Annotated in this window: 131 protein-coding genes and 1 pseudogene (2 of these 132 running past the window's edge); 107 read left to right on the forward strand and 25 right to left on the reverse strand. The window is 29.5% G+C overall.

Going from position 1 to position 115,343, the window contains the following annotated elements:
• The 3 genes from NSA23_RS07650 to NSA23_RS07660 all read left to right on the forward strand — a co-directional run.
• On the forward strand, positions 1–234 hold the 3' end of the coding sequence (locus NSA23_RS07650; protein ID WP_042682986.1) for an ABC transporter permease. 510 nt of this gene lie to the left of the window's left edge; 234 of the gene's 744 nt are visible here — the last part of the coding sequence; its start codon lies off the left edge, out of view; the stop codon is at positions 232–234.
• A 151-nt stretch (positions 235–385) separates the two neighbouring features.
• Positions 386–514, forward strand: a complete 129-nt coding sequence (locus NSA23_RS07655; protein WP_257490367.1) for a hypothetical protein — start codon at positions 386–388, stop codon at positions 512–514.
• Between the two features lie 473 nt (positions 515–987).
• Entirely contained in the window at positions 988–1,428 is a 441-nt protein-coding gene (locus tag NSA23_RS07660; RefSeq protein WP_042682985.1) for a hypothetical protein, read from the forward strand.
• A 189-nt stretch (positions 1,429–1,617) separates the two neighbouring features.
• Here the strand turns inward: NSA23_RS07660 and NSA23_RS07665 are convergent, their stop codons facing one another.
• A complete protein-coding gene (locus NSA23_RS07665) occupies positions 1,618–2,043 on the reverse strand; it encodes a DUF3788 domain-containing protein (RefSeq protein ID WP_042682984.1) in 426 nt (141 codons plus the stop codon).
• Between the two features lie 34 nt (positions 2,044–2,077).
• Entirely contained in the window at positions 2,078–2,908 is an 831-nt protein-coding gene (locus NSA23_RS07670) for an AraC family transcriptional regulator (RefSeq protein ID WP_222704807.1), read from the reverse strand.
• Between the two features lie 553 nt (positions 2,909–3,461).
• On the opposite strand from NSA23_RS07670, the gene NSA23_RS07675 reads away from it, so the two are divergent.
• Positions 3,462–3,704 (forward strand): hypothetical protein, encoded by a 243-nt coding sequence (locus NSA23_RS07675; protein WP_222704806.1) that lies wholly within the window; start codon positions 3,462–3,464, stop codon positions 3,702–3,704.
• A gap of 491 nt (positions 3,705–4,195) precedes the next feature.
• On the opposite strand, the gene NSA23_RS07680 is transcribed toward NSA23_RS07675, so the two are convergent.
• Complete coding sequence (locus NSA23_RS07680; protein WP_042682982.1) at positions 4,196–5,239, reverse strand: DUF5692 family protein; 1,044 nt, start codon at positions 5,237–5,239, stop codon at positions 4,196–4,198.
• Between the two features lie 369 nt (positions 5,240–5,608).
• Here NSA23_RS07680 and NSA23_RS07685 point away from each other — a divergent pair, with 369 nt between their 5' ends.
• Positions 5,609–6,082: a hypothetical protein gene (locus NSA23_RS07685; RefSeq protein ID WP_050069860.1), complete on the forward strand. Its 474-nt coding sequence runs from the start codon at positions 5,609–5,611 to the stop codon at positions 6,080–6,082.
• A gap of 765 nt (positions 6,083–6,847) precedes the next feature.
• On the opposite strand, the gene NSA23_RS07690 is transcribed toward NSA23_RS07685, so the two are convergent.
• Entirely contained in the window at positions 6,848–7,663 is an 816-nt protein-coding gene (locus NSA23_RS07690) for a MerR family transcriptional regulator (protein WP_257490368.1), read from the reverse strand.
• A gap of 212 nt (positions 7,664–7,875) precedes the next feature.
• Between NSA23_RS07690 and NSA23_RS07695 the strand changes: the two genes are divergently transcribed.
• From NSA23_RS07695 to NSA23_RS07765, 15 genes are all read left to right on the forward strand, one after another.
• On the forward strand, positions 7,876–9,099 hold the full coding sequence (locus NSA23_RS07695; RefSeq protein ID WP_257490369.1) for an agmatine deiminase family protein: 1,224 nt from the start codon (positions 7,876–7,878) through the stop codon (positions 9,097–9,099).
• Between the two features lie 1,120 nt (positions 9,100–10,219).
• The gene (locus NSA23_RS07700) at positions 10,220–10,363 is read left to right on the forward strand and encodes a hypothetical protein (RefSeq protein ID WP_187116691.1); all 144 of its coding nucleotides are present in this window, start codon (positions 10,220–10,222) and stop codon (positions 10,361–10,363) included.
• Positions 10,364–10,800: 437 nt separating this feature from the next.
• Complete coding sequence (locus NSA23_RS07705; protein WP_042682979.1) at positions 10,801–11,850, forward strand: carbamoyl phosphate synthase small subunit; 1,050 nt, start codon at positions 10,801–10,803, stop codon at positions 11,848–11,850.
• Between the two features lie 61 nt (positions 11,851–11,911).
• Complete coding sequence (gene carB, locus NSA23_RS07710) at positions 11,912–15,118, forward strand: carbamoyl-phosphate synthase large subunit (protein WP_257490370.1); 3,207 nt, start codon at positions 11,912–11,914, stop codon at positions 15,116–15,118.
• Positions 15,119–15,357: 239 nt separating this feature from the next.
• Positions 15,358–15,624, forward strand: a complete 267-nt coding sequence (locus NSA23_RS07715) for a response regulator (protein ID WP_257490371.1) — start codon at positions 15,358–15,360, stop codon at positions 15,622–15,624.
• Positions 15,625–15,656: 32 nt separating this feature from the next.
• Positions 15,657–15,983 carry a winged helix-turn-helix domain-containing protein gene (locus NSA23_RS07720; RefSeq protein ID WP_257490372.1) on the forward strand — a complete coding sequence of 109 codons (327 nt, stop codon included), beginning with the start codon at positions 15,657–15,659 and terminating at the stop codon, positions 15,981–15,983.
• Positions 15,971–17,119, forward strand: coding sequence for a sensor histidine kinase (locus NSA23_RS07725; protein WP_050069859.1), 1,149 nt, complete (start codon positions 15,971–15,973; stop codon positions 17,117–17,119). Before NSA23_RS07720 ends, NSA23_RS07725 begins: the two co-directional genes overlap by 13 nt.
• A 62-nt stretch (positions 17,120–17,181) precedes the next feature.
• A complete protein-coding gene (locus NSA23_RS07730; protein ID WP_042682977.1) occupies positions 17,182–18,060 on the forward strand; it encodes an ABC transporter ATP-binding protein in 879 nt (292 codons plus the stop codon).
• Positions 18,060–19,259, forward strand: coding sequence for an ABC transporter permease (locus NSA23_RS07735; RefSeq protein ID WP_042682976.1), 1,200 nt, complete (start codon positions 18,060–18,062; stop codon positions 19,257–19,259). Before NSA23_RS07730 ends, NSA23_RS07735 begins: the two co-directional genes overlap by 1 nt.
• On the forward strand, positions 19,240–19,872 hold the full coding sequence (locus NSA23_RS07740; protein ID WP_042682975.1) for a hypothetical protein: 633 nt from the start codon (positions 19,240–19,242) through the stop codon (positions 19,870–19,872). Before NSA23_RS07735 ends, NSA23_RS07740 begins: the two co-directional genes overlap by 20 nt.
• A gap of 100 nt (positions 19,873–19,972) precedes the next feature.
• Entirely contained in the window at positions 19,973–20,353 is a 381-nt protein-coding gene (locus NSA23_RS07745) for a hypothetical protein (RefSeq protein ID WP_257490373.1), read from the forward strand.
• Between the two features lie 202 nt (positions 20,354–20,555).
• A complete protein-coding gene (locus NSA23_RS07750; RefSeq protein ID WP_042682973.1) occupies positions 20,556–20,744 on the forward strand; it encodes a hypothetical protein in 189 nt (62 codons plus the stop codon).
• A gap of 300 nt (positions 20,745–21,044) precedes the next feature.
• On the forward strand, positions 21,045–21,686 hold the full coding sequence (locus NSA23_RS07755) for a YiiX/YebB-like N1pC/P60 family cysteine hydrolase (RefSeq protein WP_042682972.1): 642 nt from the start codon (positions 21,045–21,047) through the stop codon (positions 21,684–21,686).
• Between the two features lie 68 nt (positions 21,687–21,754).
• Positions 21,755–22,810: a hypothetical protein gene (locus NSA23_RS07760; protein ID WP_042682971.1), complete on the forward strand. Its 1,056-nt coding sequence runs from the start codon at positions 21,755–21,757 to the stop codon at positions 22,808–22,810.
• 180 nt (positions 22,811–22,990) lie between these two features.
• The gene (locus tag NSA23_RS07765) at positions 22,991–23,239 is read left to right on the forward strand and encodes a hypothetical protein (protein ID WP_257490374.1); all 249 of its coding nucleotides are present in this window, start codon (positions 22,991–22,993) and stop codon (positions 23,237–23,239) included.
• Here the strand turns inward: NSA23_RS07765 and NSA23_RS16730 are convergent.
• The 3 genes from NSA23_RS16730 to NSA23_RS07775 are packed head-to-tail and all read right to left on the reverse strand — an operon-like array spanning position 23,167 to position 23,760.
• Complete coding sequence (locus NSA23_RS16730; protein ID WP_081915268.1) at positions 23,167–23,331, reverse strand: IS3 family transposase; 165 nt, start codon at positions 23,329–23,331, stop codon at positions 23,167–23,169. The genes NSA23_RS07765 and NSA23_RS16730 overlap by 73 nt on opposite strands.
• A complete protein-coding gene (locus NSA23_RS07770; protein WP_187116690.1) occupies positions 23,321–23,482 on the reverse strand; it encodes a hypothetical protein in 162 nt (53 codons plus the stop codon). The genes NSA23_RS16730 and NSA23_RS07770 overlap by 11 nt, the downstream gene beginning before the upstream one ends.
• A gap of 5 nt (positions 23,483–23,487) precedes the next feature.
• A complete protein-coding gene (locus tag NSA23_RS07775; RefSeq protein ID WP_042682970.1) occupies positions 23,488–23,760 on the reverse strand; it encodes a transposase in 273 nt (90 codons plus the stop codon).
• Between the two features lie 314 nt (positions 23,761–24,074).
• Here NSA23_RS07775 and NSA23_RS07780 point away from each other — a divergent pair, with 314 nt between their 5' ends.
• Complete coding sequence (locus tag NSA23_RS07780) at positions 24,075–24,236, forward strand: rubredoxin (RefSeq protein ID WP_075052135.1); 162 nt, start codon at positions 24,075–24,077, stop codon at positions 24,234–24,236.
• Between the two features lie 165 nt (positions 24,237–24,401).
• Here the strand turns inward: NSA23_RS07780 and NSA23_RS07785 are convergent, their stop codons facing one another.
• A complete protein-coding gene (locus NSA23_RS07785) occupies positions 24,402–25,268 on the reverse strand; it encodes a DUF4438 domain-containing protein (RefSeq protein WP_042682969.1) in 867 nt (288 codons plus the stop codon).
• 208 nt (positions 25,269–25,476) lie between these two features.
• Between NSA23_RS07785 and NSA23_RS07790 the strand changes: the two genes are divergently transcribed.
• From NSA23_RS07790 to NSA23_RS07950, 32 genes and pseudogenes are all read left to right on the forward strand, one after another.
• The gene (locus NSA23_RS07790) at positions 25,477–26,163 is read left to right on the forward strand and encodes a response regulator transcription factor (RefSeq protein WP_042682968.1); all 687 of its coding nucleotides are present in this window, start codon (positions 25,477–25,479) and stop codon (positions 26,161–26,163) included.
• On the forward strand, positions 26,156–27,340 hold the full coding sequence (locus NSA23_RS07795) for a sensor histidine kinase (RefSeq protein WP_187116689.1): 1,185 nt from the start codon (positions 26,156–26,158) through the stop codon (positions 27,338–27,340). The genes NSA23_RS07790 and NSA23_RS07795 overlap by 8 nt, the downstream gene beginning before the upstream one ends.
• Positions 27,341–27,453: 113 nt before the next feature.
• On the forward strand, positions 27,454–28,125 hold the full coding sequence (locus NSA23_RS07800) for an N-acetylmuramoyl-L-alanine amidase family protein (RefSeq protein WP_257490375.1): 672 nt from the start codon (positions 27,454–27,456) through the stop codon (positions 28,123–28,125).
• Between the two features lie 561 nt (positions 28,126–28,686).
• Positions 28,687–29,367 (forward strand): ABC transporter ATP-binding protein, encoded by a 681-nt coding sequence (locus NSA23_RS07805; RefSeq protein ID WP_257490376.1) that lies wholly within the window; start codon positions 28,687–28,689, stop codon positions 29,365–29,367.
• Complete coding sequence (locus tag NSA23_RS07810; protein WP_257490377.1) at positions 29,367–32,027, forward strand: ABC transporter permease; 2,661 nt, start codon at positions 29,367–29,369, stop codon at positions 32,025–32,027. Before NSA23_RS07805 ends, NSA23_RS07810 begins: the two co-directional genes overlap by 1 nt.
• Positions 32,028–32,324: 297 nt before the next feature.
• Positions 32,325–33,614 carry an MFS transporter gene (locus NSA23_RS07815; RefSeq protein ID WP_257490378.1) on the forward strand — a complete coding sequence of 430 codons (1,290 nt, stop codon included), beginning with the start codon at positions 32,325–32,327 and terminating at the stop codon, positions 33,612–33,614.
• A gap of 316 nt (positions 33,615–33,930) precedes the next feature.
• Positions 33,931–34,689, forward strand: coding sequence for a class I SAM-dependent methyltransferase (locus NSA23_RS07820; protein WP_257490379.1), 759 nt, complete (start codon positions 33,931–33,933; stop codon positions 34,687–34,689).
• Between the two features lie 357 nt (positions 34,690–35,046).
• Positions 35,047–35,625, forward strand: a complete 579-nt coding sequence (locus NSA23_RS07830) for a GrpB family protein (protein ID WP_257490380.1) — start codon at positions 35,047–35,049, stop codon at positions 35,623–35,625.
• A 349-nt stretch (positions 35,626–35,974) separates the two neighbouring features.
• Positions 35,975–36,642 (forward strand): annotated as a pseudogene (locus NSA23_RS07835) (AraC family transcriptional regulator); the annotation flags it as partial.
• 83 nt (positions 36,643–36,725) lie between these two features.
• On the forward strand, positions 36,726–37,184 hold the full coding sequence (locus NSA23_RS07840) for a GyrI-like domain-containing protein (protein ID WP_042682962.1): 459 nt from the start codon (positions 36,726–36,728) through the stop codon (positions 37,182–37,184).
• Position 37,185: 1 nt separating this feature from the next.
• Positions 37,186–38,145 carry an ABC transporter ATP-binding protein gene (locus NSA23_RS07845; RefSeq protein WP_042682961.1) on the forward strand — a complete coding sequence of 320 codons (960 nt, stop codon included), beginning with the start codon at positions 37,186–37,188 and terminating at the stop codon, positions 38,143–38,145.
• Complete coding sequence (locus NSA23_RS07850) at positions 38,145–38,891, forward strand: ABC transporter permease (protein ID WP_042683095.1); 747 nt, start codon at positions 38,145–38,147, stop codon at positions 38,889–38,891. Before NSA23_RS07845 ends, NSA23_RS07850 begins: the two co-directional genes overlap by 1 nt.
• Before the next feature lie 570 nt (positions 38,892–39,461).
• Complete coding sequence (locus NSA23_RS07855) at positions 39,462–39,782, forward strand: GNAT family N-acetyltransferase (protein WP_420841078.1); 321 nt, start codon at positions 39,462–39,464, stop codon at positions 39,780–39,782.
• Positions 39,783–40,566: 784 nt separating this feature from the next.
• Positions 40,567–41,442, forward strand: coding sequence for a GNAT family N-acetyltransferase (locus NSA23_RS07860; protein WP_042682959.1), 876 nt, complete (start codon positions 40,567–40,569; stop codon positions 41,440–41,442).
• A gap of 98 nt (positions 41,443–41,540) precedes the next feature.
• The gene (locus tag NSA23_RS07865) at positions 41,541–41,723 is read left to right on the forward strand and encodes a type II toxin-antitoxin system RelE/ParE family toxin (protein WP_050069857.1); all 183 of its coding nucleotides are present in this window, start codon (positions 41,541–41,543) and stop codon (positions 41,721–41,723) included.
• A gap of 366 nt (positions 41,724–42,089) precedes the next feature.
• Complete coding sequence (locus NSA23_RS07870; RefSeq protein ID WP_222704803.1) at positions 42,090–42,746, forward strand: histidine phosphatase family protein; 657 nt, start codon at positions 42,090–42,092, stop codon at positions 42,744–42,746.
• A gap of 218 nt (positions 42,747–42,964) precedes the next feature.
• Positions 42,965–43,357: a nucleoside phosphorylase gene (locus NSA23_RS07875; protein ID WP_050069856.1), complete on the forward strand. Its 393-nt coding sequence runs from the start codon at positions 42,965–42,967 to the stop codon at positions 43,355–43,357.
• Positions 43,348–43,536 (forward strand): nucleoside phosphorylase-I family protein, encoded by a 189-nt coding sequence (locus tag NSA23_RS07880; RefSeq protein ID WP_147525000.1) that lies wholly within the window; start codon positions 43,348–43,350, stop codon positions 43,534–43,536. Before NSA23_RS07875 ends, NSA23_RS07880 begins: the two co-directional genes overlap by 10 nt.
• A gap of 318 nt (positions 43,537–43,854) precedes the next feature.
• A complete protein-coding gene (locus NSA23_RS07885) occupies positions 43,855–44,286 on the forward strand; it encodes a nucleotidyltransferase family protein (RefSeq protein ID WP_081915265.1) in 432 nt (143 codons plus the stop codon).
• A 76-nt stretch (positions 44,287–44,362) separates the two neighbouring features.
• Positions 44,363–44,980 (forward strand): hypothetical protein, encoded by a 618-nt coding sequence (locus NSA23_RS07890; RefSeq protein WP_042682958.1) that lies wholly within the window; start codon positions 44,363–44,365, stop codon positions 44,978–44,980.
• Positions 44,981–44,999: 19 nt separating this feature from the next.
• Positions 45,000–45,503 carry an NUDIX hydrolase gene (locus NSA23_RS07895; protein WP_042682957.1) on the forward strand — a complete coding sequence of 168 codons (504 nt, stop codon included), beginning with the start codon at positions 45,000–45,002 and terminating at the stop codon, positions 45,501–45,503.
• A gap of 259 nt (positions 45,504–45,762) precedes the next feature.
• Complete coding sequence (locus NSA23_RS07900) at positions 45,763–46,092, forward strand: hypothetical protein (RefSeq protein ID WP_042682956.1); 330 nt, start codon at positions 45,763–45,765, stop codon at positions 46,090–46,092.
• 215 nt (positions 46,093–46,307) lie between these two features.
• On the forward strand, positions 46,308–46,553 hold the full coding sequence (locus tag NSA23_RS07905) for a GNAT family N-acetyltransferase (protein ID WP_081915264.1): 246 nt from the start codon (positions 46,308–46,310) through the stop codon (positions 46,551–46,553).
• Between the two features lie 269 nt (positions 46,554–46,822).
• Positions 46,823–47,425, forward strand: a complete 603-nt coding sequence (locus NSA23_RS07910; protein ID WP_042682954.1) for an NUDIX hydrolase — start codon at positions 46,823–46,825, stop codon at positions 47,423–47,425.
• A gap of 168 nt (positions 47,426–47,593) precedes the next feature.
• Complete coding sequence (locus NSA23_RS07915) at positions 47,594–48,838, forward strand: S8 family serine peptidase (RefSeq protein ID WP_042682953.1); 1,245 nt, start codon at positions 47,594–47,596, stop codon at positions 48,836–48,838.
• Positions 48,839–48,927: 89 nt separating this feature from the next.
• Positions 48,928–49,083 (forward strand): hypothetical protein, encoded by a 156-nt coding sequence (locus NSA23_RS07920; RefSeq protein WP_187116687.1) that lies wholly within the window; start codon positions 48,928–48,930, stop codon positions 49,081–49,083.
• Between the two features lie 469 nt (positions 49,084–49,552).
• Complete coding sequence (locus tag NSA23_RS07925; RefSeq protein WP_042682952.1) at positions 49,553–49,744, forward strand: hypothetical protein; 192 nt, start codon at positions 49,553–49,555, stop codon at positions 49,742–49,744.
• 219 nt (positions 49,745–49,963) lie between these two features.
• On the forward strand, positions 49,964–50,872 hold the full coding sequence (locus NSA23_RS07930; RefSeq protein ID WP_042683093.1) for an aminoglycoside phosphotransferase family protein: 909 nt from the start codon (positions 49,964–49,966) through the stop codon (positions 50,870–50,872).
• Positions 50,873–50,994: 122 nt separating this feature from the next.
• Positions 50,995–51,474 carry a tetratricopeptide repeat protein gene (locus NSA23_RS07935; protein ID WP_042682951.1) on the forward strand — a complete coding sequence of 160 codons (480 nt, stop codon included), beginning with the start codon at positions 50,995–50,997 and terminating at the stop codon, positions 51,472–51,474.
• Between the two features lie 191 nt (positions 51,475–51,665).
• Complete coding sequence (locus tag NSA23_RS07940) at positions 51,666–51,887, forward strand: hypothetical protein (protein WP_042682950.1); 222 nt, start codon at positions 51,666–51,668, stop codon at positions 51,885–51,887.
• A gap of 160 nt (positions 51,888–52,047) precedes the next feature.
• The gene (locus NSA23_RS07945) at positions 52,048–52,854 is read left to right on the forward strand and encodes a class I SAM-dependent methyltransferase (RefSeq protein WP_050069867.1); all 807 of its coding nucleotides are present in this window, start codon (positions 52,048–52,050) and stop codon (positions 52,852–52,854) included.
• A gap of 21 nt (positions 52,855–52,875) precedes the next feature.
• On the forward strand, positions 52,876–53,700 hold the full coding sequence (locus NSA23_RS07950; RefSeq protein ID WP_042682949.1) for an SDR family oxidoreductase: 825 nt from the start codon (positions 52,876–52,878) through the stop codon (positions 53,698–53,700).
• 119 nt (positions 53,701–53,819) lie between these two features.
• Here NSA23_RS07950 and NSA23_RS07955 read toward each other — a convergent pair whose 3' ends face one another.
• Positions 53,820–53,966, reverse strand: coding sequence for an IS3 family transposase (locus NSA23_RS07955; RefSeq protein WP_081915263.1), 147 nt, complete (start codon positions 53,964–53,966; stop codon positions 53,820–53,822).
• Between the two features lie 356 nt (positions 53,967–54,322).
• On the opposite strand from NSA23_RS07955, the gene NSA23_RS07960 reads away from it, so the two are divergent.
• The 4 genes from NSA23_RS07960 to NSA23_RS07975 all read left to right on the forward strand — a co-directional run bounded on the left by NSA23_RS07960 (position 54,323) and on the right by NSA23_RS07975 (position 57,334).
• Positions 54,323–54,727 (forward strand): hypothetical protein, encoded by a 405-nt coding sequence (locus NSA23_RS07960; RefSeq protein WP_050069854.1) that lies wholly within the window; start codon positions 54,323–54,325, stop codon positions 54,725–54,727.
• 172 nt (positions 54,728–54,899) lie between these two features.
• The gene (locus tag NSA23_RS07965; RefSeq protein WP_042682948.1) at positions 54,900–55,658 is read left to right on the forward strand and encodes an aminoglycoside adenylyltransferase domain-containing protein; all 759 of its coding nucleotides are present in this window, start codon (positions 54,900–54,902) and stop codon (positions 55,656–55,658) included.
• Between the two features lie 148 nt (positions 55,659–55,806).
• Positions 55,807–56,061 carry an alpha/beta hydrolase gene (locus tag NSA23_RS07970; protein ID WP_257490419.1) on the forward strand — a complete coding sequence of 85 codons (255 nt, stop codon included), beginning with the start codon at positions 55,807–55,809 and terminating at the stop codon, positions 56,059–56,061.
• 985 nt (positions 56,062–57,046) lie between these two features.
• Positions 57,047–57,334 (forward strand): putative quinol monooxygenase, encoded by a 288-nt coding sequence (locus tag NSA23_RS07975; protein WP_042682946.1) that lies wholly within the window; start codon positions 57,047–57,049, stop codon positions 57,332–57,334.
• 84 nt (positions 57,335–57,418) lie between these two features.
• On the opposite strand, the gene NSA23_RS07980 is transcribed toward NSA23_RS07975, so the two are convergent.
• Positions 57,419–57,811: a hypothetical protein gene (locus tag NSA23_RS07980; RefSeq protein WP_042682945.1), complete on the reverse strand. Its 393-nt coding sequence runs from the start codon at positions 57,809–57,811 to the stop codon at positions 57,419–57,421.
• Between the two features lie 538 nt (positions 57,812–58,349).
• On the opposite strand from NSA23_RS07980, the gene NSA23_RS07985 reads away from it, so the two are divergent.
• Genes NSA23_RS07985 through NSA23_RS08005 form a run of 5 tightly spaced genes read left to right on the forward strand, consistent with a single transcriptional unit; the run spans position 58,350 to position 62,543 of the window.
• Complete coding sequence (locus tag NSA23_RS07985; RefSeq protein WP_042682944.1) at positions 58,350–59,054, forward strand: lantibiotic protection ABC transporter ATP-binding protein; 705 nt, start codon at positions 58,350–58,352, stop codon at positions 59,052–59,054.
• Positions 59,054–59,773 (forward strand): lantibiotic immunity ABC transporter MutE/EpiE family permease subunit, encoded by a 720-nt coding sequence (locus NSA23_RS07990; RefSeq protein ID WP_042682943.1) that lies wholly within the window; start codon positions 59,054–59,056, stop codon positions 59,771–59,773. Before NSA23_RS07985 ends, NSA23_RS07990 begins: the two co-directional genes overlap by 1 nt.
• Positions 59,774–60,523 (forward strand): lantibiotic immunity ABC transporter MutG family permease subunit, encoded by a 750-nt coding sequence (locus NSA23_RS07995; protein ID WP_042682942.1) that lies wholly within the window; start codon positions 59,774–59,776, stop codon positions 60,521–60,523.
• 11 nt (positions 60,524–60,534) lie between these two features.
• On the forward strand, positions 60,535–61,194 hold the full coding sequence (locus NSA23_RS08000; RefSeq protein WP_042682941.1) for a response regulator transcription factor: 660 nt from the start codon (positions 60,535–60,537) through the stop codon (positions 61,192–61,194).
• A complete protein-coding gene (locus NSA23_RS08005; protein WP_042682940.1) occupies positions 61,185–62,543 on the forward strand; it encodes a sensor histidine kinase in 1,359 nt (452 codons plus the stop codon). Before NSA23_RS08000 ends, NSA23_RS08005 begins: the two co-directional genes overlap by 10 nt.
• A 652-nt stretch (positions 62,544–63,195) precedes the next feature.
• Here NSA23_RS08005 and NSA23_RS08010 read toward each other — a convergent pair.
• Both NSA23_RS08010 and NSA23_RS08015 read right to left on the reverse strand, forming a co-directional pair.
• Positions 63,196–63,381 (reverse strand): hypothetical protein, encoded by a 186-nt coding sequence (locus NSA23_RS08010; RefSeq protein ID WP_042682938.1) that lies wholly within the window; start codon positions 63,379–63,381, stop codon positions 63,196–63,198.
• A 137-nt stretch (positions 63,382–63,518) separates the two neighbouring features.
• Positions 63,519–63,731 carry a hypothetical protein gene (locus tag NSA23_RS08015; RefSeq protein WP_257490381.1) on the reverse strand — a complete coding sequence of 71 codons (213 nt, stop codon included), beginning with the start codon at positions 63,729–63,731 and terminating at the stop codon, positions 63,519–63,521.
• Between the two features lie 211 nt (positions 63,732–63,942).
• Between NSA23_RS08015 and NSA23_RS08020 the strand changes: the two genes are divergently transcribed.
• Complete coding sequence (locus NSA23_RS08020) at positions 63,943–64,650, forward strand: hypothetical protein (RefSeq protein WP_257490382.1); 708 nt, start codon at positions 63,943–63,945, stop codon at positions 64,648–64,650.
• 312 nt (positions 64,651–64,962) lie between these two features.
• On the opposite strand, the gene NSA23_RS08025 is transcribed toward NSA23_RS08020, so the two are convergent.
• Positions 64,963–65,280 (reverse strand): hypothetical protein, encoded by a 318-nt coding sequence (locus tag NSA23_RS08025; RefSeq protein WP_257490383.1) that lies wholly within the window; start codon positions 65,278–65,280, stop codon positions 64,963–64,965.
• A 383-nt stretch (positions 65,281–65,663) separates the two neighbouring features.
• Between NSA23_RS08025 and NSA23_RS08030 the strand changes: the two genes are divergently transcribed.
• From NSA23_RS08030 to NSA23_RS08150, 25 genes are all read left to right on the forward strand, one after another.
• Positions 65,664–66,275: a sugar phosphate isomerase/epimerase family protein gene (locus tag NSA23_RS08030; protein ID WP_222704800.1), complete on the forward strand. Its 612-nt coding sequence runs from the start codon at positions 65,664–65,666 to the stop codon at positions 66,273–66,275.
• Between the two features lie 577 nt (positions 66,276–66,852).
• Complete coding sequence (locus NSA23_RS08035; protein ID WP_042682934.1) at positions 66,853–67,989, forward strand: 1-propanol dehydrogenase PduQ; 1,137 nt, start codon at positions 66,853–66,855, stop codon at positions 67,987–67,989.
• A gap of 98 nt (positions 67,990–68,087) precedes the next feature.
• On the forward strand, positions 68,088–69,341 hold the full coding sequence (locus NSA23_RS08040) for a sensor histidine kinase (protein ID WP_042682933.1): 1,254 nt from the start codon (positions 68,088–68,090) through the stop codon (positions 69,339–69,341).
• Positions 69,334–70,149: a response regulator transcription factor gene (locus NSA23_RS08045; RefSeq protein WP_075052132.1), complete on the forward strand. Its 816-nt coding sequence runs from the start codon at positions 69,334–69,336 to the stop codon at positions 70,147–70,149. The genes NSA23_RS08040 and NSA23_RS08045 overlap by 8 nt, the downstream gene beginning before the upstream one ends.
• A gap of 335 nt (positions 70,150–70,484) precedes the next feature.
• A complete protein-coding gene (pduA, locus tag NSA23_RS08050; protein ID WP_042682932.1) occupies positions 70,485–70,760 on the forward strand; it encodes a propanediol utilization microcompartment protein PduA in 276 nt (91 codons plus the stop codon).
• 27 nt (positions 70,761–70,787) lie between these two features.
• Positions 70,788–71,582 (forward strand): propanediol utilization microcompartment protein PduB, encoded by a 795-nt coding sequence (gene pduB / locus NSA23_RS08055; protein WP_042682931.1) that lies wholly within the window; start codon positions 70,788–70,790, stop codon positions 71,580–71,582.
• Between the two features lie 24 nt (positions 71,583–71,606).
• Positions 71,607–73,274, forward strand: a complete 1,668-nt coding sequence (locus NSA23_RS08060; RefSeq protein WP_042682930.1) for a propanediol/glycerol family dehydratase large subunit — start codon at positions 71,607–71,609, stop codon at positions 73,272–73,274.
• Between the two features lie 25 nt (positions 73,275–73,299).
• Complete coding sequence (locus NSA23_RS08065) at positions 73,300–73,956, forward strand: propanediol/glycerol family dehydratase medium subunit (protein ID WP_042682929.1); 657 nt, start codon at positions 73,300–73,302, stop codon at positions 73,954–73,956.
• Between the two features lie 18 nt (positions 73,957–73,974).
• Positions 73,975–74,499, forward strand: a complete 525-nt coding sequence (locus NSA23_RS08070) for a diol dehydratase small subunit (protein WP_042682928.1) — start codon at positions 73,975–73,977, stop codon at positions 74,497–74,499.
• Positions 74,500–74,535: 36 nt separating this feature from the next.
• Positions 74,536–76,362, forward strand: coding sequence for a diol dehydratase reactivase subunit alpha (locus NSA23_RS08075; RefSeq protein ID WP_042682927.1), 1,827 nt, complete (start codon positions 74,536–74,538; stop codon positions 76,360–76,362).
• Entirely contained in the window at positions 76,355–76,807 is a 453-nt protein-coding gene (locus tag NSA23_RS08080) for a glycerol dehydratase reactivase beta/small subunit family protein (RefSeq protein WP_042682926.1), read from the forward strand. The genes NSA23_RS08075 and NSA23_RS08080 overlap by 8 nt, the downstream gene beginning before the upstream one ends.
• Before the next feature lie 15 nt (positions 76,808–76,822).
• A complete protein-coding gene (locus tag NSA23_RS16735) occupies positions 76,823–77,383 on the forward strand; it encodes a BMC domain-containing protein (RefSeq protein WP_042682925.1) in 561 nt (186 codons plus the stop codon).
• Positions 77,384–77,398: 15 nt separating this feature from the next.
• Positions 77,399–77,689: a propanediol utilization microcompartment protein PduA gene (gene pduA / locus NSA23_RS08090; RefSeq protein ID WP_042682924.1), complete on the forward strand. Its 291-nt coding sequence runs from the start codon at positions 77,399–77,401 to the stop codon at positions 77,687–77,689.
• A 38-nt stretch (positions 77,690–77,727) separates the two neighbouring features.
• Positions 77,728–78,369 (forward strand): phosphate propanoyltransferase, encoded by a 642-nt coding sequence (gene pduL / locus NSA23_RS08095; protein ID WP_042682923.1) that lies wholly within the window; start codon positions 77,728–77,730, stop codon positions 78,367–78,369.
• A 13-nt stretch (positions 78,370–78,382) separates the two neighbouring features.
• On the forward strand, positions 78,383–79,213 hold the full coding sequence (gene eutJ / locus NSA23_RS08100; RefSeq protein ID WP_042682922.1) for an ethanolamine utilization protein EutJ: 831 nt from the start codon (positions 78,383–78,385) through the stop codon (positions 79,211–79,213).
• Position 79,214: 1 nt separating this feature from the next.
• Positions 79,215–79,982 (forward strand): flavoprotein, encoded by a 768-nt coding sequence (locus tag NSA23_RS08105; protein WP_042682921.1) that lies wholly within the window; start codon positions 79,215–79,217, stop codon positions 79,980–79,982.
• Positions 79,983–79,995: 13 nt separating this feature from the next.
• On the forward strand, positions 79,996–80,265 hold the full coding sequence (locus NSA23_RS08110; RefSeq protein ID WP_042682920.1) for a EutN/CcmL family microcompartment protein: 270 nt from the start codon (positions 79,996–79,998) through the stop codon (positions 80,263–80,265).
• Positions 80,266–80,279: 14 nt separating this feature from the next.
• Positions 80,280–81,278: a cob(I)yrinic acid a,c-diamide adenosyltransferase gene (locus tag NSA23_RS08115; protein WP_042682919.1), complete on the forward strand. Its 999-nt coding sequence runs from the start codon at positions 80,280–80,282 to the stop codon at positions 81,276–81,278.
• Positions 81,269–82,678 carry an aldehyde dehydrogenase family protein gene (locus NSA23_RS08120; RefSeq protein WP_042682918.1) on the forward strand — a complete coding sequence of 470 codons (1,410 nt, stop codon included), beginning with the start codon at positions 81,269–81,271 and terminating at the stop codon, positions 82,676–82,678. Before NSA23_RS08115 ends, NSA23_RS08120 begins: the two co-directional genes overlap by 10 nt.
• A gap of 26 nt (positions 82,679–82,704) precedes the next feature.
• Positions 82,705–83,541 carry a DUF7973 family transport facilitator gene (locus tag NSA23_RS08125; protein ID WP_042682917.1) on the forward strand — a complete coding sequence of 279 codons (837 nt, stop codon included), beginning with the start codon at positions 82,705–82,707 and terminating at the stop codon, positions 83,539–83,541.
• Positions 83,542–83,571: 30 nt separating this feature from the next.
• Positions 83,572–84,117 carry a BMC domain-containing protein gene (locus NSA23_RS08130; protein WP_050069852.1) on the forward strand — a complete coding sequence of 182 codons (546 nt, stop codon included), beginning with the start codon at positions 83,572–83,574 and terminating at the stop codon, positions 84,115–84,117.
• A gap of 260 nt (positions 84,118–84,377) precedes the next feature.
• Positions 84,378–84,554 (forward strand): BMC domain-containing protein, encoded by a 177-nt coding sequence (locus tag NSA23_RS16830; RefSeq protein ID WP_276506633.1) that lies wholly within the window; start codon positions 84,378–84,380, stop codon positions 84,552–84,554.
• Between the two features lie 225 nt (positions 84,555–84,779).
• Entirely contained in the window at positions 84,780–85,922 is a 1,143-nt protein-coding gene (locus NSA23_RS08140) for an MFS transporter (protein WP_050069851.1), read from the forward strand.
• Positions 85,923–86,021: 99 nt separating this feature from the next.
• Positions 86,022–86,477 carry a DIP1984 family protein gene (locus tag NSA23_RS08145; protein WP_042682916.1) on the forward strand — a complete coding sequence of 152 codons (456 nt, stop codon included), beginning with the start codon at positions 86,022–86,024 and terminating at the stop codon, positions 86,475–86,477.
• Positions 86,478–86,740: 263 nt separating this feature from the next.
• Positions 86,741–87,493 carry an AAA family ATPase gene (locus NSA23_RS08150; RefSeq protein ID WP_042682915.1) on the forward strand — a complete coding sequence of 251 codons (753 nt, stop codon included), beginning with the start codon at positions 86,741–86,743 and terminating at the stop codon, positions 87,491–87,493.
• An 11-nt stretch (positions 87,494–87,504) separates the two neighbouring features.
• On the opposite strand, the gene NSA23_RS08155 is transcribed toward NSA23_RS08150, so the two are convergent.
• Genes NSA23_RS08155 through NSA23_RS08165 form a run of 3 tightly spaced genes read right to left on the reverse strand, consistent with a single transcriptional unit; the run spans position 87,505 to position 90,212 of the window.
• Complete coding sequence (locus tag NSA23_RS08155; protein ID WP_257490384.1) at positions 87,505–88,983, reverse strand: sensor histidine kinase; 1,479 nt, start codon at positions 88,981–88,983, stop codon at positions 87,505–87,507.
• Positions 88,976–89,659 (reverse strand): response regulator transcription factor, encoded by a 684-nt coding sequence (locus NSA23_RS08160; RefSeq protein ID WP_042682913.1) that lies wholly within the window; start codon positions 89,657–89,659, stop codon positions 88,976–88,978. The genes NSA23_RS08155 and NSA23_RS08160 overlap by 8 nt, the downstream gene beginning before the upstream one ends.
• Positions 89,637–90,212 (reverse strand): DUF4342 domain-containing protein, encoded by a 576-nt coding sequence (locus tag NSA23_RS08165; RefSeq protein WP_042682912.1) that lies wholly within the window; start codon positions 90,210–90,212, stop codon positions 89,637–89,639. The genes NSA23_RS08160 and NSA23_RS08165 overlap by 23 nt, the downstream gene beginning before the upstream one ends.
• Before the next feature lie 330 nt (positions 90,213–90,542).
• Here NSA23_RS08165 and NSA23_RS08170 point away from each other — a divergent pair, with 330 nt between their 5' ends.
• The 7 genes from NSA23_RS08170 to NSA23_RS08200 all read left to right on the forward strand — a co-directional run bounded on the left by NSA23_RS08170 (position 90,543) and on the right by NSA23_RS08200 (position 95,931).
• Positions 90,543–91,217, forward strand: coding sequence for a response regulator transcription factor (locus NSA23_RS08170; RefSeq protein ID WP_042682911.1), 675 nt, complete (start codon positions 90,543–90,545; stop codon positions 91,215–91,217).
• A 13-nt stretch (positions 91,218–91,230) separates the two neighbouring features.
• Entirely contained in the window at positions 91,231–91,626 is a 396-nt protein-coding gene (locus NSA23_RS08175) for a hypothetical protein (RefSeq protein WP_257490385.1), read from the forward strand.
• Entirely contained in the window at positions 91,613–91,762 is a 150-nt protein-coding gene (locus NSA23_RS08180; protein ID WP_187116685.1) for a hypothetical protein, read from the forward strand. Before NSA23_RS08175 ends, NSA23_RS08180 begins: the two co-directional genes overlap by 14 nt.
• 56 nt (positions 91,763–91,818) lie before the next feature.
• Positions 91,819–92,610 carry a hypothetical protein gene (locus NSA23_RS08185; protein WP_042682909.1) on the forward strand — a complete coding sequence of 264 codons (792 nt, stop codon included), beginning with the start codon at positions 91,819–91,821 and terminating at the stop codon, positions 92,608–92,610.
• A gap of 292 nt (positions 92,611–92,902) precedes the next feature.
• Positions 92,903–93,052 (forward strand): hypothetical protein, encoded by a 150-nt coding sequence (locus NSA23_RS08190; RefSeq protein ID WP_187116684.1) that lies wholly within the window; start codon positions 92,903–92,905, stop codon positions 93,050–93,052.
• A gap of 275 nt (positions 93,053–93,327) precedes the next feature.
• On the forward strand, positions 93,328–95,157 hold the full coding sequence (locus NSA23_RS08195) for a M1 family aminopeptidase (RefSeq protein ID WP_042682908.1): 1,830 nt from the start codon (positions 93,328–93,330) through the stop codon (positions 95,155–95,157).
• Between the two features lie 129 nt (positions 95,158–95,286).
• Positions 95,287–95,931 (forward strand): hypothetical protein, encoded by a 645-nt coding sequence (locus NSA23_RS08200; protein ID WP_042682907.1) that lies wholly within the window; start codon positions 95,287–95,289, stop codon positions 95,929–95,931.
• Between the two features lie 98 nt (positions 95,932–96,029).
• Here NSA23_RS08200 and abc-f read toward each other — a convergent pair whose 3' ends face one another.
• On the reverse strand, positions 96,030–97,913 hold the full coding sequence (gene abc-f, locus NSA23_RS08205) for a ribosomal protection-like ABC-F family protein (protein WP_042682906.1): 1,884 nt from the start codon (positions 97,911–97,913) through the stop codon (positions 96,030–96,032).
• Between the two features lie 650 nt (positions 97,914–98,563).
• Here abc-f and NSA23_RS08210 point away from each other — a divergent pair.
• Positions 98,564–98,950 (forward strand): helix-turn-helix domain-containing protein, encoded by a 387-nt coding sequence (locus NSA23_RS08210; RefSeq protein ID WP_042682905.1) that lies wholly within the window; start codon positions 98,564–98,566, stop codon positions 98,948–98,950.
• Between the two features lie 187 nt (positions 98,951–99,137).
• Here the strand turns inward: NSA23_RS08210 and NSA23_RS08215 are convergent, their stop codons facing one another.
• Both NSA23_RS08215 and mnmA read right to left on the reverse strand, forming a co-directional pair.
• Positions 99,138–99,338, reverse strand: a complete 201-nt coding sequence (locus NSA23_RS08215) for a DUF1657 domain-containing protein (RefSeq protein ID WP_042682904.1) — start codon at positions 99,336–99,338, stop codon at positions 99,138–99,140.
• A gap of 99 nt (positions 99,339–99,437) precedes the next feature.
• Complete coding sequence (gene mnmA, locus NSA23_RS08220; RefSeq protein WP_257490387.1) at positions 99,438–100,550, reverse strand: tRNA 2-thiouridine(34) synthase MnmA; 1,113 nt, start codon at positions 100,548–100,550, stop codon at positions 99,438–99,440.
• A 232-nt stretch (positions 100,551–100,782) separates the two neighbouring features.
• Between mnmA and NSA23_RS08225 the strand changes: the two genes are divergently transcribed.
• From NSA23_RS08225 to NSA23_RS16745, 4 genes are all read left to right on the forward strand, one after another.
• A complete protein-coding gene (locus NSA23_RS08225) occupies positions 100,783–101,577 on the forward strand; it encodes a J domain-containing protein (RefSeq protein ID WP_042682902.1) in 795 nt (264 codons plus the stop codon).
• A gap of 14 nt (positions 101,578–101,591) precedes the next feature.
• On the forward strand, positions 101,592–101,984 hold the full coding sequence (locus NSA23_RS08230) for a hypothetical protein (protein ID WP_042682901.1): 393 nt from the start codon (positions 101,592–101,594) through the stop codon (positions 101,982–101,984).
• A 132-nt stretch (positions 101,985–102,116) separates the two neighbouring features.
• The gene (locus NSA23_RS08235; RefSeq protein WP_042682900.1) at positions 102,117–102,419 is read left to right on the forward strand and encodes an XdhC family protein; all 303 of its coding nucleotides are present in this window, start codon (positions 102,117–102,119) and stop codon (positions 102,417–102,419) included.
• A gap of 404 nt (positions 102,420–102,823) precedes the next feature.
• Entirely contained in the window at positions 102,824–102,943 is a 120-nt protein-coding gene (locus tag NSA23_RS16745; RefSeq protein ID WP_420841079.1) for a hypothetical protein, read from the forward strand.
• Between the two features lie 58 nt (positions 102,944–103,001).
• Here NSA23_RS16745 and NSA23_RS08240 read toward each other — a convergent pair whose 3' ends face one another.
• The 5 genes from NSA23_RS08240 to NSA23_RS08260 form a co-directional block, all read right to left on the reverse strand.
• Positions 103,002–103,577: a nucleotidyltransferase family protein gene (locus NSA23_RS08240; RefSeq protein ID WP_042682899.1), complete on the reverse strand. Its 576-nt coding sequence runs from the start codon at positions 103,575–103,577 to the stop codon at positions 103,002–103,004.
• A 29-nt stretch (positions 103,578–103,606) separates the two neighbouring features.
• Positions 103,607–104,077, reverse strand: a complete 471-nt coding sequence (locus tag NSA23_RS08245) for a (2Fe-2S)-binding protein (protein ID WP_042682898.1) — start codon at positions 104,075–104,077, stop codon at positions 103,607–103,609.
• Complete coding sequence (locus NSA23_RS08250; protein WP_042682897.1) at positions 104,078–104,914, reverse strand: FAD binding domain-containing protein; 837 nt, start codon at positions 104,912–104,914, stop codon at positions 104,078–104,080.
• Complete coding sequence (locus NSA23_RS08255; protein ID WP_042682896.1) at positions 104,901–107,246, reverse strand: xanthine dehydrogenase family protein molybdopterin-binding subunit; 2,346 nt, start codon at positions 107,244–107,246, stop codon at positions 104,901–104,903. Before NSA23_RS08255 ends, NSA23_RS08250 begins: the two co-directional genes overlap by 14 nt.
• A gap of 128 nt (positions 107,247–107,374) precedes the next feature.
• Positions 107,375–108,082: a zinc dependent phospholipase C family protein gene (locus tag NSA23_RS08260; protein ID WP_246119222.1), complete on the reverse strand. Its 708-nt coding sequence runs from the start codon at positions 108,080–108,082 to the stop codon at positions 107,375–107,377.
• A gap of 171 nt (positions 108,083–108,253) precedes the next feature.
• On the opposite strand from NSA23_RS08260, the gene NSA23_RS08265 reads away from it, so the two are divergent.
• Positions 108,254–109,717 (forward strand): NAD(P)/FAD-dependent oxidoreductase, encoded by a 1,464-nt coding sequence (locus NSA23_RS08265; protein WP_042682895.1) that lies wholly within the window; start codon positions 108,254–108,256, stop codon positions 109,715–109,717.
• 28 nt (positions 109,718–109,745) lie between these two features.
• On the opposite strand, the gene hsp18 is transcribed toward NSA23_RS08265, so the two are convergent.
• Entirely contained in the window at positions 109,746–110,186 is a 441-nt protein-coding gene (gene hsp18, locus NSA23_RS08270; RefSeq protein WP_042682894.1) for a heat shock protein Hsp18, read from the reverse strand.
• Positions 110,187–110,389: 203 nt separating this feature from the next.
• Between hsp18 and NSA23_RS08275 the strand changes: the two genes are divergently transcribed.
• The 6 genes from NSA23_RS08275 to NSA23_RS08300 form a co-directional block, all read left to right on the forward strand.
• A complete protein-coding gene (locus NSA23_RS08275) occupies positions 110,390–111,640 on the forward strand; it encodes a cytochrome c biogenesis protein/redoxin (RefSeq protein WP_042682893.1) in 1,251 nt (416 codons plus the stop codon).
• 47 nt (positions 111,641–111,687) lie between these two features.
• Positions 111,688–112,113 (forward strand): winged helix-turn-helix transcriptional regulator, encoded by a 426-nt coding sequence (locus NSA23_RS08280; RefSeq protein WP_042682892.1) that lies wholly within the window; start codon positions 111,688–111,690, stop codon positions 112,111–112,113.
• Positions 112,114–112,116: 3 nt separating this feature from the next.
• Entirely contained in the window at positions 112,117–112,350 is a 234-nt protein-coding gene (locus tag NSA23_RS08285; protein ID WP_050069850.1) for a hypothetical protein, read from the forward strand.
• A complete protein-coding gene (gene trxA, locus NSA23_RS08290) occupies positions 112,351–112,665 on the forward strand; it encodes a thioredoxin (protein ID WP_042682891.1) in 315 nt (104 codons plus the stop codon).
• A 529-nt stretch (positions 112,666–113,194) separates the two neighbouring features.
• Positions 113,195–113,344, forward strand: coding sequence for a hypothetical protein (locus NSA23_RS08295; protein WP_187116683.1), 150 nt, complete (start codon positions 113,195–113,197; stop codon positions 113,342–113,344).
• A gap of 913 nt (positions 113,345–114,257) precedes the next feature.
• On the forward strand, positions 114,258–115,343 hold the 5' portion of the coding sequence (locus NSA23_RS08300) for a radical SAM/SPASM domain-containing protein (RefSeq protein WP_042682890.1). It continues 225 nt past the right edge of the window; 1,086 of the gene's 1,311 nt are visible here — the first part of the coding sequence; the start codon lies at positions 114,258–114,260; its stop codon lies beyond the right edge, outside the window.

Genomic DNA, 115,343 nt, shown 5'->3' on the forward strand with positions numbered 1-115,343 from the left:
AGTGTATTATATTTTCCTATGTTGATTTTTTCAGGAGCAACGCTACCTTATGAAGTTATGCCAACAGCACTTCAAAAAATTGCAGATATCTTACCTCTAACACAAGGAATAAAACTTCTAAAAGCAGCTTCACTTGGTTTGACTATAGAAAGCGTAATGGTGCCTATCATTGTAATGATTGCTCTTGCAGTAATATGTACTGGTGTAGCTCTTCGCTTTTTTAAATGGGAATAATATAAAGGACCAGATTGAAATAATTCTGATGCAAAATAAAAAGTTAAATTACTATAAATAGAATTTGAAAATGACAATTATTATATTTTGGATTATTTATAAATAAATGTATAGGTTTTAGAATATGAAATATTAGATATGCAGGATCTCAATGCCAAAGGCTAATATTTCATATCAATATTTAATGTATGAAAATAGATATAGGGTATATGATTCAAGAGTGGGTTCTTTAAGTTATAGAATAAATAAAAAAGATGAAAATTTAACAGAGGGAATATGATTAATCAATAAATATTACCCGAATTATGCTCCGGATTGTTTATATGATGAAGAAAGAGGGAATGTTATTCATTAGAAATGATTTTAAATTTTCTTCAAGAGTATGATTTTCAAAAAGAGTTTTTAAAGAACCTATTTTTAGTAGGGAATATAGATAGGTATCAAAATAATTGGGCTATTTTACAAAGGGATGAAAACATTAGGCCTTATCCTTTATATGATAATGGGTCATCTCTTTGTTGTTATATACAAGTAATGGATATATCTATATGCTATACCCTAAAAATGATAATCTATTTTAAATTATGACTGAATTACAGACAAAGAGTTAATTGGACTTATATAAAAACACATGAAACAGTTTTGTGTGGACCTTATTTTAGTCTAAGAGATACAAATGTAACTAGACTAAATGATTTAGCAAAGCAATATAAAGAAATGGGCAGTAATAATATAAGATATTTTTAAAAACTTATGGACTATATAAAGCCAAGAACTGTTAATAAAATCTTTGCACTTGCAGACTCTATGTATGAATTTGAACTATATGATGAAATAAAAAATACTGAAAGTTATAGCAGATATATGATTTGTAAATCAGGACATTTTGAATATGATGAAAATCTAGAGAAATACATTGACTTTAAAAGATATGGAGGAGAAAAAAATGCTCATGAAATAGGTGCATTTTCAAATAAGGGATACCTTTCTTATCGTGGTTATAATGAAAAACTTTCAAATTTATTGTTTGAAAATCTTAGTGTGGTAATTCCTAAGTCAAGGGAAGTAAAGACTTTAAAGCTATATATGACTCTTAGAGTTACCACATATGTTGTGGAAAATGATTATGGGTATTATGAAACAGCAGATAATCCAGAGGAATTAGATAGTTATGAAATAGTTTTAATACAATAGAAAAAAACAATCTGCCAGAAGAAGCGCAAAGAGGTCTAATAAGGCACTATGATAAACATGACAGCATAAGAGAATATCTCTACATGTAACTTATAGAAGATAAAACAACAACTCTATGGAGATAGGAAAAAGAGAAGCAGCGAATTGAACTATGCCTCTCTTTTCATTTATTTGGTACTAGCTAGTAGATTATTTTGATTTTGCTTTTATTTGCACTAAATTGATTACATCATCTAGAATGAGACGGTCGGTAACATTTATCATCAGCCAACTTCCAACGGTGGAAAAGGCAGTCTTTTGATATAAGTCCTGCGTGTATCTACTGCACAAATGTATTATATTCTCGGCTTGATGAACTTCTTTATTGCCGATTACCAGAAGAACAATAAAATAGCCTTCCATTGGATAAAGTGTGCATAACGATTTCCCATTTTTCTGGTATTTGACATTCCATCCCGGTTGCATCGAACATTTACTGTAGGAGAGCTTGGGTTGAATACGGTAGGCATTTTGCAAAAAGGCATTTAAATCTTGCCAAAGCTTGCTATTAATGTATTCATTGATGTCATCTATCGTAGGCGGATTATACGAATTGTAAAGTTTGTTCCACTCCATATGAACTTCACCTCCACAACGGAAAATTATCTGCTTATTCTAAAGTTACAGGTAAAACCCATATTTCCATGTTGGTTGTATTTGGACTATGGCTGGTATAGCGTTCCACTGTAAAAGGCTTAGTAGCAAGCTTGTGATTCGGAAGCCATGTTTCAAATATATACTTATGAGCCTTGTACACTGCATCCATAACGAGATGTTCAAAATCCTCTGCTTCAAAAGAGCAGACAATATATTCACCTTTGGGCAATTCCCAGGAAGTGTAGCCTTTAACTGGTTCATTTGAAACAGCTTCGGCACCAGCAAAATAGCGGTAATAGCCTTCCTTTGTCCCAGGATAGGCAACTCCAAGCTCATCGCCATCTGCTTTTAATTCCCTAATGATGGATTTGCTTTGGTGGAAAGCGTCCCACAATTCTCCGAGTGTGTCTACACCGGTTTCACCGCCGCCAGGCATTTGATAAATAGGTTCTTCTGCTGTAAGTCCAATGAAAAATTGAGGAGATAAAATTTTTCGCCGTGTAATTTCAAGGACGATTCCATCAACAATCAACGGCATATTTTCATCAATAAGCGTGTAATTCAAAAGCAACTGTGGTTTTACAAAATTGTTAAGCCGGACGGGGTCAGTACGATATTCCTTAGGCGTCATCCCAAACGCATTTTTAAAGGAACGTGTAAGGGTCTCATGAGAGGAAAATCCAAAATCTAAGGCAATATCCAGAATTCGCTTATTTTTATCTAGTAAAGCTTCGGATGCTTTTGCAAGGCGGCGCAACTTGATATACTCGTTTACAGGCTTTTTAACCAATCGGCTGAATAGCCTCTGATAATAAAACTGAGAGAGTGAAGCAAGCTTTGCCAAGTTTTCAATTTTTATTTACTCTGAAAGATGTTCCTCAATATAGTCCACGGTTAATTGTATTTGTTCCCATGCGTGCATATTTAAGCACCTCCTTATAAACAGGATAGCACCTTAGCAGCGATCTGGTTTGACAGCCAATGCCCTTTTTGATGAGTTAGGATAAATCCAATCAGTCTGTCTGTAAATAATTATACCATAAAGTTGCAAGCTGTCTTCTCCTAAAGCCATCATAACAAGTGATGTTTTTACTATAATAACCAAATTCAGAAAAGAAAAATAAAATTTAGTTTACTACTGCAAGAAGATGTCCGCATCCAAGAATTCCTCGATATGATTGCCCCATCTATTATTAGATTTAATGCTGATCACTTCATCTGTGACAATACATTTCGTTGTGTATGGGCACTTCGAGAATATCCTACAAATACTAATGAACAGACAATTCTCCACAATTTAGGAGAAAAAAGATGGAGTCACTTTACGAATCTATACAAGACAGGTAACTCCCTCAGAGGAAAAGAAAATCATTCATAATGTGGCCAATAAAAATTGTATGAATACAGCTAACACTAATGATTTACAGCAAACTGTAACAGCTGAAAGCAATTTACAAGATGTAGTTACCCTTATTTCTACTATGCACAGAAACAGAGAGCCACTTCTTCATTATGCTGTATATATTGAACTTATAGCAAATGATTATGATGGTTTGAAGTTGTTGCAGACCGATGTGTTGATAGAGCTTGTGAGAAGTAAACTTATCAACCTAGCCAAGTTTATTTTCCACAAGATATGATTGACAAAAATGATAAAAACGAGTTTGCATCCTATATTAGAAAAAATTGGAGAAATGGCGAAGCATTAATATAGGTGTTTATGGAGGTGCTAGTGTGGCATTTAACATAATATAATAATGTTTTTAATGCAATATTAGTAGGATTTAGATCCACCTTTTAATGCTTACAATTATTATTCCTATCTTTGACTTTTATATTTAATCTACCAAAACTTTATTAAATTTTCTGCAAATGTAAAGGGGATAGCAAAGCTATCCCCTTAGTAAAAGTATATGTTTAAATATAAAAAGTTAAGTATTAATAACCAGTACTAGCTTAGAAACTTATTTTTTATTATTGATAATTTAATATACTATGGTTGGATATTTACGTTCAATTCAAAGTCTTCTATATTCATATTTTACTTGAGATAATTCCTCCTATTAATGTATAAAGGTATTATTGCATAGAAATTTTTAGTTGTTAATACTGGTCATATTTAATCTGTATTTTATTTATAAGTTTCAGAATATTGTTTATTTGATTTTGTTGATGAAGTTTCAGAATCAAATATTGAAGGTTCTCCAAGAGATTTAATTTCTTGATATCTAGGTAAATCTGTATAAAGTTCTTTAAGATATGGGTTTCTTTTTGTAGTTACAATTTTATAAATCATATATGCAAATACAGCAATGTTAACTACTAGTGCAAGGAAACTTACAATAAAGTAGATTTTTGGATTATATGTTGACATTACTTGATATTTCCCTTGATCCTGAAAATGTGGAAATGTTTGTGCAAACATGCACCAAATTGCTAAAGTATGTGCTCTATGTTGTAGCCATGCACCTTTTCCTAATGTAAAAGCACAAAGAGTTGGTGCAAGTAACAGTGCAAAACCACAATACCATGCATGACCTGGTAAGCAATTATAGGTATATGCAAAGTTCCATATATCATAAGCTACTATCCAGAACCACATCATATCAGGCCATAACATATCCATACTTTTATCATTTTCTGTTTTCTTTCTTATGACAATTCCAAACCATCCAGTAATAGTTATAATATTAAGAATACCTGCAATACCATTCATATAATTCCATGGACCACTCATCATGATTTCACCCTCAAATAAGTCTTTCATAAGGCCAAGGCTACCAACTTGGAAATCACGGGTTACAGCCTCTATGATATTAATGGCAAGAATTAATGGTGGGAAAATAAGAGCTACTTTTTTTTCAGAAAGACGCCATAAAACTTCTCCTGTATTTTTGTCTTTTTTCTTATAGTGTCTTATAAACCAGAATCCTATACATCCTGCAGTAGCAGAATAAACTTTTGCTAAATGAAACCAATCAGTATAAGTTTTTTCTTTTAGAACCGTAAACCAAAGTATCGACAAAACTGTGGGTAAAATTATAAAACTAATAAATGCACCTGTTTTTGATCTTCTTGAAAATTCATTGAATAGAAACAATGCAGCAAATACTATAAACCACATCCCCCAAGCTGAAAATATAGTTGCTCCTTCGGAGTAATTAAACGTAAACATATGCAGTCCCTCCTAATTTGTTTGTTATATAATTATCAATATATATATTATATATTAGTTTATATGGTAATACAACTAAAATTTAACAGTAAAAAGAAAAATAACTAATTATTAATATTCGGTACTAATTAACAAATATTTAAGAATATTATACATATATGGAATTATATTTATATAATTCACATCATAAAGTAAATAATATCGCTATGTAAACTAAATAATGGCAAGATCCCAGAATGAGGGTCTTGCCATTATTTTTTGCTAAAAAGATCCAAGATTCAAAAATATATAATTTCCTATTTAAATAAAAATCAAATAGTAGTATTATAGAATAATGGTACAAAATAATAACGAAGAGAGAGTGGGGCAATGAAAAAATTAGTTTTAATAATTATTATTGGATCTATGGTATGTTTAAGTGGTTGTGGTGAAGGACAATCAAACAATGAAAAAGCTAAATTATACAATGACAATGAAGCAATAGTTGAGAGTTATGATTCATTTAATTATCTCTTTAGAAACAGTGAAGGGAAAAATTCTGAATTTGAAATGAATTTTAAAACATTTTCTGGTACTGATACTATTATGGAGATTAATTCTGATGGGAAGGAAGAACTAACTCTTACATATAATACAAAGGTTAATAGAGGCAAACTAAAATTAGTATTCATTAATCCAAATAATGAATTTGAAATAATAATTGAGGGGGAAGGAAATGGAGACTATACAACTACCCTGGAAAGTGGAAAGTACAGAGTTAAGGCAGTTGGTAAAGATGCTAAAGGAAGTTTAAAAATTAAAGCTGATACTGATGCCAATGTTAGAGTTAATGGGGAGGAATGAGTATTTGGTATAAGTGGTGTAATATATCCCTTAATCATAGAATAAAAGATAAATTCTATTTATGCTAAATAAAAGTAAAGTTAGGAGATAAGATTTAGATTGTAGTGAAGTACTTATGTATTAATTTGTAAATTAGATACTCTCTTTTTAACTATGTTTTATAGTGTTCGAAAAACTGTGTCTATAATATTAGACTAACATTAAGCATAATAATAATTTTACCTTTGATTTCTTCATTTAGGTAATTTTCACTAGTTACTGGTATATTATAACCTTAGTAAGGGATAATTTATATTATTGAAAAGTTCAGATATAAAGGATTTTAGTATAAATGGATGTTATTTTTTATAGAAAGTAACATCCATTTTTTTATTATGTTTGAAAATATTCAAATATTTATTAGGTCTAAAAAATATGAATTATGAAAAAGAAAATTTAAAATATAATTATACAGCTTAATTATTTGCTTATAATCTTTTATCTTGAAATATTTTAATCACAGTAATACTGATATTTTTTAAATAATCTTTTAGTATTTTCAACCTCATCCTGTATTTTATCATTTTCAAGTGCTAAAGAGGTAAATATAGTATCTATTATGATTAACTGAGAGATTCTTGAAGTTTGAGATGTTAATCTGAGATTGTTTTCAATATTTGCAGTACTTAGCACTATATCTGCGCAGGATAGGCTCTCAAACGCAGACCTGCCCTGCTTTTTATGGCTTCAACACGATTGCAATATTGAAATTTGCGAATTCAGCCTTTATTTGTGTACAGCTAAACTGATTTTAAAAATAAAATCAGTCTGATTTTGAACGGACAATTTACCCAATAGATATTCCTCATAGGCATCGCCACATACGGTCAGTCCCTGCTCTTTAAGCTGCCGAAGAAAGGGCTCATAGACCTCCAATACTGATTCATATGGGCCCTTGTGGTAAGTAACCGCATAAAGTCCTGCAGGCTTCAACTCGGCATCCGCATTGTCCATACGGACAAACAGCCGATCAACCCTTTGGAATCTTCCCGCCAGCAGATCTTCCTGACTTACAATAGATCCGACATAAGCTGGACCTTTTAGTTCCGTTTTTTTCAAAAAGCGATCATAATAGTTAAACCACTCCTCGCCACTGATGATATCAATCTCCTGGGGGATTGGATCGCTATATAAAACAGGCTCCGCCGGAAGCTCCATGAGAGAGATTTTATCCAAGGGAGCGCTGAGGGCTTCCTCCGAATATGTGACGATGCTGCTTAATAGCCAGTGAATTTGTTCTAACTTTCTTATTTCCTGCTTTACTCGGCTGAGTTGTCCCTTGGAAAGTGCAATTAACTCTTCTGGCGAGTGCGCATTGAGATAGTGTTTCAATGTTTTCAAAGGAAAGTTAAGCTCTCTCAAAGATTGAATCATCCAGAAAACATCAAGCTGTGGAACCGTATAATACCGATATCCATTGTCATTCACTCCCGCTGGATGGAATAAACCGATTCGGTCGTAATAGTATAAGGTATCCTTTTTTATTCCAAATCTTTGCGCAAATTCTCCAGTTGTAAAGGTTTTTAATTTATTTTTATCCATTTATTTTCCTCCTTGACTATGGAGCTACTCCATACTATATAATACATATTGTTAAAAAAAATTGCAACAATAAAAGGAGAGGAGTTTTTACATTATGGATATGAAGCTATATGTTAACACTGGACCTCTCATATTACAGTATGCTTTACGGTTTCTCCGGAAACTGCCGTCTTTCATATTGTAATAGAAATAATTAAAAGGAGATGAATATAATGGAAAATTTTAGAACTGTAGGAGAATTTGAAAAACAAGAATCTGTGCTAATCATCTGGCCACCGTGCGCCAATGCAACCAGAAAGTTAAGTACAGATATAGTTAGCGCTCAAGTGGTACTAGCATTGATGGGAGAAGTAGAAGTCATCGTTTGCTGCTATGATGAGGAAGTGCAAAAACGTGCAAAACAGGAATTGGATAGACAAGGAGTTGATACTGCATTAATCCGATTTGTAATATTTCCCTCCCCTATCATCTATCCGCGTGATTTTGGCGCTGAAGTTATGATAGGTGATCTTGGAAGCCGTGCAAGGGTTGACTTCCGTTTTGACATGTATGGATACTATCCGGAAGATGATGAGCTTTCCCACCTATTACAAGGATTCAGTGAATTTCATGCCAAATGCATCGGAATTGAAAATACACGGTACTCTGAACTGATTAGCGAGGGTGGCGATCGGGAATTCAATGGATGTGGTGTAATGATGGCAATACAGGAAACGGAGGTAGATAAACGTAATCCTGGCAAGACCGTAATGGAGGTGGAACAGGAGTTGAAAAGGGTATTTAATCTGGAGCAGATTATTTGGCTTCCGCAATGTTCCTATGCCGATGAATATGCTTATTCCGGGCCAATCCCTTCTGCCGACGGTACATTCCGCTCCTTCCGTTCTGCTTCTGCCAACGGACACATTGATGAGATCTGCCGTTTTGCCAACACCGATACTATTTTAATTGCACACATTTCCGAGGAAGAAGCCCGTGAAAGTAAGCTACACGCTCTGGACAAAGAACGGCTGGACCGAGCATATGATGTGGTAAAGACTGCTTGTAATAAGGATGGGCAGCCTTTCCGTATTCTGAAAATGCCTGTGCCTGAGCCAATCTATATAGACCTCTATCCAGAAGATGACGCATATAACCTTTGGAGGGAACATAAGGTGCTGTTAGATGTAACTCCCTTTCCTGACGGTCCGATTAACGTTCTGCCAGCACTCAGCTATTGCAATTTTCTGATTGCTAATAACGTAGTAGTTGCTCAGAAATATTATGAGGAAGGAATGTCGGAACGAATCAGGGAAAAAGACGAACAGGCACTGCAGGTTCTGCAAACTGCATTTCCTAACCGTCATATTATACAGATTAACCCGTTGGCACTAAACTTGTATGGCGGTGGAATCCATTGCCATACCCGCAATGTCCCATTTGCACAACAGGTATGATTTTTCAAGCATTCGGAAGACATAGAGGTAGAATATTAATGAGTCGGATTAAGAATGTATTATTAGAAATAGATAGAGAAAAAATTGCTAAAAACACCGTTGTAACAAAAATAAAGTAAGTTTGTTTGGTTTTTCAAGATGGGGTTATAAAAGAAATTATAAATATCGTTCCAGCTTGTGCAGAAGAGGTTGTAGATGCTAAAGGCTATTTAGCTTTACCCTTCTTGCTGATATGCACCTAGACCAATAACTTGTTTTGCTTTATCCTGATCAGGGGATACAATATAATATGTAGCGTCTTTGGGTTTCTCTGAAACTGAAGGGCGCTTTTTCTATTTCAAAAGGAGATGATCAAATGGCAGAAAAAGAAAAAGTAATGACCGTAACGCTCATACGGTCAGATTTATACGATTCGCCTGCCTATACTGGTGCTTATCTAATTCTTCCTGCTGACCGTGGTGAGATATAGGATGCACTGGATCGTGCAAGGATCACAAATCATCAGCCGTATTAAGTCGTGGAATGTTTCAACATGCAGGGAGAAACCCTTGATTTTGTTCCCCACAAGTCATCTCTTGTTGAGCTGAATATCGGATCAACGAGCTGAGTAAACACGACCGTATGGCATTCACTGGCTGTGCTTTAATGAATGATGGCTATCTAATCATCAATATCACTTACAATCTGGAGGACGTTAACTGCATCCAAGCAACGAATGAGAGGGAGCTTGGTAAATTCTATCTGGACAACGATTTTGTGAATGCGGTTAACAATAGGAGTAAGTGCTAGGTGCAAAGGATCCAATCTTTGCTGAATATTATTTAATAGGTTCATTGTACAGCATATTATCAGTTTTAATATGTTATGGAATTATTTTTGTTTAAATTATGGTGATAATAAGGAGTTTTAACAATAGGTACTTTTAAAAAACATTTGTAAACGAACTGGTTGGATATAAATATTCATTATATATGGAGAAATTATTTATGGAAATTAGATATTATGCTATTTTGATTATAGTGAGTATGATGAAAGTGAAGAAAAATATGTAATATCTATATCGTTTTCAGATGTACCTGAATGTATAAGTACAGCTAGAAGTTATGATGAAGGTATTTTAATGGCAACAGAAGCTTTAGAATTAACAACTGTAGGGATGTATGTTCATGAATTGTCTAAAGCAACTAGATTGGAAGATATAGTATTAAAAGATAAAGAAAAAGCTGTTTTTATATGTTATAACACTGAAGATATAAACTTATAATAATTGACACTTTAGAGCGATTAATGCATGAAAATAGTTTATTAGTAAAAAATTTGCTAATACTATAGAAAGGTTTATTAATATAATTATATACGCATAGAATTCAGAGTCAAAAACTATATAAGCCACTATAGTAAATGATATTTAAAATCAAGTTTTAACATTATCTCTTGACAGTTTAAAAAATATGAATTAAAATTAACTGTAAAAGATAGAGTAAAAAATACACTTTAATTTGGTCCTGTGAGGCCAGGAAGAGGTATGACTATGGATATGTTTTTTTGTTGTGTGAAAAAAAAGGTAAATAATATAACTATAAGAAGTACTAAGAGGATTAATTTTTAAAAATTTAATCTTCCTAGTGCTTTTTTTGTGTGCAAAGAAAGGCCTTCAACAAAAGTGTATTTTTACTGTACCAAATTGAGGAGGTCTATTTTATGAAAGCAAAACTTATATTAGAAAAAGGAACAACATTTCAAGGCAATGCATTTGGCTATCTAAAGGACAGTATTGGAGAGGTTGTATTCAATACTGGAATGACAGGATACCAAGAGGCTCTTACAGATCCATCCTATTATGGACAGATTGTAACAATGACTTATCCACTTATAGGAAATTGTGGCATAAATTTAGAAGATATGGAATCAAAGTCTCCTAAGGTTAAAGGAATCATTGTTAGAGAAAAATGCAGTTTATCAAGTAATTTTAGATCTGAATTAGAAATAGAAGATTATTTAAAGCAAAATAAAATCATAGGATTAGAGGGAATAGATACAAGGGCTTTAACTAAAATATTGAGAAATAATGGAACTATGAAAGGAATAATAACTTTAGAAGATGTTTCTTACGAAGAAGTTAAGAATAAAATAGAAGCTTTTTCTAATAGAGAAGCGATACAAAGGGTAACTACCAAAGAAAAGTATGTAATAGAAGGAAGCGGAAAACACGTTGCTATTATGGACTTTGGTATGAAGCAGAGTATAATTAGATCTTTCTTAAATAGAAAATGCAAAGTAACAGTTTTCCCAGCATCTACAAATGCTGAAGAAGTTTTAAATGCAAATCCAGATTTAGTATTCTTATCTAGTGGTCCAGGAAATCCAGAAGATTTAACTGATATTATAGAAAATATAAAGAAGATAGTAGGTAAAAAACCTATTGTAGGAATATGTTTAGGACATCAGCTTTTAGCTTTAAGTCTTGGAGGAAAAACAGCAAAGCTTAAGTTTGGCCATAGAGGTTGTAATCATCCCGTTAAAGATTTAGAGGCAAATAAAGTTTATATAACATCTCAAAATCATGGATATCATGTGAATATGATGCCAGAAAACATGAAGGTAACGCATATAAATTTGAATGATGGGACTATAGAAGGAATGAAGCACAATAGTTTACCTATTTTTTCGGTGCAGTTCCATCCAGAAGCATGTCCAGGACCAAGGGATAGCGATTATATATTTGATAAATTTATGGAGTATGCGCTTTAAGAGTTAGAGATATAAGATAAAAATTGTAAAAATATGTATTCGGAATTTAGGAGGTGGTAATATGCCATTAAGTGAAGATATAAAGAAAGTCTTAGTTATAGGATCAGGTCCAATAGTTATAGGTCAGGCAGCAGAGTTTGATTATTCTGGTACTCAAGCTTGTGAGGCATTAAAAGAAGAGGGAGTAGAGGTTGTATTGATAAATAGCAATCCGGCTACAATAATGACAGATAAAGAAATAGCAAATAAGATTTATTTAGAACCTTTAACAGTGGAATTTGTAGAAAAAGTTATAGCAAAGGAAAGACCAGACAGCCTTCTTGCAGGAATGGGAGGACAGACAGGTTTAAACTTGGCTGTAGAACTTTATGATAAAGGTATACTAGAAAAGTACAATGTGAAAGTTATAGGCACATCTATTGAATCAATAAAAGAAGGAGAAGATAGAGAGCTTTTCAGAAATATGATGAATAGAATAAACCAACCTGTTATACAAAGTGAAATAATTACTGACATGGAAAGCGGAAAGACTTTTGCAAGTAAAATAGGATATCCAGTTATAGTTAGACCAGCTTATACATTAGGAGGAACTGGTGGAGGAATAGCTAACAATGAAGAAGAATTAGAACAGATTTTAGCACTAGGTTTTCAATTAAGTACTATAGGTCAGGTACTTCTTGAAAAAAGTGTTAAGGGATGGAAGGAAATCGAGTATGAAGTAATAAGAGATAGCTTTGGAAATTGTATTGCTGTATGTAATATGGAGAATATAGATCCAGTAGGAATACATACTGGAGATAGTATAGTTGTAGCACCAAGTCAAACTTTATCAGATAAAGAATATCAGATGCTCAGAAGTGCATCCATAGATATAATAAATGCTATAGGAATAGAAGGAGGATGTAATGTACAATTTGCACTAGATCCACATTCTTTTGAGTATGCAGTAATAGAAATAAATCCAAGAGTAAGTCGATCTTCAGCATTAGCGTCAAAAGCTACAGGATATCCAATAGCCAAGGTAGCTGCAAAGATTGCTCTAGGTTACGGATTAGATGAGATTAAAAATGCAATCACTCAAAGGACTTATGCATGTTTTGAACCATCATTAGACTATGTAGTAATTAAAATACCAAAATGGCCTTTTGATAAATTTCAAGGAGCAGATAGAGCTTTAGGAACTAAAATGATGGCGACAGGAGAAGTAATGTCTATAGGAAGTAATTTTGAGGCTGCTTTATTAAAGGGAATAAGATCCTTAGAGATAGGAAAATATTCACTAGAGCATAAAAAATTTAGAGAATTAAGTATGAAAGAATTGAAAGAAAAAGTAATTACGCCAGATGATGAAAGAATATTTGCCTTAGCTGAAATGCTTAGACGTGATTATAAAATAAATAAAGTTGCAGAAATAACAGGAGTAGATAAGTTTTTCATAGAGAAATTTAAGAGTATTGTAGAGGAGGAACAGAGATTAAGACTTAGTAGAATAGGTGATTTAGATAAGGAATGGTTATATAAATTAAAGAAAAAAGGTTTCTCAGATAAAGGAATAGCAGATATGCTAAGAGTTTCTCCAGAAGATGTATATAAACTTAGAATTATATGGGGGATAACTCCAGTATACAAAATGGTTGATACCTGTGGAGGGGAATTTGAAGCTCTTTCGCCATACTACTATTCAACTTATGAAACTGAGGATGAGGTAGAGGTTTCAGATAAGAAAAAAGTTATAGTTATAGGATCAGGTCCAATTAGAATAGGCCAAGGTATAGAATTTGACTATGCTTCAGTGCATTGTATAATAGCTCTTAAAAAATTAGGTATAGAAACAATAATAATAAATAATAATCCTGAAACGGTAAGTACTGATTTTAATATATCAGATAAATTATATTTTGAGCCTCTTACAGAAGAAGATGTATTAAATATAATAGAAAAAGAAAAACCTAATGGGGTAATTCTTCAGTTTGGAGGACAAACAGCTATTAAACTTGCTGAATTCTTAAAGGAAAAGAATATACCTACCCTTGGAACTACTGCAGATCAGATAGACATTGCAGAAGATAGAGAAAAGTTTGATGAATTACTTGAAAAATTAAAAATATCAAGACCTAAGGGAAAAGGAATCTGGAGTGTAGAAGAAGGATTGGAAGAAGCTAAAAGGCTTGGGTTTCCAGTACTTGTAAGGCCTTCGTATGTAATTGGAGGGCAAGGTATGGAAATAACTCATGATGAAAAGGAACTTATATATTATCTATCAAATGCATTTCAAAAGGATAAAAAGAACCCAATACTAATTGATAAGTACCTTATGGGCAGAGAAATAGAAGTAGATGCTATATCTGATGGGGAAGATGTACTTATACCAGGAATAATGGAACATCTTGAAAGAGCAGGTGTACACTCAGGAGACAGTATAACTATATATCCAAGTCAAAATATATGCCCTAATATAAAAGAAAAAGTATTGGAATTTACTAAAAAGATTGCTTTAGGAATAGGAATAAAAGGAATGATTAATATTCAGTTTATAGAATTTAAAGGAGAACTTTATGTTATAGAAGTTAATCCAAGAGCATCAAGAACAGTACCGTATATAAGCAAGGTAAGTAATGTGCCTATAGTAGATATAGCAACTAAGGTTATGCTTGGTGAAAAATTAAGAGATTTAGGTTATGGAGTAGATATATACAAAGAACCTGAATTAGTATCTGTAAAAGTGCCTGTATTTTCTACTCAAAAGCTTCCGAGAGTTGAAGTTTCATTAGGACCTGAAATGAAGTCTACAGGAGAGGTTTTAGGAGTAGGCAAAACAATATATGAAGCTTTATATAAAGGATTTGTAGCAGCTAACATGTTCATTAGCAAAACAGAGTCAACTATACTTGCTACAATAAATGATCATGATAAAGAAGAGTTCTTACCAATAGCAAAAGAACTTTATAATCTAGGATTTAAATTTGTAGCAACTTCAAAAACAGCAAGACTTTTGAGAAATGCTGGCATAGAAGTTAAAGAAGTTAGAAAGCTTAACGAAGAGCATCCTAATATAATAGATGTGATTAAAAATGGAGAAGTAGATTTAGTAGTTAATACTCCAACTAAAGGTAATGATTCAAAGAGAGATGGATTTCATATTAGGAGAGCAGCTATTGAAAGAAATATAGGTGTTATAACAGCTTTAGATACTTTGAAAGCTATGGAAAATGTTAAAATTAAAGGAATAGACCATGAAGAGTTGGATGTATTTGATTTAGCCAACTAGAAAAACTCTTAAATAAACTATAAGCTACAAAAATATTCTTGTAGCTTATAGTTTAATATTTATTGGGAAATAGAAGAACGAAAATCGATGGAGTTAGTGAATAATAACTCCAATAATAGTATTAGTATGAAAATTATAGGAGTTGATAAAAAATAGGAAATTATATGGTATATTAAAATGGGTGATATATTATGAAAAGAAAAATTTTAATTGTTGATGATGAAATAGATTTGGTAAATATGTTACAAAGTTTTTTAAATATGAAAGGCTATGAAGTGATTACAGCTTTAGATGGTAGAGAAGTACTGGAAAAGTTGAATGAAAGACCAGACTCGATTCTTCTTGATGTAAATATGCCACAATTAGATGGTTTTAAAACATGTCAAATGATAAGGGATAAAACTACGATACCAATACTGTTTTTAACTGCACGTACTAATGAAAGAGATCGAGTAAAAGGATTGATGATTGGAGGAGATGACTATATTATCAAACCATTTCTCTAGCAGAACTATTAGCAAGAATTCATGCTCATTTAGTGAGGGAGAACAGAAAAAGTAAGAAAAATGATACAGCATCTTTTGGAGAATTGTGGATTGACTATAGTGGAAGACGTATTTTTTATAGAAATCAAGAAGTGGTTCTTACCAAGACAGAATTCGACATTATAGAGCTTCTATCTTTAAATTCAGGTCGAGTGTTTGATCGAGAACATATCTACACTTCTATTTGGGGGTATGATGGTCTTGGTGATAGTTCAGTTATTGCTGAGCATGTGCGTAGAATTCGCGGAAAATTATCTCGACATACAGATAGAGAATATATTGAAACGGTTTGGGGAGTTGGTTATCGATGGATTGGCTAAAGGAATGGACAAAGAAGCTAAGTTTAAAAAAGAGCTTTGCTATCTATTTATCCATATTTCTTTTAATAGGTATTTTGTTAGCTAAAGTAAATGCTATATTAATAAGTTCCTACGAAATTGAATTAATTAATAAACAGTTTGACAAGGTTTTAGAGGTAAAAGAAGGAGAAGAAAATACCTATTATACATTAAAAAAACTACCAGAATCAAAATTAGCTGGGTTAATCTTTAAATCTTTATTGTGTTATAAGAATTTTGCTATAGAAATACATTGTTTACTTTTTGCAATATTAGCTTTTTCTACTTTTTATAAACATAAGATTCAAAAACCTATAGACTATTTTAATTCATATAGTAGTGGCGACAGAGATATGACAATAGCATTGCTAGATGAAGAAAATGAACTAAGCAATGCTTGTGAGAAAATAGAATCTTATACAAAAGATTTACATGAACAAAAAATAAAAGTTTGGCGTCAGTATGATGCATTTAATCATATGGTTTCTTCCATAGGTCACGATATTCGAACACCCCTTACTATATTAAAAGGGAATCAAGAGATGATGAGGTGTTTTGATGAAGAGAATTCTAAATATAATGATAAAAGGTTGGAAATATTAGATTCTATGGAAAGACAGACAGAAAGAATTGAGGAATATATAGAAAAGATTAGTAACCTTCAGTCAATAGATGAGCTAACAATTAAAAAAAATGAAATTTCTTTAAAAGAGTTTATTTTTACATTGGAGCAAATTGGAAATGATTTATCTAAAAATAAAAGAATTCATTGGATCAAGTCGCAGAAAGATAGAAAAATTCTAATTGATTCAGTTCACATACAAGAAGTTTTTGAAAATATCATAAACAATGCTATCCGATATGCAAAAGAAAATATTTATGTAGAGTTTTTAATTAATAATAAAGAATTTAAAATTCGAGTTCAAGATGATGGTCCTGGTTTTAGTGAAGACGCATTGAGCTATGCAACTTCTCCTTTTTTTTGTGAAAACAATGTAAAGGGTCATATGGGGCTAGGACTGAATATTTCTAGTATAATTTTAGAAAAACATGGAGGGAAGCTTCAGATTAGTAATACAGAATATGGGGGAGTAGTAGAAATAATAATTATTTTATAAATTTTGATAGAATATTGGAAATCATTTGTTACACTCTCCTTAAAGTATAAGGAGGGTGTTTTATGTCAGAGAAAATTATAATTGAAAATTTAAATGTAGCTTATGGACGAAATCAGGTGCTTTTTGATATCAATATCGAAATTGGGAAAGGTATGTTCGGGTTATTGGGAAGAAATGGCGCTGGCAAGTCAACCCTTATGAAAACATTGGTGACTTTATTACCTGTGAAAAGTGGAAAGATTGAGATATGCAATGTACCTATTTCCAATCGAAGAAAAATTCGCTCCATGGTTGGTTATCTACCTCAAGATTTCAATATGTATCCAAATATGACCGTTGTGGAAGCATTAGAGTATTTAGCTATTTTATCCGAAATGGAGCCCACTGAAATAAAAGGTCGTACAAAAAAAGTATTGGAATTAGTTAATCTTTGGAAGGACAGAAAACTCAAAGTGAAGGCTCTTTCAGGAGGGATGAAAAGACGTCTAGGAATTGCTCAGGCAATTGTTCATGATCCAAAGGTATTAATTGTAGATGAGCCAACAGCAGGGCTAGATCCAGAAGAGCGAATTCGTTTTAGAAATATTTTAGCCAATTTAGCAGAAGATAAAATTGTGATTTTATCCACTCATATTGTAGGAGACATAGAAAGTACCTGCAACCATTTAGCAGTTTTAAATCATGGTCATATACTGTTCAATGGTGAAGTCAATGATCTTGTAGAAGGTGCAAGAGGTTGTACTTACCGAGCAAATATACCTAAGGAAAAGCTTCATGAATATCAGAATCGCTATGTTCTTACTTCCCAACAAGACTATGGTGATTATGTAGATATTAAATTATTATCGAAAGATAAGGTAGAAGAAGAATTTGTACCATGCGAGCCAAACATTGAAGATGGATATCTAAATCTTCTCTATGATGTGGGAGGTGCAAAATAATGAAGCTAATGTTTACTGAAATGAAACGGATACTTAAAAACCCTATATTTTGGATTACAGTAGTATTGATATTTGTTTTTATCCAAAGTCAGTTTGGCAGTGAATTAAATATGTCAAAAATGAATAGACCATTGCCTAATCAAGAGAACTATGGGATGACTAAGACTAACGATATGGCAACTATCCGTGAAAATGCTATGGGGCACCTATTACAGGAGTATTCTATTAATTCTTACACTACTTATCCCTATGGGTTTTATAGAGATATTGAATTGAATAAAGAAAAGAATGAACAAATATCAAAGGTTATTTCTGCACTATCTGGGATATCACTAGAAGATATTAAAAAATTACAAAATGATTCTGGAACATATCAAGCAAAACCAGATGATAAAATATTTAATCCAAAGGTTACAGATGAACAATTCATAGAACTGATGGATAAAGTGGATGAACTTTTGGGAGGAGGTTCTGTTTATAGCAAAAAGTTAATATCATCAAGATTTGGAGAAAGACCTAAGACTTATGATGAAGCAGTAAAAGATTATGAATTGATGATTAAAAAAGATAAGATATCAGGTGCTTATGCTAGAGTATTTTGTGACTATGCAGGAATTGTTATAGGAATAATACCTGTATTTTTAGCAGTGGCATTTTGGTTTCAAGATAAAAGAAGTAAATGTGAGGATTTGCTATTTACAAGAAGTGTATCCTCATCAAAGTTAATTATTAGTAGATACCTAGCTCTGCTTATCCTACTAAGTATATTTTTGATGGCTATTGCAAGCTACTATAATTTACAAATTATCAAAGATTTTGGGTGGAATAAGACAAATCCTCTTTATTTCTACGGATATACTTTAATATGGCTTATGCCCACATTGATGGTGGTACTATCCCTTGGCATCTTTAGTACCGTAGCAACTAATTCCCCATTGGGAATTCTTGTTATGATGATTTGGTGGTTTTTAGATGTAATGAAGGGAGCAAGGAGTATTGATGGAGGATATGGTCACAGTTTAGTTTTAAGACACAACATTGTTGGCAATACACAGCTTTATCTAAATAATAAAAATATGATTTTTATTAACCGTGGAATATATGTACTTCTTGCAATAGTAATACTTTTTATTTCTATGAAAATTTATGATTTAAAACGAGAAGGGGAGGTGTTTGTTTATGGGATTTATAAGAAGTAAAATTTTAAATAATGAAATCAAACACCATATTCTATTAAATGTATCGCTATGTTTTGTGATTTTTCTATTGATTTATATTATATTTGGAATTAATGAATTAAAGAAGGATGTAGTGCTTATTATTACTGAAAGGTTTTTGCCTCTGATGGCTATTATATTGTTAACTTCTTGTTTTGAATGTGAATTGGATAAAGGTATCAATGAAGTGATTCGTTCAAAGACAATATCAATAGGTGAGATTTATTTCATGCGTTTGATATTAAGGATTGTTGTATATATATTGTTATCTTTAATATTTATGTATGTATTAAAAACCAAAGGAGCATTTGTGGAGTATCCCTCCTATGCTTTAGAGTCTATATCAATAGGATTATTGTTGGGTTCTTTAGGGGTTTTTATTTCTGGTATTAGCTCTAGTTTAATTGGAGGATATTTTGGACCTTTGATGTACTATTTAATTCAATGGTTGGGAAATTGGAAAAGGCTGGGGGTTTTTTACTTATTTAGAATAGGAAAGGGACTTGAGCCAATGGTTCAATTGAACATGGGAATTGCTTTGTTGTTTTTAAGCTTAGGATTTTTAGGGAAGTATATTATGGAGCGAAGAGAATAATATTTAAATATTTTTGTCGATACAATCTATAATTATCCTTCTTAGTTATAAATAGTAAAAGACTGTTATTTATAGCTGTTTATCCTAATTTCATTTTTAGATGATACAATATTTTAAATTTATAGAGGATAAATATCTTTTAGTACATGCAGGATTTGAACCTAATAGATTATTTGAGGATGTAAAGAACATGTCTATAGATAAAGCTTTAGAAAATCAAAGACATAAATTGGTTTGGGTTAGAGAAGATTTTTACTTAAATAAAGCATTAGAGGGTATTGTAACTATATTTGGACATACTCCTGTAAATGAGATAGAAAAAAGTTTAGGTATAGAAGAAAAAAGTATTAAAAAAATTTGCGTTGATAATATTTATAAAGATAAAATTGGTATTGATACTGGAAACTGCTATGCTGGTGGAAGGCTAGCTTGTTTGAGATTAGATGATAGCAAAGTTTATTATATAGATGATGAAATATAATTGTTTAATACAACCAATTGAATCACTAATTTTTCTCTATTGGTTTTTAACATAAAATCACTCCCTCATATTAATGTTATGTTAAATTATATTACAAAAATTAAATAAATAATAGTATTGCTGTTGATGATATGTTGATGTTAGTATAATATTATAGATGTAGACACGATTTTCGAACATGGTTAAGGAAGGAGTGTCTAAGTTGGCAAAGAGATATACAGAAGAATTTAAAAATACAATTGTAGAACTTTATAATTCTGGTAAGCCTTGTATAAAGGATCTTAATAGTAGAAAAATAGTTGGATATTCTATGTTTAAAAATATAGATACTAAATTAGCTATAAAGGCTTTAGAAAATGCCTATAAATTTCAGAAACCTAATGAAATTTAATTCTCTATAGTGATTTAGGAAGTCAGTATACAAGTTTTGAATTTGAAAAAATATGTTTACTTTATTGACATAAGTCCAAGAAACAAAATTCTATGATAAAAGAATAATTAGTCAGTTTTTGTACAAAATTAAGGGGCAATCTATTTCTTAAAGATAAGTACTTAAATAGAATTTTTAGGAATTAATTAAAAACTGTACAAAAGTTAGGTTATTTATCTGAAAAAATAGAATATTATATAAGTACATCATGATGTAAAATTAGAAAATTACTAGTAATTTAGTGTGATTAGGAGGGAGAGAATGTTCAAAAAACTTGTAAAAAGTTTAATAATTATGGGTTTGGCTCTAATTTTAGTATTACCAAACATTAGTTTAGCTAATGAACAAGAAAAATATCCTTCAGCGGAAGAGATATTCACACAAGAAGAAGTAGAAAGATTGGAAAAAAAAGTAGAGAGAAAGGATTTAGAGTTTGATAAGGATGGTAAATCTTTTGTTAATCTAGAGTCATTTGGAACATACCCAAGAAGAAAAGGAGTTATCCTTGTAACCAAAGATAAGTTTAAAGGTATAATCCCAACGGGACATGCAGCTATTGTTTATAGTCATGGTACGGTAGTAGAATCACTATCTGGTGGAGTAACAACAGGAGCGAATGATTGGTATCAGACAAGGAAGACTTGTTATGGAGCAACGGTTAAAGGAACGAGTATCACTCAAGATGAAAAAGCAGCAGACTGGTGTTATGGAAAGATAGGAAAACCCTATAATTGGAACTATCTTAATCCTTATACAAGGGAAAAATTTTATTGTTCTCAACTAGTGTATGCAGCATTTTTAGATAATTACGGAATTAATTTGGATACATCAGATTTTGGAGCCGCAGTTCATCCTATGGAATTAGTAAATAGTACTAATACGTCTAAGATATATGAAAAATAAAAATAAGTTACAAACCAAAGGGACTACTGATTCCCTTTGGTTTGTAACTTATAAATGAGGAGATTAAGGTGAAAAAATTTGTTTATATTACTATAATCATAGGGGTTTTATTTACTATAAATGGATGTGGTCATAAAGTATATAATTCAAAAGTTTTGGAGAGTAAAGAAATTGAGATTGGAGTTGTAGAAACAACAGCCAGTGAGTACAAGAGTATTATTCATTGGTATGATGGAGATTTAAATAAAGTTTCAGAACAAAAATTAAGTTATGCAATGTTAGGTTCGGCTTTTCACAATCCAGTTTATTATGACAATGAAATATATATGATACCTCAGGGATTAGGAAATAAAAAAGATAGTAAAAAGGTAATAAGTTTTAATAAAAAGGATCTCTCAATAAAAGAATTTTCTTTCAACAATATAGCATTAAATGATGTTGCTGTAAGTGGAGATTATATTTATACGATAAATACTCTTAATGGAGATACGCACATATGCAGATTAAATAAAACTAATAATACAGTAAAAGAACTAATAATAGAAAAAGAATATATTAGTGGATTTACAGCAGTTAAAGGTAAGATATATGCTTTTAGTTCGAATTTGTCTACATCATTACCAAAATTTTATTTATATATATATGATGAGAATTTAGAGCTACTAGATAAGAAAGATATTACTCAATATGGTACTAGTCAATATAAATTTATGAATGATGATGATTATCTATATGCTGGAGTAATGATGACAAAAGAAGAAAAACCATCTAGTATAATATTAAAGATTTCTCTTGATACAAATGAGATTGAGACTATAGATACTAATCAAGAGGTTCCCAATGATATCTTGCAATATAAAAATAAAATTATAGTAACAAATCATGATCTTGTTATAAATCAAGGAACTAAAATGACTATATTGGACAAAAATAATGAAGACTCTGAAGTTATTGACTTAAATAATAAAACTGAATTTGCAGGTATAATAGGGAATATGTTAGTTATAACTAATCAAGAGAAAGTAAGTTTATATGATATTGAAAAAGATTTTAAATTAATTAAAGAAACTAATATTGAAAAGGATGATGATTGCTATATTTCTAGTATAATTCTTCTTAAATAATTCATATATAGAAGTAGGTGATAAATATTGAATAAATCTAAAAGGCTTCAATTTAAAAGTTATGTAAAAAGTTATTTAGACAAGTATCTTGAAAATACGAAATAGAATAAAGAAGATTTTAATGTAGAGTTTTATGATTACTTACTAAATTAAATTTTTGCTATTTCCATAAAAACAGTATTGACTTTGTTTTTTGCTTTTAAAAAAGAAGATTTATTAAAAGGGAATTCTTCAGAAGAGCGATATAATTATTTTGACAATTGTTCATCAACAGAAGAGTTTTTTAACTTAGTTGATAAAATGTATCCTCTGCTGAAACCAGGGTTAGATAGAATCCTTAAGAAACATATAATAAATTATAATAATTTAAAAATGAGAGCTGAAAAAGATAAAACTGATTTTATACCTAGTTTATTCATAATTCTTTGAGTCTTTTTGAGACTTATGAATATATTTTTAGATTTTAATTTTTCATATATTTTAGGAGCTCCATAGCGACCTTTACTAGATCTATATATCAAGAATTTGTCCTTCTAAAAATCTGTTTTCAATACTTCTTTTACTTTCTTTTTTATTTAAATGTTTATAATATGAGCTTCTAGATATTTTAAAAACTTTCCATATTAGCTTCATACTATGTTTATCTTTATTATTAGTAATAAATTTATACACTAAATTTACTTCCTTGCAAATATAGCCATTGCTTTTTTAAATATTTCATTTTCCTCCTCTATTCTAGCTATTTTCTTTAATAAAGCTTCATAGTCAGATTGAGTAATTACTTTATCTTTATTGATTGCTACAGGTTTAGCTTTTTTTACCCATGTTAGTATTGTAGATTTAGGTAGGCCACATTCGTTGCTAATATCTTTCAAAGGTTTATCAGCATTATAAAGTTCTACAATTGTATTTTTAAATTCTTCTGTATATCTTTTTACAAATTTATACACCCTTTCCTTAAATATATTTTATAGCGTTCGGAAAATCGTGTCTACAATATTATACTAACATCAATACCAATACTCTTTTTATTATGGAAAACATAAGTTGTTTTTTCAAATTTATTGATAAGGTTAAAACTATAAAAGATTATAGAAATACCAACTATATAATTTACAGAACTATTTTTGGAATAAGATGATAGTTTTTGAGCTGATACTTTTGGGCAGATATGAAAGGAGATATTAAAAAAAGAGAAGATTGATTATAAGTTGATTTGGATATATATAGATAGATAATATTTGTATACATGTGAGGTAATAGTTTGAACGATTATAAATGTACAGTATGTGGCTATACTTATAGACCTGAAAGAGGAGATAAGCTACATAGCATAGATCCTAATACTGATTTTAAAGATTTGCCAGATGATTGGAAATGCCCTACTTGTAACCAACCTAAAATGGCCTTTGAAGAAATAAAGTAATTTATAAATTAAGAAATATTCTAATAAAGAATATGAAAAACTATTCATTCTCTTCCATCAATAGGAGAGAATGAATAGTTTCTAAAATAATTCTCTTCTAAGAGATTTTTGTATAAAGGAGGTGGATAAATTTTCCGCAAAGATTAACCTGTTTATGTTTTGATCTTATTTTATATTAAGATAATTTGCTATATTGGCATATTTAGTTTTTATTCCTTTAAGTTTAGAAGTTTTACAACTTAACAGTCCAGTAACTCCTGGTCCGTGTCCTGATAATATACAATTACTATGTACTATAATTCCAATGGTTACAGAACCTTTTAAGAATTGACGACCATAAGTGTTGTCACAATCTTTGAGTAGGACTAAATCCCCAAATCGTAGTTTGTCTATATCATATTTTTTTATTTCCTCTTTATCTCCTGTAGTTATGTCATAGTCTCCAGAGAAACTAGTTGGACTACCAATTCCTGAACCCATTAGATGAGCAGGTATTTCAGTCACTATAGGAACTTCTAATTCTCCATTTTCATTTTCTTTAATTCCTAATTTTTTAAATAAATTTGGATCAATATTCATTACTACTACATCTTCATGTCCTTCTATTTGTAAACCCTGCCCGCAAGCTTTAATCAAAATTTTATCATCTATAGCCATTTTATCTAAATCTTCTTTTGGGAAATATACCATTACATGCTCAATACCACCATGCATTCCAGTTACATAGCCTTTTGCACCTTTTGCATCTCCTGATACTACTTTAGCTTCATTTCCAACGCAAGATAAAACTGTTAAAGCTCTGTTTTCAGGAGTTTCTTCATTTCTGATGCTAACTCCTGGTTCTATATGATCACCTACAAGTTCCATACATGGATCTCCAATTTGATAATTGTAAGTGATTCCACCTACACCATGTAAAATCATAGGCTTTCCCTCATTATTAATTTTATAAGGGTTTTGACCCATTATAGGACTGTGAATTTTACCTTGCACTGATTGAATCACTAATTTTTCTCTATTGGTTTTTAACATAAAATCACTCCCTCATATCAATGTTATGTTAAATTATATTACAAAAATCAAATAAATAGTAGTATGAACCATAGTATATTCATTATAAGTTTTGGTAGTGTTAACGGTTGACAAGGTTTAATGTATAAAGGATTTTAGAATTTACTTATTAAAATTTGGACTATATAATATAAATAAATCCAAAGTATTTTATATAGGGGTGAAATATTTGAGGAAAATTTTATTAATAGAAGATGATGAAAATATATCCTTTGGAATAAAAACATATTTAGAAAAGGATGGTTTTAAGGTAGATATAGGAGAAAATTTAGCTAGAGGAAAGAAAAAATTTAATTTTAAATATGATTTAATTATTTTAGATATGAATTTGCCAGATGGAACAGGTTATGAATTTTTTTCTTTTGTAAAATCTAAATCCAATATTCCAATAATTTTTCTTACTGTAGTAGATGAAGAAGAGGAAATAGTTAAAGGTTTAGACTTGGGAGCAGATGATTATATTATTAAGCCTTTTAAGCTATCTATATTGAAATCACGAATAAATACAGTATTAAGAAGAGTAAAAAGAGATAAAACGTTAATAGATACATTATTCTGTAAGGATTTGAAATTAATTAAATCTCAAACTAAGGTTTTTAAAGAAAATAAAGAAATTGACATAACTAGTAGAGAATATAAATTACTTGAACTATTTATGGAAAACCAGAATCAAACTTTAACAAGAGAATTGATTATTAAAAGGCTTTGGGACATTGATGGAGATTTTATTAATGACAATACTCTAACTGTTACGATTAAAAGATTAAGGGAAAAGATTGAGGATAATCCAAATAAGCCTATAATTATAAAGACTATTAGAGGTATAGGATATAGAATGGAGAATGAGTATGATTGATTCAAAGAAAAACTTATTTTGCAGAATAGGATTATTGATTTTTATTCTAATCTTATCATTTGTTTTTTCTATTTCAGTATACAGCTTCTTTGAAAGTATATTCTTCGAAAAATTGGCAGTTGTAATGGGAGTTGTGACTAAAGATTCAAGAAATTTAGAAATAGAGATTATGAATCAACTAAAGTTTGAACATAGTAAATATGCTTCTATAGGAAAGGGAACCTTGGGAAAGTACGGATATAACTTAGATAGATTTATTTTTTTAAAGGATAGAAAAAAGATTATTTATATAAGTTTTTTATTTTCAGTTTTAATTACTTCTATATTCTGTATTTATATGTACATATCTACTAGAAACAAAAAGAAAAATGCAGAAAATTTAAAGAATTATCTTGAAAGAATTAATGAAGGTGATTATTCTTTAAATTTAGCTACTGATGAGGATTTTTCTATTCTTTCTGATGAACTTTATAAAACTGTTATAACTTTAAGAGAATTAAAGGAAAAGGCTATACAGGATAAAATTAGTTTAAAAGATAATATAGCAGATATATCACATCAGTTAAAAACTCCAATTACAGCTATTAATATTATGTCTGAATTAATAGAAAATAATGATTCTAAGGATGAAAATAAAGAATATATTTATAGATTGAATAAACAAGCAGGTAGATTAGAGACCTTGACTAATTCTTTACTTACTATATCTAAATTAGATGCAGGCACTATAAAATTTAAAAAGGATATTGTGTATATTAAAGATATAATAGATTTGGCTATTGAACCTATTATGTTTTTAATAGAAAAAAAGAATATTAAATTATATATAGTGGGAGACAATGCTATAATAAAAGGAGATAGTTATTGGTTAGGTGAAGCTTTTTTAAATATTATAAAGAATTGTATTGAACATTTAGAGGATAATGGTGAGATAAATCTTTTTATTGAGTCTAATCCTATATTTACAGAAGTAAAGATTGAAGACAATGGAAGTGGATTTTTAAAGGAAGATTTACCCCATATTTTTAAAAGGTTTTATAAAGGGAAAAATGCGAATAAGGATAGTATAGGAATAGGTCTTTCTATAGCAAAGTCCATTATTGAAAAGCATAATGGAGAGATTTCGGTGGAAAATAAAAAAGAGGGTGGAGCTAGATTTAAAATTAAGTTTTATTAAATAAAAAATGTCATCGAATTGTCACATTAAGATTATAAAATTAGAACTATAAATTATAGTCTTGATGTGATTTTTTATTTTGGAGATACTATTATAGGAGTGGAGGAAAATAGATGAAAATGCCAAGAATACGAACTATTTTATTTATGATTATTCTATTATTTATTATTTTGCAACTATTTTATGGGCTTTCTTTTTTAATAGGAAGATTTTTTGGGACAGGTAATATTATAATAGTAGATCCTGGACATGGAGGAAAAGATTCCGGGACAATTGGAATTAATAATAGTTTTGAAAAAAATATAAATTTAGACATATCTAAAAAATTATCTAAAAGATTAAAACTAATGGGTTATAAAGTTATTTTAACAAGAAATACAGATGAATATGTTGATAATAATCAAAGAGCAAACTTGGCAAATAGGAAAAAGGCTAAAGTATTCATCAGTATTCACTGCAATTCTGTTGAAAATAATAGTAATGCTAATGGTGTTCAAGTTTTATACTATCCTAGTGAAAAAAACAACAATGATGTCCCGGGAAATGAATTATTGGCTCAAACAATATTAGATGAAGTACTAAAAAGTACTAAAGCAAATAATAAGGGAATAGTAGAGAGAAAAGATTTAATAGTACTAAATCAAACTAATATGCCTGCTATGATAGTAGAATGTGGTTTTTTATCAAATGAAGATGAGGCAAACTTATTAGAGGCTAATAAATATCAAAATAAGATAGTAGATGGTATAATAAATGGATTAGAAAATTATTTTAACTATAAATAATTGAAATTAAAAATGTAACTTATGATATAATACTTAGTATAGTGATACATTTGAAGAGATTGAAATGGGTAATGAAGGATTCTAAAAAATGGTTCTAGAAGAATTAAGAAGTTTAAAAAGATGGACAAAAAAAGTTAACAGATAAAGTATCAAAGCTAGAAGAAACAGTTGGTACAATTCATGATCAAACAGTAGAATTGACTGAATTAAGAGTGGAAACTAAAAAAGAAGAACTTGTAGATATAAAATCAACCATTTTAAGAATAGAAATAGTAACTGCTTAATAAATGCTACATTATTTTCAAGAAATATATCAATATAAAACCGTTTTTGATATTTGAAAGAAATTTAGTTATGAAAGCTATGATGATGAGGATTATTATTAAGAATCCTTGCTATGGCAAGAAGAAGTAAATAAAAAATAGGCGATATGTTATTTGATTTTAAAGATAATATATCGCTTTTCTTATATACAAATGTTTTATAGGAGAAATACTTTGGAGAGTATGTCACTTAAATGTCACATTTAGGCTATAAACTATAATCATAGGAGGGACAAAAATGGATATATTGAGAACAAAAAACCTTACAAAAGTTTATGGCGAAGGTATATCAAAAATTATAGCTCTTGATAATGTGACTTTTTCTATTGAAAAAGGTCAGCTTGTAGCTATTATTGGTGCCAGTGGTTCTGGTAAATCTACTTTGTTACATTTGTTAGGTGGAGTTGATAAACCGACAAATGGACAAATATTTATAGAAGATAGGGAAATTTCTAGTTTAAAAGAAAAGGAGTTAGCATTATTTAGGAGGAGAAAAGTTGGACTTATATATCAGTTCTATAATTTGATTCCAACAATTGATGTAAAGAAAAATATTTTACTGCCTATGCTTTTAGATGGAAGAACACCGGATATGGAGTATTTTAATGAAATAGTAGGTGTCTTAGGTTTAGAGAATAGACTTACACATTATCCTGGACAACTTTCTGGAGGACAACAACAAAGGGTTGCTATTGCTAGATCTTTAATTTATCGTCCAGCAATTATACTAGCAGATGAACCAACAGGAAATTTAGACAGGAAAAATTCTAATGAGATTATAGAGTTATTAAAACTATCAAATAAGAAATATAAACAAACTATATTATTAATAACTCATGATGAAAAAATAGCGTTAGAGGCAGATAGGATTGTAGACATAGAAGATGGAAAAATAATTTCAGATGAGGTGATTAGATAATGAAAATCCTCATTGAATATACATTAAATTATCTAAAGAAGAATAGGAAAAATACAATATCAATACTTATTGCCATAACTATAGGGACTATTTTATTGAGTACTGTAGTATTAGCCACATATATGGCTTGGAATTATGATATCACTGAATCTGTATTAGAAAGAGGTAATTATCATGGCTCTTTTACTTCCTACATTGATAAATCTCAAATTCCATATTTAAAAGAAAATCAAAAGGTAGATAAGGTTTATCTAAGAACAGAATTCTATAGTAGTAAGATTGACATGAAGAGACCATATTTAAATATTTCTTATTTAGATAGAGAATATTGGAATAATATGTATGAAAAAAACTCTATATTAGAGGGAAGGGTCCCAAATAATTCAGATGAAATTGTAGTTATGGGAAACTTTTTAAAAGAAAATCCTCAATATAAAATAGGAGATAAAATCAATGTAAAATTAGGGTATAGGCAAGAAGGGAAGGAAAAAATAGATCCATTTGACTTTATCCACGAAGATGAAAATTTTATAGGAGAAAAGAATAAAGAATATACTATAGTAGGTACTATTTCAGGAAAAAGCTTATCTTATGAGCCATATTATGGAGGATTAGGATTTTTAGATGAAAGTTCAATAGGCGAAGGTATGAAGTTTTTTCCATATCTAAGAATGAAAAATCCTAGAAAGGTATATAAGGATTTGCCTGAGATTGGTAAAAACTTAGGTTTTACAAAAGGCAAAAAAGGTAATAGTGAGGGTTCATATAACGCTGAATATAATATGTTTTATTTAAAATTACAAGGTATATTTCCGCCTTGGATTAAACTATCGGAAAGAATTCCTTTGTCTATACTTGTATTCTTTATTTCTATACTAGTTGTTATATTTCTATTTGTTATAATAATCTATAATGTTTTTACAGTATGGTCTAATAATAGACTGAAACAATTGGGAATTTTAAAAAGTATAGGGGCAACTCCAAGACAAATAAAGAGAACGGTTAAAATAGAAGCTGTTTTTAGTTCTATAATACCGATAATCATAGGTGTTGTTTTAGGACATCTATTTTGTTACATAATGATAGATAGAATAAATAATATTGTGAAAGATTTTAATATTAGTGCTGGAAAAAAAGTTTTTGAACTATCATTTAAAACCTCACCTATTATAGTGGGGATTATAATGATTTTATCATTTTTAACTATTTTGTTGTCTATTAATAAACCAGCAAGAAAACTAAGCAAAATACTACCAATTGAAGCTATTAAACATAGTGGATTAGATTATGAACATATGAAAAAGAAGGAAAAGAAAGCTAATAATTATGGTCCTAATAATATAATATCTAGTTTAGTAAGAGATTCATTAAACGGTAACAAGAAAGGCTTTAGAACTACTATAATATCTATAGCTATTAGTTTTGTAATAATGTTTATTTCTCTTGTAGGAATAGGAATTGCTAAAGCAGATAAAAAATTAAATTCTATGGATAGATATTATACAATGAATGTCCAAGTATTAACTAATGAATTGGCTGATGAAAATATATTTAAAGAAATTGAGTCAATACCTGAGGTGAAGGAAAGTATAGTTTATAAAGATGTATATTTGAATTCTAAAATTAAGTCTAAATATGCATCGGAAGAGTTTAAAAATACAGGAGGATTTGAAAGTATAGATTTAAAAAGATATGATTATTTATGGAAGATAGATAATGATTATATGATACCAGTAAATTTAATAGGTCTTGACCATGATAATTTTGATAAATATGTTAAATCCCAAGGAGGAAATCCAGAGGAATATTATGATAAAGAAAAACCAAAGGCCGTACTTTTAAATCTAGTAAAAGAGGATATGAATCAACCTCTTGCTAGAACAAAATTTATTCCTTACTTAAATAATGTGGATAGTTTATGTTTTAATGAATCTTATGGTGGAAAAGGATATAGTTTTAATATTGATATTGGATTGAAAACCTCCGAAAATCCATTGAAAGATTCTTATTTGATGGATTATGGAATATATATATTTGTACCTAAGGATGTTTTGAATTCTTTGATGGAAAATTTTGCTTTACCGGGGGACTATAGTCATTCAGAAAGAATGAAGCTATTAGTTGATGAAAAAAATATTAATAAAGTTAAGGAAGGAATAAAGGATATTAGCAAATATTATTTACCAGAAGATGATTATAGCATCTGGAGTATATTAGATGATGAAGCGGAAGAAAAAATGGTAAACAAAATATTTTCTTTAGTTACTTTTTCTATAGTGTTTTTCTTAGGGGTTATAGGTGTATCTAATGCATATTCTAGTATAAATAACAATTTGAGAAATAGAAGACGAGAATTTGCTATGTTAAAGTCTATGGGGATTACTAAGGATGGTTTGAGTAGAATGTTAAATTTAGAGGGAATTTATTATAGTATCTACCCCTTTATATTTTCAATTCCCATATCTTTATTGCTTTTAGCAATCATTGTTAAAGTAAAAAAAATATTTACTGTTAAAGATATATTAATGTTCTTAGATTATAAGGTTATAATTGGATATGTAGTTGTAATATTTATGAGTGTTTATCTAGCATATTATTTTGGAATTAGGAAAATTGAAAAAGATGAAATAGTAGACGTTTTAAAAGATGAGAGTATTTAAGAACATCAAAAAACAAGTATTCAATCTGGTCTAAAATCACATGATCCTGTAGGTAAACTTAATTTTACTGATAATAAAATTGCTCTACTCAAAGACCCTTATGATGAATATATTCTAGGTTAGCTAACATAATATATACTCTATAATAATGAAAACTGTTGTAGAATATATATTATGTTTTTTTATTGCTAAATTAAATATGTTAAAATATAAATTAATAATATTAATGTTTATATTGACATTATTAATTATATTTTATATTATATATTTAATATGATTGTTTAGGGGGAGACAAAGTTGGAGAAATTTCTAGAAAGTAGAAAACTTGATATATTTAAAAACAAGGACTTTATGCTTTTACTATGTGGGCAATTGGCATCAAATATTGCTAATGCAGTACATAGTGCAGCGGTAGCATGGTTTATAATGAGTGCAGTTGGTGAAAGCAGTTCAGGAAAATATATAGCGATATTAGGAGCATGTAATATTATACCTTCCATATTATTTGGTCCAATTGCCGGAGTTTTTGTTGATAGATTTGATAGGAAGAAAATTATATATGGAACTGACTTTGTTAGAGGATTTTTATTTTTGATATTGGCATTGCTTACTTATTTTAAATTTTATCCAATGTTTTCCTTGTTTGTTTTAACAACCATGGGAGCACTTCTGGGAAGTTTATTTAATCCTGCAATAGATGCTTCTATTCCAAATGTAGTCAATGATAAGGATCTTACTCAGGCAAATTCATTAAATGGAATATCTAGACAATTGACTTGGGTTATCGGTGCTGCTATTTCTGGATTTTTGTATTATCATATAGGCATAGTAGGAATATTTGTTTTTGATGGAATATGTTTTGTATTATCAGCAATTTCAGAGATGTTTATCAATCTTCCTAAAAAGGATATTGAATCTAAAGTTAATCTCAAAAAGTTCAGTAAAGTTTTTTGGAATGATCTTAAAAGTGGAATTTTTTACATTGTTAAGCAAAAATCAATTATGATATTGTTGGGTTTCTCTTTGTTTTTAAATTTCATTTTTAGCCCACTATTTACAATTATACTCCCAAAGGTAGTTAAATTCACGCTGAAAATGTCTGCAAAGGAATATGGTATTATTGAAGCAGTATTCCCTATTGGTTCTATAATAGGAATGGTAATTATATCAATAATGTCAGATAACAAGAAGTGGTTTAAGATTATAATATTTTCTCTTATTACTCAGAGTGCTCTAATTATTTTATATGGAATTCCTATATTGCCTAGTGTACATGAAAAGCTAACAAATAATACTATTTTTATAATGTTTTGTACTATAGGTCTAATATTAACTATATTTAATGCTTTAGTAAATGTACCTATATATACTGCTTTTCAAAAGCTAGTTCCAGATGAGTATAGAGGAAGATTTTTTAGTGTTTTAAATATGGCTTCACAAGGTATTGTACCTGTTGGTTTGGCAGTAATGGGAATTATTTCTGATAAATTTGCTCCTTCAATAATATTTATTGTTTCAGGAATAGCATGTACACTCGTGTCTGCAAGTATGTTATTTGTTCCTGAACTGAGGAGTATAGAATATTAATATGTTAGTTTAAAAAAGGAGAGGAAGAATATTAAGAACATTGAAATAGATTATGGATAGTGCTTACATTTCTTGTGCAATGAAATAATATTTATTTCTATTTTTTCATGTTCTGTTTTTTTAATGAAGATAAAAACGCAGTCTGGTTGGTATCTTGAGTGCAACTTATGGCTATCAGTACTAGGAATTATTTAATAAATCCAAAACAATAGTTTAAAATATATAGATAATAGTTTATAATTAATGGAAAAGATCGATGTGTGATATACCTCGAAATAATTATTTAGAATAAATTGAGGAAGAAAGGTGATAAAAGATGTTGAGCTATTATGGTAGATTGTCTTCAGAAGTATATGATATGGACAAACCTATAGGTCATTCTTTTGGAGATGTGGAATTTTACATAAATAGATTAGAGTCATGCAAGGGACCTATTCTTGAACCTGCAACAGGAACTGGTCGCATATTAATTCCTCTTTTAGAAAAAGGATTAAATGTTGACGGATTTGACAGTTCAAAAGATATGTTAAATATATGTGAGAATAATTGTAAAAAAAGAGGTTTAAATCCTAAACTTTATGAGGCAAAGATGGAGTCTTTTTCGTTGGATACTAAATATGATGCTATTATAGTGCCGACGGGAACATTCCTTCTACTATATAAAAGAGCAGATTCAATAAAAGCATTAAAAAACTTTTATAAGCATCTATCTAATGATGGTAGATTAATTCTTGATATATCTTTACAAACTGATATTTCAATAGGTACAGTTTGTACAAAAACTTGGAAATGTTCTAATGGAGATATAATTACATTGGAAAATAAAATTGTAGAAATTGACTATATAAACCAATATACTATTTCCCATGGGCGATACGAAAAATGGCGTGAAGGGGTACTTATACAAACTGAATTAGAGTATTTCCCATTACGTTGGTATGGAGTAGAAGAGTTTAGATTAATACTTGAGAATATAGGATTTAAAAATATTGTGATTTCTTCAGACTATAAATTTGGGCAATATCCATCAAATTCTGAAGAAATAATTACTTTTGAGGCTGTTGTTACTAAATAAAAATAATCATAATGTATAATCACAACAAGATACAACATCATAGTTTAAAACAATCTAGTCAAATAATTGAACGAGAAGAACAACGGATGGAATATTATTCTGACCCAAAATCTATTATGATACATGGAAATGTGGATATTTGTTTTTAGAGTAATTCCTTTTATTGTGGCTATTAGTGGACAGCTTATTAAGGATTATGAAGTATGGAGAAGGTGATTCAATATATTTTTATGATTATGATAATCATCTTTTTGAATTTCATACAGGAACATTAAAAATCCGACTTCTTTGCTATCAGAAAGAACAAACTGATTAAATTTAATAGTAATAGAATAAGCATAATAGGGAGAGGTATCAATGACAAAGCAATTATCAGAGATGACCTTAGAAGAATTATGGGATTTGTTTCCCATTATCTTAAAAGAGCATAACTCAGATTATAGTGAATGGTATGAATTAGAAAAAGAAAATATCATAAAATATGTAGGTTTAAAAAATATTAAGAGAATCAACCACATTGGAAGTAGTGCAGTAAGTGGTTTAATTTCAAAACCGACAGTAGATATTCTAATGGAGATTGATGGAAATTTAGATATGGAACAATTTAAAATTGTTCTTGCGAATAATGGATGGATTCTAATGTCTGAAGAAAATAAAAGACTTGTATTTAATAAAGGATATACACCTGATGGATTTGCAGAAAAGGTATATCATCTACATGTCCGATATTTTGGGGACTGGGATGAGCTCTATTTTAGAGATTATCTTTTAGTGCATGATGATGTTGCTCATGAATATGGAGAACTTAAATTAAGTTTACTACCAGAGTACAAGCATAACCGTGATGGATATACTAGAGCAAAGTCAGATTTTATTTTGAAACATACAAAACTGGCAAGAGAAGAATTTGGGAATAGATATACTCCTAAAAAATGAACATATTTTATATTACTCAAAATTATAAAGGCATTGAGATAAAAAATCTTAGTGCCTTTATTTTTATATGGTCAAAATAAGTTAATAACTTTATTCTTTATAAGACACTGAGTTTTATTTTCCTGTTTTTAAGAAAATATTTAATGAAAATAAATTCACAAATCTGGGCAATAAAAGAGAGGATATATATTTTATATTATGCTAAACTTTCAATCAAGGAGGTAAATAGATGGAATGGTTAAAGAAGTTAAGCAAAGCAATTGATTATATAGAGGATAATTTGACTGGCAATATTTCTTATGAAGAAGCAGCTAGGATAGCTTGTTGCTCCACATATTATTTTCAGCGTATGTTTTCTTATGTTGCAGGTATTCCATTATCTGAATATATACGCCGTAGACGTATGACAGTAGCAGCTTTTGATTTGCAGACAAGTGATGCAAAAGTAATGGATGTTGGTTTAAAATACGGTTATGAATCTCCTACATCATTTAATCGTGCATTTCAAAATGTTCATGGTGTTCCTCCGACTGCTGCTCGAAAGTCGGGAACTTCATTACAAGCTTATCCACGTATTAGTTTTTCTATTAAAGTGACTGGAGGCGAGAGTATGAGATATCGAATCGAAACAAAAGATGCCATAAGAATTGTTGGAGTTAGAGTCCCATTACAAGAGAATCAAGAAGAAAATTTCCAAATTGTTCCTAAATTCTGGGATAAAATCTTAGAGGGAAATTTATATTCAGAAGTTTGTAAATTAGCTAATCAAGATCCCCAAGGTATTTTAGGTGTTACTGCTTATAAAAGTCCAAAAGAAATCTATTATTATATAGCAGTAGCTACAGATAAACCTGTACCAGAGGGAATGATGGAATTTAACATACCAGCAGCTACATGGGTTATATTTGCTGTCATGGGCATTTTCAAGAATCCATTCAAACAATTTTCAAACGATTTCTTACAGAATGGCTTCCTTTTTCTGGATATGAATATGCTGAGTTACCAGATGTAGAAGTTTATCCTATTAGCAATCCAAACTTAAAAGTTGGACATTCAGAAGTTTGGATTGCAATAAAAAAAGAAAACAAGGAGGAATAGAAGTGAATTATAAAATCGAAATTAGAGAAATTGAACCTATAAGGGTGGCATTTATGCGATATAAAGGTATTGTCACCGAGGCAAATAAAGTATTTCCAAATGTATTTAAGTCCATTGGAGGAAAAGCAAATGGTGTACCTTTTTTCAACTACTATGCTATAGATCCTCAAACTAAAATCGGTGAATTGGAACTGTGTGTTCCTACTGCTGAAATACCGACAGCAGGTGGTGTTGAAGTAAAAGAAATTCCGCGTATCAAAGCAGTTTGTGCTACACATATAGGTCCTTATGAAACGATGCAGAGTGCATATGTAGCTATTGAGCAATACGCAGAAGAACATAATTTGATATTACAACCACCATTTCGGGAAGTCTTCATAAAAGGACCAGGGATGTTTTTAAAAGGCAATCCTAATAAGTATATTACAGAAATTTTGTTTCCAATAAAAGAGGAGGAATAGAATGCTAGCAATTGAAACTCATGAATTGGTTAAACAATATAAGAATGGCGTTAGAGCCTTGGATAATTTAAATTTGGAAGTAAACAAGGGAGAAATTTTTTCTCTTCTAGGACCTAATGGTGCAGGAAAATCTTCTTTGATTAATATTCTCACAACTTTTTATAAACCCACATCTGGTAATGTAACTATGCTAGGTAAGGATATATGTAAGGAACCTGCTTGGGTTCGTACACAGATTGCCTGTGTTGCTCAGCATATTTCCATTGATGAACATTTGTCTCTTATGGAGAATATGACGTTTCAAAGTAGGTTGTACAAGGTAGAGCCTAAAGTGGCAAAGATAAGAATTAATTCTCTAATTGATATCTTTGAGCTTTCAAGATATTTAAAATATCCTACAGCATCCTATTCAGGTGGAGTAAAGCGTAGATTAGATATTGCCATGAACATGGTATCAATACCTAAGATTTTGTTTTTGGATGAACCTACAGTGGGAATGGATGTCATGTCGCGAAAAGCTATGTGGGAAATGTTGTTGAAAATTAGGGATGAATATGGAACAACTATTTTTCTTACAACCCATTATCTTGAAGAAGCTGATAGATTAAGTGATACCATCTGTATCATGAAGAATGGAAAAGAAGTGGCCCAAGGGACACTTGAAAGCTTAAGAGGTTATATTAGACAAAATATGCTTTGTATTGTATTTCCTAATACTAGGGAAGCAAAAAAATACAAAGGTATTCTTGAAAATATGGAGTTCACTAAATTTGCTGGTGTACGGGGCAATTCTGTTGTATTGGGTGTAGAGGACAGCAGGAATTCTTTCACAATAGTAAACAAATGGCTTTTGGAACATCATGTGGCATTTGACGCAATTGAAATCGTAGAACCTAGTTTGGAAGATGTATTCTTGGCATTAACTAGTTCAGAAGAAAATAGAGGGGGGAGAGGGTTATGATGAATATTTTGTGGAGAAATATAAAATGGAGATTTAAAAATAAGTTCACGATTATCATTACCATATTGCAACCTTTATTATGGTTGGTTTTATATAGTGCAGTTGCAGGATCAACAATGAAAGATACTGGCATTACAAATTATACTGCTTTTATACTTCCAGGTGTTATGTTTCTAGTAACATTTTCGTCTTGCAATAGTGGCGGAATCATGAATTTTCTTATGAAATCCAGTGGGAGTTTTTATCGTATTTTGATTTCTCCAGTAAGTCGCAGCTCTATTGTTTTTGCACAAATGTTAGAATCTATATTAGTATCATTCTTTGAGGTTACAATCCTATATGTAGTAAGTATTTTCTTTTCAGTTCATATAAGCTCTGGTATTTCGGGTATTATACTTATGGCAATATTAATTTTTTTGTTAGCATTTTTCTTATCTGGGCTTGCCTACACTATTAGTCTTTGTTTACCAAATGAAGTGGTCTATGAAACAGTTATGACAGCGATTGTATTACCTATTTTTTTCTTGAGCTCAGCTCTTTTTCCTCCTGAAAATCTGTCTGGAGGGCTGGCAGTATCTGTGAAACTCAATCCATTTACCCATGTTATAAATGCTCTGCGTAGTTTGATATTTGGAGAGAAGATAGTGTTTAGTGAGATACTACCTGTAATATTACTATTTGTATTGATGTGCTGTGGTAGCTATGCATTAGCAATGTGGAGGCTTAAAAACGAAACCAGTATTTAGCTGAAATTTAATAATTAAGGATAACCAAAACTTATAAATTAACTACTATTGGATATTCTATTGATGAAGTGAGTCCTAGATTAAGAAATGAAAAAAGTCAAGAAATGTTTCTTGACTTTTTTCATTGACATAGAAACATAGTAAGAATGAATTTTGTATTTGATCTAAATAATGCAGGAAAATGATGGTTGTTGTGTGAAGATTTTGATATAATAAATTTGTGCACTGATATGGGATAATACCTAAGCAAGATAAGGAAACTTGACCCAGAGGAAGTATAAGCAACAGATGGGAGTATCTACTATAAGGAATGTTAGATGACATATGTGGAAAAATAATAATTATATATAATTTTAGAGTAAAAGAGTGATTGCATAGAAGTTTTTAGATTAATTTTATTAAAAGCAATTGTTAAAAAATGTTAGCTAAGTGGTGAAGGGTATTATGGATAAATTCATTATTAGAAAATGTACATATGATGATTTAGAGGATGTTGTGTATTTACAACAATAATGGGCTACAGAGGATATAACTTATAGGTTTATTCCTGCGGATAAGAATTATTTAGAAATAAAACTTGGTATATATTTTTTAGTTGCTGAATTAAGGGATGAGATTATTGGATTTATCTATGGAACAGTTCATAAAGCAGAGGATATGGCTATTATAGATAGTGGACAACTTTATATTGAAGTAGAGGATATTTATGTTTCATTAAATAATAGGGGTACAGGGTTAGGTAGTCTTTTATTAGATAAAATATTAGAGTTAGCTAAAGAAAATGGAATTGAGAGGTCTTTAATTTATTCATCAACAAAAGATATGGATAGTATTATTAAATTTTATAAAAAACATGATTATAAAATATGGTGCATCCAAATGTTTAAATAATATTACTATAGTAGGAATTCCAGAAAAATCTGGACTGGTTATTAATGATGGTACAGTTAAAAATATAGGTTTTATAAAGAAGTTTACTCTGTAATTAAATAAGTCACAAAATTCGTTCTAATTATAATTCATAGTTTGCCATATGTTAGAAAAATGAATCATAAAGATTAATGTCTCTAACCTTAGGAACGTTAGGTGTAATTCTGGGAAAAAGCATATTAAAATAAGAAACATTTTAGAGGATAATTATGGATTTAGATAAACAGGTAAACACAGCGGGATATTCATTGGTTTTATTGATTTTAGGCAAAAGAATTGTTAGATGAAGAAAAACCGAATTTTGATTTAGCATTAGACCCTAAATATGACTGGAAACTTCATAATATTTATTTATTCTCAGTGGAAACAAATAAAAAGTTTTTAATATTTTAAAGGATGTTTACAAACTAACAAGTATTTGTAAGTTCTTTTTGTTTAAACAGAAACATAATACTGCTGATTGTGCATTGTATGAAAAAGCTGAAGGAGAAAAATTAAATGTATCAAGTCATTTCAAAGTTTAGTAATAAAGAAATGGAAAGATCATTTTAATCAATTTGGGAATTAAATATTTTAGAAAACATAAATAGTTCATATTAGAAAATAAAAAAATTCAAAGAAAGATTAATTTATCAAAGGTATAAGAAGGGCAAGCATGTCTTGAAACAAAAATATATAAATATATTATTGTTTCAATAAATAAATCAATGCCAGACTAAAGGTATAAAAGAGGAGAGACTTTATTTTGATAGAATTTAAATTAGCTAAAAAAGAAGATATAAAGAAAATTTCTAGTTTTATAGCAAAAATTAATAGTAAAGAAGAAAACCATATTGGTTACTGTGGCACTAACAGCGAGGAAATAGCAAATTCATTAATGAAAGACATAATAGATATTTCTTTCAATGAGAGCTTTATAATTGGTATTGAAGATGAGAAAATTATTGGAGTATTAGGCTTTGATACAGACTTTGAGAGTAATAGTGCTGAAATATGGGGACCATTCTTAAAGGAAGATAAATGGGATATTGTAGCTGAAATGTGGAGTAAGATGATAGAAATATTACCAAAGGGAATAGGCTTAATAAGTATGTTCATTAATAAGAAGAATAGAAATTGTTTAAGGTTAGCAGATAGCTTTCATTTTATCAAAGAGAGCGAAGAAATAATATTAAGTTTTGAACGAACTTATGCTCATAAGTTACAGGATACATCTATAATAGAACTTTCTACTGTCTATTATGAGGACATGCAGTTGCTCCATGATAAAGTTTTTCCTAACACATATTATAGTGGAAGCCAGATAATAGAAAGGCTAAATAATCATAGAAAAGTATTTATAGACATAAAAAATAATAAATTAACAGGGTATATCTATGTTGAAGTTAATCCAAAGTTTGGAGAGGGAAGTATAGAATTCTTTGCTGTAGATGAATTACAAAGAGGTAAAAGTATAGGAAGTAAATTATTGACTATGGCATTAAAATGGCTATTTACTTTTGATTCTATAAATAATATCATACTATGTGTTAATTCAGAAAATAAAAAAGCACTGGATTTATATAAGAGAGTAGGTTTTAAGCAAAAACATCAGTTGTACTATTTTACCAAGAAGTGTTAGATTCTTTGTATAATAAGAAGGGGTCACTAGAACATTTTAGTATAACATACCTATTCATTAAATATGGTTGCAGATGAGCTACGAAGGGAAATAGAAAAATGGTAAAGTGGTCTAAAACTTCTACTGATGATTTAAAGGCAATATATGATTATATTGCAAAAGACTTGGTGGTTTATGATAGGCGGTTTGTAGAAGAAATAATAAATAAATCTGACTACCTAAAAGAATATCCTAATATAGGTAGAGCTGTTCTAGAGTTAAGTAATCCAAGAATAAGATAATTAATTATCTATTCTTATATAATAGTATATCAGATACATAATGGAGATGCTGAGATATTAGCATTAGTCTATTCAAGGAGGAACTTTAATTTAGAAATTAAATAAAATATAATCTATGGAGAAAGGGCTTGACAGTATGATTAATTTAGTAACAGTTACTTATTTTATTAAGCCCTTTCTTTATACCTTATTTCTATAGCAGATGTTATTAAAAAATATTGTAGGCCAGCCGTTAACATTTATTATGTACAGTGGTGATATAAAGATTGGGTTTTGAAATCATAATTGTTGAGTTTAATATAGAAATAGTTTATTTTAGCATTATTACATGTAATCATAATTATTTATATAAATAGGATGCTGAAAATGAATATAGGATTTAATGTGCTTGCTGTTTTTGATAGCAATGGTAAGCATATTCTTAATGTTATAGGTTACTTTAGTAGGAGGGATTTGGAAATGAAAACTGATGTCTATTTTGTTCGTCATGCTCAGTCCGATCTTTCAATTAAGGATGATTTCATGCGTCCTTTATCAGAAATGGGAATTGTAGATACTAAGAAAGTCACAGACGCATTAATTGATAAGAACATTACTTCTATCTATTCAAGCCCGTTTAAAAGAGCTGTTGATACCATAAAGGATTTTGCTGAAAGGACAGGGCTTGAGATTAAAATTGATAATGATTTTCGTGAACGTAAGGTAGGGGAATGGGTAGAAGATTTTAAGACATTCTCACAAGGCCAATGGGAAGATTTTGATTTCAAACTTGCTCAAGGGGAGTCATTGAGAGAAGTACAAGAACGCAATATATCAGCACTTTTTGAAGTGGTAAAGAGTAATCTTGGTAAAAGTGTAGCTATTGTAACTCATGGCACTGCATTAAGTACCATTATAAATTATTTTAATCATGATTTTGGACATGCTGACTTTTGGAACATCGTTGAAAAAATGCCATATGTTTTACATTTTAGATTTGATGGTATGGAACTTGAGTATCTAAAAGAGATTGAGATTAAATAATATACAAAGGAGTGGAAATTATGATAAACAAAGAATTTCTCATATTAGAATTTGATGGGATATCAGAAAATATTATTGAGCCTTCAAAATTAATTAAAAAATAGATATATCTGAACGAGTTGTAATATGTTTCTATAGCAAAGTACTTGAGAAATTAGTTCAAGAAGGAAAGCTTTCAAGAAGGAAAGCTTAAGGAAATAAAAAATCTTTACTCTCAGATGGGTAAGCATCCAGTATATGAGTTAGAGTATAAAGGTGAAAAAGTTAGTGTATTTCATCCCGGAGTAGGAGTTGCACTTATGGAAGAGATTATTGCATTAGGAGGTAGAAAATTTATTTCTTACGGTAGTGGAGGGGTGTTAGATAAAAATATTGCAGCTGGTCATATTCTTGTACCTATTTCAGCTGTTAGAGATGGAGGAACTTCGTATCATTATATTAAACCAAGTAGAGAAGTTTCTGTAAATAGCCAAGCTGTAAAAGCAATTGAAAAAGTTTTAAAAGTACATAATTGTAGTTATATTCCTGTTAAAACATGGAGTATTGACTCTTTCTATAGAGAAACCAAAAATAAGATGAAATTGAGAAAAGAAGAGGGAGTTTGGCAGTAGAGATGGAATGTTCTGCTTTCTGTGCAGTTGCAAAATATAGAAATGTTACTTTTGGTCAAATAATTTATAGTGGTGACGATATTAGTTGTGAAGAGTGGAATTCACGTAGTGAGGTAGATAGAAAATTTACTAAGAAAGCATTATTTTGGTTTGCAGTTGAGGCAAGTCTAGAGTTATAAATATTTGAGGTAGTCATTGTGGTTTTAAGCATAAGGGTGCACTAGAACATTATATTTTTTACCCGGTGAAAAGTTTCATCAGAGTTTTTTAGTTCAGGGATGTTACAAATATAAAGATGTTAGGGCATTCCAATATAAATCTACATAGTAATAAAAAAAGAAGGGGTTTATCTTAATGACTTCATTGAAAGAAGCTGAATTCTGGTAGATATAATTGAAAATAGTTTCCACTTAAGGAAAGTCGCAGAAGCTTTATATGAATTTAAAATTGAAGATTGTTATATTGGTGCAGGTGCTATTGTACAAACTGTGTAGAACATATCAACTAATCGATTAGTTGACTATGGGATAGATGATATTGATATAGTTTTTTATAATTCGCAAGATATTGAGGAAAAACATGAGAAAAAAATTGTTGAGTATTTAAATCAAGAGTTAAGAGATTATTTTCTTTGGCTTGATGCAAAGAATGAAGGGAGAGTTCATTTATGGTATAAAGATAAATTGGGATATGATATTGAGCCATATAAGTCTATTGAAGATGCAATAGATACTTGGCCAACAACAGCCATTTCATTAGGAGTAAGGAAAATATCTGAAAAGTGTTGGGAGATTTATGCACCTTTTGGACTTAGGGATATTTTTAAAATGAAAGTAGTAGCTAATAACAGGCAAATAACGAAGGATATATATGATAGTAAAGTTAAGAAATGGGTTCAAAAATGGTCTGAATTAGAAGTAGTTCAGTGAGATAACAAATTAATCCCATTTGTTAGGAATAAAAAAGTATATATAAGAAAACCGCGTTGAAGGAGGCTATTTTTTTATGGAAAATAAAATGCTTTATGAAATAGAAACAAGGGTTTATTTTAGCAGTCAAGAGGAAGCATTTAATACCTTACCTTTTTTACATGAATGTTTAAAAAAGAAAACAGAATTTGAAACAAGAATGTATGGAATTGAATTATTTAACTCTGGTAAAATTCTTAGAGTTTCTCAAGTAAAAGATAATAAGAAGTTAAGAACGTATTTGGGCTATAAGGAACCAGATATAGGTAAAATATTTAATATAAGAAATGAAATTGATGAAGAAATAACTTACGGAATAAATGAAAGTTTTATTTTAAAATTTATTCAAGGAATAAAAAAAGAGGTTAATACAGGAAATATAAATAAATTACTTGAATCATTGGGGTATAAACAGTTCATGTCACTTACAGGTACTAATATAACAGGTTACTATGAAAAATTTCAAATAGATTTAAAGCTTATGAAATGTTCTACTTTAAAATATCCATTATTATTGGAAATAGAAAAATCTGCTGAAGTAGTTGAAGAGGCATTTTGTAAAGAGCTAGAACTAAAGAATTTTATATCTGAATATAAATTAGAAAGTCGAATTGTAAAAGAAGAACCGCCGATTTTACTAAGAAAGAGTATATAGCATAGGGGGGTATAAGGTTATGGAATTATTTTCTAAACCTGCTGTAGGTGGAATAATTGAAAAAAATATATCTGGAATAGATTATATATTAGTTCAAGATAGGTATAAGGATGATGCTAGATCAGAATTAGGATTAATTGAAATTCCTTCAGGTAAAATTAGAGAATTTGAAAATATTTTTAATTGTTTAAGAAGAGAGATTTGGGAAGAAACAGGGTTGGAAGTTACATATATTGAAGGCGAAAATGAAGCTATAATTTTTGAGGAAAATGATTATAAAGTTTTAAACTACATACCTTTCTCATGTAGTCAAAACATCAAAGGGATATACCCAATAATGGTACAAACATTTATTTGTAAAGCTAATGGAGAGTTGCTAAAACAGACAAATGAGACAAAAAATATTAGATGGATATCATTGAGCGAGTTACAAGAATTATTAGAAAATAATGAGGAGTCTTTTTATCCTATGCATGTTTTAACATTAAAGAAATATTTAAAATGTAAAACTAAATCTAAATAACTTATATAAAGGCCGAGTTTTTCTATATGCCTGTATCTAACTTAAAAAAGCATGAAGAATATTGTAGGTATTAGCAACAGCCGGAAATGTTTACAATATAGAATGTTAGATGATATATGTCTGGATACAATAGTTAAGCGTAATTATAGACAAACAGAGTAACAGGTTGAAAATTCTTGCATTTGGTTTTATTGAGATAGAATTGTAGGTTAGGGTAAACTAATTGAGTTTATCAATTAAGAATAGGAGAATAAATGGTATGATGATACTAAATAAAGCTTTGGAAAATATACAACTATTAAAATGTGAGTTGCAAAACATAAGTACATCAATACAGAATGAAATTATTAGCGTAATTATTGATGGAAGTATTATAAGAGGGAATTTTATTGAGGATTCCAGTCATATTGATATTACGATTACAACGTTACATAAAAATGTAGATTTACAAATTAAGAAGTATATAGAAAAAGTAATAAAAAATATTGAAAGTAAATTGCCTAAAAGAGAATATCCAAGAAAGCCACTAATTTACGATATTCAATGGCAAGATATTAACATTGTAAAAGACTGTGGACAAGAGGATTAAATGAATAGAGATTATAAGATTATTTCAATAAACGAAAATCAAGATTTAAAACAAAGCTTATTAGATTATGTAAAAATATCGGGATGGAGAGTTTTCCTTTCTTTAAAGAACAGTTAGAGATCAGATTAGACTCAATAGATGGTGTTCAACAGACTTTTATTCTTATGCATAAAACAAAAACAATAGAGTTTTATTAGTTTGTTAAGTATGAGCCAATTAATAATCAAAACTTGACACCATGGATATCTACTTTATTTATCGATGAGGAATATAGAGGAAATAGATTAACTGGATTACTGATTGAAAATGTAAAAAATTATGCTAAAAAGTTAAGTTATAAGAAATTATATCTTTCTATAAATCATATTCAGCTCTATGAAAATTTTGGTTTTAAAGAAATAGGATTAGATATAGATAAATGGGGACATCTAACTAAGATTTATGAGATAAATACTGGATAGTAAGCCAAATTAGAATAATTAGTTGAAGAATGTTTTGGACAGGGACAAGCGTTGAACTAGAGTATATCTTTTAAATAAAGAAAATCTTAAATAATCATCAGCAATGTACATTTTCAAGCCCAAGTGTGCTTTCTTTGAAGTTTGAGAACGTCAGCAATTTGAAACTTTGATATGGTATGCTAATGAAAGTTTTAGTTTTGTTTTAAGTTTTTTATTTGGGCATATTTGTAAAAAAAGTATGATACATAAGAAAAATTAGGGGGATATTAATGGATTATATAAAACAGATTATTGAGTTTACGCCTGCTAACGAGCAAGAAAACCAAGATAGAAGAATAATTCTTGATTATATAGAAAAGTTTCCATGCAATATTTTATTAAGAGAAAGTGAATTTGCACATATTACAAGTTCAGGATTTATAATGAACAAAACGTTAGATAAAGTGCTAATGGTTCATCATAACATACGAAATACTTGGGCTTGGACCGGTGGACATGTTGATGGTGATACAGATTTTTTACGTGTTGCAATTAAAGAGGCAAAAGAAGAAACGGGTATAAATACTGTGAAAGCTTTTACAGAAGATATTGTGTCTATTGATATTTTACCTGTGTTTGGACATATGAGAAGAAATAAGTATGTTAGTGCACATTTACACCTTTCAATAGCCTATATTCTCATTGCGAGTGAAAAAGAAACACTCATAGTAAATGAAGATGAAAATAGCGATGTCGATTGGTTTACTTTGGACAAGTTTACTAAAGATTATTTTGATGTTAGTGATGTTTATTTATATAAAAAACTAATTCATAGGGCTAAACAAATTAATAACAATAGAGAATTCTATACTAATGGAATGTACTCTTATTAATAGTGATATCTCAAATTAGTCTCATTGTGAGTTGCCATCTATATTTTATCTAGGATATATTAATAATGTTTTACTGAAAAAGGTTAAGTTTTCTTTTAAGTATCTAGTATAAAATCAAGACATGACTAATAAATGTCACAACTATATTGTATGAGGAGGAAAATTAAGATGAGAAGGTTTTTTTGTTTATTAATGATAATGGTGATTTTATTGGTTGGATGTAGTCCATCTAAAATAATAGAAACAGAGTCATCAGAATCGTCAGATCAATCAGAGAAGTATAATACGTTACTTTCACCAGATAATAAGTTGGGCATTGTAAGGAAACCTTATGCCACAGATTATTCTTCTATTAATTCAGAAAAAATGACTGATTTACCAAGTTATAATTCAGATTCAGATGAGATATGGCAGATAGACTTAAGAAGTAGAGATCTAACAAACATTGATTTATCAAAAAGGTTTGACGATTTGATTTATGCTGATTTTGATAATAAGACTCAATGGCCTGATAAATTACCTGACGGTTTCGATCCTCAGATGATAATGGAATTAGGGAAAAATCCTGGATTGGGATTAAGAGAACTTCACAAAAAAGGGATTACAGGAAAAGGAATCGGTCTAGCAATAATCGACCAAAGTTTGTTAGTTGATCATATTGAGTATAAAGAACAGTTAAAAATGTATGAGGAAATTCATTGTTGGGGAGAAAAAGCACAAATGCATGGATCTGCAGTTGCATCTATTGCTGTAGGGAAGACGGTTGGAGTAGCACCTGAAGCCGATCTTTATTATATTGCTGAAACTCATGGAGTTTATAATGAGCAAGGAGAATATGTTTTGGATCTTACTTGGACTTCACAATGTATAGATCGTATTGTTGAGATTAATAAGACACTCCCTGAAGAGAAAAAAATTAGAGTTATATCAATTTCTTTAGGAATAGGACAAGAGTTGAATGGCTATGAAAAAGTATTTGATTCAATTGAAAAGGCAAAACAGGACGGGATCTATACTATATATGTAGAGAGTGATCCATATTTAGGACTTGATCGTGATCCTCTAAAAGATCCAGATGATATTAATTCATTTACAAAAGGAAGGTTCTGGAAGGATATGACATATAGTAATGATAAACTTTTAATTCCTATGGATTCTAGATGTACTGCTAGCCCTACAGGGGTTAATGATTATGTGCTTTATAGGAATGGTGGTATAAGTTGGGTGACACCTTATGTTGCAGGATTATATGCATTAGCTTGTCAAGTTAGACCTGATATTACACCTGAAATTTTCTGGAGTTACGCATTTAACACAAGTGACACAATATTTATTGATAACAGTAATGAAGAACAGTTTGGAAAAATAGTTAATCCAGTAAGATTGATTGAAAATATTGAGAAAATGAAATAGAATTGAAATTTTTCTTTTAAAAGAATTTTAAATGTATAGACATAATTTTGATTACAATCATGAGTATTTTTAAGGATTAGAAGTGGATAATGGAAAATGAGAAGAACAGCACAAGCTTTAAATATGATATCAGATGGGATCAAAGGGAAAAAGTTTTAGAAGTTGCATGTGGATGTGCAGAATTTTCTATTGAGGTAGCAAGTATTGCTGATGAAATACAATGTATAGACTTAGATAAGTTTTAGACTATTACCTGAGATAGAAAATTATCCAACGATTATTTTTAAACAAATGGATGCTACTAAAATGGAATATGAAGATGGATATTTTAATTCCTGTATACTGTATAATGCTATAGGACATTTAACAGACTGTATGGAAGAAATTTTTAGAGAAATGTATTAGAGTCATAGCTTCTAATGGCAATATCTATGCTATTAGTTCTTTTAAAATGGACAGAGCTGCTATTGAAGATCAACTAATTTCATGTTTATTATCTAATAATAATACATATATTTTAACAGAGAAATCCCAGTTTATTTGTGTGGCTATTAAAAGATAATTTTATAATTTTCCTTCACTGTGAGCGAAACTGCGCTAGGATATATTCATTTAAAATTATTCTAGGGATGTTAAAAATATTAAAGAAAACTTAGGTATATTGAAATTTTTCTTCATATGATTAGAAATTTTATATTTTGTGGAGTTATTAGTATGACTGAGTTAAAGAAGTATTTAGATGAGTATCAAGATAAAGTTGTGGAAGAAATCATTGAATTTTGGAAGGTTCACAATTCCATATCAACGGTAGATGATGCTCTAGAAGGTATAAAAAAATGGACTGATAAAGATCATTTGTTGTTAATTGTATTTCATAGGTTATATTTCAAAGGTTATAAAAGTTAATTCAATTGCAAATAGAATAGATAAGCAAGATTTAAATGGAGAAATGACAGATATTAGATTAGAAAAATAGAATAGCAATGTAGATAAGGTAGACAGTTTTTGCCATCTACCTTACTTGTTTATAGTGGAAAATATATTAGATAAAAGGAAGACTTTGGTAAGATTTGTGGAATAAGTGGTAAGATGGGTGAATTTGTGTGAGGGGAGGATGAAATCTTGATGACATATTTTAATGATATTCCTGAATCTAATAATTGGAATATGATGAAACCCATTAACAAAGGATGGTCAAATGATAAAAAAATTTATATAAAAACTATAGATGGGAAAGAGTTATTACTTAGAATATCAGATATAACTCAATATGAAAATAAGAAAGAAGAATTTGAAAGCTTAAAACTATTTACTAACATGGATATATTAATGTCTCGCCCTATTGATTTTGGAATTTGTAATAATGGTCAATTAGTTTATTCTCTACTTACTTGGATTAATGGAGAAGATGCTGAAGTTATTCTTCCTAAACTTGATAATAAAGAACAATATTTTTTAGGAACAAAGGCTGGTGCGTTTCTTAAGCAAATACATAGGATTCCTGCTCCTCAAAGCTTATTAAACTGGTCAGAAAAATATAATCATAAAATTGATATTAAGATAGCTAATTATAAAGCTTGTGGGATTCATATTCATGGTGTTGATAGAATAATTGAATATATTGAACACAATCGTTCTTTTTTGTTAAACAGACCACAGTCTTTTCAACATGGAGATTATCATGTTGGGAATATGATTATTACACCAGAAGGAGAATTAGGTATAATTGATTTTAATAGAATGGATTATGGGGATCCATGGGAAGAATTTAATCGAATTACATTTTGTGCAAGTATAAGTCCTACATTTGCATCAGGATATATTCACGGATATTTTGATAATATAGTGCCTGATTTGTTCTTTAGATTAATGGCGTTATATATTGCGACTAATCAGATTTCGTCTATACCTTGGGCTATTCCTTTTGGAGAGAAAGAAGTGAATACAATGCTTAAACAGGCACAAAGTGTTTTGAAATGGTATGATGATTTTAAAACATACATTCCAAACTGGTATATCCCAGACTATGTATAATGAGTATGATTGTAATTATATTTATGTTAGCATCATTTGCATTTTACAAAGAGTATAATAAACAATCAGTTTTCAAATTCGTAAATGAAGTTTATAGATATAACATTAAGGAGAGATTTACTTTGAAGAAATTAGAAATTGCCGTTGAATTAAGGAAAGAAGGAAAATTAAAAGAATCAAATGAAATTTTAATAAGTCTTGTAAAGGAATATCCTAATGACCCAATAGTCAATTATCAATGTGCATGGAGTTTTGACGTTTTAGGGTTAGAGGCAAATGCAGTACCTTATTATGAAAAAGCTATTTTAATTGGCCTGCCAGATAAGGAGTTGCAAGGTGCGTTTTTAGGCTTAGGTAGTACATACAGAACATTAGGACAATATGAAAAATCAAAAGAAGTACTTGAACAAGGTTTAGTTAAGTTTACAGAGAATAGAGCGATGAAAGTTTTTTATGCAATGACATTATATAACCTAAACGAATATTCTAAAGCAATGGAAATATTACTATATAATTTAGCTCAAACATCTTCAGATGAAAATATACAGAATTATAGAAAAGCAATAGAATTTTATTCTGATAAGTTGAATGAGGTATGGTAATTTATAGGATGCCTATATGACATATAAAAAGAATAGATAATATAGAAAACTTTTTATCTTAGAAAATATAACGATATTTATATTAAATATAATTACTTATTTCATACCATATTTCCTCTAACTATTTAGTTATTTCATGTTTATAGAATGTGGCGAGTTAGCTGTAGTTTTATAATGAAGGGAGGATAATTATGAAAAAGCAGATGAAGTATTTTCTATTGTCATTTATTATAATACTGTTAAGTACGCCCTTGGGATATGCAGCAATTAATATAGTATATAATAATAGAAATTTAACTGGTGAGTATACTCCTATTTTAAACGGATTTATACATTCATTTATGTTGATTGGTGTATTAATATTTTGTATAGGATTAATAGAGGTACTAATAAACAGAGATAATAAGTTGTAGAATTTTATTGATATTAATTTTATAATGTTTTATTACACATTTATTTTTATAAAAGAAAGAAGAAATAATATCCGTTATTTATATTTCTCAAATTAATAGTGAAATTTTGTGAAACAACGATAATTTATATTAATAATTAAAGTGGTGTTTAGATGTGAAGATGATGGAAGATGTTTTCAAGATAAAAAACGAAGAGGATAGAGTTTCAGCTCTTTATGATATTTTTGATGAAAGTACAAGATTATCTACAAAAGCAACTCAAATTGAGTTTTTAACAACAATAAGACAAATAGAAAAACATCTTAAACCAGGTATGAAAATCCTTGATTTAGGAGCTGGGACAGGAGAATACAGTTTATATTTTGCAAGAAATGGATTTGAGGTAACTGCAATTGAGTTGGTTGAAAAACATGTTATGCAAATTAAAGAAAAGATTAATTCCGAGATGTCGCTTCAGTTGTTTAAGGGTAATGCAATAGATATATCTATGATTGAAGATAAAAGTTATGATATTGTATTATGCTTTAGACCATTATATCATTTAGTAAAAATTGAAGATAGGATGAAATGTATAGAGGAAGTAAAACGAGTTTGTAAGGATAATGGTAAGATGTTCTTCGCTTTTATTTCCAATGATATGGTTATTTTAACTGAAACTATGTGTTATAATTCTGGTTTTTTAAATGGTGATACATATAATCATGAAAATTTTAAGCTCGTAGATTTTCCCTTTGTTTTTCATACAGTAGAAGATTGTAGAAAACTATTGAGAGATTCTAATTTGGTAATTAATTCGGAGGTTGCTGCAGATGGGCTAAGTGAACTCTTGGCAGATAAGATAAATAATATGGACGATGAAAGTTATAGGTTATGGCTTAATTATCACTATTATTGTTGTGAAAAACCTGAATTTTTAGGTGCAAGCAATCATCTTTTATTTATAACAGAAAAGTCGACATTAGATTAATATAGAAAAGGAGGACAATATATGACGATAAACTATGTAACAGAAGATTTACCACTTTCTTTAAAAGAAAAAAATATTTTAGTTACAGGAGTTAGTCGTTCAATGGGAATTGGTACGGCTATTACAAAGTTGTTGGCGGAAGCGGGAGCAAATGTAATAACACACGGATATTCAGGCTACGATAAAGCTTTAAAATATCGTGATTATAATAATGATTTTACAAATACATTAGAGCAAGAGTTAAATAAAAAGGGTTATAGTGTAACTATACTACCTCCATCTGATCTTTCAGAAAAAGAAATACCTGAAAAAGTAATTGAACAAGCAATTAGCAAGTTTGGGTATATAGATGGACTTGTACTTAATCATGCTTATTCTGTTTGTGCTCCAATTGGAGAATGGACATCAGAGCATATCGACGCACATTTGAACACAAATGTCAGGGCTACCATGCTTATGATACAAGCTTTTGCAAACCAATTGCCAAAAGGTAAAAGTGGAGTTATAACGTTGTTTACCAGTGGTCAATATTTGGGACCGATGATAAAAGAAATTGCTTATGCTGTATCTAAAGAAGCAGTTATAGGACTTTGTAAGCAGGCAGCTGTGGCACTAGCACCACAAAACATTCGAGTAAATTGCATAAACCCTGGTGCAACAGATACAGGATATCTTGAGGACGAAGATTATAAAACAGTAGCCAAAATGTTTCCATTTGGTCGCTGGGGAATGCCAGAGGATGCAGCAAGATTAGTACATTTTCTACATAGTGATTATGCACGCTGGATTACAGGAGAGGTTATTGCAAGTGAAGGTGGATTTAGGCGAGATGTTATTTTAGAATAACATGCAGATAATGAGCATAATTGTTATTTATCTTGTAATAGGGATAAGATAAGAGCTGGACTTATGTCAATAAAGTAGACACATTTTTTTTGAACAATTTTTATGATACCCTCCTAGCATTATCTTCTATGTTGGGGAGTGATATATCCTAGAGAGCTATGTATTCTTTCTCTGTTGTACCAAGACTTAATATATTCAAATATTGCTAATCTAGCAGCATCAAAGTCAAAATATTTAACCAAATTAACCTCTTCTTTTTTTAATATTTTATTTTCTCCTCTATCCTAGCCACCTTTTTAACAAGGCTTGATAGTTAGCTTGAGTAATTATTTTATCTTTATTAATTGCTACGAGTTTAGCTTTTTTACTCATGTTAATATTGTAGATTTAGGTAGGCCATATTCGCTGCTAAGATTTTTTAGAGGTTTACCAGTATTATAAAATTCTACAATTGTATTTTTAAATTTTTCTGTGTATCTTTTTGCCACTTTAGACACTCCTTCCTTAACTATATTTTACAGCGTTCGGAAAGTCGTGTCTACAATATTAAACTAACATCAAGAAGAGTGAAGAATTATTCAAATGGCTGACTAACATTAGTATCAAAAATAACTTTATACCAGTGTTAGAATTAGATGTATTAAATAAATATGTATATGGTAATGATTTACTTAAAACCTTATTAGAACAGTATCCCCAGGTCAAATTATGTCTAGATGTAGGTAGACTTCACTCTCAAGATAAATTAGACAAAAATTTTGATTCATTTGGATTGACTTTAAGGTTTGCGAAGTATGCAGAAGTTATTCATTTATGGAATGTCAAAGTCACTGACAGTTTAGAGAATAGTCATTTTCCAGTACTACCAAATTTAATTTCAGAAGAAGGCTGGGCAGATATTGAGAAATACCTTAAAATCATAAAAAGAGAAAATAAATTCCGTAAAATATTATTTGAACACAGATCAGACTTAATATCAGATGAAGAACTTGAAAATTGCTATAACTGGATAAACAGCATTTTATAGAAAAAGCATCAACATTGGCGACTATTATAAAAGAGCGATTAAGTTGCATAATATTAAATCAGTATTATTTAATAAAACATTAGTAGATTATATAAGGTCAGATTTAGAGAACGACCTTGGTGTTTATGGTTAGAAATTATATATTTCATTGACAAGAATGAGGTGAATTTAAATGATGGAACAATTTTGTCTAAATAGTATTGTAAATCTGTTTATAGAAGAAATGCAAGATAACTTGGTAGGAGTGTATTTACACGGTTCAATGGCTATGGGATGTTTTAATCCAATACAAAGTGATATAGACTTATTAATTATTTGTAAAGAAAAGCAACCAAGCGAAACATATAAAAGAATTGCAAGAAAGCTTCTAAAAATTGAGGAAAGCATACCAAGTAAGAGCGGAATTGAATTAAGTGTTGTCTTGGAATCATTTTTAATAAATTTTGTTTATCCTACCCCATTTGAATTCCATTATTCTGCTTTCCATAGAGAGAAATATAAAAGAGACAAGAATTATCTATGCGGTGGATTCGAAGATGAAGATTTAGCTGCTCATTTTGCTGTTACCTATAACAGAGGAATTCGACTATATGGTAAACCTATTAAAGAGATTTTTAAGCCTATAGATAGACAAATATTTATTCGTTCAATTAAATCTGATATTGATGGTGTGTATAAAGGTATAATTGATAATACTGAATATTTCATATTAAATTTATGCAGATTTCTTTTATTTTTAAAGGAAGATATTATATCTTCAAAGAGAGAAGGTGGTCAATGGGCGGTAAAAGTATTACCTTTTAAATATATAGAACTGGTTAATAAATGCCTTGCTAAATATAATGGAGAGGTTGTTAGCTTAGAGTTGAAAGATCAGTTACTATTAGATTTCGCCGATTACATGACAAATGAAATAGAAAAGTTATTATAAATTAAATGAAATGAGAAAAGCAAGTTGGAGGAATTCATCAGAGGGTAAGTATAAGGAGGAACTAGGAATGGAAAGAGTTACCTTTAAAAATTCAAGAAATCTAATATTAGTCTGAAACTTATGTCCATCCGTTTCTAAATCAATAATCATTATGTGTCATGAGTTTATGTCTAGTAAATACTCGAAAGGAAGGTTTGAAAGACTTGCTGCAGCTTTTAATAAGTTGGGTTATAATGCTTTAGCTTTTGATTTTAGTGGTTGTGGAGAAAGTGATAATGATAGTCTAACCGTTGAGAAAGAGATAGATGACTTAAAGTCCGACATTTCATTTACTAAATCAAAAGGTTATAAAAAAATAGATTTATATGGGCATAGTCTTGGCTTTCTAGTGATTCAAAATTAGAAATTATTGATGGAGTAAATCATAGTTTACTTGAACATTTCCATATAGTGATTAAGCTGGCTACTGATTGGTTTGGAAAGTATTTAGGTTGATAATACATTATAAGGAAAGAGAAGGGTTTCTAAAGTTAAGGCATCTATAATATAATATTTAAATATAGTTGAGAAAAAATTAATAAAGTTAAAGGAGAATGTATATGAACGATGTGTTAATGTTAGCAATAATACAGCTTTCTTTTGTACTTATATTATCATAGGTCTTTTATTTCATGTTTTACAGGAGAAATAATGATTTTTTCAATTGGATTGGGTTATATCTATCGAAAAATAGAGGCTGAATTAAAAGTAGCCTTTTAGTTTTTGTAGTATCTTTGCTCATAATGGTTGGTCCACTTATCTTGTTTCAATACTTAGGATATATTACTAGTGAAATGCTTCATGATAAAACCATAAGCAGATAAGGGATTAGTGTGAATATAGTAATTATAATATTATTAAAAGCATTAATTCAAATATCCCTATCAGAAGAAATACTTTTCAGAGGTCTTATTGGTAAAACATTGCTAATAAGTTTGGATATTTAGTAGGTAATATTATTCAAGCTTTGCTATTTGGTTTGCCACATGGGTTATCGTTTATCATTGTTCACAAAAAATATGTTGTAGGGATAATGCTTATAGTAACGGCTGGAATAGTAGGTTATCTATAATTTTGGTTAAATGAAAAAAGGGCAGATGGAAGTCTGGTACCTAGTATATTATTACATGGCATAATGAATGTTATGTCATTTACATCAAAGGTAGTTCGTTAGATTTTTTAAAACTATGATGAATAAAAATAATACAGGGTCTTGTTGTCTAACTGGGGAGGTATTATAATTAAAGAGAATTATTTAGGTAGAAGTATTTATTATTGTCAAAGATGTTAAAAAATCTAGTATTTAAAGTCAGAAGTCATATTAAATAATTTTGAAAGGAAGGGATATTATGATAAAAATAGTTGCAAGAAGTGTAATAAAACCTGGTAAGAAGGAAGAATTCTTAAGCTTAGCTGAAGAGCTTATAGCAGAGAGTAGAAAAGAAAAAGGGTGTATGTCTTATGATCTTTATGAAGATATAAACAACCCTAACTGTTTAGCTTTCATAGAAGAATGGAAAGATGAAGAAGCAATTAAGATTCACAATGCTTCACCACATTTCACAACCGTAGTCCCTAAGCTAGGTGAGCTAAGAGAAAAAAGTCCAGAAATCAATTTGTATAAGATAATAGATTAGTTTATAAGGTAAGGAGTTGCAAAGGTAGAAAACTTATTGTGGATATTAAGATTATATATAAGAAGATGTACAACAGTTTAATAATTAGTTTGAAAATAACTCTGGATTAAAATTTTCTTCAACAAACTCAACTGATTTTGAGGATTTAGACATAATTTCTGTACTAATTATATGTTTAAAATCTAAATTGCTTTTTTCATTTTTATAAAAAGTTATGCGTTCTTCTATTGTTCTACCTTGATCTAAAAATTCTTCTATATCTTGTATAGTAATTGTAGGATATTTCTTTTTTAAAACTAAATTTTCATCTGAAATATAAAAAAGTTTGTATCCATTATCTATTTTTTCTCCTACTAAGATTTTCTTGTCTTTTAAAGAATTAGACTTATTTATAATACATAAATATTTTAAAATAGTTAATGTATTTTTATAAAATGAAGCTTTCTCAAATTGTAATAGTAGGGAAGCTTCTTTCATTTTACTTTCTATTATATATTATATTTCCTTGGGAATTTTTCATTTGGTATATTCTTGGTTTTTCAGGGATGTATTTGATTTTATTTTTTAGATGTTTAGATATATTCAATTTTATCACCAACTATATATTTAATATAATTATTTTTTCATGTTCTAAAACGTCTGTCAAATGGTTAAAGGATTTTAGTACATAATGTAGAATAGTTAACCTTTGACAAATAGGACAGAGATGCTAAGCTAAATAAGTGAAATAAAAATCTTAGGATCAGTTTCTAGTTCAAGAGAACAGGGAAATTGTTCAAATAATATGAAATATTGTTTAGATAAAATGAAGATTGAAGGTAATGAAATTGAAATAATAAACATATAAATATAAATTTGCATAGGAATTTATGAGACTGTGTTCTTGTCAATTGAGAAACATGGTCTTTTTCTTTATGCAAAAAATTAATCCTTATAAAATCCTTATAATTATTGTTTATATTATAATTATAGATTAAGTTAATTTTAATATAAGAATAAATTAGGGGGAATTATCATGTCAGAATATATTTTAGAGACAAAGGGATTAACAAAAAAATTTAAAAATCAAATAGCTGTAGATAATATTTCCTTATCTATAAGAAAAAATTCTGTTTTTGGTCTACTAGGACCAAATGGTGCAGGAAAATCTACTACATTAAAAATGATTACAGGAATTATGAAACCATCTGCTGGAGAAATATTATTTGAAAATCATCCATGGACTAGGAAAGATTTAAAAGATATTGGAGCATTAATTGAAAATCCTGCAATATATCCGAACTTAACAGCGATGGAAAACTTAAAACTTGCCTGTACTCTTTATGGACTTCCTAAGATGAGAGCTGAAGAAGTCCTTAATATTGTAGGTCTTGAGAAATCAGGTAAAAAGAAAGTGAAAAATTTTTCTATGGGAATGAAGCAAAGGTTAGGACTTGGTATGGCTATTATCAATAATCCAAAGCTGCTTATTCTTGATGAACCTACCAATGGTTTGGATCCAATCGGTATTGAGGATTTAAGAGAATTGATTCGATCTTTTCCTTCTAAAGGGATGACAGTTATTTTATCTAGTCATATTCTATCAGAGGTAGCACAAGTAGCTGACGAAATAGGTATTATATCCAATGGTGTTATTGGATATAGTGGTAAAATAAAGAAAGAGGATAATCTTGAAAAGTTATTTATGGATGTTGTAGAAAGAAATAGGGGTGAAAACTAATGATAGATATAATTAAAGCAGAATTTCAAAAGAGTAAAAGAACATCAACAAATAAATTTATTATAGTAACACCACTACTTACATTTTTGTTATGTCTTTTATGGGGTGGAGGTCAAAATGGAGCATACAACTGGTGGTATGTTATGTTTCTTCCAGGAATGTTAGCTATTATTTCTGCCCAAGTAGTCACAAGGGAGAAGAGCCTTTCTTACAAAGGATTGCTTTTATATCCACAAGATAAAGGTTCTATATGGCTAGGGAAGATAATATATATTAGCATTTTACTTATATTTACTAGTTTAATATTTATGATAGGGATTATAGGTGTTGGTTTAATAGATAAATCTACCATTCCATTAAAGGCTAATATTCTTGCAACAATTATATTGATACTAACATTATTATTCCAGATTCCAATTAGTTTGTTTTTAACTGTGCGACTTAATATGTTTGTTACTGTTCTTTTTAATATAACTATGACAATGATTGGGGTAGTATCTTTTGGAACAAGTTCAATTTTAAAATTTTCACCTTATGGGACAATCTCTGCACTAATGTGTCCAGTTCTTCATATTTTACCAAATGGTCTTCCAGTACCAGACAATAGTCCATTGTTAAATGGAGACATGATAGTAAAAGATACTATTATTAGTGTTATTATTTTTATTATGTTAACTATTTTAACAACTATATGGTTTAGAAAAAAGGAGGTAAATTAAATGTTACAGTTAAAAAAACTACTAAAAGCTGATATAATGAAACTAAAATCTACTCAAATGATATGGATTCACTTATATATTCCTGCTTTAGGATTGATTATGTTTTTAAGTTATTATTCCTATACTCCATGGAATAGTTCTAGTAAGGTTTCAGCTTACTTACAGGTATTGTGCATAGTTTTTCCTATATTAATTGGAATAATAACTTCAATGGCATCAGATCAAGAATATATAGCAGGAGGTTTTCAAAATATTTTAGCTAGTTCAAAAATAAAATGTTTATCATTTATTAGTAAATATACATTATTTTTATTGTTGGGACTTTTAAGTACTATATTATCTGTTATTGGTTTTTATGTAGGTTTTTCTTTTATAGAAAATGATATTTTTCCATTTACTATGTATTTAGCTGTTGTTGGCATATTGATAGGAAGCAATATATTTGAATATATTTTACATTTCTTTTTAAGCCTTAGATTTTCAAAAGGAGTTTCCATTGGTGTGGGAATTGTAGAATCTCTTATATCAGCTTTATTTCTGACAGGTATGGGAGATGGCAGATGGGCATTTACTCCATGCTCCTGGAGTATTAGATTTATTGGTTCTTTATTAATAAGATACCAAAATATTAATTTTATAGATCCCGATTTACATCTTGGAATTATTATTTGCATACTTGGGACAATTTTATCCTTTTTAATTATGCTAGTATGGTTTACAAAATGGGAAGGAAAGAAGGCAGAAGAGTAGGAGGTATTGTTGTGGCAAATATTTTAATTGTAGATGATGATAAAGCCATTTTAGACTTGATTGACAATATATTAAGTAAAAGTGGTCATTATATAAAAAAAGTAAGTAAACCAGAAAAAGTTTTACAAGAAAATTTGAGTTACTATCATTTAATAATCTTAGATATTATGATGCCTGGTACTGATGGATTTGAATTATGTTCTGAGATAAGAGAACAAGTGGATTGTCCAATATTATTTCTTACAGCAAAAGTAGACGAGGGAGATATAATTAAAGGTTTAGGATTGGGAGCAGATGATTATTTAACTAAACCTTTTGGAGTTCAGGAGCTTCGTGCAAGGATTGATGCTCATCTTAGGAGAGAACAAAGAGAAAAGGTAAATTCTATTAATATAGGATATGTTAGATTTTCAATTTTGAGTAAAGAGTGTTTCATATTAGATAATAAGGTTCCCCTTACTAAAAGTGAATATGAAATAAGTGAATACTTAGCTCTTCATCATGGGCAGGTATTTTCAAAAGAACAAATATTTGAAGCAGTTTTTGGTTTTGAAAGAGAGAGTAATTTGAGTATAATTGTCGAACATATAAAAAATATTCGGGCTAAATTTCTATTATATGGTGAAGAGCCAATAAAAACGGTTTGGGGAGTAGGATATAAATGGGATTAAAAAAAGGCACGAAACTTCGTACAATTTTTATAAAATATATTATATCTCTTGGCATCTTTATTATTGTTTTAATAATGGTTAATTATTATTTATTTTCTGTAGTTTCATTTGGAGTATATCCAGCAAATTACTCTGAAAAAATAATTCAGAATAATTTTGAGAAATTAAAAAACACACCTAAAGTAACAATGGATTTATTGACACCAATGTGTAGTTTTGGAGTTTATTCAAATGATGGACATTATTTATATGGAAACTTTTCTGATAAGGATAAAAAAGTAAAGTGGGAGAACTATCGACAGGGAACAAGATCTACAGGCTATATTATAAGTATTGAACGTGAAGAAGGTATATTGATTATTAACTATCCTTTAACTATGCAATATAAAAGTGAAAAAATGAGAAGGGTTTTACCTAATGCTGAAATTACAATAGTATTTCTGTTTTTCTTAGAGCTTATTGCAATAATTATTTTATGGTCTAATAGATTTGCTAAAAAGATTAACAGTGAACTAAAATCTCTTTTATTGGCAACGGAAAAAATAGAAGAACAAGACCTAGATTTTAATATAGGTGCAAGTAATATAAAAGAGATAGACATGGTTCTTCAAGGAATTGATAAGATGAAAAGTTCTCTAAAAACTGCTTTGGAGGAGCAATGGATAATAGAGCAACAAAGGCAAGAACAAATCTCTGCTTTGGCACATGATGTAAAAACACCTCTTACAGTAGTTAAAGGCAATGTAGGATTACTTGCAGAAACAGATATGACAAAGGAGCAGAAAACTTATTGTCATTATATTGAAGAAAGCAGTGGACAGATGGAGAAATATATCCAAAATCTATTGGCTATTACAAAAAAAGAAGTGGCTCATGAAAATTCCAATGAAATAATTTGTATTATAAATATATTAAATTTCTTGAAAGAACAAGGTATGGCCCTAGGTAAAGCAAAAAATATTGATATAATTTCGAAAATGAATATTGAAGAGAATCTGTATATAAAAGGACATAAAAATGAATTACATCGGGCATTAATGAATATTATAGCTAATGCAGTAGATTTTTCTCCAAACAATTCAATTATCACCATTAACAGTGTTGTAGATAATTCCCAGTTGATTATTCAGGTAATAGACCAAGGTGAAGGTTTTTCTGAAAAAATGTTAAAATATGGGAAAGAACAACTTTCAATGGGAAATGAGAGTAGAACAAAAAACGGACATTATGGATTGGGTTTATATATAGCAGATACTATTATCAAAAAACATCATGGAGAACTTATATTGTCTAATAGTATGAATGGCGGAGGACTTGTTACAGTCAAAATCCCAATTTATAAGGAATAAAGAATATAATTGGAGATTTAGAAATAAAGGATATTTATTGTGTGAAAATTTTGATATAATGAATTCATATTTCAGTGTAGTTTCTTGGAGCAGCTTTATAATATGGAGGGAAGTATATGGAGAAAATTGGAAAAATATAAAAATGTTATGAAGAATAGAAGATACTAAAATCAAAAGGGATATTATCTTTAGCATATATAAATAGGTTTGCCTAATATGTTATCCATATAAGTAGAGATAAGAATTATGTTAATGGTGAACTTTTAAAAATATTGTTGATTTTGGAACAGAATTCTGAAATATCTAATGAAAACAATTAGCAAAATCGTACATAGAAATATTGGCACAATAGTTCAAAATAATCTTGACATTAATATTTATCCACTATATTTTTCATGTATTAAATGGGAAAAATGATTTTACTGATATGTCAACACCTTTTTAACTCACCCCATAAATCACCATAAACATCCTTTACAATATATGCAAATGCAGGAAGTATAATTTATGTGAATCTCCAAATATTCCAACATATCATTTCCCCCTTATCTTATTTTAATCATAATTACTCTCTTTACTATACATCCTTACATTAAAGTAGTTCTATTTCATTTGACAAGGCTTTTATTTACGTGATCCATTTTTAGCCCCCTTATTTTTTCACTAACTGCCAAACTTCGTCAAAAATATTTTTTCTAAATGTGTCATCTACCCATTTATTTAGGGTTTTCTCCTCCATTGCAGTCTGTATTTTCATAGCTTTTTCTACATCTTTGCTAATCTCAAACGTCTTTTTCTGCTTTTTAATCTTTTTCTTATTTACTTGTTTATTTTGCATACTTTTTTCTTCCCTTCTTCATTTTCTAGAATATTTTTTAGTATAATATATTTATTTATTTTCTTATCTTGATATATGCCAACTTCTTTTATATTGTCATAAAAAAAGAGCCCTTATTTCAGGCTCTAAAATAAAATTTAATCCATTTTATTAATAATAAATAAATTTAATATGAACGATATAACAATTAAAACAAAAGCTGGAAAGAATAAATAAGCAAAAAAATTGTCAACCCAACTACCAATCATTGCATCTAAATATTGATAAAGTTTACTGAATAATAAAGTAACAACTAAAAGTACAATATGCAAATTAATTGATTTTAAATATAATTTTAATTTGTTATTCATAAAATTCCTCCTCCTAATTTATAATATTAATTAATATTATAAACTAAATTAACAATTGATGAAATAAAAAACATTTAAGTTAATAAAAAGGTATTGATGTAAAATTTAGATATGAGGTAAATATATGATATACTTTTATACACAATATTAATATCAAAAAGGGGAAGTGAAATGTTTAAATCAGTAAAAAAACAGCATTGCCTTATTATTAGTGATGATATTTTTAATATCATTAGGTACTCCTAGCAATGTAGAAGCAAATTCTTTTAATGAACTAAAAGAAAATAAAGCTAGGGTACAAATAACCAAAGAAAAAATTATAGAAAATGAAGATTACTTATCAACATCAGAAGATATAACAGATATAAAACTAGATTTATTAAATGTTCAAGTCCCATATAATGCAAAAGATATAGATGTAAAATACATCGAAAAAGATGATTCAGTAACCGCTGTTATTTTAGATAAAAAAACAAGTGAAGAAATTGACAGATATACTGAACAATTTGAGGATGAAGGAATAAGAAATAGTGCTGCAAACAACAATTTAATCTGGAGAACATTATTTAGAACAAAAACCTATAAGCCTGCTGCGGTTGAAGTAGGCGTTAGAGTTCAAATTTGGTCAAGTGGTTCTTTTAGACAATTCAATAAAATTCAAGATGCTTGGCAAAGACCAGGTAATAGTGGTAAGTATACTTTAAAAAGCACTAGAACTTTTAACAACAATAAATTACCAGCAACTAAAATATCTATAAATGCAAGTGGAATAATTGAAGTAGCTACCAATGAAAATATAACAGGAACTTGGAGTATTAGTTCCTTGAAAAAATATGGATTCTCTATAAGTGCTGGTAGTAAGAAAACCTATTATGCTAGAAAACATTATAATAATGATTTTATCTTTAGTTTATATTAGACTATGTTAGAATTTTTATATAATAAAAAGAGATAAAAACTAAATATCTAGTCTTTATCTCTTTTTATCTTTAATTATTTTAATCATAGTTAACTTGTGCTTGAATTTTAGCTTTAAACTCATCTATTTCATTGAATATAGTGGTTTTAAGATAAGCTACTGTATAATCTATTTTTTTATATTCACTTTCTTTTATAATAATATCAATTACATTTTTATTATTTCTATTTCTAGTTTTTGTAACTTATATACTACATCAAATCTAGCTATCTTTTTTCCATATATGGTAGTGTCATCAAAATAATACATTTCTCATATTGCTTTTTTAATAGATTCTGTCCATTCAGAAGCAGGATATTTAAAATATGTTTTATCTTCTAATCTTAATTCATATACCAACTCTTTATAACTTTTAAATCCTTTATTTTTTATTTGAATATCTAGAATGTCTAAATCTGTTAATCTGTCAAAATCTAATTTGTTTGATTGATTGGTTATAATATTCCCTGGTTCAATTATATTATTTACCTTTCCATTTTGGGAAGATGAGTCTTGAGTATTTTTTTCATCTATATCCTTATTCTTACCTCTTCTAAATTTATTCATTTCTGTATCCCATTTCCTATACATTTTAAATTTAAAATTATTTTTCTTAAAGATGTCTACAGGAGGGTAGTCATGCAATATATAGCTTGTCCTGTGTTTTACTTCTTTAATAAATTTTTTAGGTATGTGGTATTGATTTTCTATTAATTTCTCAACGTTACCTTTTAAAAGCGGAGATAAATAAAACTAACTTAGATTAAGTGTTAATAACATATGTTAGAAATACAGCATTCAGAGGAAACTACATTTTAGAGTGATTTTCTAGAGTAATATTATAAGATGGAGGTTATGTTATGAAAATAGGATGCTTAGCAAGGTATTTTAATCCGTATAAAGAAGAAATAGAGTTTGCTAAAAATAATAATTTCCAATTTATGCAAATATGATATGATAGAAATGGGATTACATTGAATAAAGATTCAAATCCATTAGAAATAATTAAATATTATGATTTTCCAGCAATAATTCATGCTGTTTTAGATATAAATGAATTTGAAAAGCATATACCAAAGCTAGTTGAAATATTAAAATATTTAGGACATGATGAGCTAATAATTCATCCAATATGTGAAAGTGAAGAAATAACTCCAAAAACAATATATAAGTTATCATATAAAGTAAGAATTGCTTTATATGAGCTAGAGAAGGAAAGTATTACTTTATATTTAGAGAATAATAGTAGAATAGATCCAATTTTTAATGAATTAAATGATATAGAGATTATGTTTCAACAAAATCCAAAATTAGAGTTTCTTCTTGATGTAGCTCATATAGATAATTATGAGCATTTTGAATCTATGATTAAAATAAAAGCTCCTAAAATATTACATATTGCCGATAGACATCTCGAGATAGCTCATGAACATTTACCTATAGGACAGGGTAATATAGATTATAAGCATGTTTTTACTAATATATTGAATAAATTTGATGGCAAGATAGTTTTAGAGATTGTACAAAGTTTAGAGGATATAATTGATTCAAGAAATAAAATAGAAAAATACTGTAAAATTCAGTAAACAAGTTAAAGTAGTCTTAGACTATATAAAAAATATTATTTTATGAATTTAATTATATTGTTGAGGGGTTGGAAAGGTAGATATAAGCAATTTTATACGATTTAATAAATTTGCAAGGGGAATACATATTCACAAAATCAGTGTGAAGATCTTGATTTCAATCTTGCTCAAGGAGAGTCATTGAGAGAAGTACAATAAGGCATCATATCAGCACTTTTTAAGTCGTAGGAGTTTCAGACATACTTTATATAATTTTATCTTAGGGAAAGGTAGTTGACAAAGAAACAGCTATGTCTATTAATAAAGATAGATTATTTAACAATTTGAAATAGCCCCATAGCAATTAAATTTAATTGCTATTAATATTTATTATAGTAATCATTATGTCTAAATGAAATTTTACATGAATTAATTGTTTATACTTCATAATAGTATATAGGGATTAATATATTTATGTTGTAAGAATATGAGAAGTATATTATAATGTATTATGTAAGATTGTAGAATATTTTGTTTGTTTTCAAATAAACAAGTCTTAAAAGCCAGAGTACTTCTAAAAATGGAGGGAAATGGTTTAATGAAAAAGTTTAGTTTAAAGCCACATATTGTGCATGAAAAAGAGTCTATAGAATATTTACGAAAGATAAATATTAAGAATTCATTAATAATTACGGATAAATTTATGGTCAAATTTGGTATAACCAAAAAAGTAACAGATATTTTAGAAGAAGAAAAAATTAATTATGAAGTTTTTTCTAAAGTAGAACCTAATCCATCTTCAGACTTGGTTATAGATGGAATAGATCTTATGTTAAAGTTCAGGCCTGATTCAATTATAGCTATAGGAGGAGGTTCTGCAATAGACACAGCAAAAGGCATAATATTATTTTATATGAATATGATGAATGAATCTAATAAAAAACATGTTAAAAAACCTTATTTTATAGCAATACCTACAACAAGTGGTACAGGTTCTGAGGTTACATCATATTCAGTGATTACAGATAATGATACTCATGGAAAAATGGCGTTTAGTGAAGATATTATGCTAGCTGATTTAGCAATTGTAGATCCTGATTTTACTAATAGTGTTCCTCCTTCAGTTACGGCCGATACTGGAATGGATGTATTTACTCATGCATTGGAAGCTTTAGTATCAAATCAATCATCAGACTTTACTGATACTTTAGCAAGTGGAGTTTTAAAGATAGTTTTTAGTTATTTATTAAGGGCATATCGTGATGGAAATGATACTTTAGCTAGACAAAAGATGCATAATGCATCATGTATGGCTGGAATAGCTTTCACAAATTCTGCACTTGGTATAAATCATAGTATGGGACATGCTTTTGGAGCAAGATTTAAAGTATCTCATGGTAGATCAGTTGCTATATTTTTACCATATATTATAGAATATAATTCATTGGATAATACATGTGCATATAAGTATAATGATGTAGCAAAATCTATTGGATTGCCTGCATCTAGTATAGAACAAGGAGTTTCTTCATTAATTGAGAGTATAAAAGTTCTTAATAGAAAGCTTGGTATACCAGTATGTATAAAAGAAATGGATATTGATGGAAAAGAGTTTTTTGATGAAATTGAAAATATGTCCCAAACTGCTATGGAAGATGTTTGTACAATAGGAAACCCTAGGAAACCCACAAAAGATGATATAATAATGATATTTAAGAAAGCATATGAAGGTTAGAAAGATGATTCTATACTTTAAGAAAACATTCTTAAGGTATAGAGTTTTCCTGTACCATTATTTATGCCGCTAGTGGTAGTGGCAGAATGGAGGTTATTATGAATAAATTTTTTCATCTTTCTGAGATCATAGATGTTGATGTTTTGCAGAAAATACAAGATTATTATTCTAAAGCTACAGGTTTAGCTGTTGTTACGGTAGATTATATGGGCAATCCCATAACCAAATTTAGTAATTTTTCTAAATATTGTAGTCTTATTAGAAAAGATGCAAAATGTAATGAAAAGTGCTGTTATTCTGATGCACATGGAGGTTTAGAAGCAGCAAGAATTGGCGAACCCTATATATATACATGTCATGGAGGGTTAGTGGATTTTGCCATCCCCATAGTTTTAGAAGGACAATATTTAGGATCTATAATGGCTGGACAAGTAAAGGTAGATAAAAAGCCCTTTGATGGTAAAAAACGCATGGAGCAGATTAGTAATCAATGGCATGATAAAGCCGAAGTTATTGATGCGTATAATAAAGCACCTGTTATATCATATGAGAAGATAAATGCTGCTGCAAATATGATGCATATAGTTGCAAACCACATAGTTGAAAAGGGACTAGCAAGTGTTTATCAAGAAGAATTGAATAAAAAAAACATGGAATTATTGAGAGAAACTAAGATTAAGTCAGAGTTAGAAAGGGCTTTAAAAACTGCTGAACTTAAGGCTTTGCAATCTCAATTAAATCCCCATTTTTTATTTAATGTTTTAAATACTATAGGGAGATTAGCCTTATTGGAAGGAGCAACTAAAACAGAAGAATTGGCTATTTCTTTTTCTGAAATAGTAAGATATACACTTAAAAAATCAAATCAGATTGTAACTTTAGGAGTTGATGTAGAGTATATTGAGAAATATTTAAATATACAGAAAACTAGATTTGGTGATAGGTTAGATTATGATATTGATATACAAGAAGAAATATTAAACATCAAGATTCCTTTTATGACATTGCAACCCTTTGTTGAAAACTCTATCAATCATGGCTTGGAATGTAAGGAAGATGGAGGATTTGTAAATATTACAGGTAAATCTGTAGGGGAAGATGTAAGTATAAGTATAATAGATAATGGTGTTGGAATTCCTAAAAATAAGATAGATATGATACTAGATAATTCATCACAAGAATACTTTAAAGGTAGCTCTACAGGTATAGGAATAAAAAATGTAGATAATATTCTTAAAAATTACTTTGGGAAAAAATATGGTGTAAATATAGACAGTAAGGTAAACAAGGGCACAATTGTTACGGTTAAAATTCCTAAAATAAGGAATGCAAGGGGTGCTTTAGGTGTATAAAATACTATTAGTAGATGATGAATATTTAGAAAGAGAAGCTTTGAAAAAAATTATATATGAAAATTTAAATTATGTTGAAATTGTTGGGCAAACTAGTTCAGGAAGAGAGGCAGTTGAATTAAGTGAGAAATTAAATCCTCATCTTATATTTATGGATATTAAAATACCTGGAATAGATGGATTAGAGGCTGCAAAGATAATAAAAGAGAAAGATGCAAACAAAGTAATAATAATGTTAACTGCATATGATAATTTTGAATTTGCTCAAAGAGCTATAAGGGCAAGAGCAAATGATTATATTTTAAAGCCAGTACGAGGAAGAGAAATAATAAATATAATAGAAGAACATTATAATAAGATAAGTAGAAAACCAGAAGAATTATCAATAAATGATGTTTGTGTAGATAGTGTGGTTTCTAAAGAGCTTTTAAAAGCTATTGAATATATAAAAGATAATTTTCATAATGGGATATCGTTAAATGATGTTGCTGATCATGTAAATTTAAGTGCTTATTATCTAAGTAAATTATTTAAGAAAGAATTAGGAGTTAATTTTATTGACTATATTACTTTTTATAGAATGAAAAAGGCAAAGGAACTTTTAAAAGATACAGATATACCTATTATAAATATTGCAATTGAACTAGGGTATAGTGAGCCTAATTATTTTAGTAAAGTTTTTAAGAAGAGCTTTGGAATAACTCCCTCTCAATATAGAGATAAAAAAAAGAATGAAAAAATAAAAAAGTTAAAAAGTAATCTTTTCATTAAACATACACCTAAAATTAATGGTGGATGGTATATATGATATTTTCAAGCTGTTAGTTTATAAGACTAACAGCTTTTTTTATGCATATAAGCATAGGTATTAATTTGGAAATGAAACATTGAAATATATAGGCTGATATTTTAAGTTTGGATATGACAAAAAAATATAATATTAGGACAAGAAAATATCTTTTTGGTATATAGGTGTATATTTTTGTTTTTTAATACATAGATATATGACTTTTTTTTATAGCATCAAGCCAAGATAGTATAAAGACAAAATGGGTTAAAAATATTATGCTTAAGGTAATGAAACACATTATATATGGCTTTTAAGACTTGTTTTAATTCCAAAAATGTGGGGAGGTTTAAATAATGGGAAATGAAGCCCTAGGAATGATTGAAACAAAAGGATTAGTCGGTGCAATTGAAGCAGCCGATGCAATGGTAAAATCAGCAAATGTTCAGTTAATAGGATATGAAAAAATAGGTTCAGGATTAGTTACAGTAATGGTAAGAGGGGATGTAGGTGCAGTTAAAGCAGCTACTGATGCTGGAGCATCAGCAGCTAATAATGTGGGTGATGTAGTTTCAGTCCATGTAATTCCAAGACCACACAGAGATGTGGAAAACATTTTACCTAATAAATAATAAAAAACATTTTGGAGGTGTATATAAATGCAAGAAGAACTGAAAGGCAAAATAATGGAAGAAATAATGAAAAAACTTGATGATGTTAAAGAAGTAGAAGAATCTGAAAGTGAATCTAAATCTTCTAGTAAATATTGTGGATTAACAGAATTTGTTGGAACAGCTTTAGGAGATACTATAGGTTTAGTTATAGCTAATGTAGATTATAATTTACATGAATTTATGAAATTAGATAAGAAATTTAGATCTATAGGTATTATAGGTGGGCGTACAGGAGCAGGCCCTCAAATAATGGCAGCAGATGAAGCAGTTAAAGCTACAAATACAGAAATAATTAGTATTGAACTTCCAAGGGATACAAAAGGAGGAGCAGGTCACGGTTCATTAATCATATTTGGTGCAGAAGACGTATCAGATGCAAGAAGAGCTGTAGAAGTTTCATTAAAAGAATTAGATAGAACTTTCGGAGATGTACATGGAAATGAAGCTGGTCACCTTGAGTTTCAATATACAGCTAGAGCAAGTTATGCATGTGAAAAAGCTTTTGGAGCAAAAGTAGGAAAATCATTTGGCCTAATTGTAGGTGCACCAGCAGCTATAGGTGTTTTAATTTCAGATGTTGCTGTTAAAGCTGCGAATGTTGATATAATTTCTTATTCTTCTCCAGCAAATGGTACAAGTTTTTCAAATGAAGTTATATTAGCAATAAGTGGTGATTCAGGAGCAGTTAGACAAGCTGTTATAGCTGCAAGAGAAGTAGGATTGAAAGCATTGGGAGCTTTAGGTGAAGAACCAAAATCTACTACAACACCATATATTTAATAACAAAAAGGAGGGGAAATAAATATGAAAAGATCTAAAAGATTTCAAATTCTTGAACAGCGAGATGTAAATAAAGATGGATTTGTAAAGGAATGGCCTGAAGTTGGATTGATAGCAATGAATAGTCCAAGTGATCCAGAGCCAAGTATTAAGATAGAAAACGGAAAAGTTGTAGAATTAGATGGAAAAAAACGTGAAGATTTTGACATGATAGATTTGTTTATTGCAGATTATGCAATAAATTTAGATAATGCTCTTGAAGTGATAGAAATAGATTCTACTGAGATAGCAAGGAAGATAGTAGATGTAAATATTCCAAGAGAAGAAATAATTAAATTTACTACAGCTATGACTCCAGCAAAAATGGTGGATGTAGTTTCAAAGATGAATGTAGTTGAAATGATGATGGCAGTACAAAAAATGAGAGCTAGAAAAACTCCATCAAACCAATGTCATGTAACTAATGTTAAAGATAATCCAGTTCAAATAGCTGCTGATGCAGCGGAAGCAGCTTTAAGAGGATTTGACGAAATGGAAACAACAGTTGCAGTAGTAAGATATGCTCCATTTAACGCTTTAGCATTATTAGTTGGTTCACAAGTTGGAAGAAGTGGAGTATTAACTCAATGTGCAGTAGAAGAAGCTACAGAATTAGAATTAGGTATGAGAGGTTTAACTTGTTATGCTGAAACAGTATCAGTATATGGAACAGAAAGAGTTTTTGTAGATGGTGATGATACACCTTGGTCTAAAGCTTTTTTAGCTTCAGCTTATGCGTCAAGAGGACTTAAAATGAGATTTACTTCTGGTACAGGTGCAGAAGTATTGATGGGAAATGCTGAAGGTAAATCAATGCTTTATCTAGAGGCAAAATGTATATATATTACAAGAGGTGCAGGGGTTCAAGGACTACAAAATGGTTCTATAAGTTGTATAGGTGTTCCAGGTTCAGTTCCTTCTGGTATTAGGGCTGTACTTGCAGAAAACCTTATAACTACAATGTTGGATTTAGAGGTAGCATCAGGAAATGATCAAACTTTCTCACATTCACCAATGAGAAGGACAGCAAGGACTTTAATGCAAATGTTGCCTGGAACTGATTTTATATTTTCAGGGTATAGTGCAGTTCCAAACTATGACAATATGTTTGCAGGTTCAAATTTTGATGCATCAGATTTTGATGATTACAATATTATTCAAAGAGATTTGAAAGTAGATGGCGGATTACAACCAGTGACTGAAGAAGAAGTAGTAGCTATTAGAAATAAAGCGGCTAAGGCCATACAAGCAGTATTTGAAGGTTTGGGACTTCCTACTGTAACTGATGAAGAAGTAGAGGCAGCAACATATGCTAATGGAAGTAAAGATATGCCAGAAAGAAATATGGTAGAAGATATTAAAGCTGCTGAAGAAATGATGAACAGAGGAATAACAGGAGTAGATGTAGTAAAAGCACTTTATAAAAACGGTTTTGAAGATATAGCGGAAAGAGTGTTAAATATGTTGAAACAGAGAGTTTCAGGAGATTATCTTCATACTTCAGCTATATTAGATAGTGATTATAATGTCATAAGTGCAGTAAATAACTGTAATGATTATATGGGACCTGGCACAGGATATAGAATGAGCGAAGAAAGATGGGACCAAATAAAGGATATTAGAAACGCTAAAAGTCCAGAAGATTTTGAATAATTAGATCCTGAGAGGAGGCAATAAAATGGCTGTTGATGAAAAAATTATTCGTGAAATAATTGATGAAGTTATGAAGAATTTAAGTGTTAAGGATAAACCAATATCAAAAAGTGAAAAAACAGAGCCAATTTCATTGGGAACTTTAAATATACAAGAAATAGGAATAGCTAAAAAAGGGATTAGAAGTGATGAGGTAGTTATAGGAGTAGCTCCAGCTTTTGCAAAATATCAAAATAAAACAATAATTCATTTACCTCATGATAAAGTGTTAAGAGAAATAATTGCAGGTATAGAAGAGGAAGGTTTAAAAACTAGGATTGTTAGAGTAAATAGAACTTCAGATGTTGCTTTTATAGGACTTGAAGCAGCTAAGTTAAGTGGTTCAGGTATCGGTATAGGGATACAATCAAAAGGTACTGCTATAATTCATCAAAAAGATTTGCAACCATTAAGTAATTTAGAACTTTTTCCACAAGCACCAGTATTAACATTAGATGTATATAGAGCCATAGGGAAAAATGCAGCAAAATATGCAAAGGGAGAATCACCAAATCCAGTGCCTACTATAAATGATCAAATGGCAAGACCTAAGTATCAAGCATTAGCAGCACTTCTTCATATAAAAGAAACAGAACATGTTGATTTGAATGGTAAATCTGAAGAACTTAAAGTAGAGTTTTAATTATTGGAGGTGAATATAATGAATCAAGAAAAAATGATAGAAGAAGTTGTTAGACAAGTTATGATGTCAATGAAAAATGATTCAGATAAGGAAATATTCAAAGAAAGTGAAAATAAATCCTCAGGTGTTGAAATAGATGCGAAGAAAGATTATCCTTTAGCAACAAAATGTCCAGAATTGGTTAAGACTCCTACAAATAGGAAGTTAGAAGAGATAACTTTAAATAACGTTTTGAATGGAGATATTAAATCTACTGATGTTAGAATATCACCAGAAACATTGGAATTACAAGCAAAGGTAGCTGAAGGAGTAAATAGAGATGCATTTGCTAAAAATTTAAGAAGAGCATCTGAACTTACAGTTATCTCAGATGAAAGAATATTAGAGATATACAATGCATTAAGACCAAATAGATCAACTAAACAAGAATTATTGGATATAGCTAATGAACTAGAAGAAAAATATAATGCAACAATAAATAGCAATTTCGTAAGAGAAGCAGCAGAAGTATATGAAAAAAGAAATATGTTAAGAAAAGATTAATTATGTGTATTTATAAGTAGCCAGGAGGTTTTATAGATGGAGTTGATAGTAGGTATAGATATAGGAAATGCTACTACAGAGACAGCTTTAGCTAGAATTTATGATGATAATATTGAGTTTTTATCTAGTGGTATTGTTAAAACTACTGGTATAAAGGGTACACGTGAAAACATTAATGGAATATTTGCTTCTCTTAAACAAGCACTTGATAAGGCAAATATAGATATTAAGGACTTAAATTTAATTAGAATAAACGAAGCTGCTCCAGTAATTGGTGATGTAGCAATGGAAACTATAACAGAGACTATTATAACAGAATCTACAATGATAGGTCACAATCCTTCTACACCTGGAGGAATTGGACTAGGTGTTGGTTACACTATAGATATTAGAAAATTAAAAGAATATGATGATAAAAAGCCATTGATAGTCATAGTTCCAAAAGAAGTTGATTTCATGGAAGCTGTATCTTTAATAAATGAAGCTTTAAAAAATGGAAAAGATATACAAGGGGCTATTATGCAAAAAGATGATGGAGTTTTAGTTAATAATAGATTAATTAAAACTATACCAATAGTAGATGAAGTAGCTTTGATAGATAAAGTACATGAAGGAGTAAAAACTGCTATAGAAGTAGCACCTGTTGGTGGTGTAGTAGAAGTTCTTTCAAATCCTTTTGGTATAGCTACTCAATTTGGATTAACTCCAGAAGAAACTAAAATGATAGTTCCTATAGCTAGAGCCCTTATAGGAAATAGATCAGCCGTTGTAATAAAAACCCCTAAGGGAGATGTTAAAGAGAAAAGAATTCCATCAGGAAAAATAAACGTAATTGGCGAGAAAAGAAGAATGTCTATAGATGTAGAAGAAGGAGCTTCTGCTATAATGGATGTTTTAAGATCGTGTTATCCTATTCTAGATGTAAATGGAGAACCTGGTACTAATGCAGGAGGCATGTTGGAAAAAGTAAGACAAGTAATGGCAAATCTTACGAAACATCACCCAAGTGAAATTAAGATACAAGATTTATTAGCTGTTGATACTTTTGTTCCTCAAAAAGTAAAAGGAGGAGTTGCAGGAGAGTTTTCTATGGAAAATGCAGTAGGAATAGCAGCTATGGTTAAATCTGATAAATTACAAATGAGTATGATAGCAGAAGAACTAGAAAAAGAGATAGAAGTTCAAGTTGAAGTTGGCGGAATAGAAGCAGATATGGCCATAAGGGGAGCCCTTACAACTCCTGGTAGCAGTACTCCTTTAGCAATATTAGATATGGGAGCAGGTTCTACAGATGCCTCTGTTATAGATAATAATGGGAAAATAAAATCTATACATTTAGCAGGTGCAGGTAATATGGTTACTATGCTTATAAATTCTGAATTAGGATTAGACGATTTTGGTTTAGCTGAAGATATAAAGAAATATCCACTTGCTAAAGTAGAAAGTCTTTTTCATATTAGACATGAAGATGGTTCTGTAGAATTTTTTGAAAAACAACTAGATCCTAAAGTTTTTGCAAGAGTAGTAATTTTAAAAGAAGGAAATATGATACCTATACCAAGTGATCATTCTTTAGAAAAAATAAAGATAGTTAGAAAAGCTGCTAAACAAAAAGTATTTGTAACTAATGCAATAAGAGCATTGAAGATAGTTAGTAAAACCGGAAATATAAGAGATATTGAATATGTTGTATTATTAGGTGGTTCAGCTTTAGATTTTGAAGTTCCTCAATTGGTTACTGATGCATTATCTCAATATGGAATAGTATCAGGTAGGGCTAATATAAGAAGCGTGGAAGGTGCTAGAAATGCCGTAGCAACAGGTCTTGTATTGTCATACAAGGAGGATGTAAAAAATGAATAATGTTGATAGGCCTACAATCAATATTTATTATTCATCACAAATAAAGGATAAATCTTCATATAACCAATTATTGTGGGGAATTGAAGAAGAAGGACTTCCATATAATATTGAATCGAAACCTTTAGAAAATTCTATAGAATTAGGATATAGTGCAGCAGAAGATTCAAAATTAAATGTAGGCATTGGCATAGGTAAAGATGGAAATATTATAGTACATTATCAGAAGTTGAATAAAGAGGAACCTTTATTTAGTTTAAATATAAAGGATGAACACCATAATTTAAGAAAACTAGGTGCTAATGCAGCAAGATTAATAAAGGGAATCGCCTTTAAATCATTTTCAGATGATGCTGAAATAGATGAAAAAGAAAATGGAAACAAAGATGATTCAGATAACTATGTAGATATTGAAATGATTGTAAAAAAAGTAATGGAAAGTCTTTAAAGAGGGGGTGTAATATTGTTTAAGTTTGCACTAGGTATGATAGAAACAGTTGGATTGGCTGCAGCAATTGAGGCTGCTGATACTGGAGTAAAATCAGCTAATGTTAAGCTTTTAGGATATGAATTAACTAAAGGCGGTGGACTTGTTACAGTAAAATTTGCAGGAGATGTGGGAGCAGTTAAAGCTGCAGTTGAAGCTGGAAGTATTGCAGCAGCTAAAGTGAATAAAATATGGAGTAAACTTGTTATACCTAGACCCCATGATGAAATTGAAAAGTTAATAAATAGTTTAGAAACAGTTGGAAATTTTAAAGAGACAGAGAAAATTGAAAATAAGGATATAGGAATAAAAGATGATAATGAAGTTAAGAAAGTTATTAATGAAGAAGTAACAGAACAAATTAAAAAAGAAACAGAAAAGAAAACTGATAAAGACAGTAATGGAAAAGTTGAAGAAAAAATAAATGATGTTTCTTTGAATAAAAATGTTAAAGATATATGTAATATTTGCGGAGATCCTAAATGTCCAAGGAAAAAAGGAGAACCTAGGGTACTTTGTATTCATAATAAAAAATAAAGGGAGGAATAACAAATGGGAGAAGCATTAGGAATGATTGAAACAAAAGGATTGATTGGAGCTATAGAAGCTGCAGATTCTATGACAAAATCAGCAAATGTTGAATTGATAGGATATGAAAAAATAGGTTCAGGATTAGTCACAGTAATGGTAAGAGGAGATGTAGGTGCAGTTAAGGCAGCTACTGATGCAGGAGCTGCAGCAGCAGAAAGAGTAGGAGAATTAGTTTCAGTACATGTAATTCCAAGACCTCATATTGATACAGAAAAAATCTTACCACATGCACAAGCAGAACAAGCAAAATAGTTTTAGCAATATTATAGGTTATGGAAGGAGAACTTTATATGGGGGAAATTAATGAAGCCTTAATTAGAAGAATTGTGTTAGAAGTAGAAAAAAAGCTTGAAGAAGAAGAGGGCTTAATCCCTGTGGGAGTATCTAATAGACATGTACATCTTAGTGAAGAAGATCTATATAATTTGTTTGGATATGGCTATGAACTAACAAAGTTTAAGGATTTAAGTCAACCAGGACAATTTGCATCTAAAGAAACAGTAACTATAAAAGGACCAAAAGGTAAATTTGAAAATGTAAGAATATTAGGACCTGTAAGAAATAATACCCAAGTTGAAATTTCTATATCTGATAGTTTTAAATTAGGGATAAAAACTCCAGTGAAAGAATCTGGGGATATAGAAAATACTCCAGGAATAATTATTGAAGGTCCAAATGGAAGTATAGAAAAAGATAAAGGCGTTATAGTCGCTTTGAGACATATACACATGCCAGAGGATTATGCTAAAAAGCGTGGATTCAAAAATGGGGAAATGGTAACAGTACTATCCGAAGGTATAAGAAAAACAGCATTTTATAATGTTCTTGTGAGAGTTTCAAATAAATATAGTTTAGAAATGCATATAGATATAGATGAAGCTAATTCTTCAGGTCTAAAAAATGGAGATAAAGTAAAAGTAGTTAGAAAATAAGGAGTATTTTAATATGGATTTATCAACGGTAAATGAGTATATTGGGAAGTTTAATAATCTCATACAAACTAAAAGCTGTAATTCCTATGATGGAAAATTAAAAGTAGGGGTAGATTTAGGAACAGCTAATATAGTTTTAGCTATAGTTGACCAGGAAGGTAATCCAATAGCAGGAGCTTCTCAAGAGGCTAAAGTGGTAAAAGACGGCATAGTTGTAGATTATATTGGAGCTGTAAATATATTAGAAAAATTAAAACATGATATAGAAGAAATGCTTAAGATTAATTTAAACTACTCAGCTATAGCCGTTCCTCCTGGAACAATAGATGGAAATGTTAAAGTTATATCTAATGTTGTTGAATCTGTAGGAATGGATGTAGTAGATATTATAGATGAACCAACTGCTGCTGCTACTGTTCTAGGAATTCAAGATGGAGCAGTAGTAGATGTAGGTGGAGGTACTACAGGGATAAGCATTTTAAAAGAAGGTAAAGTTATATATACAGCAGATGAACCTACAGGAGGAACTCATATGACCTTAGTTTTAGGAGGAAGTTATGGAATATCTTTTGATGAAGCAGAAAAATTAAAGAGAGATCCTAAAAAAGAGGAAAAAGTATTTGTAGCTATCAAACCAGTAATTGAAAAAATGGCTGAAATTGTAAAAAGACATATACAAGGATATTCTGTAGATAAGATTTATGTAGTAGGAGGAGCATGTAGTTTTACTAAATTTGAAGAAGTATTTACAAAGTATATAGGAATAAAAACAATAAAACCCTTAAACCCCCTTTTAATTACACCTCTTGGTATAGCATTAAATTGCAACGGGGAAGGTGAATAAATTGAATATAGAAGAAATGATAAATATTATTGTGAAAGAAGTAACTAAAAGAATAATAAGTGAAATGTATGAACGAGAGAAAAAAGCGTTAGTATTGTTTACTGGAGGAAAAATTGGATTTGAAAGTTCAATTGAAAATATAAAAAAACTAATTAATGATGGATGGAATTTAAAAGTTGTTTTATCTAAAAAAGCTGAGTTTGTTTTGGGTTCTGATATTATAAAGCAAGAATTAGGTATAGAAGATGTTTTTGTAGAGGATAAAATAAAAGATATAGATTATTTAAAACAAGATATAAAGAAAATAATAATACCTGTTTTAACTATGAACTCAGCTTCAAAAATTTCTTTTGGAATATCAGATACATTAATTACCTATTTAGTATCTTGGGGAATAATGAATGGAATTTCCATTATAGCTGCAAAAGATGCTTGTGATCCTGAAAATAATATAAGATTAAAATTAAGTTCACAAGTTCCTATAGCTTATAATAATATGATTAAAGATAATTTAAAGAGATTAGAAAGCTATAATATAAAGTTTACTAGTGCTAAAAAATTATATGATGGTGTAGTAAATTCTTTTGAATCTTTAGAACCCAAAGAGAGCCAATCAATTTTATTAAATAAAAAGTTAATTACAACAGAAGATATAATGAAATCACAAAAAGATAATTGTGAAATTGTAGTTTCAAAAGATACTATAGTTACAGCATTAGCTAAAGATATGGCACATAGCCTAGGTATAGATATAAAAATAAAAAATTAAAGGCGGTTTTTAAATGTATATAGGTAAAGTAGAAGGAGTAGTTATAGCTACTACTAAAGATGAAGGCCTTGTTGGTAAGAAACTTCTAATAGTACAACCTTTAGATATGAGATATAATCCAGTAGGTAATTGTGAAATAGCAATAGATTCTGTAGGGGCAGGTACAGGAGAAATTGTACTTGTAGCTACAGGAAGTTCGGCAAGACAAGCATTTCAAGATTTGAAAGCGCCAATTGATAGGTCAATAGTAGCTATAGTAGATAATATTGAAGTTAATCAGTAAAGGATGTGATTGACTTGAGCATATACACTAGAACTGGAGATAAAGGAGAAACTAGACTGTTTGGAGGAAGTAGAATAAATAAAGATAGTCTGAGAGTAGATTGTTATGGAACTATAGATGAATCAAATTCTATGATAGGGGTAGCGTATTCTATTGTATCAAATGAAGATATAAAAAAAGAATTGAGAAATATACAAAAGAGATTATTTGTTTTAGGAGCTCAACTTGCTAGTGATGATAATGGAAAAGAAAAGTTGGATGATAAGATTTCCCAGTCTGATGTAGATTATTTAGAAAATATTATAGATAAATATGAAGCTCAAGTAGGTCGTCAAAAAAGTTTTGTGCTACCTGGGGAAAACACATCATCTTCTGTATTACATGTTGCCAGAACTATGGTGAGAAGAGCAGAAAGATTAATAATATCTTTGAGCAGAGAAACTAATATTGATGAAGTATTAAGAAAATATTTAAATAGGCTTTCAGATGTTTTGTTCATAATGGCTAGAGCAGAAGAAAGATACTTGTTTATACAAGAAGTAAAGGAAAAAGTTTTAGAAAAACTGGGACATGCTTCTAATAAGTTAATTTTAAATTTAGAAATTGCAAAAGAAATAGCTGAGGCAGCGGAAAGAAAAGGAAAGGAAATAGGAGTTCCCATAGTAGTTTCGGTACTTGATTCAGGAGGTAATTTAATATTGCTTCATAGAATGGAAGATTCATTATTAGCTAGTATAGATATATCTATGAACAAAGCTTATACAGCGTTAGCATTGAAAATGCCTACAAACAAAGTTTCAAATATAGTTAAAGAAGATAGTGATTTATATGGAATCCAATGGACTAACAAGGGAAGAATAGTCCCTTTTGGAGGTGGATATCCACTTGAGATAGATGGAAAAGTAGTTGGGGCATTAGGTGTAAGTGGAGGTACGGTGGAAGAAGATACAAAGGTTGCTTTATATGCTCTAAAAACTTTTGAAATGGAAGGAGATAATATTAGATGGAATTAGATAAAATGGATTTAGAACAGATAGTGAATTTAGTAGTAGAACAGTTAAAGGGAGAAGATACTTCATCTTATTGTAAAGAGGAAAGTAAAAACGGTGTATTTAATAATATGAATGAAGCTATAGAAAAAGCTTATATAGCTCAAAAAGACTTTTTTAAAAACTATAACCTTGAAGACAGAAGAAGAATTATAAAAACCATCAGAAAAGAACTTATGGAAGATGTTGAATTGTTAGCAAAATTGGGCGTAGAAGATACAGGTATGGGAAGATATGAAGATAAATTAAAGAAAAACAAACTTGTTATAGAGAAAACACCAGGTGTAGAAGATTTGAATTCAGAAGTATTTACAGGGGATAATGGACTTACTCTTGTAGAATTGTCCCCATATGGAGTAATAGGAGCTATAGCACCTTCAACAAATCCATCTGAAACTGTAATTTGTAATTCAATAGGAATGATAGCAGCAGGTAATTCAGTAGTATTTAGCCCACATCCAGGTGCTAAAAATATATCTATGAAAACTGTTGAATTGATAAATAAAGCAATAGAAAAAGCTGGTGGACCTAAAAACCTTGTAGTTACAACTAGTAATCCAAGTATAGAAAATGCTGAAATTATGATGAAACACGAAAAAATAAAAATGATAGTAGCTACAGGAGGACCAGGAGTTGTCAAATCGGCATTATCTCAAGGGAAGAAAGCAATAGGAGCTGGTGCTGGTAATCCACCAGCAGTAATAGATGAAACTGCCGATATTGAAAAAGCAGCTAGAGATATAATTGCAGGTTGTAGTTTTGATAATAATTTACCATGTATTGCAGAAAAAGAAGTTATAGTAGTTGATAGTGTAGCAGATTATTTAATATTTTCAATGAATAAAAATAATGTATATCATTTAAAAGATGAAGAAAAAATAGATAAATTGGCCAGTATGGTAATAGATAAAAATGGTAGGATAAATAGAAAATTTGTAGGAAAAGATGCAAAAGTTATACTTAAAGCTGTAGATATAGAATGTGAACATGATGTAAGAGCTATAATAGTTGAAACAGAGAAGGATCATCCATTTGTAGTAACTGAACTTATGATGCCTATATTACCTATAGTTAGAGTTAAAGACATAGATGAGGCAATAAAACTTGCTGTTGAAGTAGAGCAAGGAAATAGACATACAGCTATAATGCATTCTAAAAATGTGGACAATCTATCCAGATTTGCCAGAGAAATAGAAACCACTATTTTCGTAAAAAATGCACCATCTTTTGCTGGATTAGGATTTGGTGGAGAAGGATATCCCACTTTCACTATAGCTGGTCCAACTGGAGAAGGATTGACTTCTGCTAGAAGTTTTGCTAGGAAGAGAAGATGTTCATTAGTAGGTAGTTTTTCAATTAAGTAAAGATTAATGGATAGGAGATGAGAAAAGTGGGCATACAGACAATTCTTTCTGCATTTGGTGGAGGGCTTTTTGGAGCGGCTATAGGAGCACTTCCAGCATTTATCTTCACAGGATTTATAGGATTGATAGGCATAGCTGTTTTGGCTAGTGGAGGTTCTCCAACAATATTAAATGATGTTACATTTGGTAGTTTATTTGGTCCTCATATTGCCTTTGCAGGTGGGGTAGCTGCTGCTGCCTTTGCTGCAAACAAGAAAAAATATTTGGAAAATGGGACAGATATATTGACATCTTTAAACAAATTTGGAGATTCTACGGTACTAATAGTTGGTGGACTATTTGGTATATTAGGATATTTACTAAATAACTTATTTGTTTCAATGAATTTGAAATTGGATACTCCAGGCTTAACAGTATTTATTTTAGGAGTATTAGCAAGACTTTTATTTGGGAAAACTGGTATTTTTGGAGAGAAGAAAGATTCAAGTGGAGAAAAGAAGAAAATATTACTTGATGGTAAAACATTATTCTTTAATATAGTTCTTGGATTTGGATTAGGATTTGTAATATCATATTTAGTTATTTTAACTCAAATAAATGTATTAGGATTCTGTATAAGTGCAGCATTGTTGATATTTGCACAAATGGGATTTGAAATTCCTACTACTCATCATATTAGTATGGTTGCAGGATATGCGGCTATAGCATCAGGCAATATTTGGATTGCTACTGCTTTTGCTGTATTGGCAAGTATAGTTGCAGAAATAGCAGGTAGAATATTTAATACTAATTGTGACTCACATATAGATCCCCCTGCGACTACAATATTCGTGTGTAGTGCTATAATATTTGCATTATTTTAATATAGTTTTCCACTTAAAGAAGGGATAAATTTGGAGAAAGCCTTAGGGTTAATAGAAACATCAAGTATTTCTAAAGGCATGGAAATACTTGATAATATTCTTAAGCAAACAAAAATAGGATTAATAACAGGTAGTTCTGTTTGCCCTGGAAAATATCTTATAATAATTGAAGGTACAGTACAATCTATAAACTTTGCATTGGAGATATCCAGAGCAATAGGAGAAGAATCTATACTTTATAGTCATGCAATAAATAATTTAAATCAACAAGTATTTTATGCATTAAAAGAAAAAAAGAAACCTGAAAATATTAAAGCATTAGGGATAATAGAAACAAGAACTTCTGTTGCATCTATAGTATTAGCAGATGTTTTATGCGATTCATCAAATATAGAATTAATAAGACTTAGATTGGCAAATGGTATAGGTGGTAAAGGTTTATTGATTTTTACAGGGGATGTTTCTTCTGTAAAGAATGCTATACAATCTGCAAAATATCATGATATACAATATAAAAAAATTATAGATATTGTCTTATTATCTCATCCAGATAATAGATTGATAGAGAGTATATAATTTATTATTTACGACGGGTTTGTACTCGTTTAGTGAATATGTCTGCAAAGAAAAGGTGTTACTATATGAAAGGAGTATTATTATATGGGGAAGGAAGAGAAGCAAAGGGTAATACAAGAGTACGTTCCAGGGAAGCAAATCACATTAGCACATTTAATATCTAATCCCCAAGAAGATATATATATATAAAGCTTGGACTTGATAGGAAAAAAGGCGATGCTATAGGCATATTAACCATTACTCCCGGTGAGGGAGCTATAATTGCTGCTGATGTTTCTACAAAATCAGCAGATGTGAAAATAGGATTTTTAGATAGATTTAGTGGCTCTCTTGTAATAACAGGAGATACTTCAAGTGTAGAGTCTGCTTTAAGACAAGTTTTAAATATGATGTCTGGTGTTCTTTTATTTATACCTACAACTATAACTAGAACTTAAGGAAAATTAAAACAATGAAAAATGTTTGATAAAAGTTCTTTTCTATTTTCAGAGAAAGGAACTTTTTTTATGTTATAATATCTGTAATTATTAATTTTATTCAAAGGAGAATCTGACTATGGCGGCATCTAAACATTAATTGCATGAATAAGTAACATTATAAGATAAATTTTTGCCTTATTATATAAGGTTTTTTGTTGTGCAATTAATTGTGGAGGTGTCAAAATGAATAGAAATAGAAATGTATATTTACTTTGTATTATAGCTTTTTTACAAGGTTTAGTTTTTTATGGACCTGTTGCTACATTGTTTAGACAAAATAGAGGCCTTTCATTAAACAATATTTTCACTATAGAAGCAATTTTTATAATCCTTATGTTTGTATTTGAAATACCTTGGGGATATATTGGTGATAGAATTGGCTATAAAAATACATTAGTAATATCTTTTTTCTTGTTTTTCTTGTCAAAAATAATATTTTATAATGCTCATTCTTTTAGTATGTTCTTATTGGAAAGTATTATAGTGGCTATATCAATATCAGGTATATCTGGTTGTGATTCTGCCCTCATTTATGCTTCTATAGATGGAAAAGATAGCTATAAAGCTTTTAGCTACTATTCTGCTTCTTCCACAAGTGGATTCTTAATTGCTTCATTTATGAATTCATTTATAGTAAAGTATTCTTTAGATTTAACTGCATTTCTCACTATTATTCCTTATGGAATAGCTTTTGTTCTTTCATTCTTTTTAGTAGATAATTATGAACATAGAAATGAAGAAAAAGTTAGCATAATAAAAAGCTTTAAAAGCTTAAGGCATAATAAAACTATATTTATTTTCATAATATCTATAGCCCTAATTGCAGAAAGTACCCACGCATTATGTATCTTCTTAAATCAACCTATATATTTGAGAAGTGGCATTAATATTAAATATTTTGGATTTTTAACAGCATCCATGCAAATATCTTGTCTCTTATCAGCAAAAGCATACAAGATGAACCAGAAAATTGGAACAAAGAAATTATATATTATCCTAATTGGAATGATAATAGTAGCTAATATATTGCTTATTTATATAAGAAATTGGATATTAGTTATAATTATTATATTCATGATAGAGGGTGCTTTTGCTATAACTCAACCTTTAACAAATACAATACAGAATGAAAGCATTGCTACACTCGATAGGGCGACAATTCTTTCTGTCTATGCTATGATAGGAGATATAGTTGGAGGATTTTCAAATTTAATTATAGGTAAAGTTTCGGATATTTCTTTAGAAAAATCTATAGGAGTATGTGCAGTTTTAAATATGTTAGCATTAATTTTAATTTTATTTTTCTTTCTAAAGAGAAAAAGATAATTTATTTAACACTACTTTTTAGTTAAGAGTGATATAATTGACTTAATTTCATATTTTGAGACTAATATATTTTATATATGAGTTAAGGGGGCAAAAACTATGAAGTTGGCAGAAGCATTAATACTAAGAGCTGATTTACAAAAGAAAATAGAACAACTTAAAAGTAGGCTGGAAAATAATGTGGTGGTTCAAGAAGGTGATAAACCAAGTGAAGAACCTGATGTACTTTTAAGAGAGTTTGAAAATTGTGTAATTGAACTAACAAATCTTATTAAGAGAATAAATAAGACAAATAACCAAACTAGATTTAACGAAGAATGGACTTTGGCTGATGCATTGGCAGAAAGAGATGGTATATGGGAAAAAAGATTAGTATTATCCCATATAGCTGAAGCTGCAAGTATTAAACAGGATAGATATTCTAGAACAGAAATTAAATATATTAGTATAGTAAATGTAAAAGAAATGCAAAAAGAAGTTGGTAGATTATCAAAGGAATTTAGAGAATTGGATACAAAAATTCAAGGATTAAATTGGACTGTAGATCTAATTTAAATAAAAGTTGGTAGCTTTAGATTATAAAGGTGAGTACAAACCTTATAAATAAGTCAAGTCATATAGGTGGCGGCTTTGGGGCGAGGCCAGTGGTTCGATTCCACATATAACAAATTATGCCCATAAATGTTACAATAGTACAATTAGATTGTTATTGTTACTACCATGTACTAATTTATAATTTAAAGTGAGGGTGGGTTAGGGGATTATATTAATAAAAAATATAATGAAATTGTCCATAATTACTAATTGAGGTGATTATAATGGAGTGGTGGAATAGTGATTATTACATAAGATCTATTAAACTACTTAAGGAAAACATACCTTCCTTTTCAGAATATCCTTTTTCCTTGGAAGTTATACAAAATTTAAATTCATTAGAGCTACACCCAAAGGTAACTTATATAGTAGGGGAAAATGGTACTGGGAAGTCTACAATATTAGAAGCAATTGCTATCGCTTATGGATTTAATTCTGAAGGAGGAACAAAAAATTTCAATTTTTCTACTACAGAAACCCATTCTAATTTGTATAAATTTTTAAGGCTAGTAAAAGGAATAACAAAACCTGAGGATGGATTCTTTTTAAGAGCAGAAAGTTTTTATAATTTGGCTACAAATATAGATAATTTAGATCAGGAAACTTTAGGGAATAAAATTATAGATTCTTATGGTGGGCTTTCGTTGCATGAGCAGTCCCATGGAGAATCCTTTTTTTCTTTATTTTTAAATAGATTTAGTGGGAAAGGATTATACATATTAGATGAGCCTGAAGCAGCCTTATCACCATCAAGACAAATGTCCATGTTGTCTAGGCTACATGAATTAGTTCTTAAGAATTCTCAATTTATAATTGCTACCCATTCACCAATAATAATGGCATATCCAGATTCTATTATCTATGAAATAAAAGAAGGAATTAATAAGGTGAAATATGAAGATACAGAACATTATATAGTTATGAAATCATTCATGAATAATACTAACAAAATGCTTGATATACTTATGGATTATTGATTAATTGATAGTTAAGACTCTAAAGATTTAGCAGTAGGAAAAACAATGGTTATACGAGTACCTATGTCTACTCTACTTAATATTTCAAAATAGGCTTCGTGGCGTTCTATTATCCATTTGGCAATTGATAAACCTAAGCCAGAACCACCTGTTTTCCTTGCCCTTGATTCATCTGAACGATAAAAGCGATCAAATATATGGGGCAAGTTTTCAGGATCTATACCAATACCACTGTCTTGAACAATAATATGGACATGATTTTCTTTAATGACAACTTTTAAAATAATTTTTTTCCCCCTAGGAGTAAATTTTATACTATTGTCAACGAGTATTCTAATAGCTTGTTTAAGAAGCTGTTTATCTGCATTAATATAAGCTGGTTTGTTTAAATCAATTTCAAAATTATGATTTTTATCAATCATTTGTGTCTCATGAATTATTTCATTCACAACTTCACAAGAGTCAAAAACTTCTTTGTAAAGTTGGATAGTTTCATTATCTCCACGAGCGAGAAAAAGGAGCTGTTCTACTAAGACTTTCATATTTTCTGATTCACTTTTAATTGCATCAATTGATTCTTGCATAGTTTTTTGATCTTCTTTTCCCCAACGGTCAAGGAGATTTACATATCCTTGTATAACAGATATAGGTGTTCGGAGTTCATGAGAAGCATCAGAAACAAACCGTACTTGAGATTGATAAGAATCATTAATACGGTTTAGCATATCATTTATAGCAGATGCCAAGTCTTTAAGCTCATTTTGGGAACTATCAACAGATATACGACTATCAAGCCTATTGGCATCAATATTACTAATAACTCCTGCCAAATCTTTGATATAGGTACCATCAGCCTTAGAGGCCATAGAAGATACCTCCGCATTAAGACTTTTAGTTACTTCTGTTAAATCAGCCAAAGGTTTGAGAGTTTTCTTTATCATTTTTGAACCTTTACTTATATTTTTAATTATTATTAATAGCTCAAATATTAGTACAATAAAAAATAAATATATAAATAATTTTAAATTAGAGCCTAAAGAATATACTATTTGATAAGATAAATTATTGATAGAAAACCCAATAGTATATTTTATTAAATCTATTTTTTCTAATAATCCTATATCTTTATTAGTCTTGGACATATTGATACTTCTTTTAGCATTATGTATCTCTACAGGTAATTTTTTTTGTATATTATGAGGGAGTATGATACCTTTTGAGGTTTCTTCCATTATTATTTCATAATCTCTGTTAAGATGATATATGGATTCTAAATTATCAGGAGGTTGTTTCAATGCTTCAATTATATCTTGTGTTCCTATTTCTGCTTTCCATAGTATAACAAAAAAACCCATTAAAAGAATAAGGGTGTTAATAGTCAAAAATCCAGAAAATAGCCTTCCTATCATTCGGACATTGAGTTTTATAACAAGGGAAGAACTTATTTTATTAGTTATATTGGTTGAAGTTGAACTTTTTTTATTATTCATCTTTTATTACATACCCCACTCCCCGAACAGTATATAATATTTTTATTCCAAAGGGCTCTTCAATTTTTGCACGGAGATATCTAATATATACATCTACTGCATTAGTTTCACCTGAAAAATCATAGCCCCAAATATGTTCAATTAAGGTTTCACGACTTATGACAATATTCTTATTTTCTAAAAGATAATGCAGCAAATCAAATTCACGTTTTGTTAAATATATTAAAGTGTTGTTTACATGAACTTCTCTTTTCATAGGATCAAGACGTAAAGCACCTGATACAAGCTCAGACGATTTTTCTAATGCATTACTAACTTCATTTTTCCTAAGGGCTGCCCTAATCCGAGCTAGCAATTCTTCTATTGCAAAAGGCTTAGTAATATAGTCATCAGCACCTCCATCAAGTCCTGTAACTTTATCTACAACAGTGTCTCTAGCAGTAAGAAGTATAACGGGTAAATTAGAGAATTGTCTAATCCTTCTAAGAACTTCAATTCCATTTAAACCTGGTAACATAATGTCAAGTAATATAAGGTCAAAGGGGTGGGTTTCAACAAGTTTTAACCCATCCCTTCCATTATAAGTTTTTTCTACTTCATAGCCCTCGTATTTAAGTTCTAGTTCAATAAAACGTGCTATTTTTTCTTCATCTTCAATTATCAGAATTTTCCTCATCAGATTTTTCACCTTTAAATTCTTTTTTTAGATTTTCAGCCGCATCAGCAACTGAACTCATTGCATGATTAACATTTTCTTTTCCTAAATCAGGACCATTAAACATATATTTATATCCGAAAAAGAGACCCAAAATCATAATAGGAATAGTAATCCAGAACATGAATAATATAAGAACTGCTAATATGGTTACTGGAATTGCCATTATTCTATCCCCATTTTTTATAACTTCAAAGCTATTTTTATTTCCTTTACTTATTATTTTGCCACACCATCTAAAAAATCTGCCTATTAGTTCTCCAAAGGATGTATCATTATCTTCTTTAAATCCATTTCCAAAATTTTTATTAGTATTATTTTCTTCTTTGTTTTGTTGCGTATTTCTTGAGCAGTAATAGCCCCCACCTTCAGGGGCTTTAATGCGATTCTGTTTTTCAAGCTTAATGATAGCTTCAAGAATATCACCATTAGTTTCTTCAAGGATTGTTTTTGCTTCATCATAAGAAATATTTGCTCGCTCACATAATTCTTCTACTTGTTCTAAAGTGATCATAAATATAACCTCCTGTTATATAGTATGGTTTTATTATAATAACAGAAGCTTTAAAAACAATTTAAGAAACATTAAAATTTGATTAAAATTATAAAAATGATTTTAGTTTTTTGCCATTATATCATATGAGAATTATTTTATCAATGACTCTTAGAAAATGTCTATAACTGTATAAAATAGTTTTAATCCTTGGTAGATGTAATATATGGTATTTATTTTGTAATACTTGGCATGAAAATATAGATTGTATAAAAGTGCAATAATCTTGTGTTATAATCTTTTTAAAGGTGATTTAAGTATTAAATAGTTGAGTATTAGACAATTGGAGGAATGAAGGTGAAAATAGCAATTGTTGAAGATGATATATCTATCTGTGAGGAGCTAGAAATAATTTTAAGAAATGAACTTTATGATGTTTTCATTGTAAGAGAATTTGATTCTGTTCCCCAACAGATTAAGGGAGAAAACCCAGATCTCATTTTACTTGATCTTGCACTTCCAGGTATAGATGGTCTTCAAATTTGTAAGGAGATAAGAAAGGAATCCGAAGTTCCTATTATTTTTATAACAGGACAAAATAGTTCAATGAATGAGCTTATGTGTATGACTATGGGAGGCGATGATTTTATTGCAAAGCCTTACGAAGCACCAATACTTTTAGCAAGAATAAAAGCAGTTTTAAAAAGGACTTCCGCGGCGAAAGAAGATTCGAGTATATTATACCGTGATGGAGTGAAGTTAAACATATTATCCGCTACAATGGGATACAAAAACAATAGTATTGATCTTACGCATAATGAGCTTAAGATTCTTCATTACCTATTTCTAAAGCAGGGAGAATATGTGTCTCGTGAAGATTTAATGGACTTTTTATGGAATAATTCTGTTTTTATAGATGACAATACTTTAAGTGTTCATGTTTCTAGAATCAGGAAAAAACTCAAAGAAATTCATGCTCCTGAAATTATTCAAACAAAGAGAAGTCTAGGGTATCGCTGTGGATAAGGAGGAGCTTAAAATGAAATGGTTTGACTATGTTGAGGATAAGCTAATATTCATTTGCATTAATTTAATTGGATTACTTTTATTATCTTTTTATCTTAAGCTTTTGGGAATTCGGACTGGTGGTATATTATTAATAGATGTAATTTGGGTATTTGTGATTTTTGTTTACTTACTGATTAATTATCACAGAAGAAGCCGTTTTTTTCGGCGAATAGAGGAACAATTACAGGAATTAGAAGAGCCTATACTTCTTGCGGATGTAATGGAGAAGTCGCCAAGATATGATGATCGTTTCTATTATTTTATTATAAGAAGACTTAATAAATTTTTCCTTGAAGAGCTTAGACAGAAAGAGGATGAAAAAAAAAGAGCTGGCGGATTATATGGTAAACTGGGTGCACGAAGTTAAGGTTCCTTTAACTTCTCTAGAACTTATTAATGATAGTATGCAAAGTGAGCTTAAACGAAAGGTAAAAAAGCAACTAAAAAGTATTGAAAATGACGTTGAAGAAGTTTTATATTTTGCTCGATCAGATGAAGTTTAAAAGAAATTTATAAATATAAGATTTATGAGAATAATTCTGATGAAGTATCTCAGTATATGTATAGAAACTATCCATTCTTTAAGAAACACCCTAAGTATGGAAAAACTGAAAATAGTGATAAAGATTATCAGTGCTATTTTGATTATGATACCTATATGAAGTTAAGTGATTACAATAAGCTGCGAAAAATGCTTAACGAAGGAGAAATAGCTCTTAGAAATGATGAATACATGATTCAGTGTAAAGAAAAACTAGAAGGTTATTTGAAAAGCTTTGCAAGTAGCAATGAAGTTGAGATTAATGGAAATAAAATGAAGTTTGTTGGAGTAGAGACAATTCCATTTTCTCAAAGTGGTCATAATGGAAGTGACTATATTATCATTGTTCCAGATAATATAGCATCAGTAATGACACCGTATTATTCCATTGTAGTAGCTAAGTTTAACGAGAAAACACCACAGAGCTTACAAGAGAAGCTAGAAAAATTAGAGAAAGCTAAAAATGATGAGTTACAGAACTGGTATTATGGAACTGATCAAATTATAAGTATGAATTCAAGGATTATTGTTCGAGATAATATGCTTGGGACAGTTAAATTTATTTTATTCACTATGTCTTATGTATTGTTCTATATAGCAGTGACTTTTCTTTGCATAGCTCTTACAGTATTAGCTGTTCAGCAGCTTAGTGATTCTTCAAAGTATAAGTTCAGATATGATATCTTGTCAAGGCTTGGATTGAATCAGCATGAAATTCACAAGATAGTCTTTAAACAAATAGGTGTTTATTTATTTGATTCCATTTGTGTTGGGCGTACTGCTAAGTGGAATAATGGGGCTATATATTAGTAAGATTTTCATTTTTTATACTGGAATTGATTCTAATACATTTAATTATATAGGTAGGTCAGTACTTTTATTTGGTGGAGTATATTTCTTATACTTCGTGATAACTTATGTTGGATTTAAAAGAAGCCTTTATTCTACTTTACGTTAAAGTGAATTGGAAACTATATAATAAAATAAGGATATCATGGTGATCAACTACTACCTTGATTTGATTCAATTCCAGAAGAATGTAAAATCTCTAAAAAAGAACAGGACAGCATATTGGCTACATCTTTTTAAAGGTGTGGCCTAATTGACACTTACCAATAAAGAAGAAAGAGTAGGCTACTTAATTGCCTGCTCTTTTTTAGAAAAGAAAGACAATATTTTAGCTTTTAGGATGCATATAAGACTTGCTTGGCGAACTTTTATTATAGAATTGGGAAAAATCACAACTTTTTAATATTTGCGTGATATAATATGGTTTAAGAAAACTAAAGACAATGGGGATGAAGTTGCTTAAAGTAAGGAAGATAATATAAAAAATGCTGCAATCTGGCTTTCAAGGAAAATACAATTAATTAAGGAATAAGAAAAATACTGATATAGGTAAAAGAATTCACTAACAAAAATATATAGAGGTGGGGTTTACTGGGCTGAGTTTGGAATAGGTAACTTGGATTATATTACTAAAAAATATAATAAAATTGTCCATAACTGCTAATTGGGGTGATTATAATGGAGTGGTGGGATGGTGTTTATTACATAATAAAATATATTGGTTATCGAATAATTGAAGGCAAAGGCACAAATAAATATTTTAAATTACTTAATAGAAAATTTGATTTATATATAAATTTTGAGAAGAATACATTGTGCAATAAGGCAGTATATACAATAGAAAGTGTAAAAGCTAAGAAAAGAATCACGTTTTGGCTTGGCTTCAGAGAAGATGTTGAAATTGATAGTGTTAAAATTAATGGAAGGCTACATAATTATTTTAAATTATATACTTTAATATTGCCTATGTTCAATTATAAAATTAATTATCTTGTTATTGATAATTTAGATATAAGTAAGGAATCTAGATATTTAGAAGTTATAGTTAGCTATAATATAAATGTTTCAAATCACAGGGATGATATGTCAACTATATTAGAAAATTATATTACAGATGATGAATTTCATCTATATAATTTTTGGTATCCAATATTAGGAAATTGCATTAATATTAAAGAAGTTTTTGAAGGGATATTTCCTACACCAGAAAAATGTCCTTATGAAATAAATCTATCTATGTCACAAGATGGTATTGCAGCGAGAGAAGGAGATATTATTAAAAAGTCTGATTCAAATTACATAATTAAAAATTATAATAATGAACTAAATAATATTTTCATTTGTGGAGGAAGGCTTCATAGAACAAGTTATTCTATAGATAATGTAAAGGTAAATTTTTATTATACAAGTTCAAGACAGCAGTATTACCGCAAGTCTCAGGAAGTATTGTTTAAAGGAATAAAATATATTATTGATACACTGAAAAGTTTTCATCAAGAAATAATAAATATCTATTGTCTCCCTATTATTGCTGGAGGTTACGGGCTAAAATATAGTATTATAATGAATGAGAATTATTTTTTAGATTCAAATACTATTGATAGTAAGCATAAATATAGATTAGTATGGCATGAATTTATTCATCACTGGTGGGGTAGTAGGATATCAGGAAGTGGAAAAGGTAAATATTTACTAAGCGAAGGCATGACTGTATTATTCGAGTGGCTAACAGTTAAGCATGTATTAGGAAGGAATATTTTTGATTTAGTTATTGAAGATGCAGTAGAAGAAGTTTTAGAAATTGTAGGTTTTGAAAAGTCAATATCTAATGCAAATCGTGTTCCACCTTTTGGTAATGTGATTATTTATAATAAAGCTCCTTTAGTTCTTTATCAATTATTTAATAAAGCAGGTGAAAATACATTCATCAAATGTTGTCAAGATTTTCTAAAAGAACCAGGTATTTATGAATGGGAAGATTTTTTAATAAAATTACAAGAGTATAGTGGTTTAAATTTAGTTAATTATAGCGATAAATGGATTTATCAAAAGGAAATACCAATAATTAAAGAGAATAACTATGAAATTCTTATAGACAAAAGAATAGATAAGGAAAAACAGTTTGATTATTTTGATTATAAAGTAGCAAAGTATAGAAAAGATAAGAATCATAAAAAATTATTAGAATGGTTGCTTCATAATGGACCATTAGAAGAATTTTGGAACAAGTATTATTATTATTTATTTATATGCTATTTGAATAATAATGATTATGAAAAAGCCAATTGGTGTATTGAGCAACTAGATATTAAAAGGGATAAAAAGTATTATTGGGAAGGTATGTATCAAAAAGCTATCTATGAATATAAACAAAATAATATAAAGAAAAGCAAGAAAATAATAGATACAGTTTTAAATAGTTCTTATCCCATTAAAAACTTGCGAAACCTGTTGATTATATATAGTAAAATAGAAGATTGTGCAGAAAATATTAAGTTAATAGAATAATGGGTTATAAAAAATAACCATATAATATTTTGTAGTACTTAAGTTTTTTAGAGTTATTATTTATATGGAAATGTATTTTATATAAAAATATGTTATAATATTTTGAAAATTATAAATGGGGGCGATAATATGGCAACTTGGATGGCTCATCTTAGGATAGCAGAAAACATACTAAATATGGGATATGATTTTCAATCTATTCCCTTTGTAGTAGGTAATATTGGACCTGATTCAGGGATACCAAATGAAGATTGGAGTAATTTCAATCCACCAAAAAACATTACACATTGGATGGATGATGAAAAAAACATAGATGCTAAGGGTTTTTATAATAAATATTTAAATAATGAAAAAGTAAGAGAAGATGTAGATAGGTATTCCTTCCTTATAGGGTATTATGTTCATTTATTGACAGATATTGAATGGCAAAAGCTATTTAGACGAAAAAAGACAGAACCGCTATACATAGATAGATTAAGTAAAGATCCTAATTTTATATGGACTATAAAAAAAGATTGGTATGGACTTGATTATCTATATTTGGACAAACATAAGGATTGTATATTTTATACTTTATTTATAAAAATAAAGGAAGTTCCTGATTACCTTGATTATTTCCCCAAAGATGCATTTAAAAAGCAAGTAAAGTATATAACTGAATTTTATCTAGGGGAAAATAATCAAACAAAAGAGAATTTTATTTATTTAACTGAGGAAGAAATGGATAAGTTTATTGAAGATACAATAAAAAAGATTGTAGATGAGCTTAAATAGATTTATACGTTTATAATGAAAAATTAAATTATTAAGGTTAATTATAAAGTGCACCCCAAAAGTTAGACAATAAAATTAACTTTTGGGGGTGCATTTTATTATTTTTGTAACTCTTCCCATAGAATAAATGCTTTTTCATATTCACTTTCAAACTGATCCTTTTCCTTATAAAGTTCATATAATTTTTCTGCATCTGCATTATATAAAATCATTTGTTTTTGTATAATGTTTAATTTTTCTTCTAATAGTTCCAGTTTTTTTTCTATTTTTGCTAATTTATATTGATTAATAGGTTTTCCCGTAGATTTTTTCTGAGTTTTTCTAGGGGGGTTAATTTTTTGTGTATTAGGAATTTCTGCTGTTTCTTTCTGTAGTTCTTCTAGATAGTCTTCATAAGACATAGGATATAGTTTCCCATTATAACTTTTTATCACCATAATTTTATTAGCGATTTTCTGTATAAAATATCGGTCATGAGAAACAAATAAAATGGTACCTTTAAAATGAAATAATGTTTCTTCTAAAATTTCCCTTGAATCAATATCCAAATGATTAGTTGGTTCATCTAAAATCATGAAGTTAATATTTTGATAAATCAGGGAACATAATTTCAGGCGACTTTTTTCTCCTCCTGATAAGTTACGGATTTTTTTATACACATCATCTTTAATAAATAGCATTTTTGCTAGCTCAGATCTTGCTTCCCTTTCATTAATCATATGCAAATCTGTAAAGTATTCTAATAAAGTCATTTCTTCATTTTCAAAGGAAATATTTTGTGGCAAATATCCTACCTTAACATTTGCACCTAAGGAAATAGTACCTTTATCAGACTGAAGTTCTCCTAGAATTATTTTTAGCAAAGTTGTTTTTCCACTACCATTTTCTCCTATTATACAAATATGATCTTGATAAAAAACTGTGAAAGATAAATCTGCAAATAGCTTTTTTTCTCTAAAAGATTTACTTAATTCTTTTACTTTAAGGACAATTTTACCTGAACGCTGAGTATCTTTATGAGATAATCTAATTTTTCGATTTTCCAAAATAGGTCGCTCTAATACTTCCGTTTTTTCTAAACGTTTTTCAAGCTCTTTGGCACGCTTATACATTTTTTCACTATCTCTCATAGCTCCCCATATACGATAACGTTGAATTTGCCTTTCCATTTGCTGAATTTTCTTTTGGTTATTTTCATAAGCTCTATATTCTAACAAAAATCTTCTTTCTTTTTCTATTGTATAATAACTATAGTTTCCATCATATACAGATGTACCTGTAGGAGTTAATTCAATAATTTTTCCTACTACTTGATCTAGAAAACGTCTATCATGTGATATTATTAAGACAGTTCCTTTATAGTTTTGCAAAAAGTTTTCTAGCCACTCTATGGAATTAATGTCTAAATGATTAGTTGGCTCATCTAACAAAAGAATATCTGGCTCTTCTAATAAGAGTTTTCCCAACATAACTCTAGTTTTTTCACCACCACTTAACTGTTCAAAGGGTATTTCTTTATAATTATCTGTTATATTTAAACCTTGGCATATTTTATTGATATTAGTTTCAATTTCATATCCTCCTTGTAATTCGTATTTATCCATGAGTAATCCATAATTCTCCATTACCGCACTTAAGGCTTTTCCTTCTAATTTTTTTAATTGATTTTCAAGGTGTTTCATCTTTCTTTTTATATCCCAAATATTTTGAAATGCCCCTTGAAGTATTTCTATAACAGTAGTATTTGGCTCACAGTCAAAAATTTGCTCTAAATATCCAACTTTTACTTCTTTTCTAAAACTAATGCTGCCTTTTTGATAATCTTCTATACCTACTAAAATCTTCATTAGCGTGGTTTTCCCACATCCATTTTGACCAATAAGTCCTACTCTTTCATTAGTTTTTAATTCAATTGATATATTTTCAAATATTTTATTAGCACCATAATATTTAGTTATATTGTTTGCACTACACTCAATCATAATTTTCTTCCTCTCTTATTGTATAATTAATTGTGTTGCAAACGTCCCATGCCCACCCATTACCATAAAAGCATACAAAAAACCCAAAGCCATAATTAGCTTTGGGTTATTATACAGATTGAAATATATATCTGTCACATAATGACAAATATCCTAACAATATAAATCTGAGTATCCCTCAATACTAATATGGTATTGCAACTTGAATCTATTTTTGGACGCACCTCTCCCGTAAATAGCTAATACTGCGTTTATCATTGATTCAAATTTAATCCATTTTAGTATTGTACTCATATTATAAATCTCTCCATAATTAAGTATTTAGTTCAATTATATTCAAATAAATTTATTCAGTCAAGGATTTTCTAATTTTTCCGGAAATTTAGTTTCAAATTTCCAATATGAATTTTTTACTAATTTATATTTTTAAATATACAAAAAAATGAGACAAAAAAGAATTATCTCCAATTTATCTTAATACATGATATATAGAACGGACATAGGATCAAAATAGTGGAAGAGCTATTATCGACTTTATTTTTTTAGCTTTGCAACTAATAGTTGCGACATTGTAAACTACAATTGGTAGTAGCAACTATAGTATAGATATATAATATAATTGTACAAATAAAATTGAAAGGAGATCCAGTATGAATTTAGAAATTGCTCAAAGGCTTACAGATTTAAGAAAAGAAAAAGGTTGTTCTCAAGAAGAATTAGCAGCACAGCTTGGCATTAGTAGACAGGCTGTGTCTAAATGGGAGAGAGGAGAAGCAAGTCCAGACACTGATAATCTTATTTTACTTTCTAATATATATGGAATAGGTTTGGATGAATTACTTAATATAGATAGATTTGAAAATAATTCAGAAGAGAACAATAAGAAAAGGTTGGTGAAATTTCCCTATCCAGTTTTAGCCACAATTATATACCTTATACTAGGGCTTTCATATAAATTATGGCATCCAGGTTGGATTGTGTATTTAACAGTTCCAATTTTTTATTATGTAGCAGTGCGAATTGATAGAAATAAATAGATATCATAAATAAGTGGTGTTAAGTAGGCTAAGGCTATTGCCTTTTGGAGTGGCAACTTAGGTTTGAAAATTAGAATTATTAATAATTTTATATTTAAACAAAATGCTCTCTTCTGATTTTAAGTTTATTTTATTTATATCTGAAAAGAGCATTTTGCTTTTTATTTAATATTAATTATATATATTATCATGTATTTAAAGGATTATTTTCATTAAGGAAATCTAACCTATTATTTAAAAATTGGATATGGCCGTCTATATCTGAAGCCATTTGTTCAAACTTTTGCTGTATTCCCTGATCTTCTGTTGACTGAGCCATTAAAGAATAGCTACCTTTTGCAGCTTCACAAGAAGCTATTGCTTTTTGCAAATCACTTTGTACAGTCATTTTTTCACCTCACCTTCCTAGCTTATATTAACCAATAGTGAATAGTAAAATTCATAATAAATAATGGATAAAATACTAAGCTTTATTGAAGAAATTTTTCTAATTTTGATTTAAGTATGAGTATTTTTTATCTAATGGTTCAATAGAATTTATTACAGAGCCTCCAAGACATACTTCTCCTTGGTACAATACAGCTACTTGTCCTGGAGTTACTGCCTTTACAGGCTCATCATATTTTATATGAAGCTTTCCATCTTCTAACATATCTACTGTTACAGGGATATCAGGCTGTCTGTATCTAAATTTTGCCGTACATTTTAAGGGCATATTGGGAGCTTTTTCCATTATCCATACTGGTGATTCTCCAATTAATGAAGTGGAATAAAGTGCTTTATTGTTTTTCCCTTGTGCTACATAAAGTATATTCTTTTTTAGATTTTTTCCAGCTACAAACCAAGGTTCACCTGTTCCCACTCCTCCTATTCCAATGCCCTTTCTTTGTCCTAATGTATAGTGAATGAGTCCACTGTGTTTTCCTATTTTATTTCCATCTATATCAATTATATCACCTTCTTTTGATAGAAGATATTTATCTAAAAACTCATCAAAGTTTCTTTCGCCTATAAAACATATACCAGTTGAATCTTTCTTTTTAGCAGTGTATAAATTATGTTTTTCTGCTAGTTCTCTAACTTGTTTTTTCTCTAAATGTCCTACTGGGAATATAGTTCTAGAAAGGGCTTTTTGTCCTATCCTTGCTAAAAAATAGCTTTGATCTTTATTTTTATCCTTACCTCTTAGAAGGTAATATTTTCCATCTTTTTTTTCTACTTGTGCATAATGACCCATAGCTATATAATCAGCATCCAGCTTTAAAGCATAATCTAGAAAGGCATTAAATTTTATTTCTTGATTACACATTACATCTGGATTGGGAGTTCTTCCTTTGTTATATTCATTTAAAAAATAGGTAAATACTCTATCCCAGTATTCTTTTTCAAAATTTATAGTATAGTATGGAATTTCTAATTGAGTAGCCACTCTTCTTGCATCATTAGAGTCTTCCGTTGCTGTACACACACCATATTCATCTTTTTCATCCCAATTTTTCATGAAAAGTCCAATTACTTCATAACCTGCTTCTTTAAGAAGCAATGCAGAAACAGATGAATCAACTCCTCCACTCATTCCTAATATTACTCTTTTCTTCATAAATTCTCCTCTTTTCATAAAAATCGTATTATATGCATATTAAATATTTTATCATATATTAAATATTCTATCATAATATTTTATCTATATACTCATTCTTAGTACAATTTTACACTATTATTATTTAAAAAATAGAAAATTTGATTAAGCATATGATATAATTTATAGACATATAGACAATTATAAAAGTTTATATATATTTATTATTAAAAATAAAGGAGTTTAATAATATATGAATATATTGAAAAAAATAGCAGGTAAAGTTTTATATGCTATTTCTAAATTGATATCAGGAATATTAGATGTTTTTATAAAGATAGTAGAAACTATAGTGAATATTATAGGCAATGTTGCAAAAGGATTTATTGCTTTTATAGGCATGGGAGGTTGTTTGTTACTTTTAATGCTTTCTGGTCCTCTTGGACTTGTTATATTGATGAATCCACTAATACTTTTGATTATATTATTCTTTGTTATATTCCCATTATTGGGAACAAAGTTTGTATCTTATTTAAAATATGTAAAGTATATTATAACAGAATTTTTATTTGATCGTGCAAGATATCTCATTGACGGAATAAGTTATCAATTTGAATCCTTTCAGGAGTATAAGGATAAATATAAAAAAATGGAAGAAGAAAGAAAAAGAAGAGAAGAACAAAGACGTTGGAATGAACAACAGAGAGAATGGGAAGAAAGATTTAGACAATGGGCTGAATATCAAAGACAAAATAGTAGATATTCTGATTATCAATGGCAGAATCAAAATACTAACTATGGAAATCAACATTCCTATGTAAATCCAGCTATTGAGTTTAAAAATAAATACGAAGAAAGCTGTGATTTACTTGATGTTCCATATGATGCAGATAAATATCAAATTAAATTAGCATATAGGAAAAAAGCAAAAGAATATCATCCAGATTTAAATAAATCGGAAGGTGCAACAGAAATGTTTCAAAAGATAAATAATGCATATGAGTTTTTAAATGATAGCAATATAGAAAGATATAAAGGAATAATCTAGGAGATGGTTTATATATGAATTGGCTGAGAAAATTTATGATAGGTAGATATGGAGTAGATCAATTATCAATAGTATTATTGGTAATTAATATGATTCTTTCTATTTCGTTACGATTTTTAAATAATCGGATACTAGATATATTTTTTATAATAATACCAATAATAGTTGTCTATAGAATGTTTTCTAAGAATATATCAAAAAGATATCAAGAAAATATGAGGTTTTTAAATGTATGGAATCCTTTAAAGAAGAAAATAAATAATAGAATTCAAAGGATGAAGAGTTTAAAAGATTATAGATATTATAAATGTCCTAATTGTAAGCAAGTTTTTCGTGTACCAAGAGGAAAAGGTAAAATTTCTATTACTTGTCCTAAATGTAAATTTGCAATGATTAAAAAGTCTTAATATTAGATTTTTAAAAGCTTTCTATTTAACCTATAGAGAATAAATTCCCTATTAAATTACTTAATACTAAAAAGTATTAAGTAATTTAATATGTTTAAATGGATATAATGGCTAAAAAGAAGGTGAATTCAAGTGATTGAAGATAGAAAGATTGTATCTAAGCTAAATGAATATATGAAAAAAAATAAACCAGTGGCAACTGTGAATATTGTAAGTACCGATGGCTCTACTCCAAGAGGGATTGGGAGTACTATGTTAGTAGGTGAGAGAAGTAATCTTATTGAAGGAACTATTGGTGGAGGTATTTTAGAAGAAAAAGCAAAACAGGATGCTGTAAATTGTATAGCAAATAAGGAAAACAAATTGATAAACTATGCTCTTAATAATTCTTCAGGGAATGATAAAAATTTACATATGAAATGTGGGGAAGAGTAAGTATATTTGTAAAAGTTTATAATTCCAGAGAAAGGATAATCATAGCAAGAGCGAGGCATGTTTCTAAAAAAATATCAAATTGGCAAAAAATTTAGGTTACTATGTAATTATTGTGGATGATAAAAAAATAGACTGAGTCCCAAAATTCTCCAAGTATCGAAAAATTAGTTTTTGGCAATATAGCGGAAAATATAAAGAGAATAAATATTGAGAATAACACATTAATCATTATAGCTACCTTGGTCACATGTATGATCAAGATGTTTTAGAAGTTGTTTTAAGAACAGATGCTAAATATATAGGGATGTTAGGAAGTTCTAATAGAGTAAGGAGTTGTTTTAAAAGTCTTTTGAAAAAAAGGATATTTAAGAGAAGAACTAGAAAGAGTTCATACTCCTATAGACATAGATATAGGGAGAGAAACACCAGAAGAAATTGCAGTATATATTATGGCAAAAATTCAGGCTATAAAATATGGAAAAGGCGTTCCGCATTTATTTAAAGGTATATCCAGATTTGATTAGATATAAAGTTAAATAAAAGAGCAATATGCGTTTGCTCTTGTTACTTAATTTTATATATTCAGTATTTGGATCCTACATATGTTAAAATTTTATTATAGTCTTCCATAGTATCTATATCCATTAATATTCCAGGGTCTTTAACATTTACTGATGTAAAGCCTTTTTTATTAATGAAATCTCTTAGAGATTTACAAGAAGCATCTTCCAATATCTCATTTATTAGGATGCTCTTCATTAATAATGGATGCCCCCTTATTCCATTATATATTGGAATAACTATATTCTTATCTAATTTTAGCATTTCATCATATGTCTTTTTATTAACAACTGGATAATCTCCAGGAATTAGAAAAAAATTATCTTCTTTTACATTGGTTAATCCTTTTTTTACTGAACTAAACATTCCATTTAAATAATCAGAATTATATACTATTTCTATCTTAGGATATTTATTCAATATATTTTTTATATCTCCTATTTTATGACCAACTACTACTGTAATTTTAGAACATATATCATACATTCCATATATGCATCTTTCAATAACAGTTTTATTATTTATTTCTAATACTAATTTATTTGTACCAGCTCTTGATGATAATCCAGCAGCTAAAATAATTCCTTCTACTTTCATTTTAATTTATAGAATTCCTCCTAAGTACTTCAATATTTGTTAGTTAGAACAGATTTTATAGCTTCTTCAATTTCCTGATATCCTGTACATCTACATAGATTAGATTCGAGCCATTGTTGTATTACATAATCATTAGCATCAGGATGAATTTTTGAAAGTGAGTGGCAGACCATTAAAAAGCCAGAAGTACAGTACCCACATTGAAATCCCCATTTTTCAACAAAAGCTTTTTGAATAGGAGCATTTTTTAATCCTTCTACAGTAAGTATTTCTTTTCCCATGGCTTCTACAGTTAGCATTAGACAAGATTTTATAGGCCAATTATTTACTAGTACAGTACAGGCACCACAATCTCCATTTTCACAACCTGGTTTTACGCTAGTAAGTCCAAGTTCCTTACGTAAAGTATGTAATAATGTGTCAGAAGGTTTAGCAATGACTTTTCTGTCTTCTCCATTTATATTTAGGGTTAAGGTAGTACTGCCTGAAATTTTTAACAACTAGTTTACCTCCTCGAATTTTGTTAAGATTTCATACAAGATTGTATGGAGCATAAATTTTCTATATTCAGAAGAACCACTTATATCATTTAGTATCTTTTCAGGTATATTATTAATAGCCTTTTTAATCTTTTTATCTTTAGAAATAGAGCTATCATTTAAAATCTCTTCCATTTTAATAGATCTAAAGGGATAGTCACATAATCCACTAAAAGCAAAATTAGTTTTTTCCATGTCCTTCAGGGCTACTGTTGTAATTAAAGGATAATCTATTTTTTCATTTTTTGTTCTTTTTACATGTATATGGGGAAGAGAAAGAAACTTTTTATCTATAATTACTTGGATAATTATTTCATCTTCACTAATTTGAATTCTTTTATTAAATATTTTTTCTAAGGGAATTTGTTTTTTGCCATTTATACCTGCTATAACTATATGACTGTTTGCCACCATAAGCGGTAGTACAGCTTCACGATATATAATAGTTCCAGCCAAATTTCCTCCCAATGTAATTTTATCCTGTACAGTATGGTCAGCTATTCTTTGAACAGTTAAGCTAAGCAAGGGGAAATAGTTAAGTTCAGCAATATCAGTAAGAGTCACAGCAGAGCCAATTATTAATTCATTATTATTAAACCCATGTATATTGCATTCTGGAATACTTTTGATATCTATAACTGCATCTGCATATACATTTTGAACTCTAGCCATACTAATAAATTCAGTTCCACCACCATAGTATATTGGTTTTTTTTCTATAGATTTTAATTTATCAAATAAATCAATAGCTTCTTTTATAGATTCAGGCTTATAGTATTCAAAATCAAAAGGTATCATATTTACCTCCTGTTTTAGTTCTCCATATGAGTTCTGGAGATATAGGCAGTGTATTGAAATTTTCATCAGCAGCCAAAGATATAGCATTAGCTACTGCAGCTGGTATTCCAAGAATACCATGTTCTCCCATACCACGAGCACCAAAAGGGGCATCTATTTGTGGTGTTTCTACAAATTCTACTATATATTCAGGTTGTTCCCCAAAATGCATTAATTTATAGGTACGTAATGAAGTATTTTCAAGTACACCAACGTCATTATATATAAATTCTTCTCTTGTAGCTAAACCTAGTCCCATGCTCATACCGCCCATTATAATACCTGTAGCAGTTTTGGGATTTATTACTTTACCAACATCAATTACAGTTGCAGCTTTTAATAATCTATAACTATATTTTATGGGATCATATTCTATTTCTACAGCTTGAGCTCCTACAGTCCAGGATGCTCCTGGTTTTCCCCTTCCAGTTTTTTCATCTAAGTTAGTCAAATGTTTCATAATATAACTGCCATATCCAATTATTTGTCCCCCTATAGATGAACCTCCAGAATACTGATATCCATGGACTATATCTTTAAAGGGTACGAATATTTCAGGATCATCCTTTAAATATACTTTCTGATCTTTTACATCTAAATCATCAGGGGTGCATTTAAGCACTATTGCGCCAATGGAGCATAATCTTTGAATTAAATCTTCAGCAGCTGTAAGTACAGCGTTTCCAACCATGAAAGTAGTCATACTTGCAACAGTTTTCCAATGTTTAGGAGAAGTTTGGGTATCTACATTCATAATTACATGAACTTTATCTGTATCCATTTTCATTTTTTCTGCTAGTATTTGAGCTAATGTAGTTTTCATTCCTGGACCAATTTCAACAGCAGAACAGTTTAGATTAATACTTCCATCAGTATTTAAAGTTAGTATAGCACCAGATGAAGCATCAGTAGGAGAAGAAGAAGTTTTCCAAAAACAACTCATACCTTTTGCCTTTATTATACCGTTATCCAGTACTACCTTTCTGTTATTCTGCCAATCCATAATTTCCTCTAATTTTAAAATACAATCTATTAAATTTCCTGTATTGCTTAATGTTGTTTTAGCTTGTGTAGGAGAAAGATCTCCTGGGGATATAGCGTTTTTAGCCCTTAATTTTAAAGGGTCCATTTTCAATTCTGAAGCTAGTTTATCCATCATTCTTTCAATACAGAAGGTGAATCCTGTATGCCAAAATCCACGATAGGATGTAACATATGTATGATTAGTATATACAGTGAATGTATCACAGAATACATTTTCAATATTGTATGGTCCAGTACAGTCTGTACTAATTGCTTTAGCCATACGTGGACCAGTATCAGCATAAGCACCACAATCTATATAATAAGTACATTCTAAAGCTTTAATAATACCATCATTAGTTGCACCTATCTTAAGCCGAGCTTCAAGTCCTATTTTACATGGAGAAGTAGCCATATCTTCTTCACGAGAATTAATAAATTCTACCATTCTTCCATCAACTGACTTTGAGGCAAGATATGCTATAAATTCAGGTTGGACAGTTACTTTTCCACCAAAAGCCCCTCCAACTAAAGGAGTACGGACAATGACTTTACCCTCTGGTATATTATAAAGTTTACTCAATTCCTTTTGTATTGAAAACGGGGCTTGGGAAGATGTATATATTATTACATTTCCATCAGGTAGAATTTTAGCTTTAGAATTCCGAGTTTCCATAGCTATATGATCAGATTGAGGAAGTGTAAAATTAGCTTCAATAATAGTATCACTTTCCTCCCAACCCTTATTAATATCTCCTTTCCTAATTTTAATATGGTCTACAATATTTGAACCAGGAACTGGGTGAACATCTTTCACTGGACAATGGTATTGGTCTAAGTTTTCATGTATTAATAGAGCATCTGATTTTATAGAGTCAGTTATTGAATTAACTACAGGCAAGGGTTCATAAACAACTTTTATAAGTTTTATAGCCCTCATTGCTTCTTCTTCACTATTTGCTACTACTATAGCTATGGGCTCACCAAAATACCTTACCTTATTTCTTGCAATAGGAGGTCTATCTTCAATCATAGATCCACTTAATACAGGAAAATAATCACCAGTAATTACGGCTTGAACCCCATTAGATTTTTCTGCATCTGAAGTATCAATTGATTTTATTAAGGCATGGGCATGAGTACTTGTAAGTATTTTAGCATATAAAGTATCAGATGTAGTCGTATCTCCATTGTACTTTGTAGCACCTGTAACTTTATTCCATGATTCTTTTCTTATAGTATTTATTCCAATCCTTGAAATATGATCCATAAAATAGCCTCTTTTCGTATATAAATATTAACTTAAATATATTGTTTTCACTAAAATAGTTTTTCCATGTATATTATAAATATTCATATGTTTTGATTGTCTATTTGCTAGAACATATTAACTATTACTTAAGAAAATATATCCTTGTAGAACATAACCATTGCACCTGCCGTAGTTCTTTTTGCTAAAGGTAAAGTACATTTAGCCATATGATAAAATCGAGTCTCGTCATTTGAAATTGTTTTAAATTTATTGTGAACTTTAATAGCTACTCTAGCATTGAATCTTATATAATTTCTAATAGAATCTATTAAATAAGTTCCTTTATCTATATTGAACTCATCTAAATATGCATAAGAAGTTTTAATATAGGATTCATATTGATGATGATTATTCAATAGGCGAATGTTGGCATGCTGAGGAATTGTCATATCTTGAATAATATGAAGTGCGGCCCCCAGATAGAAAAATGATTTATCTAATTTTCCATTTTCCCATAAATAAAGGCTCTGGGCATAGTATTTAATTCCTAGATCCATTGCACTCCTTCTTCCATATAGTCCTCTTTTTTTATAAGGATTATAGAAATGATTTGAACTTTTAAAATCTTGATCTGCCCATACAGTACCTTTGTTTATATATAGAATATAATTATTAAAAAATTTGTATTCTTTCAAATATCCATCATTCTCAAGAATTTTCAGAGCATCAATATTTATGGATTTGTGGACTTTACATTGAGTTTTAATTATTGATTTTTTAATAGGATTTGCAATACCAAAAATTAATCTTAAAATATGGTCATAGAATATTTCAATAGTACCTACTTTAATCACCTTCTTTAAGAATTGAATAGTATTATTATTTGTAAATTAAATAAAAATAAACAAATTTTAAATAATGATGAGAAATTGAAGCATTATATGGTATCTATTAATATTTTTAATTCTTAGCTTAGTTTCTGGGTACATATAGTATATAAAGCAATGTTTAAGGGAGTGAAAAAAATGTATGATGTAATTATAATTGGAGCAGGTATAATAGGAACTAATATAGGAAGGGAATTATCTAGATATAATACTAAAGTGTTAATAATTGAAAAGAGTATTGATATATCTATGGGGGCTACAAAGGCTAATAGTGCAATAGTCCATGGAGGCTATGCTGAAAGTCATTCAACTTTAAAAGGTAGATTATGTTATCAAGGTAGAAAACAATTTAAGAGATTGAATGAGGAGTTAAATTTTGGTTTTGAAGAAACAGGTTCACTAGTAATTAGTACTGAAGATGATAAAGAGCCCTTAGAAAAGCTCATGGAAAATGGCATAAAAAATGGGCTTCCAGATTTAAGCATTATTGATTCTGAAGAAATAAGAAAGCTTGAACCTGAAATAACTCATGATGCTAAATGGGCATTGTATTGTAAAGGAGCAGGTGTTTGTTCACCTTATGAAATGGCTATTGCAATGGCTGAAAATGCAATAAAAAATGGAGTTAGGCTAGAACTTGAAAATGAAGTTATAGATATAGAAAAAATAGATGATAGATTTAAAGTGGCAACAAATAAGGGAGAATATTATAGTAAATATGTAATAAATGCCGCTGGTCTATATGCGGACAAAATTTCTAAGATGGTAGGAATAGATGATTTTGAAATTCTTCCTAGGAGTGGGGAATATCTTTTGTTTACTAGAGGTACAGGAGAGCCAATCAATACTGTTATATTTCAACTTCCAACTAAACTTGGAAAAGGAGTATTAGTTACATCTACTTATTATGGAAATCTTCTTATAGGACCAGATGCAAGTAATGATACTGAGAGAGAAGATACCTCAACCCATGTTGAAAGAATAGCAAAAATATATCATCAAGCTAAATTAATATATAGCAAGATAAATCCTAAACAATTTATAAGAAGTTTCACTGGAATCAGAGCTAGAAGTTCAACAGATGATTTCATTATTGAAGAAACAAAAGTTAAAGGCTTCATTAATGTAGCAGGTATACAATCTCCTGGTTTAACATCATCTCCAGCTATTGCAGATATGGTTATAGAAATACTTAAAGATGCAGGATTGGAATTAAATGAAGAGCCAAGCTTTGACCCATATAGAAAACCAATTATAACTAAAAAGCCACTAAAGCCATTTAATGAAATAAAAGACAAAATAGAGCTTCCGCTAGGCTCTAAAGGTAGAATTGTGTGTAGATGTGAGCAAGTATTAGAAGAAGAAATAATAGATGCATTGCATAGAGGGATAAAAGTTAAGACTGTTGACGGAGTAAAAAGAAGGACTAGGGCTACTATGGGATGGTGTCAGGGAAGTTTTTGTAAATTAAGGGTTATAGAAGTTATGGAAAGAGAATACGGAGAAGAGATAGATCCTTCTTATGATATAGAACATAGTGGAGTAAATAGAGTTGAAAAATCTGAGCTGTTAGACTATTTAAATAGTCTTGAAGAAGAATAAAATTTTAATAGACTAATATTTTACAATATTAGTCTATATTGATTTTTCTTTTTTTATCATCACCATTATTTATCTTTGGAAGAATAATTTTTAGGACACCATCATTAAATGAGGCAGATATTTTGCTTTCATCTACATTATCTATATAAAAACTTCTTTTGAATTCTCCATAATGCCTTTCACGTCTAATATAGTTTTCCTTTTTATCTTCAGTAGATTCATTTCTCTTGGCACTAATAACTAAATAGTTGTTATGAAAATCTATATTTATATCTTCTTTTTTAATTCCAGGTAAATCTGCATCTATTAAATAATTTTCGCTTGTTTCTTTCAAATCAACTTTTAAGTTTCCTTGTAGATAGTTTCTTAAAGAGAAAAAATCATCATCAAAAAAATCTCTGAAATAAGATGGAACAAAATTTTCTCCCTTACCTAAATTATTTTTTCTAAAAGGTGTAACATCAAACATTATAAATTCCCTCCTAAAAATTAATATAAATATACTTACATAAATAAGTTTAAGCAGGATTTTTGGAAAATATACTAGGATTATAATGGTAGATAATATTTTTATTTAATAAAACCGTTGACTTAATTATATAATGTATTTATAATGAAAAGTAACTTTTGAAAATAAAGTTACTTTCAAAACAGAAGGGAGGAAGTCTAAATATGGAACATATGAATTTGCTTGTAGTATTTCTAGAAGGAATACTTTCCTTATTTTCACCTTGCGTACTCTCAATTCTACCTATATATTTAGCTATATTGTCAGGTAGTAGTGTAAAAAATTTAAAAGATGGAGAAGTTAGTTTGAAAAATAGTCCATTAATAAAAAATACTATTTTATTTATATTAGGAATATCTACAACCTTTTTTATATTGGGTTCTTCAATAAATATACTTAATCAATTTTTTACAACTAACAAGGAAATTTTAAGTACCATAGGTGGGATTCTGATAATCATTATGGGACTTTTCTATATGGGGTATTTGAACTTGCCATTTCTTCAAAAAGAGAAAAAGTTTAATCTTGAAGTAAATGAGATGAAGCCTTGGACTGCTTATTTACTTGGATTTACCTTTAGCTTTGGATGGAGTCCATGTATTGGCCCTATGCTTGCATCGGCCCTTATAATGGCATCAAATTCTGATAGTGCTCTTATGGGCAATTTATTAATTCTAATATATACTATTGGATTTACATTACCATTTATTATCATTGCGATATTTTATGATAAATTATTTAAATATGTTGATAAAGTAAAACTTCATATGAAAACAATACAAAAAATTGGAGGAACTATTCTTTTAATAACTGGCTTGATTATGACTTTGGGAGGAACAGATAAAATAGCAGGATATTTTAAGAAATCTGAAGAAAATCCAAAAGAGTACAGTGAAAAAGTTAATGATAATAACGATAATCAAAATATTTCTACAGGAGAAGTGGATGAAGATTCAAAAAATGAAGAAAATCTAGATAAAGAAGATGAAATGTTAGCACCTGATTTTACTCTCGTCGATCAATATGGTGAAACCCATACTTTAAGTGATTATAAAGGTAAGGTTATATTTTTAAATTTCTGGGCTACATGGTGTCCACCTTGTAGAATAGAAATGCCTGATATTGAAGCAATTTATAAAGAAAACAATGAAAATGCTGAAGATGTTATAATATTAGGTGTAGCAGGTCCAAATTTAGGAAGAGAAGGTTCTGAAAAAGAAATAACTAATTTTTTAAAAAGTGAAGGATACACATATCCAGTAGTATTTGATGATACTGGTGAAATAATGGTAGAATACAACATACAAGCTTTCCCGAGTACTTTCATAATAGATAAGAATGGAAATATAAAGGATTTTGTTCCTGGAGCCATGGATAAGGAAGATATGGAAGCCCTTATAAATAATGCTAAATAAAAACTATTATTTGTATTATCCATATAAGTATTAAAGGAGATGGTATTTTGAAGGTTACTTATGATTTAGAATGTAATTTAGCTCAAACTCTTAATATACTAGGAGATAGATGGACTATATTAGTTCTTCATAGAATATATAAAAATAAAAATACTTTTAAAGAGTTAGAAGAGGCTTTAGAAGCAATTCCTACAAATGTGCTTTCTAATAGGATAAAATTACTTGAGGAAAATGGGCTTATATATTCAGAACTATATAATGAACATCCACCTAGGTATAAATATATAATAACAGAGAAAGGGAAAGATTTTAACCATGTATTCAATTCAATGATACTTTGGGCACATAAGTACTTAAAAAATTGCAATAAAACAGTTTGTCATGAGAAATGTGGAAATTCAGTACAAATTAAATATTACTGTGAAAACTGTGGCGAATATGTTGACGACTTGGTAGCAAAGGAAAGTGAATAATATATGAAGAAAAGTCTAGAAAAAATAGGAAATTGTATTTTTTACACAGGAGTTTTAGTAGCAGCTTATGGTTTATACCAGATTTATATAAATAGAAAAGGATTGCCTCCAGGGGTATGTCCTGTAAATGAAAATCGTACAATAATGTACTTAGCAATATCTATGTTTATCATATCATTAATACTATACACTATATATGATTTTAAAGAGAAAAAAAGAAATAAGGAGATGAATTAGATGAAAGAAATAAATGATAGTTTATTTGAGAAGGAAGTTATAGAAAGTGATATGCCAGTAGTAGTAGATTTTTGGGCACCATGGTGTGGACCTTGTAAAGCAGTTGGTCCTGTAATGGAAGAACTAAGTAAACAATATTCTGGGAAGATAAAATTTGTTAAGGTAAATGTAGATGAAAATCTAGAAACATCTCAAGAATTTAGAATATTAAGTATACCAACTATAATGATATTTAAAGATGGCAAATCTGTAGAAACTTCTGTTGGATTTAAGTCTAAATCTGATATTGAGAAAATATTAGTTAATTATATTTAGCTAAAGGGAAAACAATATATAAGACACTGGTTAAGATTTTTACGCTCTTAATTAGTGGGTCTATGGTTCAAACTTTTGAAAGTGTACCAAGTTTAAACCTTACAGTCTCAATGATTGTAAGGTTTTTATAGTGTGCCTGGCATGGGTAATAACTTGGTGGTGAAAGTCCACTACGGTCTTGGTAGTAGGAACCGTTAGCCAAAGGCAAGGGTGTTCACCGTGAGGTGGAATCTGAAGGAAGCCAGAGGCAAAATCCCGAACTGACGAACAGAAACCATATCAGGCTGATTTAGAGCGGATGAGTTTGCTATACAAAACAAAGTCCAATACTACCCAAACTCTAAACAGTAAATATGGCAGCTACATGGGAGGAAGGTTGTTGCTCTTACCCAGGGAGGTCTCATGGACAAGGGGAAACAGAGTATGAACCTTGGTTGAAACAAGATTTGTCATGAGAAGTCAGCAGAAGTCATAGTACCATGAAAACCTAGGTTTCATGGGAAGGACTAAATCATAGGAGATGAAGTCAATGAGAATTACTGAGAACACGATCGAATGCAGAAAACAGAATAATGACACCATCATCAGCCGTGGAGATAGTGTGGAACACAAAGAACACGGAAATGGGCAGAGTGTTTCAAGGATAATTGAAAAGGATGACATCAACACCATCAATTAGAGTGTAAACTATGAAACCGCCGTATACGAGAACCGTACGTACGGTGGTGTGGGAGGTCGGTAAATAAAATAATTATTTACCTCCTACCCGATTCTTTAAATAGGTTTACATAATATGATATTGGAGATATTTTAAATTATTTTGCATTTTTGTTGTCATTTTCTTTATTTCTAAACAACTTGAAGAGAGCATAAGTTAGCTCTCTATTTTAAAATAAATTGAGATTAAGGGTTAACAGAGATCTCGCATCAAATTTCCAATAAATATTTTCTTATTACTAAGTTTGTATTTTTACAACTCATTTAAATAATTGGTAATTAGAAAGTTTGTTAGGTCATAAAAATGATTACAATTCCCCTTCCTCAAGAAATCCTAAAAACTAGATTCCAGTTTTATTCTCAATTTATGTTTTTATAAATAGTGGATTATTTCAACCATTTTCTATTGTAAATCTCTCATCTCTTATATCTTATATCTCAATATCTATCTGAAGCATATTTTAATTTGTTAAATCTTAAAATAATTATTTGTTTTTCCCTCTATATGTGTGTAAAAAAATTGTGATAATTTGGGAGTGAAAGTTAGTTATTATATAAATAATGTTTTTTATAAAAAAACATGGAAACAAATGTAGGAAAAAATAGGAAAATTCATATTGAAATATTTCTATATATAGTTGTATAATAGATATATAATAAATACACGTTATTATATATCTTGATTTAAATTAGGTTGAAAAAACATGGATCTAAAGAAATATAATAGATACTAGTGTTAGTATAATAATTGACATAGGTCAATACTGGCTGAAATGTGTAATATAAATGGAATGGATTTTTAGAAATAATATTCATACGATTTTTAATTTTCTTAATATTATTGCATATATTGATATTTAAGGGGTGTGTTGATATTGGATAAAGATATTTTAAGAATAAGTGATAAAGTTACTTTTAAAAAAATAAAAAATGATTATTATATAAATACAAATTATGATAAAGATTATAGATTAGAAAACTTATCTTCTGAAATATTTGACTTGATTTATAAACAGAAAGAATTACAAGATATAGTTAATATATTACAAAACAGGTATAAAGTATCAAAAAAAACAATAGAAAGGGATGTTTACGCATTAATAAATAAACTTATAAAATTAAGAATTCTAGAGTATAACAATAAAACTAAAGAGATAGTTTCATGTGGAACGAAAGAAAATTTAGCGTGTGGTGTAAAAACAGAAACAGATATATTCAAGAAGGGGCATAAACAAAACATACCTATAAATGTAGATTTTCATGTAACTTATAAATGTAATTTAAAGTGTAAACATTGTTATGCAGCCGATCAATATAAAAATAACAGTAGTGAGGAACTTACATTTAATGAAATTATAGATATGCTTGATCAACTTGATGAAATGGGAGTATTTTATCTAAGGATTACAGGTGGGGAGCCATTCATTCATCCTTATTTTTTAGATATTTTAAATTATGCTTACAAGAAAAAATTTGCAGTATCTATAGTAACTAATGGAACTTTATTAGATGATAAGATTATAAATAGATTGAAAAGATTCAATTTAAGAAAAATGACGTTTAGTTTACATGGAGGAAATTCAGACACACATGATTTTTTTGTTGGGGTTAATGGTTCTTTTGAAAAATTAAAGGCAAATATATTGAAGTGTAAAAAAGCTGGTATACCAATAGAAATTTCTTGGACAGTCACTAAAGATAGTGTTAAGGATTTAGAATTAGTAAAAAAATTAGGCAAAGAGTTAAATGTACCGTTAGGTATTAGTACAAGGATTATACCTCAGATAAATGGTAAATTAAGTCCTAAAAAATGGCGTCTCACTTCTACACAGCTAACAAAATTCATTATAGAAAATAAATATAAACTACAGCCCCTAGAATGTACAATAGGAAATAAATTACAAATTAATAGTGATGGAACTGTACAGCCTTGTTTATTCGTTAATGATATTATTGGTAAT

Origin of the sequence: Anaerosalibacter massiliensis, from assembly GCF_024623155.1 — a bacterium.
GTDB classification, from domain to species: Bacteria; Bacillota; Clostridia; order Tissierellales; family Sporanaerobacteraceae; genus Anaerosalibacter; species Anaerosalibacter massiliensis.

Coding starts and splice junctions, on each gene's coding strand:
- NSA23_RS07655 (WP_257490367.1), top strand. CDS start 386: ATGCCAAAGGCTAATATTTCATATCAATATTTAATGTATGAAAATAGA.
- NSA23_RS07660 (WP_042682985.1), top strand. CDS start 988: ATGGACTATATAAAGCCAAGAACTGTTAATAAAATCTTTGCACTTGCA.
- NSA23_RS07665 (WP_042682984.1), bottom strand. CDS start 2,043: ATGGAGTGGAACAAACTTTACAATTCGTATAATCCGCCTACGATAGAT.
- NSA23_RS07675 (WP_222704806.1), top strand. CDS start 3,462: ATGAATACAGCTAACACTAATGATTTACAGCAAACTGTAACAGCTGAA.
- NSA23_RS07680 (WP_042682982.1), bottom strand. CDS start 5,239: ATGTTTACGTTTAATTACTCCGAAGGAGCAACTATATTTTCAGCTTGG.
- NSA23_RS07685 (WP_050069860.1), top strand. CDS start 5,609: ATGAAAAAATTAGTTTTAATAATTATTATTGGATCTATGGTATGTTTA.
- NSA23_RS07690 (WP_257490368.1), bottom strand. CDS start 7,663: ATGGATAAAAATAAATTAAAAACCTTTACAACTGGAGAATTTGCGCAA.
- NSA23_RS07695 (WP_257490369.1), top strand. CDS start 7,876: ATGGAAAATTTTAGAACTGTAGGAGAATTTGAAAAACAAGAATCTGTG.
- NSA23_RS07700 (WP_187116691.1), top strand. CDS start 10,220: ATGGCAACAGAAGCTTTAGAATTAACAACTGTAGGGATGTATGTTCAT.
- NSA23_RS07705 (WP_042682979.1), top strand. CDS start 10,801: ATGAAAGCAAAACTTATATTAGAAAAAGGAACAACATTTCAAGGCAAT.
- carB (WP_257490370.1), top strand. CDS start 11,912: ATGCCATTAAGTGAAGATATAAAGAAAGTCTTAGTTATAGGATCAGGT.
- NSA23_RS07715 (WP_257490371.1), top strand. CDS start 15,358: ATGTTACAAAGTTTTTTAAATATGAAAGGCTATGAAGTGATTACAGCT.
- NSA23_RS07725 (WP_050069859.1), top strand. CDS start 15,971: ATGGATTGGCTAAAGGAATGGACAAAGAAGCTAAGTTTAAAAAAGAGC.
- NSA23_RS07730 (WP_042682977.1), top strand. CDS start 17,182: ATGTCAGAGAAAATTATAATTGAAAATTTAAATGTAGCTTATGGACGA.
- NSA23_RS07735 (WP_042682976.1), top strand. CDS start 18,060: ATGAAGCTAATGTTTACTGAAATGAAACGGATACTTAAAAACCCTATA.
- NSA23_RS07740 (WP_042682975.1), top strand. CDS start 19,240: ATGGGATTTATAAGAAGTAAAATTTTAAATAATGAAATCAAACACCAT.
- NSA23_RS07745 (WP_257490373.1), top strand. CDS start 19,973: ATGATACAATATTTTAAATTTATAGAGGATAAATATCTTTTAGTACAT.
- NSA23_RS07755 (WP_042682972.1), top strand. CDS start 21,045: ATGTTCAAAAAACTTGTAAAAAGTTTAATAATTATGGGTTTGGCTCTA.
- NSA23_RS07785 (WP_042682969.1), bottom strand. CDS start 25,268: ATGTTAAAAACCAATAGAGAAAAATTAGTGATTCAATCAGTGCAAGGT.
- NSA23_RS07795 (WP_187116689.1), top strand. CDS start 26,156: ATGATTGATTCAAAGAAAAACTTATTTTGCAGAATAGGATTATTGATT.
- NSA23_RS07800 (WP_257490375.1), top strand. CDS start 27,454: ATGAAAATGCCAAGAATACGAACTATTTTATTTATGATTATTCTATTA.
- NSA23_RS07805 (WP_257490376.1), top strand. CDS start 28,687: ATGGATATATTGAGAACAAAAAACCTTACAAAAGTTTATGGCGAAGGT.
- NSA23_RS07810 (WP_257490377.1), top strand. CDS start 29,367: ATGAAAATCCTCATTGAATATACATTAAATTATCTAAAGAAGAATAGG.
- NSA23_RS07820 (WP_257490379.1), top strand. CDS start 33,931: ATGTTGAGCTATTATGGTAGATTGTCTTCAGAAGTATATGATATGGAC.
- NSA23_RS07830 (WP_257490380.1), top strand. CDS start 35,047: ATGACAAAGCAATTATCAGAGATGACCTTAGAAGAATTATGGGATTTG.
- NSA23_RS07845 (WP_042682961.1), top strand. CDS start 37,186: ATGCTAGCAATTGAAACTCATGAATTGGTTAAACAATATAAGAATGGC.
- NSA23_RS07850 (WP_042683095.1), top strand. CDS start 38,145: ATGAATATTTTGTGGAGAAATATAAAATGGAGATTTAAAAATAAGTTC.
- NSA23_RS07865 (WP_050069857.1), top strand. CDS start 41,541: ATGGTAAAGTGGTCTAAAACTTCTACTGATGATTTAAAGGCAATATAT.
- NSA23_RS07870 (WP_222704803.1), top strand. CDS start 42,090: ATGAATATAGGATTTAATGTGCTTGCTGTTTTTGATAGCAATGGTAAG.
- NSA23_RS07875 (WP_050069856.1), top strand. CDS start 42,965: ATGGGTAAGCATCCAGTATATGAGTTAGAGTATAAAGGTGAAAAAGTT.
- NSA23_RS07890 (WP_042682958.1), top strand. CDS start 44,363: ATGGAAAATAAAATGCTTTATGAAATAGAAACAAGGGTTTATTTTAGC.
- NSA23_RS07895 (WP_042682957.1), top strand. CDS start 45,000: ATGGAATTATTTTCTAAACCTGCTGTAGGTGGAATAATTGAAAAAAAT.
- NSA23_RS07900 (WP_042682956.1), top strand. CDS start 45,763: ATGATGATACTAAATAAAGCTTTGGAAAATATACAACTATTAAAATGT.
- NSA23_RS07910 (WP_042682954.1), top strand. CDS start 46,823: ATGGATTATATAAAACAGATTATTGAGTTTACGCCTGCTAACGAGCAA.
- NSA23_RS07915 (WP_042682953.1), top strand. CDS start 47,594: ATGAGAAGGTTTTTTTGTTTATTAATGATAATGGTGATTTTATTGGTT.
- NSA23_RS07920 (WP_187116687.1), top strand. CDS start 48,928: ATGGAAAATGAGAAGAACAGCACAAGCTTTAAATATGATATCAGATGG.
- NSA23_RS07925 (WP_042682952.1), top strand. CDS start 49,553: ATGACTGAGTTAAAGAAGTATTTAGATGAGTATCAAGATAAAGTTGTG.
- NSA23_RS07930 (WP_042683093.1), top strand. CDS start 49,964: ATGACATATTTTAATGATATTCCTGAATCTAATAATTGGAATATGATG.
- NSA23_RS07940 (WP_042682950.1), top strand. CDS start 51,666: ATGAAAAAGCAGATGAAGTATTTTCTATTGTCATTTATTATAATACTG.
- NSA23_RS07945 (WP_050069867.1), top strand. CDS start 52,048: ATGATGGAAGATGTTTTCAAGATAAAAAACGAAGAGGATAGAGTTTCA.
- NSA23_RS07950 (WP_042682949.1), top strand. CDS start 52,876: ATGACGATAAACTATGTAACAGAAGATTTACCACTTTCTTTAAAAGAA.
- NSA23_RS07965 (WP_042682948.1), top strand. CDS start 54,900: ATGATGGAACAATTTTGTCTAAATAGTATTGTAAATCTGTTTATAGAA.
- NSA23_RS07975 (WP_042682946.1), top strand. CDS start 57,047: ATGATAAAAATAGTTGCAAGAAGTGTAATAAAACCTGGTAAGAAGGAA.
- NSA23_RS07980 (WP_042682945.1), bottom strand. CDS start 57,811: ATGAAAGAAGCTTCCCTACTATTACAATTTGAGAAAGCTTCATTTTAT.
- NSA23_RS07985 (WP_042682944.1), top strand. CDS start 58,350: ATGTCAGAATATATTTTAGAGACAAAGGGATTAACAAAAAAATTTAAA.
- NSA23_RS07990 (WP_042682943.1), top strand. CDS start 59,054: ATGATAGATATAATTAAAGCAGAATTTCAAAAGAGTAAAAGAACATCA.
- NSA23_RS07995 (WP_042682942.1), top strand. CDS start 59,774: ATGTTACAGTTAAAAAAACTACTAAAAGCTGATATAATGAAACTAAAA.
- NSA23_RS08005 (WP_042682940.1), top strand. CDS start 61,185: ATGGGATTAAAAAAAGGCACGAAACTTCGTACAATTTTTATAAAATAT.
- NSA23_RS08010 (WP_042682938.1), bottom strand. CDS start 63,381: ATGCAAAATAAACAAGTAAATAAGAAAAAGATTAAAAAGCAGAAAAAG.
- NSA23_RS08015 (WP_257490381.1), bottom strand. CDS start 63,731: ATGAATAACAAATTAAAATTATATTTAAAATCAATTAATTTGCATATT.
- NSA23_RS08025 (WP_257490383.1), bottom strand. CDS start 65,280: ATGTATAGGAAATGGGATACAGAAATGAATAAATTTAGAAGAGGTAAG.
- NSA23_RS08035 (WP_042682934.1), top strand. CDS start 66,853: ATGAAAAAGTTTAGTTTAAAGCCACATATTGTGCATGAAAAAGAGTCT.
- NSA23_RS08040 (WP_042682933.1), top strand. CDS start 68,088: ATGAATAAATTTTTTCATCTTTCTGAGATCATAGATGTTGATGTTTTG.
- pduA (WP_042682932.1), top strand. CDS start 70,485: ATGGGAAATGAAGCCCTAGGAATGATTGAAACAAAAGGATTAGTCGGT.
- pduB (WP_042682931.1), top strand. CDS start 70,788: ATGCAAGAAGAACTGAAAGGCAAAATAATGGAAGAAATAATGAAAAAA.
- NSA23_RS08060 (WP_042682930.1), top strand. CDS start 71,607: ATGAAAAGATCTAAAAGATTTCAAATTCTTGAACAGCGAGATGTAAAT.
- NSA23_RS08065 (WP_042682929.1), top strand. CDS start 73,300: ATGGCTGTTGATGAAAAAATTATTCGTGAAATAATTGATGAAGTTATG.
- NSA23_RS08070 (WP_042682928.1), top strand. CDS start 73,975: ATGAATCAAGAAAAAATGATAGAAGAAGTTGTTAGACAAGTTATGATG.
- NSA23_RS08075 (WP_042682927.1), top strand. CDS start 74,536: ATGGAGTTGATAGTAGGTATAGATATAGGAAATGCTACTACAGAGACA.
- NSA23_RS08080 (WP_042682926.1), top strand. CDS start 76,355: ATGAATAATGTTGATAGGCCTACAATCAATATTTATTATTCATCACAA.
- pduA (WP_042682924.1), top strand. CDS start 77,399: ATGGGAGAAGCATTAGGAATGATTGAAACAAAAGGATTGATTGGAGCT.
- pduL (WP_042682923.1), top strand. CDS start 77,728: ATGGGGGAAATTAATGAAGCCTTAATTAGAAGAATTGTGTTAGAAGTA.
- eutJ (WP_042682922.1), top strand. CDS start 78,383: ATGGATTTATCAACGGTAAATGAGTATATTGGGAAGTTTAATAATCTC.
- NSA23_RS08110 (WP_042682920.1), top strand. CDS start 79,996: ATGTATATAGGTAAAGTAGAAGGAGTAGTTATAGCTACTACTAAAGAT.
- NSA23_RS08120 (WP_042682918.1), top strand. CDS start 81,269: ATGGAATTAGATAAAATGGATTTAGAACAGATAGTGAATTTAGTAGTA.
- NSA23_RS08140 (WP_050069851.1), top strand. CDS start 84,780: ATGAATAGAAATAGAAATGTATATTTACTTTGTATTATAGCTTTTTTA.
- NSA23_RS08145 (WP_042682916.1), top strand. CDS start 86,022: ATGAAGTTGGCAGAAGCATTAATACTAAGAGCTGATTTACAAAAGAAA.
- NSA23_RS08150 (WP_042682915.1), top strand. CDS start 86,741: ATGGAGTGGTGGAATAGTGATTATTACATAAGATCTATTAAACTACTT.
- NSA23_RS08155 (WP_257490384.1), bottom strand. CDS start 88,983: ATGAATAATAAAAAAAGTTCAACTTCAACCAATATAACTAATAAAATA.
- NSA23_RS08160 (WP_042682913.1), bottom strand. CDS start 89,659: ATGAGGAAAATTCTGATAATTGAAGATGAAGAAAAAATAGCACGTTTT.
- NSA23_RS08165 (WP_042682912.1), bottom strand. CDS start 90,212: ATGATCACTTTAGAACAAGTAGAAGAATTATGTGAGCGAGCAAATATT.
- NSA23_RS08170 (WP_042682911.1), top strand. CDS start 90,543: ATGAAGGTGAAAATAGCAATTGTTGAAGATGATATATCTATCTGTGAG.
- NSA23_RS08175 (WP_257490385.1), top strand. CDS start 91,231: ATGAAATGGTTTGACTATGTTGAGGATAAGCTAATATTCATTTGCATT.
- NSA23_RS08185 (WP_042682909.1), top strand. CDS start 91,819: ATGTATAGAAACTATCCATTCTTTAAGAAACACCCTAAGTATGGAAAA.
- NSA23_RS08195 (WP_042682908.1), top strand. CDS start 93,328: ATGGAGTGGTGGGATGGTGTTTATTACATAATAAAATATATTGGTTAT.
- NSA23_RS08200 (WP_042682907.1), top strand. CDS start 95,287: ATGGCAACTTGGATGGCTCATCTTAGGATAGCAGAAAACATACTAAAT.
- abc-f (WP_042682906.1), bottom strand. CDS start 97,913: ATGATTGAGTGTAGTGCAAACAATATAACTAAATATTATGGTGCTAAT.
- NSA23_RS08210 (WP_042682905.1), top strand. CDS start 98,564: ATGAATTTAGAAATTGCTCAAAGGCTTACAGATTTAAGAAAAGAAAAA.
- NSA23_RS08215 (WP_042682904.1), bottom strand. CDS start 99,338: ATGACTGTACAAAGTGATTTGCAAAAAGCAATAGCTTCTTGTGAAGCT.
- mnmA (WP_257490387.1), bottom strand. CDS start 100,550: ATGAAGAAAAGAGTAATATTAGGAATGAGTGGAGGAGTTGATTCATCT.
- NSA23_RS08225 (WP_042682902.1), top strand. CDS start 100,783: ATGAATATATTGAAAAAAATAGCAGGTAAAGTTTTATATGCTATTTCT.
- NSA23_RS08230 (WP_042682901.1), top strand. CDS start 101,592: ATGAATTGGCTGAGAAAATTTATGATAGGTAGATATGGAGTAGATCAA.
- NSA23_RS08240 (WP_042682899.1), bottom strand. CDS start 103,577: ATGAAAGTAGAAGGAATTATTTTAGCTGCTGGATTATCATCAAGAGCT.
- NSA23_RS08250 (WP_042682897.1), bottom strand. CDS start 104,914: ATGATACCTTTTGATTTTGAATACTATAAGCCTGAATCTATAAAAGAA.
- NSA23_RS08255 (WP_042682896.1), bottom strand. CDS start 107,246: ATGGATCATATTTCAAGGATTGGAATAAATACTATAAGAAAAGAATCA.
- NSA23_RS08265 (WP_042682895.1), top strand. CDS start 108,254: ATGTATGATGTAATTATAATTGGAGCAGGTATAATAGGAACTAATATA.
- hsp18 (WP_042682894.1), bottom strand. CDS start 110,186: ATGTTTGATGTTACACCTTTTAGAAAAAATAATTTAGGTAAGGGAGAA.
- NSA23_RS08275 (WP_042682893.1), top strand. CDS start 110,390: ATGGAACATATGAATTTGCTTGTAGTATTTCTAGAAGGAATACTTTCC.
- NSA23_RS08285 (WP_050069850.1), top strand. CDS start 112,117: ATGAAGAAAAGTCTAGAAAAAATAGGAAATTGTATTTTTTACACAGGA.
- trxA (WP_042682891.1), top strand. CDS start 112,351: ATGAAAGAAATAAATGATAGTTTATTTGAGAAGGAAGTTATAGAAAGT.
- NSA23_RS08295 (WP_187116683.1), top strand. CDS start 113,195: ATGAGAATTACTGAGAACACGATCGAATGCAGAAAACAGAATAATGAC.